An 85,137-nucleotide genomic window follows, 5' to 3' on the forward strand; every position below is an offset into this window, starting at 1 on the left:
CGAATCCAGGAAGCCATAATTGCCCTCATGCATGCTGAAAATAGCCAGGTCAGCTACAGCGCCCTCTGACAGGTGTCCCAATTCTTCACGTTGGATTACCTGCGCAGGCTTCCAGGTGGAGGCCGCGATGGACTGCTGCAGGCTCATCCCCAGGTTGATCATTTTTGAGATTACATTTAGCATGTCCTTCATCCCGGCATTCATGCTACCAGTGTGCAGGTCTGTACTAATGGTATTTGGCCAAAATCCCTGTTCGGTAGACGGCACAGCAACATCGTAGTAAAAAGAGCCACCGCCGTGCCCCAGGTCAAAAATAAGCCCGTTATTCTGTGCTTTTATCCAATGTTCCCTCACATAACCGTCTTCATCCAGCACCGCTTCTTTGGGGCCATGCCCGGAATAATTTCTTCCGTACATGTGAGTCAGGATATCACCAGGTCTCAGTATTTCCAAAAACAATTTATCGAGAGGCAGCGCGGGGTCAGCTCCGCCCAAATCCACCATTACAGGGATATTTGCCATTTTTCCGGCTGCTGCTGCTTTATGATAGGGCTCCCATTCGTGCCCGCGGAAGTGTGCTATCTTCACACCGATAATTTCAGGAAACTGCCTGGCTACCATGGCGGTCATTTTTGGATCCATATCTCCCTGATACTGCTCGTTGGGAACGACCCCGCTCATGCCATCCCCTACGATATTGATAAAAGCCAATACCCTTGTGGCGGATCGGTCAATGACTTGTTCCTTGAAAAGCCTGAAGTTTCTCCATCCGGCGCCACCGGCATCGGCTACGGTGGTCACTCCTGCGCGAAAAGTGAAACCATCTGGGGGCAAAGCAGTGAAACTATTACTCAGATACCGGTGTGGAACAGTACCGAAAAAATGATGTCCGTGGATATCGATCAGGCCGGGAGTGACGATAAGTCCCTGCGCATCGATCGTTTTTTTTGCAGTTTCAGGATCAATATCCCGGTCTACACGGGCTATTTTACCTCCGGCGATCGCGATGTCCATCATCCTGTCAATCTGGTTTTTTGGATCGATCAGGTGACCGTTTTTCACCAGAAGGTCATATTCCTGGCCCATTGCATGCAGCAACAGGAAACAAAGGAAAGCGGTTAGTAAACCAGGTCTTTTCATGATTGCCTTTTCTTAGTCAGTTGACCATGTTGCTTAGTTATTCTCGATTTCATGCACACTTATTGAAAGATGATCTCGCCAAAGTAAGCGGGAAGGTGAAAGTCTGGCCTCTCGTTCACTACCTCGTTCCAGGTAAAAAAGTGGGGATTGCTGGTTTTGCTTCCAGTCTTATAAAAGTTGGCCTTCCAGGTCACTCCAGGCGCCGGAGTAGTAATCTCACGGTATTTTTTCAATATATCCAATGGCATGCTGAATTCTATGTACCAGGTCACTTCGTCCTGGATTTCCGGATCAACTTTATCCGGCATGCTATGGGCAATTTCTATCTGGGCTATATCCGATGCGTCAAGTACTTCATAGGTTTTTCTGGGTTTGGTCACATGGTGCATCAGCGGAACCCCGGCACAGTTGATTTCGAGATTAAAGTATTCCAGTGGTGCCGTCACATCCGGTGAAAAGAAAAACTCCACGCAGGAATCTGTGGAAACCGGTCCGTTTACCTCCTGCACCAGGCAGCGCACATAGCGGTCTTCGACTTTAAATATTCCGTAGATATTCTTTTTGTCGTACCGCAACTTCAGCTGGGTTTTGGGGGAAAAGTGCGGGCGATCACCCATATGGAGTGCGATTTCGGCGGATGGAGTATTCCTCCATACTTCTTTTTCCCAGTTGCCGTCAATAGTTATGGGTTGCGTCACAGGATGGACCGGGTATCTGGAAGGTTCGGATGTGGATTGGATCATGGTATCTGTAAAATGACTGTTATACAGCCCAAGTACTAGTACAAATACAAGCGGTACAAGTTTCATTTGAGTTGAATTTACGGATTTAAGACAGTCAACGCAAGTTATTGCAGTTCATTCCTGACTTTGGCCACTTCTGTGGCGGAAATACTGGAGGAATTGTTGCCGAAGTTTTTTCGGATATAGGTCAGTACGCCGGCAATTTCCGCATCACTTAAAAATGAATGTGCGGGCATGATACCGTTGTATTTGACCCCATTGACCTCAATTTGTTCTTCCAGACCATTGAGCACCAGGCCAATCAATCGCCGATTGTTGCGGGTCACCCATTCTGTTTCTGACAAGGGCGGAAAACGGGTGCCATCACCTTTGCCATTCGCCTGGTGGCAGGTGGCGCAATATATGTTGTAGGTTTGAGCTCCGGTCTCCAGCAGCCCTTTCTCCAGATTATCGGCTTCTTCATCCGGGTTTTTGATGTTTGTCCGGGTATTTTTTCTATGCTCGAGTTTGGCCAGGGCTTCTTCTCCAAAATCTTCTTTCCCGCCCGTGTACATGATCCTCCATATTTTACCCTGAACACTCTCTGTAATGTAGAGAGATCCGTCTGGACCCATGGATATACCCATCGGCCGCGCAGCCGCATCTCCGGTATTGACGATGGTATCCAGTTGGGCAAATCCATCTGCAAAGACCTCCCAGGGGCCTGAAGGTTTTCCGTTCTCAAAGGGGACAAAGCCTACAAAATAGCCACCCTGAGGGTAGGGTCCTCTAATGGTACTTCCATGAAAAGCCACAAATGCACCATTTTTATACCTTTCCGGAAATTGGTCTCCCTGATAAAAATACAGGTCATTCGGTGCAAAATGTCCCGGAAATCCTATAAGAGGCCATGTTACATCTTCTGCCCCAGTTGCCAATTCTTTATCACCTCCGTATTCCGGATTCAATAGCTTTTTTTCGCGCATGTGGTCGTAATAAAAATAAGGCCAGCCCCCGTCTGTTCCATCTTCCACCTTAAATAATTCTTCTGAAGGGAGAATGGCCGACTCCCACCGGGAAAACATGTCTGGCCAGGTACGGTGCAGGTTATCGCGGCCATGTTGTACCACATACAGGCTGTTTTCTGCTTTGTTCCAATCCATGGCGACGACGCTTCGAATGCCGGTAGCATACCTGTATCCATCTTCCTGTTGTGTTTGATTGAGTTTGTTGGCATCAAACCTCCATATACCACCATGCCATTCCAGCTCCGGACAGGGATCCATTCCGGGTGCGCCAGGTTTCCGGTTAAATTCCTGGCAGACATCTCCCGGCGAGCCAAACGGTACGTACATGTTTCCTTCCTGGTCAAATGCCAGAGGCTTTGCGATGTGCTCATAACCATGTACCGCATTCTTATAGTCATCTCTCATGATCAATTCTACCTCAGCATCAGGTACCAGATTATCCGGATCTAATTCGGTCCGGTACACCTCTCCGGCTGTACTGAAATAGAGGTATCCATTGTATATTTCCATCCCGGTGCCGTAATTACCGGTATCGGTATAGTCGCCGAAGGTCTCTACCTGGTCCGCCTTACCGTCTTTGTCGGTATCCCTTAAGCCCACCACTCCCTGACCGGCTTTGTTGGGCACCCTCAATTTGACGTAGATGTCACCATTATCATTCACTGTCAGGTGTCGTGCCCTGCCTATGCTGTCTACCACTACCACCGCTCCGAACCCATCAGGAAGAAAAAGTCCTCCATTGTCCGGATCTGCAGGGGGTAGGGACTCCCCTTGCTGGCAGGAGGTAAAAAGGCTCAAAACAATGCCTGTGAGTAACCCCATGGTCAAGCAATGGCGGGTGCTCAGTAATCTTTGTAACATCGATTGATCAATTGAATTTGAAAACAGCTTAATATTCGTGAAATATGCTGGGTGCCGGATTTTCAAGTAAGATAAAGCGAATTCATAAAATTTCCTCAAAATAAATGTCCATTCGTTGATAAAATTTACCTAAATGGAAAATTGAAGTGATTTGTGAACGGAAAAAAGTTTGAAGTCCTGTCTGGGATCACCTGCATTGGCGCTCAGATTGGATAAAGGCAGTGCCGGGTGGGATTAACAACCTGCGTTTGACCATTCTGTACCATCTTGAAATAGGAGTTTGACGGATTCCAAATGAAATCCTAATGGAGAAGATGCTTGTGTACGGCGAAGCATCTTCTAGCAGAGGTGTAGCCGGATTACATAAATCGGTATCGAAGCTTTACCGGCCATTCGTCAGGCTACGTGGGTTAGGGAAACGAGATACTCCTTGATATCTTTCAGGTATTGCATGACATGAACGTTGGGAGGGATTCTAAGGTCCTGCCCGATGATTTGATAGCCCGAAATCAAAATTTGTGAGGTGGAAAAACGATCGCTGAGTGAATCCAGATAAGCCTGAACCTGCTCCCCGGACGGAGAAGTAGTAATTACGGTGACCAGATAATCTGGCTTATGGACTTCGTACACGCTATTTAAATCTTCATCCGGGGTGTTTTGACCCAGATAGATGACCTTATGTCCGCTTGCTTTGAGCAAATAGCTGGAGAAGAGCAGAGAAATTTCGTGCAGCTCACCCTCAGGCAGAAACAAAAGAAATTTTTTCCCTCCACCGGAGTACATCTGCCCATCGATAGCAACGATTAATTTTTGCCTCACCAGATTACTGATAAAATGCTCCTGACCGGGATGGATACTGCCCGTCTGCCAAAGTATACCAATTTTTGACAAAAAAGGGTAAATGATATGGAGCATGGTCAGCTCGAAACCGATTTTAAGGATATTGGTGGCGATAATTTTTTCGAATCGCTCTTCGTCCAATTCCACCATGGTAATGATAAGAGAGTGAATCTGATCGTCATAGGCAAAGGACCTTTCGGTCATTTTCAGCACTTCAGCTTTCATTTCTGCAAGCGAGAGCTTTGCTATTTTGCTGATCTTGTAACCATTATCGTTCAGCAGGGCCACATTCAGAATCAGCTTCAGATCCTCATCATCATAAAACCGGATGTTGGTCTCCGTTCTTTTGGGTTTCAGTAAGTTGTATCGTTGTTCCCAAACCCTCAAAGTGTGGGCCTTGATTCCAGACAATTGCTCCAAATCCTTAATAGAATAACTACTCATCGCGCTTTTTTTTGAAATATTTAAAAGGAACAAAAAACAAACCAAATGATACAGATCCATCTCTGTATCTGCTGGCATGATGCGCCTGATGGGCTTTGAATATACCAGCCAAAAATCTGCTTTTTGGCCTCCCAAAGAACTTTAACCTGCGATGAATGAGTATATCATGCAGAAAGAAATAACTCATTCCATATACACTTATTCCAATCCCCATCCAAAACCTGTAATCAAAATTTTCCCGTCCAAGAAAGATAAGGGTAACGGCAATACCACCGAACAGCAGCGAGAATAGGTCATTGAGTTCGAAATAGCCTTTACCATGCTGATGGTGGGTTTTGTGGATCATCCATAACGGACCATGCATGATATATTTGTGGATAAACCAGCCTGCAAGCTCCATAGCCAAAAAACCCATCAATATATACCCAAGTGCATAGATCATCGCAATGACAACTTTTGATTGAATAAAATGTTTTGCTTAATCAAGAATAATGGCCAAAATGGAAAAAAACAACATCAGGTTCACGAAAATGAACACATTTAAAGGATTTTTCTTTCCAAAACTTGTTTTCCTGTAGGCCAGTTGGATGATAAATGCGATGAAAAACCAACCTGCAAAATTGGACAAGGGGATGTCGTTTCGTTCCCATTCCCAAAAATCCAGGGCGACGGCCACCGGCTCCAATATAAGATCCATCACTACCATAAGCAACGAACTGGCTGCGCCAGCCAGGAAATCGGACTTGATCCATCCATGCAGGATGCCACCGGTGAGATACACCAGCAGAAACCAGTTCAGACCTATGATCAGCGGGACTCCCATCAATCGGGGACCCAGGACAGGACCGTAATTGTATTCCCCGAATATCAAACCCGTTTTTACTCCAATGATTTCGGATACCATACCTACTGTAAACGCGAAAAGGGCAAAGAAAATAAATCTGCGGTTAAAGTCAGTATGGAAAGAAAGCAATATGCCCGTGACGGCTAGCAGGTGAAAGGGGGTGAGGTATTGAAAATAGGGTCTGAATTGGGGAACCGAAAGTCCGAACAGCCCAACCAGATGGAGGATGAGAACGACCATTTTAGCTCCATTTAGCTTATCCGTTTTGAAAAAAGAAGGCAATTTTAGAAGATTGCTCATTGTCTGAAATAAAAGAATTGTTTTCGGTACAATTTTGGTAGTGATTAATACTAAATGATTTTTTGATACTTTTGTTTTTTATATGGATCGATGATCTCAAATGGGAGGCAAAAATAAAGAAAAAAGTTGAACTGATGATACTTTATAATATTACCATCAATATAGACAAAGAGCGGGAGTTTGAATTTGTAGAGTGGATGAAGTATGAATACTTTCCAAAGGTCATGCAGACAGGCTTGTTTTTTGAGAAAAGGTTTTTTCGGTTGCTCCAGGATGACAATGGGGACGGGGTTAACTTTTCAGCCCAGTTTTTCGCCGAAGAGATGGAGGATCTGGAGTTTTTTCAGCAAAAATATGCTACAGTTTTAAGAGAGGAAATTGTGGACAAATTTGGTAGCCAATTTGTTTCTTTTCGATCTGTATTGGAATCTGTCGATTGAAAATATACATCAACTGCCCGTTTTCATCAGCAAGTCTCCCTTTCGCTTGACGATCGAAAGACCAAAAAAGTCATTTATAACTGACTTACACCTATTCTCAGCAAATACTGCCCTTGTAGGACCATCGTAGAGTAGGGTCATTCTTAGCATGGTCTTCACGTAGGTTTCTTGTTGTCCCAGGGAAAGTAACCATTTCCTGAGGCAGAGCGCCCAATCCTCCTGGTATTTTTCGAAGTGGGTCTTTCCATCAAACAGGATCTCCAGTTGATTGGAACCATACCTGAACCGGTATATGCCTGCCAACTGCTGGTATATTAGAGAAAGGTGATTTTGGGGAAAGGTATCTTCCTTTAAAATTTGCAGATAGGTATCGTCCTGCAGCTTGAGGGGGTTAAAAAGCCGAACAAAAGCATCCTTTAATTCCTCCAGCATCAAAACCATCATTTCCTTTTCCATGGCTATCTGGGCCTGCTGGAGTATGTAGTTTTTGTCTAAAGGAAAGAGTTTTTTTGCCATACCTTCTTCTTGAGATGGTAAAATAAACAAAACTATAGCAAATATTAAAATCACTTTATGAAAATAATCCTGCCTTCCAGGCGTTGATAGCAGAAAAAATGCATTTTCAACCCTGAATAGTGAGGGAGGTGTAGCCCTTATTTCCCACTTTCAGGCCATTATCTTGCAGAGGCACCACTGATAGTTTGGCCGAGAAAAACCGCATTCAGAAATAGCTTATTCGTGCCAAACCAAAAGGCGCGGAAGTTCGGGTTATCTACAAATCCCACAATTCTTCCGCTTCCCCTGGAGGAAACCTGGATAACTCCGTTATTTTTTATCATTTCCAGATTATCGGGATGTACATATCCGCTGGCCAATGGATTTTCCGTATAAATCAATGGATTGGCGTAGGGATTGTTTGCGGGCTTGAGAAATTGATTACCGGTTTTGAATACATGGATTTCGCCGGTAGTATACCCATAACCTACCGGGTGTGTGGTGTCCAGTTTGGCCTTAAATATGGCTCCTCCGGTCACCTTTGCACCCTGCTCATTGCTGAGATCAGCATAGTTTTTCTGGACACTGTTCGCTGAATCTTCTCTTGACTGGAATTGAAAGGAAGCTAGATCCTGCCGGGTGAGCCAATTCATTGCGGATCCCCGGGCGATGAGTGTACCGCCATTCGTTACCCAACTGTTCAATTTACCGACCCCATTTTTGTCGACGGTGCCATAATTTCCTGAAGGCAGCACGATGACATTGTAGCGGTTTAGGTCAGCAGACGAAATCCGATCAGCCGGGATAAGGGTGACAGGTATGTCCAGTCTCTGATCGAATAGATGCCAGATTTCACCGGCGTCGCTGCTGCCCACACCATCACCAACCATAACCGCAATGTCAGGTTTCTCCAGAACATCAATGCTCGGCGAACCCAGGTTAATGCCGGATGTATATCCCGTAGACAGTGCATGAATGGTGATTCCCGTATTCCTGGCTACCTTGTTGAGATCATCAAAAAACGCGGCGTCTGTACTATCTGTATTCCCTTTTTCAACCAATATGGTGCCGCGGGAAAAAACCTGACCCAGCTGATTTTGAAAGGGCTTGTGGGCAACCCTGAGTCGATACCCCTTGTCCATAAGCTGATACAGTGCTTTCGGAGCATAATATTCCGTCCATTCGAAGGCATAACTGTATGCTCCTTCAGCACCCAGCACCTTTCCTTCCTTAAAAGAAAGACCCTCGCTCACGTCTTCTACTTTTGCCAGATTGAGTATCCGGCTGCTCAGTGCCATAGACTCCAGGTTAAACGCCATGGGCATGTTCCAGGTAGAAACATCATAAAACAGACTGTCCGTAAAACTTGTACGGGTTTCAAACATTGACTTGATCAACCGGTACTGGGGTTGGTCCAAAGGCACTATGAATGATTTTCCGGATTTAAAAGGAACACCATTGAGATTCACATCCTCCTCCAGGCTGTACAGCCGTATGTCATGCTGAAGCAGTATATCAGCAAAATGATATGTCCTTCCGTAGTCTTCCTCGGCGCCAAAAATATAGGCCTTGTCATCATCTTCATTGTAGGCCTGCCGGGATTCCTGATAAAAATCGACCATATACTGATTGAGCTCCTGTCTCATATCCCGGGCTGCTTCAAAAGAGGAAAGGGCGGTGGTAAATTGGTTTTTGATTGTAAAGGGAAAGCTGATCTCCCCAAAAGCATTTTCCTGCAGGTGCCCTCTGGAGGATGCCTGCTCAAATAATATTCCTATCGCCCCCTGAATATCCGGATAAGTCGACCCCTTCCCATAGTAATAATCGTCAAAGCTTTCTCTGGTGTAATAAAGTGAGCCTATCTCATCCAGGTACCTGGCGTGGTATTGCGCTATTTTATCAGTCAGTTCGAAATTTTTTTCAGGTGTAAGGGGATTGTTGCGGCTGGGTATTCCCGGCTGGAAGAAAAAAGTATTGTTTGTTCCCATTTCATGGAAATCAAGCACGATATTGGGGAGCCATTCCTGCAGGCTGGCTATCCTCCCTCTCGATTCCGGGTGTTGGACAGGAAGCCAATCTCTGTTAAGGTCAAACCAGTAATGGTTGGTTCTGCCACCAGGCCAGGTTTCATTCAGCTCCCTGTTGTTGCGGTCCCCGCTTTGATGGTAACTTTTGTGGCTGTTTACCCAGGATGCAAACCGATTGATGCCGTCCGGGTTTATAGCCGGGTCGATCAGCAATACCATATTTTCCAAATCCTCTTCCAATTCAATGGCTGCTGTAAAGTGATAGGCAGATAGGAGGGAGGCATTGACTCCGGAGGGTTCATTCCCATGTACCGAATGCCCCATATACATCACTACCGGCATGTTGCCAGGTACGGTATTCGAATTTCTCAATGCCGCCCTTTGTGTTTTAATGCTTTCCAGATTTTCGATGTTTTCGGGAGAGGAAACAGCCAGCATGATCAGGGGACGCTTTTCATAGCTGCTCCCGTAGCGTATCAAACTGGCCCGTGGCGAACTGGCCGCAATTTCAGAAAAATATTGTACTACCTGGGTATGGTTGGCATGCCACTCACCGACTTCGAAACCCAGCACAGCGGAAGGAACCGGAATATTCGCTTCGTAGGTGAAATTATCCGGCAGATAATATTCCAGGCTGGCATCCTGGGCCTTTGCGGCAAAAAACGTTGATAAAGTTGATAAAAATAGGCTACACAACAATTTGAATCTCATAGGGGGTAGGATTTGGTTATGCTTTATAGTGTTGCTTTACACAACATGCGATGAAAGTATAAAGTTAATTTCGAAATGAAATTACCATTTATCAAATCTAGACAAAAATCTGCTGAAGGGCCTGATTCAAGTCTCCATACTTGTATCTGAAGCCTGCACCCTGGATTTTCTCAGAGCTCACCCTGTTACCACCCAGCACCATTTGGGCCATTTCTCCCAACAAGAGCTTCAGTGCAAATGCGGGAACGCCCAGATTGACAAATGGCTTTCCCCGGAAGCTAGCCGCCCGCTCCGTAAGTACGCGGTTGGTAACCGGCACTGGGCCGACGGCATTGTATATACCGGAGAGTCCGTGATTCTCCATTGCGTAAATATACATCCTGGCCAGATCCTCTACGTGAATCCAGCTCATGTACTGTTTTCCCGATCCAAGGGGAGCAGCTACCGGGGGTTTCAGCATCTCTTTCAGGGCTCCCCCCTCTTTGGCCAGAACTATCCCCGTTCTGAAAATAACCGTACGAATCCCTGTATCATTGATTTTTTCAATTTCCGCTTCCCACTTCTTCACTACCCCAGCAAGAAAATCTTTTCCGGCCGGCTCTCCCTCATAAATAAGTTTGTCTCCGGTATCGAAGCCATAGTACCCAACCGCACTCGAACTGACGAACACCTTCGGTTTATCTTTGAGGGTTCTTAGCTCCTCGTACAAAAGCCTGCTGCTTTTTACCCTGCTTTCTAAAATTTCGTTTTTTCTGGATGCAGTCCAGCGCTCATCCGCCACACCCTCTCCGGCGAGATGAATGATGCTGTCAGCCCAATAGAGTGCCTCATGATCTATTTTTTGCGTTGATGGATCCCAGAAAAAAGCTTTCTGCCCGTATTTTTCCGGATTCCTGCTGAGCCAGGCTACGGTCTTCCCCTGTTCTTCGAGCAATCTGGTGATGGCCCGCCCGATCAATCCCGAACCGCCTGTAATCAATATATTTTGCATTTTTTTTCTTTCCAAAATGGGTTGTCAAATCGTCCGAACCAATAGCTATCAAAAAGCATTCCATCTGGAAGTAAGGCAAGAATTTACCGATGAATCGGGGGGCTGGTCGGTGGGTGAGGAATTTTTGCCGGAATAGACATAGCAGGTACAGCCTACCTGACTGACAATTGATTTGTTTGCCTATATTTGCCCTATGATGGTGATGGGGTGCCACCAATGCTTGCAGATTTCCGGGATTAATACTGGTTTTCACAACACAACCGCCGGGACTTTCTGGCTGATGACTCCTGTTTCAAGTTCGAACCTACCTGTAGGTTGATATTAAGATGGAAGGTAATTTTCAGTATCATGTTGAATAGAAACAGGTTTATTTTGCACCTAAAAAAATTTGTATTCAGGGAATGTGCTCCTAATCTGATATATACTATCCGATGGTTGGTGCTGGCGGGTATAATCGGCATTCTGGTGGGAACAGCTTCTGCAATTTTTCTACTCAGCCTGGACTGGGCCACCAGATACCGGGAAGCGAACCAATACCTGATTTTACTCCTACCTCTGGGAGGTTTTATCATTGGCTGGATTTACCACCGTTTTGGGAGTTCCGTCGTAAAGGGCAACAACCAGTTGTTGGAAGAGTTTTACAACCCGCTTAAAATCATACCCCTAAGGATGGCTCCATTGGTGCTTTTTGGCACGGTTGCAACCCATTTTTTTGGAGGGTCTGCAGGGCGTGAGGGCACTGCTGTACAGATGGGAGGAGCTATCGCAGACCAGTTTACGAAATGGTTTAGCCTTTCACACGCCGATAGGAAAACGCTCCTTACCGTCGGTGTAGCGGCGGGTTTTGCTGCTGTGTTCGGGACTCCCCTGGCAGGTGCAGTGTTTGCATTGGAATGGTTGCTGGTAGGGCGCTTGAGGTACGAGTCTATCCTGCCGGCCTTTCTGGCTGCGGCTATATCGGATTATACCTGCGCAGACCTCTGGGCCGTTCCTCACACCCATTACTCCATTCCATTTGTTCCCGGGATAAGCCTGACCCGGCTTCTATGGCTCATACCCGCAGGTATCTGCTTTGGCCTTGCAGGACGGCTTTTTGCTGTATTTACCCATTATTGCTCCAGCTTTTTTTCAAGTACAATCAGCTATCCTCCATTTCGCCCGGTGATTGGGGGTATGCTCATTGCAGTGGCTGTCCTGCTGATGGGTGACACCAAATATATAGGCTTGGGTATACCCACTATCGTGGATGCATTTTCAGAAAATCTGCCCTGGTATGATTTTTTAATCAAAACGGCTAAAACAGCCATTACACTTGGATCCGGGTTTAAAGGTGGTGAGGTGACCCCGTTGTTTTACGTGGGTGCTACTCTGGGCAATGCTCTGGCTGATATAATTCCCTTACCGATGGCATTGTTGGCAGGAATGGGCTTTGTGGGGGTTTTTTCGGGAGCTACCAACACGCCGCTGACCTGTACCTTCATGGGCATAGAACTTTTTGGTGCCAGCTCGGGGTTATACATGGGGTTGGCCTGCGTGCTGGCCTATCTTTTTAGCGGCCACTCCGGCATTTACGGTTCGCAGTTGATAGGCTCCCCCAAGCACAGCAGCCTGCTAAAAAAGAAAGGAAAGCGGATCAGGTAAAGCTCCCATTTTGGCGGATGGGAAAAATTTTATAAGGTCATAGAAGTTTTTATGCTACAATTAACAAATTTTTATTAAAAAATTCCTTCTCCGCCACAACAAATGTACAACCAATGTCGTCTTACTTTTGAGTTTGGTTTTATCTATTCAAGAAATGAAGAATATTACAGCACTGCGCAAAACGATAGGCGTATTTCAGTCTTACGGCATTCCACTGACTGGAAAAAAGAAAGCCGCGAATTTTTATTATGACTTGAGAATGGACAAAATTTTTGTGGATGGACTGATTTTTGAATTGGAGTACGAATTGAAGAAAGAGCTGGAGGAAGAAAAGGTTGCGCATATCCAGACACCTTCAGAATTGATAACAAATCTATTGAGCTAGATCGGCAGGAGATTTTTCCGGTCTATCCCATTGATCTGACCATCGCCGGTTTTTGAAGTAATAGAGAAGGCCAGGCTACGGCATTGCTTCGGGGCTTGGTAAGAAAATTTCTGTTTTTAGGCTGTACAGGATAGGGAAGTGGGAAAGGGTAGACGCAATTCTTTTTTCCGTTTTCCTGTAAACTCTTTCTGAGGCTTCTCCAGGCAAACTATCGCTTTGCCGATAAATCCTGCTTCCTACCGAACTGGTCTTTATCTAAAACCGGTCCCTTGCTGCTTTGGCTTAAGGAACTTTTTTTACAGAGACTAACCGCATTCAATTTATGAATTTGTCCCCGCTCAAACGGAATAATGGCAAATGAAAGGGTTTTATTTGATTCCTTAAAAGTATTTTCTTTTATTTATGAACATACTTATTCAATTTATCCTTAAAATAAACCCAAATAATGAAAGAAAGAAGGGAGTTTATCAAGAAATCCATTTTTGGTGCCGGCGGCCTTACCATTGGTGCTATGGGTTTCAGTGCCAAATCTTATGCATCCATAATGGGGGCAAACGAACGGCTCAGAATTGCCGTATGCGGCGTCAATGGTCGCGGGAAAACCCATATCCGGGAATTTTCAGAGCATAAAGAAGCTGAAATAGCTTATCTGGTGGACCCTGACAGCCGCGTACTGGGTGAACGTGTACAGTCACTCCGGGAGGGAAAGACCAATAGCAATAAAGTAAAGGGAGAAAAAGATGTTCGTAAAGTACTGGATGACAAGAATATAGATGCTATCAGTGTGGCGACTCCGAATAACTGGCATTCACTGATGGTGGTCTGGGCAGCCCAGGCAGGCAAACACTGCTATGTTGAAAAACCCGCCAGCCATGATGTACATGAGGGCAGGATAGCACTTGCCGCGGCACAAAAATATGGAATAGTGGTACAACACGGAACCCAAAGGAGGAGCAGTGACAATTGGGCCAGGCAGATTGGAGAAATCAAATCGGGCAAGTATGGTAAAATGAAAGTATCCCATGGCTTTGCCTGTAAACCAAGGGAGGGAATCGGCTACAGTCCGGTGACCAATCCGCCAGACCACCTTGATTGGAATTTGTGGAAAGGCCCTTCGGTGATTGATGGATATCACGAAAATCTGGTGCACTACAATTGGCACTGGTTTTGGCAGGTAGGCAACGGCGAGCTGAATAACCAGGGAACACATCAACTGGATGTGGCTTACTGGGCATTGGACGACGAGGTAGCAAACACGCATCCGAAAAGAGTGATGGCTCTGGGCGGCAGGTTTCGATGGGACGATCAGGGCGAAACACCCAACACCATGTTTGCTCTGGCCGAGTTTACCAATGGGCAATATGTATTTTTCAATGTCAGAAATGTGGACCATGAAGGCTACGAACGGGCAGTGACCAACAGGTTTTATTTTGAAGACGGCGGCAGATTGTTTGAGGGAGGGGAATACCAATCACACAATGGAAGTCAGCCCAGGGATTTAGCTGCAGCACCTGTACCGATCACCCCCGGAGGGGCCTTTGGCAGTTTCGTCGCAGCGTGCAAGGCCAATGACCCAATGATGGCCAACGGCAACATGTATGATGCGCACTACAGTTGCACCATGGGCCATTTGATGAATATTTCCTACCGGCTCGGAGAAAAAGTTCCTTTCAATGCAAAGGCAGGACGGTTTGGAGACAACCAACTGGCTTTTGAGGAATTTATGAAAATCCATGAGATTGCCAGAGATGGGATGGGCGTGCCCGTAGACCAGGCCAATTATATCGTAGGACCCTGGCTGGAATTTGATGGGGATTCAGAGCATTTTGTTGGAGACCGGTCCGTGGAAGCCAACCGTCTGCTATATGATCCACGAAGAGCAGAGTTTGATCTGCCATCTCCTGCCTCTGTTTAAGGTCAGGAGCAGGCAGCGTCTGAAAAAGAGTTGCTATACCCTCTTCCCAGGCATTAGCTACTGAGGATTAGGTCAATTTGTCCAAATCTTCCAGGTAGTAGCAGTTTTCGTGTTTGGACATGCCTATTTTAGGATAGTATCCGGTAGCTTTGGGGGCAGATAGCAGGATAAGTTTTGCAAGGGGATAGGCGGCTTTGGTCCTTCGGATCAGGTTTTTGCCTATCCCCTGTTTTTGATATTCCAGGTCTACCGCCAGATCAGAGAGATAGGTGCAATATGCGGTATCGGTGAGTGAACGGGCTATCCCGATCAATCTTCCTTCCTTTCTGGCAGTGACGATGAGGTTGGCATGGCGGATCATTTTCTCCAGTCTTGCCGGATTTTCCACCGGCCTTCTTTCTCCGAGGGTAGAGGCGATAAGGACCTCCCGAAATTCAGCTACAGAAAGCTGGTTTTCTATCTGGTAGGTAATCAATTCCATCATGTGGAAAGGTTGAGTTTTGGTTGAGTTATATTTTAAGGGGAAGGTAGTAAAATTTTACAATTATAGATAAATCCAATATCTTGCAATATACTGATCAGAAAAAACCATAACCGTAAACTCAGTTTCCCATGTCCAGTAGAAGAAATTTTTTACACAAACTGACACTCTCCGCAGTGTCTATTCCCTTTATACCCGGTTTTGAGACCAAACCTATGTACAAGATGAGCAAAAAATCCGATCAAGGCACGATGTTGCGCGTAGCTATAATGGGCCTGGGAAGCTATGGTACCAGAGTAGCCGAAGCAATGGAGGCATGTAAAAAAGCGAAGTTGGTAGGTGTGATTAGTGGCACTCCCTCTAAAATCACCGACTGGCAGGCAAAATACGATATACCTGAAAAAAACTGTTATAATTACGAAAATTTTGACGCGATCCGGGATAATCCGGACATAGACGCTGTCTACATTATCACACCAAATGCGTTACATCACCCCCAGGCATTGAGAGTGGCGGCAGCCGGTAAACATGTAATCTGTGAAAAGCCCATGGCGCTCAACGCCAAAGAGGGCAGGGAAATGGTGGAGGCATGCAAAAATGCCGGAGTCAAACTACTGGTGGGTTACCGCATGCACTTTGAGGCAAATACCCTGGAAGTAATCCGGATGAGGGAGGCTGGAGCATTTGGAGAAATTAAATTTTTTCAGGGGCTGAGCGGATTCAGGATCGGTGATCCAACCCAATGGAGGTTGGACAAAGCCCTTGCCGGCGGTGGGGCGATGATGGATATAGGCATTTACTCAGTAAACGGCGCACGGTATATGATAGGTGCTGAGCCCGAATGGGTTACTGCTCAGGAAACCAAAACAGATCCGGTGAAATTTAAAGAAGGAGTAGATGAGACCATCATGTTTCAATTTGGGTTTCCTGGTGGTGTGGTGGCCTCCTGTTTGTCTACCTATAGCATGAGCAACCTGGACCGCTTTTTCCTGAATGGAACAGAAGGATTTGCAGAGATGCAACCCTCCACTGGTTACGGTCCGATAAAGGGAAAAACCCATAAAGGGCCATTGGATAAGCCTCACATCACTCACCAGACGGTGCAAATGGATCGCATGGCAGAGATAATATTGGAAGGTGATACCGCCAAAGTAGCTGTAGACGGAGAAGAGGGATTGAAGGATTTGATAATCATCGATACGATCTACAAGGCAGTAAAGTCCGGAAGAAAGGAGAAAATCAAACTGGGATAAGAAAGGTTATTTCTTTCGGTTACTATTCTCCTCCGATACCTTGTCTTTTGTACGTAAGCCCGGTTTCTGCCAAGCGATCCTGCAGACACCGGGCATTTTTTTGCGTTAGGTGATCTCTCTAGGGTACATTTCAGTTCAGATAGGATGTCCCGGTCATTAACTTCTAATTTGTGCAGCGGGAGCAGGGCAATGTCACAGAATTGGATTATTTTTGTGATTAGCCAAAACTCTTTCGCCGTGTACAAGCATTTGATCAAACCTATATTGTTCACCCAAAACCCCGAATCAGCGCATCATATCACCTTTTCGTTGATAAAAAGGCTGTTTAATCTGCCAGTTATTCGTTCGGTCATCCAATCGGCCTTTGCCTATGAGCACCAGGATCTGGAGCGGGAGGTTTTTGGGCTGAAGTTTAAAAACCCGATAGGTCTGGCAGCGGGGTTTGATAAAGATGCCAGGCTCATCGATGAAATGTCCCTATTGGGCTTTGGGTTCATTGAAATTGGCACATTGACACCCAAAGCACAGCCAGGAAATCCCAGGCCTCGATTGTTTCGTCTGCCCAAGGATCAGGCGCTAATCAATCGAATGGGCTTTAATAATGGGGGCGTTGCCGCGGCTGTGGAGCGGTTAAAAAAGCGAAAGTCAGGGATACTGGTGGGAGGCAATATTGGAAAGAATAAAGATACGCCAAATGATCATGCGTTGGACGATTATTTATACAGCCTGCATGCCTTGCACCCTCATGTAGATTATTTTGTAATTAATGTAAGCTCGCCCAATACGCCCAATTTGCGGGAGCTCCAGGAAAAAGAACCCCTGAAGCGCCTGCTATTCGCCGTAAAATCGGCTGCGGATCATTATCCCCGAAAACGGCCGATATTGCTTAAAATCGCTCCTGATCTCAGTGATAATCAATTGGATGACATCATCGCCATCGTTACGGAGACAAAGATAGACGGCGTTATTGCTACCAATACCACTGTGACAAGGGAGGGCTTAGAGACCTCGGAAAAGCTGGTAGGTAAAATCGGAGCCGGTGGCCTTAGCGGAAAAATCCTGAAAAAAAGAAGCACGGAAGTGATCCGTTACCTGACAAGCAGATCCGGAAATGCCTTTCCCGTGATTGGAGTTGGCGGAATTTTTACTGCTGAAGATGCTTTGGAAAAGTTGGATGCCGGTGCCAGTCTGGTGCAGGTATATACTGGTATGATTTATGAGGGGCCCGCAATGGTTAAGCGATTGAAAATGGGACTGGTAGGAAGGTTAGTTGAAACCTGATTCTTTTTTATTTCTAATGCAAAAGTTAAATTACATCCTGATAGTGGAGGAAAGGAATTACCATGGCTGCGAATACATATAAAAAGAATACTTTTAAAAAGAAGGCTGATCCGGCAAAGGGAAAGGTAAAATCCCGAAGGAAAACCATCAATTGGGCTGTTTTTAAAGACAAGCGATGGGGACTATCTTTTGGTATTTTTTTTATGATGTTCGCTGTCTTTATGTTGCTGGCTTTTTTGAGCTACCTGTTTGCGGGACAGGCAGACCAAAGCCTGGTCAGTGATTCCGGGCTGCCGTTACGAACGAGAGCAGGAGAAACCCAAAATCTTTTAGGGTATACCGGGGCCGTCATGTCGCACTACATGATATACCGTTGGTTTGGGCTGGCTGCATTGCTATTTCCGCCCTTCTTGTTTTTGTGGGGCCTCCGGCTTTCTGTCAAACTTAAAGCGGTCTCACTGACCAGATATGCCGTTTTTTCTTTGTTTTTCCTGGTTTGGCTGGGACTACTGCTGGGCTATCTGGTTCATTTAACTGACGGATTTCAGTACCTGGCCTTTTTTAGTGGAGGTTTTGGGTATGAACTTGCGTTGATTACCGATGAATTTCTGGGTTGGGGAACCTTCATCTTGATTTTTGGATCTCTTTTGATTTTCGTCATCGTATTTTTTAATGTGGATCAGATCCGGTGGTTTTCCCCTGATGAAAATGCAGGAGTTCCGATCCCACCAGAGCCTGATCCGAAGGAATCCCCTTCAACCGATGCAGTAGAGGAAGCGGTAAATTCCCGGAATACCGGGGATGAAGAAGTTGATCATGATGAAGAGACATCAGTCAGCAGTTGGAAGCTGTCTGAAAAGGAAGTTTCAGAGGCAAAGAAGGACAGTACGCAGGAACCCGCCTTTAACATAGAGGAAAGAAATGAAGAGGACTATGGAGAGCCGGAGGAAAGAGCGGACGGTTTCTATATTCAGGAACAGCAGGTAGAAGAAAAAACAGCAGATACGGTTGAAAACTTGGATCCTTATGATCCTACCCTGGATTTGCCGAGCTACAGGTATCCTACTCTGGAACTCCTCAATGAGTATGACCAGCAAAAGGTAACGGTTACCAGGCAGGAATTGGAAGAAAACAAGAATAAGATTGTAGAAACGCTGGTAAATTTTAAGATCGGGATTCAGGAAATCAAAGCTACAATCGGGCCTACGGTAACCTTGTATGAAATCATTCCGGATCCGGGAGTGAAAATCAGCAAAATTAAAAATCTTGAGGATGATATTGCGCTTAGTCTGGCTGCATTGGGCATCCGGATCATTGCCCCAATACCGGGAAAGGGTACTATAGGAATTGAAGTCCCCAATAAAAACAGGGAATTGGTGGCCGCAAGATCTGTGCTGGGCACAGAGAAATTCATGAAAAGCGATAAGGATTTGCCAGTGGCTTTGGGTAAAACCATTTCCAATGAAGTGTTTGTGGTAGACTTATCCAAAATGCCCCATTTGCTCATGGCTGGTGCTACGGGACAAGGCAAGTCCGTCGGGTTGAACATGATCCTCGCTTCTCTCATCTACAAAAAGCATCCCTCTCAGCTCAAATTGATCCTGGTAGATCCAAAAAAAGTTGAGTTGACGCTGTTTAATAAGATAGAAAGACATTTTCTGGCAAAGCTGCCCAATGCTGAAGAGGCCATCATTACTGATACCAAAAAAGTAATATACACGCTTAATTCACTCTGTATAGAGATGGATAATCGGTATGACCTGCTAAAAGATGCCAGTTGCAGAAACCTGAAGGAATACAATGCCAAATTTGTGGCCAGAAAGTTAAACCCGGAGAAAGGACATCAGTTTATGCCTTACATCGTGTTGGTAATCGATGAGCTGGCTGACCTGATGATGACAGCCGGGAAGGAGATTGAAGGGCCTATTGCCAGGTTGGCCCAATTGGCCCGGGCCATAGGCATACACCTGGTGTTGGCTACCCAGCGTCCTTCTGTTAATGTAATTACGGGCATTATCAAAGCCAATTTTCCCGCGCGTTTGTCTTTTAGGGTGACCAGCAAGATAGACAGCCGTACAATATTGGATGCGGGTGGGGCAGAACAGTTGATAGGAATGGGCGACATGCTGCTTTCAATGGGATCCGATGTGATCCGGCTGCAGTGTGCTTTCCTGGATACCCCTGAGGTGGATGCTATATGTGAGTGGATAGGAGACCAAAGGGGCTACCCGGATGCTTACCTGCTCCCGGAATTTGTTGGTGAAGAGGATGGAGGCATAGCCGAGGTAGACCTTGCCGATAGGGATCCTTTGTTCGATGATGCTGCGAGATTGATCGTGTTGCACCAGCAGGGCAGTACCTCCCTGATACAGCGCAAATTAAAGTTGGGGTACAACCGGGCAGGAAGGATCATTGACCAGCTGGAGGCTGCAGGGGTAGTTGGTGCATTTGAAGGCAGTAAAGCCCGGGAAGTATTGGTGCAGGACGAAAACAGTTTGGAACAATTATTGAACAACCTTTGAAAATATTGACGCATTAAAATGAGAGGGAAAATAACGATTATTGCAGGTCTTGTGCTATTCTGTACCATTCAGATGCTGGCTGTGGGACAAAATGACCCGAAGGCTGTAGAAATACTTGAAAAAGTAAGCGATAACTACCAAAGATTGAATGGTTTCTCGGCTATTTTTGAATACACCTATTCGACTGAAGAAGAAGGTTTGATACAAACCAACACGGGTGAAGTAACGGTAAAGGGAGAGAAATATCGGCTTACCCTGAATGATCAGGAGATATTTAATAACGGAAATACGGTATGGACACTCATAAAGTCCAATAGGTACAAGGAAGTAACCATCAATGATGTAGAAGAGGATACTGAAGAACTTACCCCTTCAAACATTTACAGCATCTACAAGAAAGGCTATGAGGCACAGCTTGCGGGCAGCAGTGTGATGTCTGGAGTTCCGGTACACGAAATCCTTCTTACAGCTGAGAAGCCCAATGCTCAATTTGAGAAAATCAAACTTTACATAGATAAATCAAAAAATGATTTGATGGCTTGGGAGATACAGGATGATGTAGGCGGTACATTTAAATATACATTTAAGGACCTGAATAGCGACATCAACATTATGGATGACTATTTTGTATTCAATACCAATGAAAATGAGGACGTTGAGGTAATAGATCTCCGCTAATCTCATCTGCATCATTTTGTTTTGCAGCGGTTTTCCTATTTTTGCTCCATGACATCACAGGAAATATTTGCGGAAATCCAGAGAAAACAGTCTTTTTTATGTGTGGGGCTGGATCCGGTGTGGGAGAAATTGCCCCGCCACCTGCATAGGGAAGAAGACCCGGTTTATGTGTTTAACCGGATTATCATTGACCATACTATTGATCAGGCAGTGGCGTATAAGCCAAATCTGGCGTTTTATGAAGCAATGGGGCCGGGAGGTCTGGAGACACTACAAAAAACCCTCGACTACCTGCCAAACAACGTTTTTACCATCGCCGATGCCAAACGAGGCGATATCGGAAATACCTCGGGTCTGTATGCCAGAGCATTCTTCCAGCAGATGAACTTTGATGCCGTAACAGTAGCGCCTTATATGGGGCGGGACAGTGTTACTCCCTTTTTGGAATTTGAGGGCAAGTGGGTGATATTGCTGGCACTTACTTCCAATGAGGGAAGCCAGGATTTTCAAATGCTGACCGACGAGCACCATCATGCCCTGTTTGAACGAGTTTTGGAAAAGAGCAAAAATTGGGGCAGTTCGGAGAACATTATGTTTGTGGTCGGTGCCACTCAGGTAAGTCATCTACAGTCAGTCAGAAAAATCGTCCCCGACCATTTCTTACTTGTTCCGGGGGTAGGTGCACAGGGAGGTAGCCTGGAGGAAGTGGCCAGAGCCGGCATGAATAAGAGGTGCGGGCTGCTTGTCAATTCTTCAAGAGGAATCATTTACGCATCCGGTGCCGAGGATTTTGGGCTGGCAGCTAAAAAGGAGGCCCAACAACTGCAGATATCCATGGAAAAGTTGCTAAATACCTATTGCTAAGGAAATTAATTTTCACACTTTTTTGGGGTTTTTATTTTTCTGGGTAAATTAAATCTGATTTCAATGTATTTTTTATGGTTCAATTTCAGGAAGATTTTCTTCATCTGGTATGGAAGTACCAGTATTTTGATAAAAAGGGACTGGCGACCAGTTCGGGCCTTCCATTATCCATTCAGAAGATCGGATGGCACAATCAGCATGAAGGGCCCGATTTCAAAGAGGCAGAAATTATTCTGGGAGGTATAAAAAACTATGGACATGTAGAGATTCACCTGAAAGCCTCCGATTGGAAAGCCCATCATCACCACAAAGATCCTGCTTACAATAGCGTGGTATTGCATGTGGTTTGGGATCTGGATGAAGAAGTTTTCAGAGCTGATGGTACGGCTATACCTACCTTGTCGCTCTCGGGAAAGGTACCTTTTGATGTGATCAGAAATTATGAAAAGTTGCTGTTTTCTCCCAATAAGTTACTCTGTAGCGAGGCCCTGGCCGAAGTCCCGGCCATATTGAAGTTTTCCATGCTGGAAAAGGCACTGGTAGAAAGAATGCAGGAGAAGAGCCGGATGGTGCTGTCACTCCTGGATAAAAACGGGCAGGATTGGGAGGAAACAGCCTATCAGTGGTTATTCCAAGCATTCGGGTTTAAAACCAATGCAGGCCCCATGCTTAAGCTGGCCCGGAGCCTTCCCTACAAATTGATCAAGAAAAATGCGGGTAACCTTACGCTCGTAGAGGCGATGATCTTTGGGCAGGCAGGGATGATAAATCCCACCCTGGGTTTGGAAACGGGCTACCAGGATACACTCAAAACCCATTTTGATTTCCTTCAGAGGAAGTATAGCTTAAAGAATAAATTGTTCGGATCAGAATGGAAGTTTATGAAGGTGCGGCCGGGAAACTTCCCTTCGCTGAGACTAGCTCAACTGGCAGCCTTATTGAACCAGACACCCAATTTATTTTCCAATGTACTTTATGAACTGGATAATCAAGCGGCTTTCAAGGATATTTTTGTTTTTGAATTGAGTGATTATTGGCGGCAGCATTACCATTTTGGCAAATCCATGAAACGGAAATTCCGGCCTGGCCTGAGTCCGGCTGTGCTCGATTTGTTGGCCATAAACTTTGTGATACCCCTGTGGTACGCCTATGGGCGATATGCAGATTTGAATCAATGGCAGGAAAAGTGTTTCAATTTCTTACAGGAAGTTTCGGCAGAGAAAAATAGCCTGACGGATATTTTTTTGGCTGTAGGCTGGCCACCTGGCAATGCCTTTGACAGCCAGGGCATGCTGGGATTGTACCACGGGTACTGTGCCAAAAGGAAGTGCCTTTACTGCAAAATTGGTCAGAATCTGCTGAGGCCTAATCTGAAATGATCTTTGCATGGGATAGTAATTTCCTGTAATTTTGCATTTTAAAACAAAAAATTATGGACAAACCCATCATTATATTTGGAGCCCGGGGGATAGCTCATCCCGCTCTGGAGATTTTTAATAGCCATGAGCTGGTGGTGTATGGATTCCTGGATGAAGATGAAAGCCTGCACAGGAAGGAGATCAATAACATCAGCATATTGGGCGGACCGGAGGATGATGGTTTTCTAAAACTCATTGGAAAGAAATGTGAGGCATTTGTAGCCATTGATGATGCAAAGTACAGGGAGGCGTTGGTAACGATGCTGAATGAGAAAAGAAAGGTGCAGCCTGTCAATGCCCTCCACCGGTTGGCGTATTTGTCTACTGATGCAGCCATAGGTCATGGAAATTTCATCAACGCCAAGGTAACCATCGGTGCTGGCGCCGAGATTGGTAACCACTGTATTTTGCATACCAATGCCAGCATAGAGCACCAGGCGAAGCTTGGAGATTTTGTGCAGGTCGGCGCCGGAGCGGTAGTAAATTCTGGCGTGACCATAGAGAAAGGTGCTTTCATTGGCTCAGGGGTGACACTGGTCGCCGGGATCAAAATCGGAAAAAATGCGCGGATCGGAGCCGGATCGGTTGTTATTGCCGATGTAGAAGCCAATCAAACTGTCTTTGGCAATCCGGCAAAAGAGATTGAATCGTGATTACAGGTAATTGATATTTAACAAATAACACCCTGCCTGAAACAGGGATTGAGTTATGGAATACAACATTTTATTGTACTACTGCTATGCCCGGATCGATGATTTGGAGGCTTACCGTGATGAACACCACCTGTTTTGTATCGAAAACAATATCAGGGGTAGAATCATCGTCTCCTCAGAGGGACTAAATGGCACGGTGTCGGGACTAAAAGAGGATTGTGAAAAATACATGGCGTATGTCAAATCTGATCCCAGGTTTGCCGATACCGAATTTAAAGTCGATGAGCACCACGAGCATGCTTTTGCAAAGATCAATGTAAGGGCAAAAGACGAAATCGTGCATTCCGGATTGAAACACATCAATCCACGCCTAAAGACTGGAAAGCACCTGGAGCCTGAGGAGTTCAGGGCATTGAAAGATGAGGAAGACGTGGTTATTCTGGATGTGCGCTCCAATTACGAGCATGAATTGGGACATTTTAAGAATGCGGTTAGGTTGGATATAGACAATTTCAGGGATTTTCCCGCAAAAGTAAGTGAGCTGGCACACCTGAAAGAAAAGAAAGTGCTTACCTATTGTACCGGTGGTATCAAATGCGAAAAAGCATCAGCCTTTCTACTCGAACAGGGATTTAAGGATGTTTACCAATTGCATGGAGGGATCATCAAATATGGCATGGAGGCAGGCGGGGAAGATTTTGAAGGGAAGTGCTATGTCTTTGACAATCGCCTTGCTGTAGAGGTAAATCAGGTCAACCCAAAAATAGTTTCCAAATGCTTTGTTTGCGGCACTGCCTCAGATCGAATGGTCAACTGCGCCAATCCGGACTGTAACGAACATGTGCCTATCTGTGAATCCTGTGGCTGGGAAATGGAAGGAGCCTGTTCTGAAGTATGTAAAACACATCCGCAAAAAAGGCCCTATAACGGCACCGGATACTATCAAAAAAATACCAATGGGTATAATCCTTACAAGGGGTTTTACCAGAAACCCAATGCGTCGAAAATAAAATCTGTGTTACATGGCAAAACCCATCCCTGAATCTGAGCTCATCATCAATGCAGATGGTAGTATCTACCACCTGAATCTGATGCCGGGCCAGGTGGCAGATACGGTGATTGCCGTCGGGGATCCAGACCGGGTGGGTAAAATATCCAGGTATTTTGACAGCATTGAATACACTGTTCAAAAGCGCGAGTTTGTCACCCATACGGGTTTTTACCAGGGTAAAAGGCTCAGCGTGATCAGCACCGGCATGGGAACGGACAATGTTGAAATTTTTATGACCGAACTGGATGCACTTTTTAATGTGGATTTTGATACGAGGCTTCCAAAGAACGAACACCATCGATTAAACGTGGTGCGTGTAGGAACTTCCGGCAGCATGCGGTCTGATATTCCCGAAGGAAGTTTGCTGGTATCCGATTTCGCTGTGGGTCTTGACAGCCTCATGGCATTTTATACCCTTGAGCAAACAGATATCGAGGCCAGGATCTCCAATCAGGTAAAAACCTGCCTTGATCTGCCTTTTGCTCCCTACTGCGTGCAGGGGTCCGCTGCCCTGCGCGCTAAATTCCAGGGATTGCAGTCAGGAATTACAGTTACCTGCCCGGGATTCTTTGGCCCGCAGGGCAGAAGGGTTAGGCTGGAGCCTTCATTTCCCGATATCTTTGACCGCCTGGGGAACCTTAATCCAGAGGGTCGTCACCTGTCCAATTTTGAAATGGAGACGGCCGGATATTATGCCATGGGGAGGCTTTTGGGCCATGCGACCCTTAGTCTGAATGCCATCGTTGCCAACCGGCTCACAGGCACCTTTTCTGACTCTCCGGAAGAGCTCATTGAGAAGTTGATTGCCGAAGTATTGAAGAGAATCTAAAAGGCCTTTTCCTTTTCAATTCCATTTTAGGGAAATTGCAGCGTGACCATAGTGTATACTCAGGGTAAAATCCGGCCAATGCAGCGATTAATGCTCGACTATCTAGAGATATTTTGCGGGATAAAGGAACCCTCAGCATAACCGTAAGAGGTATTATCAACACCAGGATAGGCAGATTCCGAAAATTCTGGTTTAGAAATGAAGATTTACGTTTTGTAATGGACAGGGTTTGCGATTGCGAAACCCTGAAAGAAACATCGTACTTGACCTGCAGGTTTGGTGCATTTACAGACAAATGTAGTCCTGGAGATGGCCGTGACCTTTGGTGCAATCAGATAAAAAAAAACCTATTGACCCGCGGCTTAGTCTATCCCATCCAATTCACTGAGTTCCAGCCAGCGCATTTCCAGACCGGAGGCTTTATTGTCAATATTTTCTATTTCTCTGGACCATTCTATAAGACATTGGTGGTCGTCCGTTCCTTCATTGATTTTATTGATTAGTGAGGCCTTGTCTTTGGCCAGCTTTTCCAGCTCTCTATTGATGCTTTCAAATTCTTTTTTGTCATTGAAGCTTGCCTTATTGGTTTGGTTATCCGGTTTTTTCCTATCCTGCATTGTGGGATCTGCAGCTTTTTTTGCCGTGGATGCTTTTTTTTGTTTCAGGTTTTCGCGGAAATCGCTGTAGTTGCCGGGAAAATCACTGATCTGACCCTCACCTTCGAAGACAAAAAGGTGTTCTACAAGCCGGTCCATAAAATACCGATCGTGCGAGACAATGATCAGACAACCTGGAAAATTGTCTAAAAATTCTTCAAGAGTATTTAGGGTGACAATGTCCAGATCATTTGTCGGCTCATCCAGGATAAGGAAATTCGGACTTTTTACCAACACCATAAGCAGTTGGAGTCTTCTTCTTTCACCACCGCTTAATTTTGACACCGGGGTGTGCTGTTGCTTTGGCGGAAATCCGAATTGGGTAAGGAATTGACTTACCGTAATCGTACTTCCGCCCGCCACCGTTACGACCTCGGCCACTTCTTTGACGATATCGATCAATCGCTTGCTTTCATCAAAGCTATCCTCCTCCTGTCGGTAATAACCAAAAGCAGTTGTCTGACCGATGGTAACGGATCCCCTGTCCGGACTGATCAGGCCGGTAAGCATATTGAGGAAGGTGGTCTTACCCGCCCCGTTTGGTCCTACAATGCCTATTTTGTCCCGCTTTTTAAAGGTATAACTAAAGTCTTTTACCAATTTGACATCACCGTAGGATTTGTCTATTTTTTCGATTTCCACTATTTTTTTTCCCAGCCGCTGCGCTGTCACTTCCAGGCTGATGTCGCGCTCCTCAGCCTTACTGAAGGCTTTTTCCTTGGTTTCCTCAAAGGCGTCGACCCTGTATTTGGCTTTGGTGCCCCTGGCTTTGGGTTGGCGGCGGATCCACTCCAGCTCTTTTTTATACAGGCTTCTGGCTTTCTCCTGTTCGGAGGCCTGAGCGGCCTTACGGTCTGCCTTTTTCTGCAGGAAGTATCCGTAATTTCCCGAATAACGATAAAGATTACCCTGCTCCAACTCGAGGATCTGATTGGTAACCTTATCCAGAAAATACCGGTCATGGGTGACCATGAGCAGGGAAAGGTTGGCTTTGGAAAGGTACTCCTCCAGCCACTCAATTGTTTCCAGGTCCAGGTGGTTGGTAGGCTCGTCCAGCAACAGGAGATCCGGAAAATTCAGTATGGCTTTGGCAAGGGCTACCCGCTTCCTTTGTCCTCCGCTGAGTGCCGCCACCGGAATGCCGGTATCATGAAGGCCCAGTTTGCCCAGCACCTCGTTGATTTGATATTCAAAATCCCAGGCCTGCAGCTGATCCATTTTTTCGAAGAGTGGCTGTAAGATTTCGTTTTTGCCTTCTTTTTCCGCCAGCAAAAGGGCTTTCTGATAAGCCTGAATCACCTGTATCGTTTCGTTGTCAGGGTCGTCAAAGATGGTTTGGTAAATGCTTTTTTCCCCGGAGAAAACCGGGTTTTGGTGTACATAAGCAATCTTTACTTCCTGGTTGATCACCACCTGTCCCTCATCAGGGATCTCTTCGCCCATGATAATTTTCATCAGCGTGGATTTTCCAGCTCCGTTTATGCCGACCAGAGCTGTTTTCTGCCCCTGATCTATCCCAAAAGAAATCCCGGAGAATAGTACTCTTTCTCCAAAAGATTTGCTCAAATTCTCTACAGATAGGTAATTCATGCAGCAAAACTACGACGGTATTTCCGATTATTCAATTGTTGGGTTTCGACAACATGCGGGATTCACGGGCAACCAAAAAATTTATGAATCAAAAATGCCGGGAGGAGTCAGCCATGCGGTAAATATCCGAAAGGAGAGGGGAGTGGAATGCACTGCGAAATAAATGCCCTATTTCATCAGCTCATTTATAGCACTGATCAAAGAACGTACACTTTGTTTGAAATGAAGCAACGACTCTTCAAAAAAGGGCCTGGCATTTCCTTTTTTTCCCTTGTATTGCTCTTCAAATTTGGCTTTTTTTTCTTTTAGTTCTTTTTCGAGTTTTTCTTTATTCTTGTGGAGCTCCTTGATCTTTTTTTCTATTTCGTCACTGGCCTCACCAGTAGCTTTGGTCCCCTTTTCGATCAATACCTCAATTTTGTTGCCTATTTCCTGAAGCATCTTTTCGATCTCTTCAAATCCTGATTTCTTCTTTTCCATATCCTCAAACTCTTGATTCGTTTAAAAGTAGTCAAATTTTTGTAGAAATCAGCGTAAAAAAGGCAGCGTATCGTAAATCAGGAAAGGAATAGCAAAAAAAACGCCCCATTATCTGGGGCGCTGGATGGATGGTTAACCGGCCAATTTGATAAAGTACTTGTTCAAAATCGGCCCGTATATCTTTGAAAATGTCTTGTAACACCAAACCCTGAACTCCTCCAGTTCTGCGGGAACCAGTAGGTTCAGTCCCTTTCGCAACTCTTTTTCAAAGAGTTTACTGTCAAAACTTACTTTCAATAAAATAGTTTTAACATATTCCATCATGGTTCATGTTAGTTTAAGTTAGTTTTTTAAAAAAGAATGCTATAATAACTGCTTACGGCAATCAATTTGATTTGTTACGTATAAAATATACTTGTTTATTTGCAGTTATATTTAAAGATAATACAATCATCTTATATGTGCTTAACGAAGAACCACTTTCTTTTCGTATTTCTTATAAGCCTTTTCTGGGCCCAGGCAGAAGCCCAGGATATCAAGATCGAATTGGGAGAGAGTGAAGTGGCATTGAATGAATCCTTTACCATTCGGGTCACCGTTTCGGGTGAGAAGATACGGTCCTACGACCAGCTACCAGAAATTCCCGGATTTCAAAAGCAAGGCGTTTCACAGAGCTCATCCATGAATATCATTAATGGACAGATGAGCAGCACCAATAGTGTCATTCAATACTACAAGCCGATTCGGAAGGGGCAGTTTACGCTTCCGGATTTTACCCTCTCGGTCAATGGAGAGTCGGTATCAACGCCCGGGAAGACCCTCACGGTGGTCGATGCCCGTGCAAGTACCAGGAATAACCGGGCATTGGATCCCATCGATGATCTGTTTGGGAGGCGGGATACAGAAGAACCGGAGTATGTGGAAGTGGAGGACGATGCTTTTTTCTCTCTATCGGTCGACAAGGAAGAGGTATTTGTAGGGGAAGGCTTTAATGTTAGCCTGGCTTTTTACATGTCTGAGGCAAACCAGGCGCCTTTTAATTTTCATGAGCCCGGGAAGCAGCTGGAGCGGATCATCAACGAAATAAAACCTGGAAACGCCTGGGAAGAGAATTTCAACATTACCAGTATTCAGCCCGAAAAGGTAAGCTTCGGAGGTAAGGTCTGGACGAAGTATAAGGTGTATGAAGCCAGTTTTTTCCCCTTCAATTCGGGTAGCGTAGATTTCCCGCAGGTCGGTTGGGAAATGATTAAATACCGATTGGCCAAGAATCCTAGTTTTTTTGGCAGCAACCGTCTTCAGGATTTTAAAACCTTTTATTCCCAGCCCAAGTCAATCAAAGTCAAACCGCTCCCACCCCACCCGCTGAAAAACGAAGTAAGCGTGGGCAATTACCGGCTGAGAGAAAGTTTCGAAGAGCTGGAGGTGAGCACAGGGGAGGGATTTACCTATGATTTTACTATTCTGGGGGAAGGCAATATCAGTTCCATTCGTCCACCAGCTATAAAGAGAGCGCAAAAACTCAACACTTTTGACCCCAACGAGCAGGTGCAGATCAACCGGGGAAGGGGAAAAGTGACCGGGATGAAAGAATTCAGCTATTTTATCACCTTAAATGAACAGAAAAAGCTGGCCCTTGAAGATCACTTCGAATGGGTTTATTTTAACCCGGAACTGGCCCGATACGATACTTTGCAGCCCAGTGCTGTGGTCAATGTCACTGGTGAAAGCCGCATCAACCAGGCCATCTCCTCTTCCCGGCTGGGGGGATTGTATGACCTGATAGAAGTTGAAGACAATAAGCTTTTAAACCAGGGATATAAATACTATTTTTCCGTCCTGATAAATGTCCTGCTTTTTCTGGCATTGATTTTATTGGGATTTTTGATTGTTAAGAAAAATTAGTTCATGCGCAATACATTTGGTAATGTTTTCACGATCACCACCTTTGGTGAGTCTCATGGTATGGGTCTGGGGGTAGTCATTGATGGCTGTCCGGCCGGTATAGGCATTTCTGAGGACTTCATCCGGCAGGAGCTTCAAAGAAGAAAGCCAGGACAATCCAAAATTACCACCCAACGTAAGGAAGAGGATGAGTTTGAAATTTTGTCCGGTGTGTTTGAAGGAAAGAGCACGGGTACTCCCATAGCCATCGTCATTTACAATACCGACCAGAAAAGTAAGGATTACTCGCATATTGCCGACAAGTTTCGACCCTCCCATGCAGATTATACCTATCACCAGAAATTTGGTGTAAGGGATTACCGTGGCGGAGGTAGGAGTAGTGCAAGGGAAACTGCTGCCCGGGTGGCGGCAGGGGCCGTAGCCAAACTGATGCTGGCACAGTATGGAATTCAGATACATGCCTATGTGAGTCAGGCAGGTCACATACGTCTGGAAAAAAAATATACGGAATTGGATCTGGGGCAGATTGAATCCAATATGGTGCGCTGCCCGGATCCAGTCACTGCCGGGCAAATGATAGACCTGATCGATGAAACCAGAAAGAACAGAGATACCATAGGTGGGGTGGTGAGCTGCGTGGCACAGGGAGTCCCACCTGCTCTTGGTGAACCTGTATTTGACCGGCTGCATGCCGTGCTGGGACATGCCATGCTCAGTATCAATGCTGTCAAAGGTTTTGAATACGGAAGTGGTTTTGAAGGGGTGAGCATGAAAGGGTCGGAACACAACGATGCCTTTTACCAAAAAGACGGAAAAGTAAAAACCATCACTAATTTTTCCGGAGGAATTCAGGGCGGAATTTCGAATGGCGAAGACATTTATTTCCGTGTAGCTTTTAAACCTGTAGCCACCATCATGCAAGACCAGGAAAGTGTAAATACCAGCGGAGAAAAGACGGTGGTCAGCGGCAAAGGTCGCCATGACCCATGCGTGGTACCCAGGGCGGTACCCATTGTGGAAGCCATGTGCGCGTTGGTACTGGCGGACCATATCCTGTTAAACCGAGCCAGCAAAATATAACCAATCACCACAACACAACCACTAACCTCTTATGAAAACAAAATTACCCCTGCATACCCAAATTATCATTGGCCTTGTCCTGGGTTTACTAGTTGGTCTGGGCGTCGTCAAGATGGGCGTTTCTGCCGACTTCACCATCAATTATATCAAACCTATAGGTACCATTTTCATCAACGGACTAAAAATGATCGCCGTCCCGTTGGTACTTGCCTCTTTGATTGTCGGCGTTTCCAATCTGGGCGACATCACCAAGCTTAGCCGTATAGGGGGTAAGACCATCGTTACCTATATCATCACCACTGCACTGTCCGTCACCATAGGATTACTGATCGTAAACATTTTTAATCCCGGCAAAAGTCTGCCTACGGATACCAGGGATAACCTGATGAGTTTGTATGACGAAACTGCCGGAAGCAAATCTCTGGAAGCAGAACAATTGAAGGAACAAAGTCCGCTGCAGCCGCTCGTTGACATGGTCCCTGAAAACGTTTTTCAGGCCGCTACCGACAATGCCAGCATGCTACAGGTGGTTTTTTTCGCCATCATTGTAGGCATCGCATTGATTCAGATTCCCAAAAGCAAGGCGGAACCGGTAATCGCTTTTTTTGCAGGTTTGAATGATGTTATTATTAAAATCGTTGGATTTATCATGATTCTGGCCCCTTATGGTGTTTTTGCCCTTATGGCCTCCCTAATTGTGGAGATCACCGGGGACAATCCTGATTCGGCTCTGGAGTTACTTCTGGCATTGCTGAAGTACAGTCTCGTAGTGTTGGGGGGGTTGTTTTTGATGATACTGCTTGTTTACCCCATGATCCTGAAACTATTTACAAAAGTCAAGTATCTGGATTTTTTTAAGGCCATCCGACCGGCCCAGCTTCTCGCCTTCACGACCAGTTCCAGCTCTGCCACCTTACCCGTGACCATGAAACAGGTAGAGGAAGAAATTGGCGTTTCTGAGGAAGTAAGCAGTTTTGTCTTGCCGTTGGGAGCGACCATCAATATGGACGGAACAAGTCTGTATCAGGGAGTGGCGGCTGTATTTATCGCTCAGGCCCTGGGTATGGACCTGACCCTGAGCCAACAACTGTTGATAGTCATGACTGCTACCCTGGCTTCTATCGGTACGGCAGGGGTGCCCGGAGCAGGTCTGATCATGTTGATTATCGTTTTAGAGTCGATCGGCGTGCCCGCCGCCGGCATTGCCCTTATCCTGGCACCGGACCGGATCCTGGACATGTTCAGGACCATCGTCAATGTTACCGGTGACGCCATGGTGTGCACCGTCGTGGCTTCTACCGAGGGGGAACTGCCTGAAGGACTGGTACGGAAGGCAAATCCCCTTACAGCATCCTGATAGGAGAAATAGCGCGAATTGGTCTTTATCCGAACCATCAACGAATCCCTGGCGTTTACTTAAAAAATAATGCATATTTAAATATTACACCAATGTTAGAAGCAGAAAAAAAGCCGGTTCATCTGTACATGGAAGCCAACCCCAATCCCAACTCATTGAAGTTTGTAGCCAATTTCATGTTGGCGGACGAGGGGGTTAGTTTTGATTTCCCGGATGAAAGAAGTGCTGAAAATGCGCCCCTGGCGAAGGAATTATTTAATTTTGCAGCAGTAGAAAGGGTTTTTATTGCATCAAATTTTGTCACCGTTACCAAGAAGAATGAGGTTCCCTGGGAAGATATTCAGGAACATATCCGGAATCATATCAAGGAATTTTTGTCATCCGGCAAGCAACCTATTGCTCCCCAGCTTGACCAGGATCCGCTCTTTGACGAGAATGACAGTGAGACGGTAAAGAAAATAAAGGGTATTCTGGACGAATACATCCGCCCTGCGGTAGAACAAGACGGAGGAGCCATTGTGTTTCATAGTTTTCAGGACGGTATCGTCAAAGTATTGCTTCAGGGAGCCTGCTCCGGCTGTCCCTCCAGCACCATCACCCTGAAAGCCGGAATCGAGAATTTGCTGACCGGAATGCTGGAAGAGGTCAAAGGCGTAGAGGCTGAAGGGGTGTAAAATCTTTTCCATTCAACATCCATGGTTTTGAGCCGATGGTTAGGTGCGACCCTGGGCCTGTTTGCGCTGTTCGTGCGTCTGGTATGCCAGAAATTCCCCTCATTTACCGAAAAATGGTATGCCAAGGGATTTTACCCGCTCATAAGAGGCATATTAGATTATACCATTAACCTGCTACCCTTTCCGGCAGTTTATCTGATCATTGCTGCTTTGTTGGGATGGGGTTACCTGTTTCTAAAGGGTCTGTTCAGGAGCAATTGCGGTTTTGCGCAAAAATTAAAAACCTTGCTCAGGTCTGTGCTTAACTTTTCTGGCTGGCTGATTTTTTTCTTTCTTTTTCTCTGGGGTTTAAACTATTACCGGATACCACTTTACCAGCAGCTTTCACTTCAGGCCAAGCCAATAGGTCAGCGGGTATTATTGGCGGAAATGCAAGATACTCAGAAAAAGCTTTTGCAGATCAGGAATCGTATTCAGCCGGACAGCCTGGCGTTGGTCAGGTCATCAAAGTTTTTTGTCAGGAAGGAAACGCTCAGAAAGGAAATGAAGCAGCTGCTTTCAGGCCTGGGCTATTCCTGGAGAGGGAGGCCTACCGTCAAACAGCTTTATCCCGCCGGCACCATGAGAAAGATGGGAATTTTCGGGATCTATTTGCCTTTTTCCGGGGAGGGTTACCTGGACCCCTCCCTTCATCCCGTGGAAAAAAGCTTTACCCTGGCTCATGAACTTGCCCATGGATTTGGTGTTACAGATGAGGGGGAAGCCAATTTTGTGGCATGGCTGGTTTGTTCTGAAAGTAAAGATTCTTTTTTGAATTATGTGGGTGAGCTGAAACTTTTCAGGTACCAGCTCAGAGATTTGCAGAAAATGGATGCGGAGGCTTACAAAGCGTTTGTGGGTGCAATGCATCCTTCAATTAAAGCGGATATCCTCGACATTCAACGGTCAAATCTTGAAATCAGACCTTATTTTTTAGAATTGAGTAGAAAGTCCAACGACCTGTACCTCAAATCGCAGGGGGTCAGGGCCGGCGTGGCGAGTTATGCGCAGTTGCCCATGTTGGTTTTTGCCTGGAAATCCGGAAAAAATCAAAATTGATAACAAAGTATTTTTTTTCTCCATTCAGTCCAATCCGTTCGGAATAGTCAGGACGAAAACAGAACCGTTGTTCTCCTTACTTTTCACTTCGATCTGCCCCCCTAGTTTATGGGCATTCTGAAAGCACAAGTGCAAACCCATTCCTGTTCCTTTTTCCTGTGCCGTACCATAGGTAGATTTGATATCCTGTTCGAAAATTTTTTGTAGCCGCTCCTCCGATATGCCAATTCCATTATCTTGAATGGAGATATTCACCCATTTACCCGAACCATTGACTTCAACGGTAACGGTTCCTCCGCTAGGGGTAAATTTGATGGCATTCTGGACCAGATTTCTGTAAATCAGCAGCAGCCGGTCGGTCTCGATTTTTACCAACGGGTCTTTTTTATAGGTCAGGTCTATAGTAATTTGTTTCTGTCTGGCGATTGCCCGGAATATTTCCGTGGTATCTTCCAGCAGTGATTTCAATCGGATTTCCTTTACCCTCATGGATTGGCTTTTCAATTCAAAAGAAGACCAATCCAGTATATTTTCCATCATGCTATACGTTCTGCTCGTAATTTTCAACAATTCCTCGTGCAAAAATTCTACCTCATCTGGAGGCAGGTCGCCGTTTTTCATTAGCTCCAGCGTCTGCATAATGGATTGGAGCGGGTTTTTGAGATCGTGAGAAATGATGGTAATGATTTTATCCTTTTGAGCACTCGTCTTGGTCAGGCTTCGATTTAGCTGGATCAATTCATTGGTTTTTTCCTTTACTTTGTTTTTCTGACTGCGGTAGAATTTTTTGAGCGTACTTACCAGGATGGTAATACCTGCCAGAGCGGTCAGGTAAGTGAGTATATGGTCCAAAAAAATGAGTTCGTTGCTACTGTACATCTCAGGTATCCAGTCATCGTGAAAAATACCGACATAGTACAGCGTGAAAAAGAAGAGTCCATTCACCATTGTCCAAAACACAAGGCCACCACGGGTAGAAATACTCAGAATTACCAGATGGGCCAGTAATAGGATATAGATGGTGGGTCCCTGAATGCCGTCATTATAGAAAAATCCGAGCGACATAATCGGGTAAATTGACAGTCCGAAAATAAAGTAGGCCAGCTTATACTTGTTTTTCTTTCGGAGGAGGTAATAACAAAACGATAGTTCGGCGGCAACAAAAAGGGAAAGTCCCAGCAAAATCGGATTGCCGATAATCAGATTAAAAAGGGCCAGCAAGAGGATAAACAGAAAAACAATCACCAGTGTGGCATTGAATATTTGTTTTTCCATTACCGGGTTCTTCTCCCAGAAGAACAGATGCTTTACTTGTTTTTTTATGTTTTCCAATAAACTCCCCACCCTTAGCTGGATTTAATTAATGGTATTGCTCTTGTTTTCGAAAAGAGATACAAATTGAAAAGTATTTCCATCAAAAAGCCCCTTGTCGCTTATCTTGATCTGAGGAATGACCAGTAATGCCATAAAGCTTAAGGTCATAAATGGTGATTGAAGTGTAGCCCCCATCTCTTTGGCCATTTTATCCAGCATGGTATATTTTCGGGCGACTTCAAACGCGTCATCATGGCTCATCAGTCCGGCCACGGGCAGAGGCAGTATGCATTCCCTGCCTGCAGAAGCGGCCGACAAACCCCCTTGCTTACTGATAATCAGGTTGGCTGCTCTGATCATTGTCTCGTCCGAGCATCCTACTACGATAAGATTGTGAGAATCATGGGCCACAGAGGATGCTATGGCTCCCTGCGTTAAACCAAAACCTTTGATCAGCGCAACCTGAGGTTTTACATGGGGCTCGTAGCGGTTTATTACGGCAATCTTCAATATATCTCTGGACGTATCTGCCATTACCTTTCCCCCCTCGGTCTTTACCTCTGCAGATAGTGTTTTGGTAATCAATTGCCGGTCCAGCGCCTGAATAATTCTTGCGGGACCGTTTTCGCTTTTGATTTCAAATGCGTCATCGGTAAGAAGGCCGGTATTGAAATGGTTGATGGGCTGACAACTGACTTTTTGTATTTTAGAGATCCCCAAATCTGCGGCGAGCTTCCCGTCGATATAAGTTTGTCTGGGGATGAAGTCTGTCAGATTACCTACGATGATAAAATCCGCCGGGTCGCCTTCCTTCATCAAGCCAACATCGAGGCCATAATGCGTTACTGGTGTGATACAGGCGGCACGTAATACATCAAAAAGATCTTTACCCAATGCTATTGCCCTTGCGACCAGTTGATTGATATGCCCTTCCAGCAAACTGTCCGGATGTTTGTCATCAGCGCAAAACATCAGTTGACGGGGTGATTCGTCCATCAGGTCGATCAGCGCATCAAAATTTCTTGCGGCACTACCTTCCCTGATGGCTACCTTCATGCCGCAGGCAATTTTATCCCGCCCCTCTTCCATGCTCATGCACTCGTGGTCGGTGGATATACCCGCTGCAGCATATCTGGCGGCATCTTTTCCCTTCAGGCCAGGGGCATGGCCGTCTACCGGCTTCCCATAGTTCCTGGCCAGCTCAATTTTTTCCATCACCTTTTTTTCTCCTGCCAGCACTCCCGGCCAATTCATCATTTCTGCCAGGTAAGAAATACCTTTTTCTTCAAACAGATGAGCTATATCCGAGGGACTAATCGTAGCTCCTGCCGTCTCGAAGGGAGTAGCCGGAACGCAGGATGGAGCGCCGAAAAAGAATTTAAATCCAGTCTGTTTGCCATTTTTCACCATAAAATCTATGCCCTGAACCCCGCAGACATTGGCAATTTCATGGGGGTCTGAGACTGTGGCTACCGTGCCATGTAACACCGCCAGTCTGGCAAACTCTGATGGAACAAGCAGCGAGGACTCGATGTGTACATGGGCATCGATAAAGCCGGGGAGCAAATAATGCTTCGGTGCACTGTTTATCCGTTTAACAGATTTAATTCTTTTGTTGCTGATTTGAATTTCAGCAGGGAAAATGTCCCTGTTTTGAATATCTACGTACTGTCCCCTTACGCTGAAAGCTGTTGTCATTAATTTGAGAAAAGATTAAATAATGCAAATGCTGTTTTATCCCTGCCAGAAATGAATAAAAACCAATTCAAATAGGTCCGCTGCAAAGAATAGTCATAAATATACTATATTTGCGTCTGAAAAGGAAAGGGGGCATCAACTCATTTTTTTTAATGAAAAAAATAATCATTGCCATTGACGGATATTCGGGATGTGGTAAAAGTACTACGGCCAAAGCCGTCGCCAGGGCTTTAGGATACACCTATCTGGATTCGGGTGCCATGTACAGGGCAGTGACCTTGTATTTTTTACAGCATTTCATCAACCCGGACGTACCAAAAGATGTAAAGCGAGGCCTTCAATCTCTGGATATTTCCTTCCACAATGACAACTCAAATGGTATCCAGCAGGTTTATTTGAACGGGATCAATGTTGAGGAGGAAATCAGGGGAATGCAGGTCTCCTCTAAAGTCAGTGAAATCAGTAAGTTGGGAGAGGTGAGAAAGGCCATGGTAGAAAAGCAGAGAAAACTGGGGAAAAAGAAGGGAATTGTCATGGATGGCAGGGATATTGGTACAGTTGTGTTTCCGGAGGCGGAGTTAAAGGTTTTTATGACAGCCGATACGACCATAAGAGCAGAGCGCAGACAAAAGGAGCTTCTGGAAAAGGGCGAAATGCTCAGTTTGAATGAAGTGAAGGAAAATCTTGAGAGGAGAGATGCTATAGATACCAAAAGAGAGGTCAGCCCACTGCTCAAAGCAAGCGATGCGATAGAAATGGATACGAGCTACCTTGATTTTGAGGAGCAGGTTTCGACAATAATTGAATTGGCTAAGGAGAGAATGAATTAGTTTTATGGAAGTTACGATTGATAAAAATTCAGGATATTGTTTTGGAGTAGAATATGCCATCCAGATGGCAGAGGACGAAATGGCCAATAACCAAAAGTTGTATTGTCTGGGAGATATCGTCCATAATGACATGGAAGTAAAGCGCCTCAGCGAGAAAGGTCTGGTGGTGATAGATCGCGATGATCTTCGTTGTCTGCACGACTGCAAGGTATTGATCCGTGCGCATGGAGAGCCGCCCGAAACCTACCGCACTGCTATAAAAAATAATATAGAGTTGATTGATGCTTCTTGTCCGGTGGTACTAAAATTACAGCACAGGGTAAAAGCTGCCTTTGATAAAATGGAGAAACAGGAAGGACAAATCGTCATTTACGGCAAGAAGGGGCACGCGGAGGTGATCGGACTTAGCGGACAAACCCTGGAGAAAGCCATTGTTGTAATGGAGGATTCAGATCTGGATCAAATAGACTTTTCCAAACCGATTACTTTGTTTAGTCAGACGACTAAAAGTACCAAAGGTTTTTATGCACTGAAGGAAAAAATCGAGGAGAAGATAGCCTCGGAAAAAGGCAGTCTGCAGGAGATGGATTTTAATGCCAATGACTCTATATGCAGGCAGGTTTCCAACAGGGAACCGCAACTTCGAAAATTTTCGCAGGAAAAAGATGTAATATTCTTTGTTTCCGGCAAAAAAAGTTCCAATGGGAAAGCACTCTACCAGGTATGCAGGGGAGTAAATTCCAGAAGTTATTTTGTAGAAAATGAGTTTGATATTGATCCGGATTGGTTAGAGCCGGACGACAATATTGGAATTTGCGGTGCCACTTCTACACCAATGTGGTTGATGGAACAGGTCCGCGACTACCTGCTTTCCCTGGACAAAAACCCGGTTGGTGCGAGCCAATAAAACCAGCGTGCCTGGGAAACCGTTTCGTTTAAAATTTGCTAAATAATCACGGAATTAGCTTCTTAAAACTAATGTAATTTATTAGATTTGAGGCGTTTTTCAAAGGATCACATAGTTTCAAAAATTAAATATGTCAAAACAAATCAAGCTTAAGAAAGGGTTTGATATACGTCTGGTAGGAAAAGCCGAAAAAAAAATCGGTGATTTCCAACCTGTCAAAACCTTTGCCATCAAGCCTACAGATTTCATCGGAATGCAACGACCCAAGGTTCTTGTAAAGGAAGGTGATTTGGTGAAGGCAGGTACACCCATATTATTTGACAAGAAAATGGAGAAAGTGCAATATGTCGCACCGGTATCCGGAGAAATTGTTGAAATCAAACGCGGGGAAAAAAGGAAGCTTTTGGAAATCAAAATACTCGCCGATTCAGAGATTGAATTTGAAAATTTTGAAAAGTTTACTGAAGGAGATGTACAGGCAGCCAGCCGCGAAAAAATAGTAGATCACCTCACCGCTACCGGGGTATGGCCTCAGCTCATTCAGCGGCCCTATGGGGTTGTAGCCGATCCGGAAGATGAGCCGAAAGCAATTTTTATTTCCGGGTTTGACACCCATCCACTGGCACCCGACTATGACTTTTTGCTCAAAGGGCAGGCCAATTTTTTCCAGACGGGCATCCAGGCCCTGCAAAAGCTGACAAAAGGAAAGATTTATCTGGGGCTCCCGGGAGACCATAAGTCAGAAGTACTTTCCAATACACCGGGCACGGAAATCAATTATTTTTCAGGTCCACATCCCAGCGGGAATGTGGGGGTGCAAATTCACCATATTGCTCCTATCAGCAAGGGCGAAGTGGTATGGACCATTCATCCCTATGGGGTAGTCCAGATCGGCAAGCTTCTCAGCAACGGGATTTATGACGCATCTAAGCTGATCGCCATCACCGGTTCAGAGATAAAAACTCCACTTTATGCACAAACTTACACGGGTAGTTGTGTAGATAGCTTTGTGGCTGGCAATACCCAATCTGAAAAAATCAGGGTCATTTCCGGAAATGTTCTTACAGGAGAGAAAATCAACAGGGACGGATATATTGGCTTTTACCAACACCAGATAACAATAATACCTGAAGGGGACTATTACGAATTCCTGGGATGGATGAAACCCACAACAGAGAAACTCAGCTACCATAAAGCGCTGGGTTTACTTTCTTTTCTCTTTCCGAAGAAAGAATATGCCCTGGACTCCAACGCCAGAGGAGAGGAAAGGGCTTTTGTCCAGACCGGTGTTTTCGAAAGCGTGACCCCTATGGACATCTACCCGGTATACCTGCTTAAAGCCATTATGGCGGAGGATTTTGATGAGATGGAAGAGTTGGGCATTTACGAGGTGATTGAGGAAGACCTGGCACTTTGCGAATTTGTGGATGTTTCCAAACACCCTGTTCAGGAAATAGTTAGAAAAGGTATAGAACTTATTCAATACAGTTAGACATTATGGAGTTTTTACGAAATCTGTTGGATAAACAGAAGCCCTTGTTTCAGAAGGGAGGAAAATTAGAGAATCTGTATTACCTGTACGAGGCGGGTGAAACATTTCTGTTTTCGCCCAAACATACCACAGGTCCACGGGGTGCGCAGGTCAAAGATGCCATCGATCTGAAGCGAATGATGATCACAGTGGTGATCGCCATGATACCCTGCCTTTTGTTTGGCATTTACAATACAGGACACATGCATTTTCTCGCTGTGGGAGAAGCGGCAAGTTTTGGAGATAAATTTATTCTGGGCCTGACCCTGGTGTTGCCGATAGTCATTGTAGCTTATGCGGCAGGGGGCCTGGTGGAGGCCACATTCGCAGTGATCAGAAAACACCCGATCAATGAAGGCTTCCTGGTCACTGGCATGTTGATCCCTTTGGTCGTACCCGCTACCACACCGCTCTGGCAGGTTGCCCTGGCCACGGTCTTTGCGGTAGTGATAGCCAAGGAAGTATTTGGAGGTACAGGCATGAATATTCTCAATGTGGCCATGACGGCCCGTGCGTTTTTGTACTTCGCCTATCCCGCACAGATTTCCGGAGACCAGGTATGGACCTATTTGGGAGATAAGACGCCAATCGATGGCTTTTCCGGTGCTACCGCCCTTGCGGTGGCCTACCAGTCGGGACAGGAAGGTGTAAACGCTGTGGCCAATCTGGCCAGTCACAATACTGCCGTCATGGATGATATGTTCAGCTTTGCAAACATGTTTTTTGGATTTATACCTGGTTCTATCGGTGAGACTTCCACCCTGATGGTTTTATTGGGAGCAGCAATTTTGCTCTTCACAGGTGTGGCAAGCTGGAAGATCATGGTCAGTGCCTTTGGAGGAGCCTATATCATGGCAGCAGTAATGCAGTTGCTGGCAGTTAATGAATTTATGGCCATGCCTGCTCATTATCATTTGGTCATGGGCGGTATCGCGTTTGGTATCGTCTTTATGGCCACCGATCCGGTTTCGGCGGCACAAACTGAATCGGGTAAATGGGTCTATGGTTTGTTGATAGGCGTGTTGACCATCATCATCCGGGTGACAAACCCCGCCTATCCTGAGGGAATCATGCTGGCGGTGCTGTTTATGAATGTATTTGCCCCATTGATAGATCATTATGTAGTTAAAGCAAATAAGAAAAGGAGGTTACAACGTGCAACAGTCTAATGCGTACATCATCATATTTTCAGTAATACTGACCGTAGTGTTGGGATTACTGTTATCCGGTACTTCTGAGGTGTTGAAACCGATTCAGAAAAAAGCCGAAGAGCTGGACACCAAAAAGCAAATTTTGGGAGCAGTAGTGCCCGCTGAGCAGATTTCCCGGATGAAGGCGGAAGAAATAAATCAGTTTTATGAAAGCCGGATTGCCTCCAAGGTAGTTAATATAGCCGGTGAAGAGGTAGAAGAGCAAGACGGCGTTCAGGTGACGGCTGAAAATATCGACGTAGCCAAAAATTACAAAAAAGCACCTGAGGACAGACTATATCCTGTGTTTATATTCCATGAGGAGGGTAATGAAGAGGCTGCCAATGCCTACATTTTCCCGGTATACGGAAGTGGTCTGTGGGACAATATCTGGGGCTATCTGGCTCTCCAAACCGACATGGCAACCATTGAAGGGATTACCTTTTCTCATGCCGGAGAAACTCCGGGCCTGGGTGCCAGGATCACCTCGCCTGAAGTACAGCAGCGATACAAGGAAAAGTCCATATATTCTGAAAGCGGGGAGCTGGTTTCGGTGGTGATGCAGAAAGGTGAAGGCAAGGATTATTCAGGTGAGCCCCATAAAGTAGATGGGCTTTCTGGCGCTACCATCACTGCTGAAGGGGTAAATAAAATGTTGAAGAATTACCTGGAGCATTACCAGTCCTATATGGAAAGGAAAAAGGAGGGAACCCCAAAAATGGCATTGAATTAATTTGAAAATTTTCAATTAAAAAGAATATGAGTACAGAAACAGCTGAAAAAAGCCCAGCCCTAAAGGATTCAGAAGACCTTTTGTCAAAGAGGAGGAAAAAGCTGATCACTGATCCATTGGTAGACGATAACCCGATTACCATTCAGGTTTTGGGCATTTGTTCCGCACTGGCAGTTACCACCCAAATGCAGCCAACGCTGGTCATGGCCTTGTCTGTGATTTTTGTGATGGTCATGTCTAACCTTACCATTTCTCTGCTGAGAAACAAGATTCCTACCAGGGTAAGGATTATCGTTCAACTGGCAGTGGTGGCCTCTTTGGTGACCTTGGTGAACGAAGTGCTGAAGGCCTTTGCTTACGATATGTACAAGGAATTGTCCGTATTTGTTGGATTGATCATTACCAATTGTATTGTAATGGGTAGGCTTGAAGCCTATGCTTTGGGCAACAAACCTTACGATTCAGTATTGGATGGGTTCGGAAGTGCATTGGGCTATTCCTGGATCATCCTTACAGTTGCTTTTTTCCGGGAATTGTGGGGATCAGGCTCCCTGTTCGGTATACCTGTTTTCGATAGTATTTCCAGTTTGTTTGGCGAGGACTTCCAGTTGGCCACCAATGGATTGATGGTCTCTCCCGTGGGGGCTTTCATTATTTTAGGATTGCTGATCTGGGTGCAGCGCTCCAAAACTGGTTATGTAGAACATTAACGATAAGATATAATGGAATTATTTAACTTAGCAGTACGGTCGATCTTTATCGACAATATGGTGTTTGCCTACTTTCTCGGCATGTGTTCCTTTCTGGCGGTTTCCAAAAAAGTAAGTACGGCACTGGGATTGGGGTCTGCTGTGATTTTTGTGTTGACCATCACGGTGCCCCTAAACTGGCTATTGAACGAATTTATACTCAAGGAGGGTGCGCTGAGTTTCCTGGGCGAATCCTTTGCTTCCATTGACCTTACTTTTCTCAGATTTATCATGTTTATTGCCATAATTGCTGCTATGGTGCAGTTGGTAGAGATGGTAGTGGAAAAGTTTGCTCCTGCACTTTATGGAGCTCTGGGAATCTTTCTTCCCTTGATCGCGGTAAACTGTGCTATTCTGGGAGGCTCACTTTTCATGGCGCAAAGGGATTATACGCTGGCAGAAGCCGCGGTATACGGCTTTGGATCCGGAACAGGTTTCTTTCTTGCCATCGTAGCGCTTGCAGCCATAAGAGAAAAACTAAAATATTCGAATGTGCCCAACGGTCTTAAGGGGCTTGGCATTACCATGCTGATCACAGGGCTTATGGGAGTTGCATTTATGTCCTTTATGGGGATTGATTTATAGGTACCCGCGTTATTTTCATTCTTAAAATATTAGAAAACCCTGTTTGCTTTATTGTCGAACAGGGTTTTTTGTGTTTATATTTACACCTAAATACCCTACAACCATGTCTGATTTCACTTCTAAACGGATTCTGGGCTACTTTCTGAGAGGATTGCTCTTCGTGGTGCCATTTTTTCTTACCGCCTATATCATCATTTTGACCGTGAGGTTTCTGGATAATATTATCCCAGTAAATATTCCAGGGCTTGGCATTTTGGTCATGCTGGTTTTTGTCACCCTGGTAGGTTACCTTACCAGTATTTTTATTACCAAATCCATTTTTGAGCAATTGGAAAAACTGGTTTTCAGAATTCCCCTGGTCAATATTTTGTACACGAGTATCAAAGATCTGATGTCCGCATTCGTTGGGGATAAAAAGAAATTCAATACGCCGATAGTGGTAAAGTTATCCGATAACATGTCACGCCTGGGATTCATGACACAAGACGATCTTTCCGTTCTGGATCAGCCGGAACTGGTGGCCGTGTATTTTCCGCATTCCTACAATTTCAGCGGTAACCTTTATCTGGTACCCAGAAGCAATATCACCCGACTAAAAAATGTAAACAGTACAGATATCATGAAGTTTATTGTTTCGGGCGGGGTTTCTCACCTGAATCGCTATGATCCGGAGGCCCGATTGAGAAAGCAGCGCAGCAAGCCGGATCATACAGAATTGGGTTGATATGTACGAAATTCCCTTTAATTCGCCATATTTTACGGGAAATGAGTTGGTCTACCTACAGGATGCGCAAAAGAGGGGTAGACTTTCTTCAAATGGGGAATATACTAGGAAATGCCAACATTTTTTTGAAAGCAGGTATGGGTTTGAAAGGGTATTTCTGACACATTCCTGTACCCAGGCACTGGAGATGGCTGCTCTGGTATTGGATCTAGGACCCGGCGATGAGGTGATCCTGCCTAGTTATGCTTATGTGAGTACGGCCAACGCATTTGCTTTAAGGGGTTGTTCATTGGTGTTTGCTGACAGCAGGCCGGATTTTCCCGCAATTGATGAAACGAAGATTGAGGATTTGATCAGTCCTAGGACCAGAGCATTGGTGATCGTACACTATGGGGGCATGTCCTGCAACATGGAAAAAATAATCGAACTTTCAATAAAGCACGATATCTATCTCATAGAAGATGCAGCTGCTGCTATTGATGCATACTACCTGGATAGCAATGGGGAGGAAATTCCTCTGGGCAGCATGGGGCACATGGCTACTTTTTCATTTCACGAAACCAAGAATATCAGTTGTGGGGAAGGAGGAATGCTGGTGCTGAATGATGTTTCTTTCATTGACCGGGCGGAGCACATATGGAGCAGGGGCACCAATAGGAAATCCTATGAACGTGGTTTATCTGCTGCCTATCAGTGGGTAAGCATAGGAAGTGCCTTTGCTCCCTCAGAAATCAATGCCGCCTGGCTCTGGGCGCAACTGGAGCAAATAGAGCATATCAAAAACAAGCGGAAGATTATCTGGGATTGGTATGACGAGCATTTAGAGGCGCTTTTTGAAAACTTTGGTATAAAACGACCAACTATTCCTGAATTTGTCCGACAAAATTATCACCTTTACTATCTGACTTGCACAGGTCTGGAACAGCGACAGGATTTGATTGAATTTTTGCAAAGCAGGGGAGTACTGGCGGTATTTCATTACCAATGCCTGCACCTCAGTCCCTTTTTTCGGGAGCAATATCAGGGGGAGCCTTTGTATGAGGCGGAGAAATTTCAAAATACACTTTTGAGACTTCCCTTATTTGTGGATTTGGATAGAAATCAACTCCAAGGCTTGATTCAGGGGGGAAAATGAAAAGGCCCCTGAAAACAGGAGCCCGATTAATATCTGTGTGAAATCTTCAATTTAAATTTGGGCTTCCAACTTGTCGGCCAATACAGATTTGGGAACTGCACCTATCACTTTATCCACTACCTGACCATCCTTGAATATCAAAAGCGTTGGAATACTTCGGATACCAAATTTGGAGGCAATGTCTGGATTGGAATCTACGTCCAGCTTGGTGATGGTGGCTTTTCCTTCATAATCTGTCGCCAATTCTTCTACAATTGGCCCTATCATTTTACAGGGACCGCACCATTCTGCCCAAAAGTCCACCAGTACGGGTTGTTCTGATTTGATGATCTCATCAAAGTTGGTATCTGTTACTTCAATTGCTTTAGCCATTTTCTTGTAATTATGGTTTTCTTAAAATATATATTCTAATCCGTTTCGCTTCCATTTAGTTCCGAAAGCAGTGTATTATTTTCATTCCCTGATCATTATATGATCTTGTAGGCTACTTCCGGGATTTGTTCAAGGGCTTGTATAAGTTCATTGGACGGGTCGATGCGGTACTTGGAGGACATCAAATCCAGGGTAATGTTTTCTTTGTTGTCGATGACATTGATGTAGAGTTTTGCATCGCCCTTGTATTTTTTTGTGATGGTCTCCAGCCTTTCCATCAAGTCAAGCCCCAGGTCGTCAAGGTCGATGTGCACCCGCAGCCCTTTGATCATTCTTCCCCTTATTTCGTTCAGCAATGAAATTTGATTGAGCTTAAATTCATGTTCTCCGGGTTTGTATTTGCTGGGATGAACAGTCCCGGTAAGGAAGAGAAACCAGCCGGTCATGAAGTATTCTTTAAACTTCACATAATCTTCTCCAAAGAGGAAAAATGTGTGGGCACCATGGTAATCTTCCATGGTAAGCGTTCCGAAAGGTTTGCCGTTTTTGGTAGTCCGGTGGGCAAAGGAAGTTACCGCCCCTGCCAATTTGATCTCTCCTTTGTTTTTGAACTGCGAGAGATCAGCAAGTTCGGGCAGTTTGGTATTGGTAAAGGCATCAATTTCAATTTTAAACTGATCCAGCGGATGACCGGAAATGTACAGGCCCACCACCTCTTTTTCAATATTTAATTGCTGCAATTGACTGAAAGGTTCCAGGTAAGCGATGGAGGGTATTGGAATATCCGTTCCATTTCCACCGCCAAATAAAGAAACCTGTGCACTTTCTTCCTCCTGCAAAACCTTCTGGGCATATTTCACGGCCTTTTCAAGCAGGCTGGCTTCGCCTTCAGGGGCTTCCAGGTATTGTCTGCGGTGGAAATCAGTAAAACAGTCAAACCCACCAGCCATGGCCAGCACTTCCATGGTTTTCTTATTGACGGCTTTCAGGTTTACCCTTTTGGTAAAATCAAAAATGTTTTTATAAAGGCCGGCGTTCTCGCGTTCTTCAATGATGGCGTTTACTGCGGCATTTCCGGCACCTTTTATGGCCGCCATGCCAAATCTAATCTGCCCCTCTACATTTACTGTAAAATCACTTTTGGATTCGTTTACGTCCGGCCCCAATACCGGTATCCCCATCCTTTTGCATTCTTCCATAAAAAAAGTGACCTGGGTAATGTCATTCATGTTGTTGCTCAACACCGAGGCCATGTATTCGGCCGGATAGTGGGCTTTCAGGTAGGCTGTCTGATAAGCGACCCAGGCATAGCAGGTAGAATGGGATTTGTTGAAGGCATAGGATGCAAAAGCTTCCCAATCACGCCATATTTTCTCCAGCTTTTTGGCATCATGTCCCTTAGCTGCTGCCTGCTCGATAAATTTAGGCTTCATTTTATCCAGCACATCCTTCTGCTTTTTACCCATCGCTTTCCGCAATACGTCAGCCTCGCCTTTACTGAAACCCGCCAGTTTCTGTGAAAGCAACATTACTTGCTCCTGGTATACGGTAATACCATAGGTCTCCTCCAGGTATTCCTTCATGTCCGCGAGGTCATAGGCGATTTCCTCCGTACCATGCTTTCTTTTGATAAAGCTAGGGATATACTCCAGTGGACCGGGACGGTAAAGGGCATTCATGGCTATCAGGTCAGCAAATACAGTAGGCTTCAATTCCCGCATGTATTTCTGCATACCTGCAGATTCATATTGGAAGATACCGACCGTTTCCCCTCTCTGGAAAAGTTCATAGGTCTTCTCATCGTCTATGGGGAAGTTTTCAGGGTCCAGCAAAATGCCGTGCCGTTCCTGAATGATCCTTATCGCATCCTTGATCAACGTGAGGGTTTTCAAACCCAGGAAATCCATTTTGAGCAAGCCCGCGTTTTCTACCACAGAGTTGTCAAACTGTGTGCAGACCATGTCGGAATCCTTTGCCAGTGCCACAGGCACAAAATTGGTAATGTCATCCGGAGTGATGATCACCCCGCAGGCATGGATGCCGGTATTCCGCACCGATCCTTCAAGTACTTTGGCCTGGTTGACAGTCTTGGAATTGTCATCGTTTCCTTTGGATATCCGGATCAATTCCAAGGCTTTGTCCAGGTTTTCATTGTTGTTTTTTAACTTTACCGCCAATTTGGATCGGTCATTAGCCAGATCAAAGAGATTTTTTAGCTTGATGTCGGGTACCAGCTTGGCCAGTCTATCGGCTTCGGACAGGGGAAGATTCAATACCCGGGCCGTGTCCCTGATCGCAGATTTGGCAGCCATGGTACCATAGGTGATGATTTGGGCTACCTGGTTGGCCCCGTACTTTTGGATCACGTATTCAATAACCCGTTGTCTGCCCTCATCATCGAAGTCAATGTCAATATCGGGCAGTGAAACCCTGTCTGGATTGAGGAATCTCTCAAAAAGCAGGTCGTAGGCAATTGGGTCTACATTGGTAATACCTACGCAATAGGCTACGGCCGAACCTGCCGCAGAGCCTCTGCCCGGGCCCACCGAGACGCCCATCTCTCTGGCAGCCCTGGTAAAGTCCTGCACGATCAGAAAATAGCCCGGATATCCCGTCCGCTCTATGGTATCCAATTCGAAATCGAGTCTTTCCTTGATTTCAGGGGTGATTTCACCGTAGCGTTTTTCAGCGCCTACATAGGTAAGGTGTCTCAGATAGGCATTTTCGCCCCTGTTTCCTCCATCAATATCATCCTGCGGATCGATAAATTTTTCGGGAATGTCAAATTTGGGAAGCAAGACATCCCTTTCCAGTTTAAAGGATTCAATCTTCTCAACAATCTCACCGGTGCAACTGATAGCCTCAGGAATGTCTGCAAAAAGCTTCTTCATTTCCTCAGCACTTTTGAGGTAAAATTCCTCGTTGGGAAAGCCAAACCTGAATTCTCTACCCCGTTTTCCGATATATTTTTTTGGCTTTTCTACCAATTCTCCATCCTTCACACAAAGCAGAATGTCATGCGCTTTGGCATCCGTTCTGGCATTGTAATAGGTGTTGTTGGCAGCAAAGTATCTGACCTTGTATTTTTCTGCCCATTGCAGCAGAACTTCATTTACTTTCTCCTCCTCGGGGATACCATGCCGGTTTAGTTCGATGTAAAAGTCTTCTCCAAATTGTTCCCGCCACCAGACAAAGGCCTCCTCCGCCTGGGTTTCTCCTACATTGAGTATGAGGTAGGGGATCTCACCCCAAAGTCCACCCGTGGTGGCAATGACATCTTGCTTGTATTGTACCAGCAATTCCTTGTCTATGCGTGGCAAATAGTAAAAGCCCTCGATATTCGCATAGGAGGCAAGTTTGGCGAGGTTGTGGTAGCCGGCTTTATTTTTTGCCAGCAACACCGTTTGAAAACCGTCATCTTTGCTGGTTTTGTTTTTCCGGTCTCTGCAAACATTAAACTCACAGCCGATGATGGGTTTGATCCCCTGGCTAAGGGATTCCTTTACAAAGTTAAAGGCTCCCATCATGTTGCCATGGTCGGTCATGGCAAGGGCCGGCATGCCCAATTCTTTGGCCCGCCGGATCATGGCGGGAATTTCTGAAGTGGCCTGAAGGATAGAAAACTGGGTATGTACGTGCAGGTGACTGAAACTCGTACCGGCCAGGTCTGAAATATCCGCCCCATCAGCTGCCTTGAGGATGTCTTTTGCAGCCGCCTTTTTATCGTCTTTTGCGGCAGCGAAGTTGGCTTCGTCCAGTTGGGGTGACTCGTAATCGATATCTTCCGGCGCAATGCCTGCGGCAGGAGGCTGAACCCTTTTCTCGATCAGCCCAAAAAAGCATTTGGCTGTGGCATCCACATCATAAGCTGCATCGTGGGCATCTCCAAAACCACTGCCAAAAAGTTTGGTATGTAACTCCAGCAGGGTTGGCCATTTGTATTTACCACCCTTCCCGCCAGGAATCGCACAGAAGTTTGTCGAAATATCCTTGGTGTCTAGTGTCTGTTTTTCCAGTGACGCAATCGTGAGCTGACTCCTTAGTAGCTCCGCTCCCACAATATTGATGTCAAAACCAATATTGTGCCCCACCAGGTATTCGCATTGTGTGAGGTCTTTTTCAAAGGTATCAAGTACCTTGATCAATTCATGCCCTTCCTGTAGTGCCCGTTGGGTGGAGATACCGTGAATTTTCTCTGTATTGTAGGGGATGGTAAAGCCATCTGGCTTAACGATGAAATTATTCCGGGAAAGCAAGGCCCCTTTTTTATCGTGGAGTTGCCAGGCCAATTGGACCAGCCGGGGCCAGTTTTCCAGGTCTGACATGGGTGCATTGTAATTTCTGGGCAGGCCCGTAGTCTCGGTATCAAATATCAGGTACATGGGAGAATTTGGTTTTTCTTTAATGTGTAATTATAGTTGGCCTTTCTGTCTGGAATTGCAAGCCGGTAATTTTCAAAGGTAAATTCGGAAAGCAGAATTCGACAGCTGAAAATGTAGTGATATTTGCATAATCTTGGTGGGAGGAGTATCCAGGGGGCTGCAAGATCGTTTTCCCTGAATTTTCAAATTACCACCAGAATTTGTTCCTTTATGCAAGTTTAAAAATACGTGGAATTATGGGGATCTTCCAAGTTGACGGAGAAAAAATAATACACAAAAAACCTACCGGCTGCCAGTGAGCCGGGTAGGTTTTTTCTGTTGATTTATCCACTGAGGATTTATTTGTGGATGGTAAACTGATCTCTGGTGTTGCCCTCCAGGTCTATGGTTACTGCATTCATTTGGTTTCCATCGATGCTGACGTATTGGTACAGGTGCTCTCCGGGAAACTGAACCTCCGCATAGGGTTCTCTTGCAATGTCTTTGTTTTTACCCGTAGTACCGATGGATATCCAGTAGATGGTGCCTTCTGCCGGAGAATTTTTGACAGCTCCATTATGGATGGGTTTCGAACGCATGTAATAATGAAAATGTCCTCCCAGTACCATGTCCACGTGGTATTTATCGAAGAGAGGTCCCCATTTTTCCTGAATATCCAGGTAGGGTTCCACACCGTTATAGGGAGGGAAATGGAAGACGGCAAATTTCCATGTGGCCGTCGTCTCACGCAATTTATCCTCCAACCAGGCGGTTTGCTCATCCAATGAAAGTGTGGCATCGATCATGAGAAAAAGTGCATTTTGATAGTTAAAGGCATACGTTCTGCCGGCCATGTCCGGATTAGGGCTGTCCGAAGGCAGGCTTAGCATTTCTTCATACATCCAGGCTCCCAGGCCATCCTGGCTGTCGTGGTTTCCGGGTACGGCCAGAAAAGGTTTCCTGGATAGTGGGCCTCCTGCATAGCCAAAGAGCTTGTCCCAGTCATCGCGGTACAAACCGGTATCGACCAGATCCCCGGAGGAGAAGTAAAATTCGGCACCGGGATGTTGTTTTTCAGATTTTTTCACCAGTTCACCCCAAATTGGAGAATTGTGTATATCTCCAAACCAGGTAAAAGAAAACGCACTTTCTGTGGCATTTGCCGTGGTGAACGATTCGACGGCAGACCAACCCGAGTCATCATGCCCGACCCTGTATTGATAGGTAGTTGCAGGTTCCAGAGATTCTATTTTTGCGGTAAAACGGTGCATGTACCGGTCATTTTGCAGGAGCCGGTCTTCCATTAAGAATTTTTCTGCCGATGCGGTCAGGGTATCTGCCGAACCGGATTTCCAGTATTTTACCTGTCCTTCCGGTACCGTTTCGTCCGTTCTCCACTGGATATCCATGGTGGTGCGGGGGTCTCCACTCCAGGTCAGTACAAGCTGATCGGGACTTTTGCCTGTAGGAAAATCGGTGGTTCTGAAAGCATTGACCATATGAGCCTCCCTGGCCCTGCCCCGAATGGTTGTCAGCAATTGCTGTCCTTTGAGCGGATCGGGAACCTCGGTAATGGTGAGGCCATCCCAGTCATGGTACGTAAATGCTCCGGTTTCGAAAGTTTCGGTGTGTTGGTTTTGCGGGTATACCGGTTTGATTTCCAATTCATCGCCTGCATTTTGAGCTGCCAGTGAAAGGAAGTAGACCGGTCGGTGCTTGCCAAATCCATTAATGCCAAGATTGATCTGTCCGGCATCAAAATTCTTTTGCCATACTTCGTAGGTATATATTTCATTTTTGACTTCCATGTCTGTTCGCTCAAACCCCGATGACTCCAGCCAGAAAGGGGTGACTTCCTGTGCTTTGTCCCGCATCAGAGAGACAGTCACGGGTACATTCACTTCGATTTTCCAATATTGTGTGGCCAGTGCCTCTTTTTCAGTTGGTTCCAGATACGCTTCGATAAAAGCGTGTGATATGGTATCCAGTGTAGCCTTATCCCAATCGGAATACAGTCTGGAGACAAGTCTATCCATGGTGTCTGAGACAGAAGGGAGATTCTCGTTTTTGCTTTCTTCTGTGCTACAGGATAGAAGGATCAAAGCCAGCCAAAGGAAAGTATAAGGTGTTTTTTTCATAAAAGCGTCAATTTCAAAATGAGTCATAAAATATAGGCTTAGTAGCCTATATTTTTAATACAGCAATTAAAGAAATTGGGCCATTTAATGAAACGTTAAGTTACTTAACAATTATTTCATCACAATTTGAATAGAAAAGATAGTCTCTTTTTCCCTGCTGTGGTATATACGATGGAGGGCAAACACATGAAAAAGACAAAACCAGAAGCTCTGTTTCAGCGGCTTGTAAAAAATGAGATATCCCGGAAGGAGTTTGAAGAGTTGTTGCAGGGCATGGAAGATCCGGAAGTGAAAACCCAACTTGAAGCAAGTATGAAGGAATATTTTGATGAGATGTTGAACCAATATGAAAACGAAAGAAAAACCAAAGCAAAGGTAAATACATCAGTTTCCCCGGACAGGAATAATGAGTGATGGGCTGATGGGGTCCATTGTTAAAGCTAAGTCTCCAAATATAGGGAGGCCGGGTTTGGATGCAAAATTCCAATAAATGAATAGGAAAGCTAAATAGTAAAACTGCAAATCAATCTAATGAGTTATGAAAAAACGGAGTACTAAAAAAATGTTGAAGTGGATGGTACCACTTCTCTCGGTTGGACTGTTTTCTACCGGCAGCTTGCTGGCAGAAGTCCACGGTCCTTCGGTAGCTTCTCCAGGGAGTACGGAACTTACTTCCGGCACCATGGAAGATGCCATCGCAGTTACAATACGAGGAACCGTCACTTCACAGGAAGACAACTCAGGTCTACCCGGGGTGACGGTGCTGGAAAAGGGAACCAATAATGGTACTGTTACGGATATTGATGGTGCGTACACCATTGATGTGGCCGGGCCCAATTCGGTTTTGGTTTTTTCTTATGTAGGATTCGAAAACCAGGAAATCACAGTAGGCAACAGAACCACAGTGAATGTGGTCTTGCAGGAGACCATGGCTGCCATGTCTGAGGTGGTTGTGACAGCGCTAGGTATAGAACGGGATCAGCGTTCGCTTGGCTATGATGTCTCCAGTGTGGAAGCGGAAGACCTCACGCAGGTTACCCAGGAGAATGTGCTGAGCTCTCTGGCAGGACGGATGCCTGGAGTGACCATCAACCAAACCAGTGGTCCGGGTTCCTCTATGAGCATGGTCATCCGGGGTGCAACCTCCCTGACTACCGACAACCAGCCACTGTTTGTAGTAGATGGAGTACCCATGTCGAACTCTCTGAATAACATCTCCCAGAATGGAGATGGCAATCAGGTGGATTATGGCAATGCCATATCCGATATCAACCCAGATGACATCGCGAACATCAGCGTGCTGAAAGGTCCCAGTGCTGCGGCCCTGTACGGTACCAGGGCAGGTAATGGGGTAGTTCTGATCACTACCAAATCAGGTAAGAAGAGCAAAAGTATGGGGGTATCTTTTTCGACCAGTAATGTTTTCGAAAGGCCGACCCGCTTGCTGGATTTTCATTATCGCTATGCAAATGGTAACAGGGAAGGTGTTTTTAACGAAGGATCGGCCTACTGGGGCGGACCGGAGCTGGATGTGGGGAATACTGCGATCCAGTGGAACAGCCCGGTAGACGAAAATGGAAACCGGGTTCCTACCGAACTGCGGTCCTATCCGAATGCCATGAAAGATTTTATGCAGACCGGAGTGACTTCTACCAACAACCTGGCCGTGAGTGGAGGAAATGACGACGCCACCTACCGGGTTTCCTATTCCAATATGCTGCATAAGGGGATGATACCCAACTCGGACTTATTCAGAAATAATATTTCTACTTCCGTTACTTACAAAATGCTGGAAAAACTGACCTTCAGTTCTAATTTCAACTACAGCAACAGCATGTCCAATGACCGGCCGAGTACAGGAGACCGGCGCGCGAACCCACTGGAAGCCGTCTACAATTCATCCTATGTAAACTATGAGGAAATGCGAAACATATGGGTGGAAGGCCAGGAAGGAATTCAGCAAATCCGGACGACTGCTGGAGACAATCCTTATTTCATCGCCTATGGAATAGAAAATGCGTTCAGACGGGACCGTATATTCGGCAATGCGTCTTTGGATTACAAATTCAATGATAATTTCAATATTACGGCCAGATATTCCCTCGACAGGTCAAATGAAAACCGGGAAACCAAAATCCCTTTCAGCTACAGCCGAATGGCAAGAGGTGGCTACTACACCACCGATCTGCTCACACAAGAGTCTAATGCCGATATCCTGGCCAGCTACAAGCAGGATTTTGGAAACCTGGACTTCAATGCTTCCGCTGGGGGGAACATCATGACCCGTTTTGGCTCCAGCAACAGTGTAGGTGTAGGGGGCAACGGCAACAATGGTCTGGTGGTACCGGGGATTTATAATGTACAAAACATCCCTGCAGATAACCGGTCTGTTAATTCCAGCTATTTCAAGCGTTCTATCTACAGCATTTATGGTTTGGCTTCCTTCGGCTATGCGGACCAATTGTATCTGGATCTGACAGCCAGAAATGACTGGTCATCTACGCTTCCTGCAGCAAACCGTTCCTATTTTTATCCCTCGGCATCGCTGAGCTGGTTGGCCAATTACACCTTTAATTTGCCGGAAAATGTGGACATGCTGAAGGGACGAATTGGTTGGGCACAGGTAGGTAATGATACCGATCCATATCGCCTCGTCCAAAACCTGAGTACCGGGCTCTACAACAATATCAATACGGCGGCCATGCCATCCGGATTACTGAACCCGGACCTGAAGCCTGAGCAGGCGACTTCGATAGAAGCAGGGATCGATTTGAACATGTTCCAGAATAGACTGCGTTTTACCGGTACCTATTATACGGTAGATAACAGAAACCAGATCTTTGCCGTAAACCTTCCCCGTTCATCCGGATTCAGCAGCAGGCTGATCAATGCGGGATTGATCCGGAGTAGAGGGTTGGAATTTACTCTGGGAGGTACACCTGTCAGTAGGAATGGTTGGAACTGGGATATCAACTTAAACTGGAGTAGAAACCGAACCAGAGTAGTGGAGCTGAGCGATAATCTGGACCGAATCATCCTTTGGGGTGAAAATGATGCGGGGGCGATCACATTCCTGGGAGAAAACATAGGTGACATGTACAGTTCGGGTTTTGCTCAGGTAGAGGATCCTAATTCTCCTTACTATAGATGGCCTATTTTGACCAGCACGGGATCCTGGCAAGCCTTCCGCGGTGTTGATGAAGAGCTTCGCAAAGTTGGTAACTTTAATCCCGATTTTATTCTTGGAGGGCAAACCAGCCTGAGCTACAAGCGGTTTGTATTGAATGCCAGCCTGGACTGGAGAAGCGGTGGTGAGTTCATGTCCTTTACATACCGATATGGAGAGTCCGACTGGAAATCTCAGCGCCAATTAGATAATCTTATTCCTGGTGGCCTGTATTCCGATGCGGAGCTCGTGGAACTGTTGAAATCAGATCCTGAAAAGTATATTATTCCCAGGCCTGGTAATTTTCCAAGAGTAGGTGGTCATACCGCAGAAACCGGTGGTTTCCCGGTTGATGAAAATGGTAATGATGGGGCATTTGTACCGGGCGTGATCCAAACCGCAGGTGCAGATACTCCCGATGATTACAGTGACGACGTGTACGAGGAGCATTTGGGTGGCCCCGAGACCAATATTTATCCCATTACCAATACCTATGCCTGGAGATTTAACGAGCAGGTTACATTTGATGCCTCCTTTATCAAGCTGCGGGAGTTGTCCCTCGGATACAGAATTCCTGATTTTGGTGCATTCCGGAATGCCACCTTCGCCATATACACGCGAAACATCATGCTGTGGACCAAGGCCGATATAGGAATAGACCCGGAAAGAGCCTTCTGGGCCGGTGGAGGTAGCCAGGGAGATACCTCTTCCCAATTCCGCCAGGGGATAGAAAGACAGAATGTGATGCCCTGGAGTGTCCCGGTAGGGTTCAAACTTAATTTTAATTTGTAAATTAATTCAATATACAAATCATGAAGCATTTATTTGATTTTCGACAAATAGCTTTGTTCGTATTCGGATTGGTCTTATTCGCTGGTTGTGACGAGAAACTGGACGAAATGAATATCAATCCCTACGGAATAGAGCCCTCCAATGCCAATCCGAATTTGTTGATGCCAACAGTGTTGTCATCCGCAGCCCAGGACTACGTAGGTCTTGGGTATAACGATCTGGCAGGAGCCGTACAGCATACACAGAAGAATGGCTGGTACTCCGGACACAATTATTATGATTGGACCAACAAGAACTGGACCGGCTGGTACGACATATTGCGTACCAATGAGCTGATGATCCGAAGGGGAGAGGACCTGGAGAATGAATTTTTTCAGGGTATAGGGCTAACCATGAAATCCTTTGTCTTCGGCAATATCGCTGACCTTTGGGGCGATGCGCCTTACACGGATGCACTCAAAGGAGATCAGGGAGGCGAGGAATTTCAATATCCTCAATTTGACAGCCAGGAAGTGATCTATGATGGGGTCATTTCTGACCTGCAGCAGGCGGTCCAGATCCTCGGATCGGCTTCTTCAGATGGAGTGACCAGTGGCAATGACCTGTACTATGGTGGCAATACTCAAAACTGGCAAAGATTTGCCAATTCTCTCCTGTTGAGGTACTATATGCGCCTGTCGGAGAAGAAGCCAGACGTGGCAAGAGCGGGGGTAGAGGCCATCTATAGTAGCGGCATCTATATCGAAGACCCCTCACAGGATGCAACATTGGATTACACCGGAGGAGCAAATGACCAATGGCTGTCAAGGCACGTTCGTCTGAACCCTGACGATTTTCAACGGTATCAGGCCTGTCAGACCTTTATCGATCAGTTGACCGGTACCAATGATCCCCGATTACCGGTTTGGTTTGATTCGGTAAGGGTGCAATGGGTCGCGGACGAATCGCTTGATGTGGCAGCGGAAGAGTTTATCCGGGCCAATGGAGAGCCTCTGTCTGTGGAAACCTATCCCTACGATGATTTTGTTGAACTGTATTCGGATGTGAAATTCACCAGGCATTACAACCCAAATCTGGCAGATTACAACGACGATCTGTATGTGGGACTACCTCCGGCAATCACCGTGCCCGAATCGTATAATGGCAATCCTTCCCCCGGTCAGGGAACGCAAAATCAACATGTCTCTCAGCTTGCGCATATCTACAGTACCGAAGGTTCTCCGGGTGACATACTTAAGGCCAGAATCATTTCAGCGGCTGAAGTGAGCTTCATATTCGCAGAAGCGGCACTTAAGGGATGGAATGTAGGCGATGCCGAAGCCCATTACAACAGGGCTATCGAACAGTCACTGGAGACCTGGAACAGGGCTGATGCCTATGAGGATTTTATCAGTCAGCCTGAAGTCAGTTTCAACAATACTCTTGAGCAAATCATGGAACAAAAATGGGTAGCGAGCTGGACTGCAGCTGCAGAATCTTATGCTGATTTCCGCAGAACTGGATTCCCGGACCTGGAGGCCGGACCACTTTCTCCGCAGCCTGAAGTTGCTATCAGATTCCAATACGGAAACGATGAATACAACAACAACTCGGCCAGCATACAGGCTGCACTGGATGGATTAGAGGTAACCCAGTATTCCGGAAACTTCGGTGCGGACAGCCAATGGTCTAAGCCATGGTTGTATCAGGGCACCAATGTTCCGTTCTAAGGTTTAATTTAATTTTTTCCCAATCACAAAAAAGGTTCTTCGCCCCGGATTTGGGCGGAGGACCTTTTTTATTTAAAAAAATATAAATTTGATATGCCATTCCTGAAACACCGGAGTATTAGATTCTCGTTCATTAATCCAAAAAACTTATGATTGGGCAGTATGAAATTCTAAAGGCTGCCCTTTTTATTCCGGGAAGGGATGTCTTTTTTCTTTTGGAAAACTTTTAATCGAAAAAACTAACTTTATGATTGTCCACAGGGAGCCAATCAACAAGCTTACTATCCTAACCTACCGAATCAAAGCTCGGAAGAGGCAAATTGAACTGATCAACATCCGTTCTTCCAGACAAAAGCCAACGAATCGATAATAACTGTTTCTCGAACAAATCCTACCATTCAAACCGCCTATTCATTCCCGGCATCTCCCCATGACTGCTAATGGCAATCAGGCTGATCAAGCCAATAAATACCAATACACCCAATACGATCAGGGTCCATTTTTTTGGATGGGCATTTCTGCTTGTAAAAGTGGGTACTGCCTTTGGAATCAGTGCCAGAATAACGGCAAAATTCAGGATGTATAAGAATTGTTCGATCCGGTAAAAACTGAGAAAAGATCCGGTAATCAGAATCGTAAAAATGATGTATACGGCAAAATAGGTAATATAAATTCCATGTACTTCCCCAAAGCTCAGCCCCTGATTGAGCTTGTTTTTTTTGTTGGAAAGGAGGTAGATCCAGAAAATCGCCGGAACAAGGAAAGCCACAAAGGCTACGGATTGGGCCATGCTGATCCAGATGCCGGGGTCACTGATTAACTTGCCAAAGGTAGGCTCCAGATCTTTTTCCACAAAGGATTGCTGCCAGACTATAAAGGGTATCAGCAATAGAAATCCCACCATGGGGATGCTGAGGTTTCGGAAGGTATATTGGCTTGTGGGTTTTTCCTGGGGCCAGGGAGATGTATAAGCCCCGTAAGCCATACCCAGTCCGCCAAAGAAACCGAGTGAATATTCCATCACATTCCACATATTGAAGGGCACCTGGGCGACATTGCCCAATACCTGGAGGAAATTGCCGAAGGCGAATCCAAAACCTCCACCTATACCAGCAAAAACCGCTACCCTCATGGCACTGTATTGTTTTTTTCTGGCCAGGTAGTACATCATAGCAATTCCGATCCCTGCACATACTCCCCAGGCCTCAGACCTTGGTGGAGTCATGGCAATGCCTAATTGCTCAATGACAAAGTAATAAAAAATTACTCCTCCGGTGGTCATTTCAATGATGACCTGATGCCATTTGACCTTTTTTTCCGGGTGGTCTGCAAGGACCAGTCCAAAGAGTCCTCCTCCTATCAAACCATAAAGCCCTCCAATGACAAACAGCATGGCCAGACCATAGTAGACATTTACAAAGTCCACACCCCTTCCATAGCCTACCACGGCGCCATAGCTCATCATGCCTCCCAGGCCCCATCCTACAGCTCCTGCAAATGCGGCTTTCATCGCCTTGTTGTACCAACTTTGGTTTCTGGAGAGTACGATGATACAAAGACTACCGATGCCCCCTGCCCATGCAGCTCCCTGTTCATGCCCAAACTGCCCCCGGATGGCCCAGGCAGTACCCAATGCCATTCCCGCGATTATCATGGAAAGGAGGGTGGTATTATTTAGCTTTTTCATTTGTTAGTAATACCCATGAGGAGGTGTTTGTACTACTCAGATTTGCAGCATTTATTGATGGGGAAAAGTAACCTATTCCCGAAGGGATGTTTATTTGCCGGCGAGATACCGCTTCCGGTATTCAATCGGATTGCAGCCTTTCACCTGTTTGAACTGCCGGGCAATATTTTTGCTGTCATTTAAACCCAGATCAAGGGCAATTTCAAATACGGTTTGGTCTGTTTCTAAAAGTTTTTGCGTGAATTTTTCTATGCGCAAATTAAAAATGTACTTGTAGATGGGATAGCCTGTGATTTGGTGAAAGCGTTTTTCCAGGCTGCGTCTGGAGAGAGGGACTTGTTTGACTACCTCTTCCACCTGAAGGTTTTTTTCTATGTTTTTGTGGATGTATTTTAGGGTGGAGGCGATATGATCATCGTTGGTTGCATAGATATCGGTAGACTGGCGGGTGATGATCTGTGTAGGCTTTACATGAATATCATAAAACTGGTCTGCACCATTTTGGATCATGTGTTCCATCAATTTGGCCGTATCATACCCCCCCTTTTCTATATCAAGCCCGATACTGGACAAAGGAGGATCTGAAAGTTCACAAAGCATTTCATCATTGTCCACACCCAAAACGGCCACCTCTTCAGGGATTCTTATCCTGTTCTGCTTACCGGCCTCGGTGATGTGCAGCCCCTGATTGTCGTCACAAGTCATCAGAGCTATTGGTTTGGGCAGGGAATTCAGCCACTTGCTCAGAGAATTGCTCTTGTAATACCACAGATCGGTAGAACGGGACTTTCGGTGTTCAAAATAATGGACCTTTGACCCAACAGAGTTGATTTTTTTTTCGAAGCCTTCAGCCCGTTCTCTGGACCACACGATATCATTGAATCCATAAAAAGCAAAATTTTTAAACCCCTTACGCAAAAAATACTCAGCGCCCATTTCGCCGGCCTCATGGTAAGCTCCGGTTATGTTAGGTAGCTCGCTAAATCTTTCTTTAAAATCCTGTGCAATCACCGGGATTTTTGCATCCAGAATCATTTTGAGATCCATCTCATTGTATAACTGACCGATGATGCCATCTGCTCCCCAATCCTTTGCCCAATCCAGTATTCCTTTTATGCCGATGGTCTCCCGGTAGTACAGGGGCATGCGGCAATAAGTCCAGGGCCCGTGTTCTGCAGAATATTTGGAAATCCCTTTCAATAGGCTTTTACTATATTCCTCAGCAAAATCAAGTAGCAAAATGATTTTATACATGTTCTATCGAAAGATGTCCTTCAGGTTTTTGGTAGCATTGCTCACCAGCGGTTTGGCCCAGATTCCAATGCTCAGGATGTAGCCTAAGGTAATCAGAAGAAATAGCATGGCCAACTTCAGCCCTGTAATTTCAGCAATACCTCCTACGATAAGAGGTACTACTGCTCCTCCGGCAATTCCGGTACAAAGTATGCCGGAAAAGGTCCCATGATGCTGAGGAACGGAATTCAATGCCAGGGAAAATATGATGGACCACATCACGGAAGCAAAAAAACCAGTCAGGGGAAAAGCTATCAACGCCCAGGATACCGGACCAAAAAGGGCCACCAACAAGGCCAGGATCGCACCGGAAGTGAACCCAATCAGAACGGTTCGGCTATCCATAAATTTCAATAGCAGCAAGCCAAGCAGACAGCCAATAGTCAGCAAGCCCCAGAAATAGGAAATTACCGTGGCGCCGGTGGTGGCAGGATCCACACCATGGTAGGTCTGCAAAAATTTTGAAATCCAGTTGGCAATGCCCTGTTCGGTACCTACATAGCAGAATATTCCGAGAAAATAGAGGATCACGATTTTGTTGGAAAGCAGTTCCCTGAATGCCACGGCAATGTCAATTTTTTCATCTTCCTTGAGCTCTACCTTCGGAAACCTGGCCAGATAAACCACGATCACCATGACAAACGCGATGACGGCAAAAACCCAGTACAAAGACACCCATTTGAGGTTTTCGGGAACCATGCCATCCAGAAAGGTAAAGAGCAGGGATGCTTTGCCGGTGTGCATATTCGTCACCAGATAGCTGTAGAGCATGGGACTAAGGAAGGATGCTGCCCCAAACGCCAGTTGTCCCATTACGGAATTAAAAGCAAAGTGCTCTTCACCGCCCGCTGTCCGGAGCAGTGGATTGATAACTACCTGCAGGATGGCCATTCCGATGCCAATGATAAAAAGAGAAGTCAGGGCGACAGCAAATCCCGGAATCAGCGCAAATAAGATGGCGCCCAGAAAAGCAAGTGAGAAAGCGAGCACCAGCATCTTTTTTTCCTTGTATTTTTCTACCAATATACCCGATGGAATGGACATAACGGCGTAGGCCACGAAGAAGGAGAAGGGCAGGAAGCCGGCCAGTCCGATACTTAGGGTAAAGCTATCAATGATGTCCGGAATGATGGGGCCAAGGATATTGGTCAAAAAGGAAATGACAAAAAATATCAACAATATTAACGCTACGATGAGTTTATTTTGATTCATATCATGCTATTTATAGAGTATGAAGTTAATGATAAAAGTTTGAGTGATTACAATCAATTTGTTGGTTCTGATTTTTGTGGACTGAACTGATCACCAGGCAATGAGCCGGTCCGGGAAGCTGGCCTATTTGCGTACTACACCATTGGCATGCTCCAGAGACAGATCCACCAGGGCAGCAGCGCCCAGAAGTGCAATGTCCTCATTTTTGGTTAGGTGAATGTTTAGTTTTTTTATCGATTCTGGGTAAATGAAATCCCCGAAGCTTTGCCGCATACTGGCCTCAAAATAAGGGTAAGCATTGGCTACTGATCCCCCGATTACAATTGCCTCGGGGTCATAGGTATACATGACTACCTGGACGGCTGCACCAAAATGGTGGCCAAAAGCTGCCCACTGATCCAGGGCTTTCGCATCACCTTTTTTCGCTGCGGTAAATGCCTCCAGAGCCGTGGTTTCGTAAAAGGCACTAAAAAAATTTCCGCTCGCATAAAATTCAATATTTTTATCCTTATAGGGGAGAAGTCCGATTTCTCCGGCCCCGCAATTGATGCCCGCATACAGTTTATTTCCGATGATAATCCCTGATCCCAGTCCGGTGCCTATGGACATACCTACCATACAACTATAATTTTTCCCTAAGCCAAATTTGTGTTCGCCGATGGTAAAGCAATTGACATCATTGTTGACAAAAACAGGCAGGTTGAATTCTTCTTCCAGGATATCTTTAAGCGCCACCTTTTCCCAGGAGGGAATATTGGTTACATTATAAACAATGCCTTTTTCCACGTCCACCACCGATGGTACGCCGATACCAATACCATCTACTTTATGCAGGGTAAGAGGTTTGATAAATTGAATCACCTGATCCAATGTGGATCGCAGATCGTCTTTTTCCTTTAAGAGGGCTCTTGTTTTGTGGATGATCTTCCCGTCTTTTTCTATGCCAACCTGGATTTTCGTACCACCTAAATCTATTCCTATGTTCATTGCGCTAATACAGGTGAGTTTTATAAAAAATTAAATAACAAATATACCTTAATTTAAATATTTTACCAATTTACCTCAAGCCGATCTGGTGTCAACGTCTGACTATAACTGTTTGATAATCAAAAATCAATGACAATGACAGGCTTTCCTTTTTAGCTGTTATACTTTGAATTCTGGCAATGTACTATCGGACAGGAGTCTTTTCTAATGGTTCAAATCAGAATCGAGAGGTGATTCACAGAAACGATTTTCTCCTTCCCAGGGGCAGAGGGGTTTGCATCATTTCGTTTGGAATAAATGCAATCCTTTTTCATATTGTTTCCGATTTAGAAAAAGCGGTAAAACCAGAAGGTCATGAAAAGGGGGGATTTCTTCAGTAAAGGGATGTTGACCTCCATGGGTTTGGGACAGTAAAAAATTATACAGGATAAATGATGGTCTTTTCTGTTTTTACAACAGTAATTTATCTAGTCATACCAATTCGCTTGAAAAACAGATAGAGATTAAATTAGTAAAGAACTACTTGATAATTATTGGGTAAAAGTGGGATTCATTATCCGGTATGGCCTTATCCTCGCCATCATCTGAAGCCTTTCAAACGTTAATTCTAAAAACGGTAAAAAAAGCATCAGTTGGATTTCGGTAGCGGAGTAAGGTTTTCTGCGGTATAGTTTTCAGGTGGGTCCCCGCACAGATTAAAAAATGATGAAAAAGAAAAAACTTGTTTGGACAATAGGATTTGTACTTGTGGTATTGTTGCATTCGTGCAACCAGGGGAATACAGATGTGAAAAATAGGCATACCGACAAAGAACCGGACGGGATAGAAATCAGCACCGTTGCGTATGAACATGTATTTGGCGATGACCGGCCCTTTCCGCAGTGCCACGCGTCTACCATTGTGGGGCTTGGTGATGGGACGTACCTGATGGCCTGGTTTGCAGGATCTCATGAAAAAAACGATGATGTGGGAATCTGGACAGCAAAGGGGTCTCCCGGTGACTGGTCAGCACCCAAATTGCTGGTAAAGGTGAGGAATGACCCCCATTGGAATCCGGTGCTGTTTAATGCTCCGGATGGGAAGGTATATCTCTATTTTAAGGTAGGAAAGGAAATTGATTACTGGGAAACCTGGGTACAGCACACCGAGGATGGAGGAGACAGCTGGTCGGAGGCTGTCGAGCTGGTACCGGGGGATAAAGGCGGTCGTGGGCCTGTAAGAAATCACATGCTGGTATTGTCTGACGGTACCTGGCTTGCTCCGGCCTCTGATGAGAAAAATAAGGTATGGACGGTTTTCGTAGACCGCTCAGAGGATGGCGGAAAAACCTGGGAGGCCACCGAAAAACTGGAAATGGACCGTAATGTAATTGAAGGGGAAGGGGTGATCCAGCCCGCGCTTTGGGAGTCAAAACCCGGGCATGTACACATGCTGATGCGGAGCAGCTCCGGAAAAATCTGCCGGGCAGACTCGGAGGACTATGGAAAAACCTGGTCGGCTGTAGAAGAAACCTCTCTTCCGAACAATAATAGCGGAATCGACGTGGCCCATTTGGGTGCGGAGAAGCTGGCAGTGATTTACAATCCGGTTTCTGAGAATTGGGGAGACAGGTTTCCGATTTCTGTAGCCGTTTCCACAGACAATGGGCATACCTGGAGTCAAAGGTTTGACATAGAAAAGGGCGAGGGAGAATCAGATGAACTCTCCTATCCCGCCATGTTTTACGAAGACGGGCATTTGGTAGCTTGCTATACCTGGAACAGGGAGAGAGTCGCATTCTGGAAGGGCAAAATCGAAGGAATTTAATTGGCAGATATGGCTTTGAAAGTTAATGTAATCCTGGGCTTTTACTTATTGTTAATGGCGCTTACTGCCGTCGCGCGTCAGGAAGCTACCTATGCCGAAAAATTGGGCTTTCCTACCGGGGCAAGGGTGGTGATATTTCATGTTGACGATGCAGGGATGTCCTATGAATCCAACGAGGGGACGATCAGGTCGATAGAAAACGGAGTGGCCACCTCCTGCAGTATCATGATGCCATGCCCCTGGGCGGCCAGTTTTATCAGACATGCGCTGCAGGAGCCCATGGACGCAGGTATTCACCTCACACTGACTTCTGAATGGAGTGATTATCGCTGGCATCCTGTTTCGGGGAAAGAGGCAGTTCCCGGGCTGGTCGATCCGGAGGGCGCTTTTTGGCCATCGGTAAATGAGGTGGTGCGACACGCCTCTGCCGATGAGGTGGAAGTCGAAATACGAGCCCAGATCGACAGGGCACTGGCCATGGGTTTGAAGCCGACACACCTGGACAGTCATATGGGTACCTTGTTTTACCATCCTCCCTTTTTGGAACGATACATTAAAGTAGGCGTGGACTATGGCATACCTGTCATGTTTCCCGGAGGCAACAATAAGCTTTTGGAACAGTCTATGAATGACAATATGATCAAGGCATTGAAAAAGGAAGGGAAATACAGTGAAGGTATGGAGCTGCCCCGCAATGAAATGCTGGAAAAGTCGGCAGCGATCGGTAAGCAGATCTGGACCGCCGGTCTTCCAGTATTGGACGATTTACACAGTGTGAGCGGAAATTGGAAACCGGACGGAAATCCGGATGATAAAGCCTGGGGCAAATTTAAAGTGGCACAGTTTAAGGCTGTGCTGAGGGAAATGGAGCCCGGACTTGCCATGATCATTGTGCACAGCAATGGAGATCGTAAAACTTTTGACCGGATCAGTTCTTCGGGAGGATCGAGGTACGCGGATATGTTGGCAATGACCGATCCGGAATTGGAAAAATTTATCGCTGAGGAGGGAATTTTACTGACGACCTGGCAGGAAGTAATGGAAAGAAGAAAGAGAATCAAATGAAGATACCATCATTATGTCTGTTACTGACGTTTCTGGGATTGACTGCCTTTGGACAATACATCCCCAGAGATAAGGTAATTGTGGACGAGCAACTGATATTTCCGCTTCAGAAAAATCATGTTCATGGCAGCAGCATTGTAGCCCTTCCCAACGGTGATTTGCTCGCCGCATGGTTTGAAGGATCAGGAGAAAGAACTGCCGATGATGTACGGATCATGGGGGCAAGATTAAGGCGACGGGAGAGCCAATGGGGAGCTCCTTTTTTGCTGGCCGATACCCCCGGAATACCCGATTGTAATCCGGTAATGTTTCTCAATCAGGAGGGCAAGCTTTTCCTGGTCTGGATAGCGGTACAGGCAAATCGCTGGGAGCAGTCTATTATCAGGTTGCGGACCAGCACGGCCTATGACAATGCAGGCGCCCCCATCTGGAACTGGCAGGATAATATTTTGCTGAAGCCCGGCAGCGAATTTCACGAGGAGGTTGTCAGCAAATTCAGCGAGCTGCCTGAAAATAACTCCGGATGGGCAGAATATGCGCCCAAATACGACGACATGATCATTGAGGCAAGTAAGGATAGCAAAAAAACGAGCATCGGCTGGATGACGAGGATCAAACCACTCGTTTTGCAATCAGGAAGAATGCTCTTGCCGCTTTACTCTGATGGATTTAATCTTTCTATGGTGGCGATTTCTGATGATGATGGCGCAACCTGGACCCCCAGTCTGCCAATAGTAGGAAGAGGCCCTATCCAGCCTGCACTGGCGCAGAGAGAAGATGGTGAAATAATGGCCCTGATGCGGGATAGTGGAGATGCTCCCAACAGGTTGCAAAGAAGCTTTTCGACAGATGAAGGGATGACCTGGTCTGCTGCCGAGAAATCCAGTATTCCCAATACAGCCAGCGTAGAATTATTGACGTTGGACAATGGTCTCTGGGTGTTTTTAGGCAATGATGTGGATGATGGACGATACAAGTTATCCATGTATGTTTCCGATGATGAAGGAAGGACCTGGAGGGGAAAAATTTACCTGGAAGATGAAAAAAAGGGCTTCGGAGGATTTTCCTATCCCTCGCTTATCCAGGATGTAGACGGGATAATCCATGCTACCTATTCCTATCATCTCGAAAATGGTGACAAATCTATTAAATATGTAAAGATTGATCCAAATAATTTTTTCTGAGGATAGTCCTTCCTGCCCCTTCTTCTGTATTACAGGTGAGTAGATTAATTGCCTCTGAAGGGTAGAATTGATTTGACTTTAGTAGTTAGGTTAGGTAAGTTTTGTCCGCTACTGTCTTTCGGGCAGGGCGGACAAATTTATTTTTGACAAACCTGGCGCAGCAGTGAACCCAAAACCCGATGTTGATAATTTGCGAATTTCCTCAAAGGGAGCAGTATTTTCGATGTTTTCTACTCTCTGAAAGGCTTGCCCGGATGTAGCCCCAAATAATGATCTCACCATTAAAATTTTCTTATAAAAATGAAGCAATTACAATTCACATTCCTTTTGTTCCTGGGTTTCGTTTTTGGTTTCACGCAGTTGAAGGCGCAAAAGCTGCCTGTTTCCAGTGCAAAGAAACATTTAGACCTGCCTTTCATACAGGAATTTGCAGTCAGGTATTCACCTGAAGAGCAGCAACAATTTGTCAAAGCTTTTGCCGACAGGAATGGAACGGTTCAGGTTTTGTCCAGGGATGGATTATATCGCCCCCATGCAGGAGACTTTTTGTATCCGGGGGAATTGATTCCGGACAGGACATACCTACCCATGAAAGATAAAGCTGTCAGCAGCATGACGCTGGTTGACGGACAGTTTGTGTACCTGGACGAAAAGGCTGTTTTTAGCAACGCCTGGGCAGGTAGCCTTTACCTGGCGCATGCACTTCCGGCTGCCAGTATTTTTGCCCATGGCGAAGATTTTAATTTTTTGGTGTCAGACGGCAGCGCCCTTCAATTGATCGGAGAAGAAGGATCGTTGTGGCAGGGCAAGCTGGACGGTTCGGAAATTCTGGATATAAAATACGACAGGCACAGAAAGGTTTTTTATTTGCTGTCTGCAAATGAAGTTCTGGTATTTTCACCTGGCCAAAAGTCATTGGAGAAGATGTTTTCCGAAAACAAGCTCACCTGTTTTGAGCTACGCAGTGGAAAAGATAGATTGGCGATTGGCACCCGGGAAGGGTTTTTTGAATGGGATCTCAATACGCGGCAGCGGATAGGCGAGAAAAATACCAGTTTGCCATGGCCGGATTTGACAGCGATCAAAGAGATCAATGGATTACTTTGGTTTGGGTCTGAGATGGGGGCTTTTATGCTTCGCGAGGATGGAAAGTTCAATTATTACTATGGAGAGCGGTGGTTACCTGCCGAAAGAGTAATCCAAATCAGCCAGAAAAACGAAGATGAAATACTGCTGCTGACTGATCAGGGACTGGGGACACTTGTTTTTGATACCTACACGCTGGCAGAGAAAGCTGCAATTTATGACAGACAGGTTCGGGAAAGACATATACGGCATGGCTTCAACGCCAGTCTTGTGGGAATGGAAAAGGGAAATGTGAACTCGGGGAGATTGGGTGACTCGGATAATGACGGTCTTTGGACATCGATGTACCTGGCTGGTGAAGCGTTTCGGTACGCTGTGACCGGCTCTGCAGATGCCTTGCAGCATGTAAGGGAATCGCTGGATGCCATGGAGCGTTTATATACCATCAATCCGGTAGCTGGGTTCCCTTCCCGGTCTTTTGAGCGGAGTGGCTACATAGAGCGGCTCTCAGACCCGGAGCGTTGGCAACACGCTGAAGATCCGGAATGGGACTGGAAGGCCACGACCAGCAGTGATGAGGCCATCGGGCATGTATTTGTGTTTGGCGTTATTGCAGAATTGGTGGAGGATGAGACTATCCGCCATAAAGCGGTCCGGCTTTTGGACGAGCTCATGCAGCATATCGTGGACAACGATTGGTATCTGGTAGATTACGATGGAAAACCTACTACCTGGGGAAGGTGGCATCCGGACTATGTCAATAGCTTTCCCACCATGGTAGGCGACCGGAAATTGAATTCCTCAAACATTGTAGCCATGCTGCAGACCGCCTATCATTTTACCGGGAAGGAAATGTACAAGGAAAAGGCATATGAACTTATGGAAAACCATGGCTATCTGGAAAACCTGATGCGTCCCATGGAGGAGATCGGAAGGGCTAAGGAAGGAAGTGATGAATGGGCTGCCATGCTTTCCCAGTCCTGGAATCATTCTGATGATGAAATGTACTTTTTGGGTTATTGGGGTCTGTACAGGTATGCTTTCACCGATGAATTGAAAGAAAAATACAAAGCTGCCATCGTTGACCATTGGGAGGCCGAACGGCCCGAAAAAGATGGGCTCTGGAACATCTTTACGGCTATGGTGTCTCCGGAGAATTTTGATCTGGAAGAAGCCATTTGGTATTTGGAAGAATACCCGCTGGATCTGATCAACTGGACAGTAAAAAACAGTCACAGAAAGGATATCGAACTGATCGAGGAAAATTTCAGGCGCCAAACCACCCGGGAAGTGCTTCCTCCGGATGAATTACAGATCAGAAGACACAATGCAAACCGCTTCGGGCTGGATGGCGGAAGGGATGGCACGCAGGAAAGTAGCGCAGGAGATATTTGGTTGCTGCCATATTGGATGGGTAGATACCTGGATGCGATCAGCTCACCATTGGAATAATTAACTTTATGGGCTTTTTGCGCAGTATAAGATCCGGAGAATTGGTTTATGGTACCTGCATCACTGCTCACCACCCATTATGGCCGGCCGCAATGCAGCAGGCAGGACTGGATTTTGTCTTCATTGACACAGAGCATATTCCAATATCCAGAAATGAGTTGGCCCATATGTGCCAGGCGAATAGGGGTAGGCATATTTCTCCATTGGTACGGGTGACCAGGCCTGATCATTACCTGGCCTGTCAGGCCATAGATGCCGGAGCCGTAGGTGTAGTAGCTCCCTACATTGAGTCTGTGGAGGAGATCAGGGTTTTGGTGGGTGCTACCAAATACAGACCTTTGAAAGGTCGTAAACTATCAGGGATATTATCTGGAGAAGAGGCCATAGATCCTAAACTGAAGACTTATATTGACCGTTATAATCAGGGAAATATTTGCATAGCGAACATTGAAAGCGTTCCCGCACTCGATAAATTGGACGAATTGTTATCCATAGAAGGACTGGACGCTGTCTTCATTGGTCCGCATGATCTATCTGTAAGTATGGGCATACCGGAAGATTATGATCACCCGGACTTTCAAACTGCCGTTAAACAAATAATCAGGACATGCAAAAAAAACAGTCTCGGGGTAGGCATTCACTTTTCAGAGGGTCCTGAAAGACAGCAAAAGTGGGTGAAAGAAGGTGCAAATATCGTTATTCACAGTTCCGATTTTGCTCTGATTGGGCGCACACTGATTTCAGATATCAACGTGATCAAATCCGTACATGCGGGAGAAAAACCTCAGGATAGGGGTAGCTTTGGGACCATCGTCTGATTACATTTATTTATTTTAATTTTATACCGTTAGTCGCATGAATAGAATTACCGAACAACCTTCTTTATACCGCCACCTGGAGAAGATGTCTGTTGCTGAATTGACAGCCCACATTAACAGGGAAGATAAAAAGGTTGCCATTGCAATTGAAAAAGCACTTCCCCAGCTCAATCTGCTGATAGAAAACATCGTCCAGAAACTACGGGATGGAGGCCGCTTATTTTACCTCGGAGCGGGTAGCGGGGGAAGGTTATCTGTGTTGGACGCGATTGAATTGCCGACCACCTACGGAATCCCCAAAGGAGTAGTAAATGTGATTTTGGCCGGTGGGGTAGATCGGCTCGTCGAGGCCAGAGAGGAAGAAGAAGATAACCTGGAAGCCGGCTGGCAGGCTTTGGAGCGGGAAAATATCTCGAACGCTGATTTCGTACTGGGTATATCGGCAAGTGGCACAACGCCCTTCGTCCTGGCAGCATTAAAGGCCTGCCGGCAGGCGGGTATTCCCACCGGTTGTATCGTCAGCAATCCTGGCACTCCCATAGCAGAGGAAGCAGATTTTCCGGTGGAGGTCATCACCGGTCCGGAATTTGTCACCGGTAGTACTCGTATGAAAGCCGGATCTGCCCAGAAAATGATTTTTGACATGATTTCTACGACGGCCATGATCAGACTGGGCAGGGTAGAGGATAATAAGATGGTAAATGTGCTGCTGATCAATGACAAGATCATAGACCGTGGAGTGAAAATGGTTATGGAAAGGGCAGGCATTGCAGATTACGAAGCGGCAAGAGCGCTGCTTATGGAAAAGGGTTCAGTAAAAAATGTATTGACTTTCCTGAGGAAATAAAAAAGGGTTCCGAAATTTTTCGGAACCCTTATTCTATGTTGCTGTCTGCCGGTCAGGCAATCACCTTTTCGGCCAGTACAATGATTTTATTGTCATTTACCTCTACTACTCCTCCCTCAACTACCAGGGATTTGCGCCCACTGGAAGTAGTATAGGAAACAGCCCCTTTATCCAATGCGGATATGATGGCAGCGTGGTTGTTCAATACTTGAAAAGAACCGTTTGCTCCAGGAAAGGTAGCTTCTGACACTTCTCCTTCAAATACTTTTTTGTCCGGGGTAATGATCTCTAAATGCATTTTTTCTATTTGTGATGAGCAGGTTACCTGCCCCTCATTACAAACCTATCCTTATTTTACTTCCGCCAGCATTTTCTCACCCTTGGCGATGGCATCTTCTATGCTACCTACCAGGTTAAAGGCCGCTTCGGGCAGATGATCGAGCTCTCCATCCATGATCATATTGAATCCCTTGATGGTGTCCTTGATGTCTACCAATACCCCTTTGAGACCGGTAAACTGCTCGGCCACGTGGAACGGCTGGGAAAGGAATCGCTGAACTCTTCTTGCGCGGTGAACGACCATTTTATCTTCTTCGGAGAGTTCCTCCATACCGAGGATAGCGATAATGTCCTGCAGTTCTTTATACCGTTGTAGTAATTCCTTGATACTCGTGGCGCATTTATAATGCGCTTCACCAACTACACTTGGCTCCAGGATTCTGGAGGTTGAATCCAGTGGATCCACTGCCGGATATATACCCAGCTCGGCAATTTTTCGCGAAAGAACGGTTTGCGCATCCAGGTGAGCAAATGTTGTTGCTGGTGCAGGATCTGTCAAATCATCTGCGGGTACATAAACCGCCTGCACAGATGTAATGGATCCGTTCTTGGTAGAGGTAATTCTTTCCTGCATGGCTCCCATCTCTGTGGCCAATGTAGGCTGATAACCCACCGCAGATGGCATCCTGCCCAGTAGGGCCGATACTTCAGAACCCGCCTGGGTAAAACGGAAAATATTGTCAATGAAGAATAGGATATCCTTTCCGGCACCTTCTCCTTCTCCGTCCCGGTAATATTCCGCCAGGGTCAAACCCGTAAGGGCTACCCGGGCACGGGCTCCCGGAGGTTCGTTCATCTGACCAAACACAAAAGTAGCTTTGGAATCCTGCAATTTGTCCAGATTAACCTGAGACAGGTCCCATCCGCCTTCTTCTTCCAGCGACTTGACGAAATCATCCCCGTAGGTAACGATTCCCGATTCTATCATTTCCCTCAGGAGGTCATTTCCTTCCCGGGTACGCTCGCCTACACCTGCAAACACAGAAAGCCCCGAATAGGCTTTGGCTATATTGTTGATCAACTCCTGGATCAGTACCGTTTTCCCAACACCTGCACCTCCAAAAAGACCAATTTTACCCCCTTTTGCATAAGGCTCAATCAGGTCGATGACCTTAATTCCGGTGTACAAAACCTCTGTAGAGGTGGATAGATCTTCAAACTTTGGCGCTGCCCGGTGGATTGGTAGCCGGGTTTGGGTATCTGGTTGTGGCAGTCCGTCGATGGCTTCGCCTACGACGTTGAATAACCTGCCCTTGATACTGTCTCCTGTGGGTACAGATATGGGAGCACCCAGGTCCAGCACTGCCATCCCTCTGACCATTCCTTCCGAAGAATCCATTGCAATGGTTCTAACCCGGTCTTCGCCCAGATGTTGTTGAACTTCCAGAACCACTTTCTGGCCATTTTCTTTTGTAATTTCCAGCGCATCAAGGATATTTGGCAGTTTGCTTCCTTCGAAGGAAACATCCACAACAGGACCAATTACCTGAGTTATCTTACCAGTATTCGCCATTGTTATATTTTAATATGAATAGGAACAATACTTTAAATTCGAGTGCAAAATTAGTTAATATTGCTGAATACCAAAGGATGTTTTAAAAATTAATCCACTTTGTCTGGATTTTTTATGATACTATTTTTTTAAGGATTGGAATAGACCTCGTTCCTGTGTTTTTTGATTTCTTCCTAGAAAATTCTCCTGGCCCTGACCCATCTTCTGGACCAGTATTTTGATTGGATATGGTCTTCTGTCACGCCTAATGAGGTGGATGCATGGATAAAGTAGGTCCTGCCAGGTCTCTTTTCAGTCACGATGCCTGCATGGGTCACACGCCGCCTTCGTTTGCCGGTGGCGAAGAATACCACATCACCCTTTTTCAATTTTCTTCTGGATACCCTCTTTCCAATTCGGCTCTGATCTGCGGAGACCCTGGGCAGGGTAACCCCCACACTTCTGAAAGACAGATAAACCAAAGCAGAACAATCCATCCCTGCCCTGCTACTTCCTCCATAACGGTACGGTGTGCCCTGAAAAGACTTTGCCGTATCTACTACCTGCTGAATGTTCTGCTGCCGCATCTTGCGGGCAGAAGAGCAGGAACCCAACAAGATCAGAGACAAGCCAAACATCAGTAAGTAGCACCTGATTTTTACTGCGCTGTTAATATGCATATGCAACTGGAATTTTACCGACTTTTAAAAGTTTAAAGCTAACACCCAAAAAGCAATCTAGCAAAAGGCAACCGTCCAGTCCCAAATAACTTCTGGATTGGAATGCAATTTTTACATTAATTTTTTACTTTTATTTTTTCTGGAACGTTATACCCAAAGGACCTGCATCGGGAGATTTGTTATCGTGGCACCAAGAGTAGTGATATGAGCAAAGAAGACTTTAGAAAACTGACACTTCATAAAAAGATCCAAAAACTATACACAGAAGGTACATTTGTGGTAGCCATTCGCTATTACGCCTATAAAGTAAATCTGTATTTGTTGGGAAAGGAATATGTAGAGGTTTTTTACAACCACAAATATGATAGGATCGATAAAATCGAATTCCTAAACCAACGGCACTCCAGAATGAAATTCTATCTGGACCAGATCCGTCTGGCAGAAATCTGATGGCTTTAGAACTTCCCAGCCAGCAGTAGCCTATGGATTTCAATGACCTGCGGTATTACCAGCCGCTGCTCATCATTGTAGAGGACAACATCAGCCATATTGTTTTTTTTGTTGTCTTTCCACTGTTTCTTCATGATCTGATCGATCTGAGAATCGCTCCTATGTGGATCTCTTTTGCGTATCCGTTGTGTCCTCAGCGCCCTGGGAGCCGTAACATGGATGGTAAGGTCCAGCTCCTGGTAGGATCCGGTCTCAAACAATAAGGCTGCCTCTTTTAAAACATACGTTGATTCCTGCCGCTGGGCCCAATCTTTGAAATGGGATTGTACAGCCGGATGAACCAGCGCATTTATCCTTTTGGTGAGCACCGGATCTGAAAAGACCTTGTCTGCCAGGTATTTTCTATTCAGACTTCCGTCTGAAAGGTAGGATTCGGAACCAAATGCTGCGCGGATCTCTGATTTGAGGGTTGGCTCATGGGCCATCAGCCACCTTGCGTTTTCATCCGCATTGTAGATGGGCACCTCCAATAACGAAAAAATGCGGCATACCAATGTCTTTCCGGCACCTATACCTCCGCTGATACCTACCAGCACTGGCCTACTCATAAGACAGCCTGAAGTTTTCTGGTTCGAAAGTGATGTCCCGGATATATTCCGGCTCGGTATTTAAGGAAACGGAGATGGTACTGTCTTCCCGGTTTCTGTTGTTGTAGTTTAAAATGGCCTCAAGTTCGAGTTTTTCAAAATCCTCCATGCTGCTTTCCCTCACAAAAAGGTTTACGCTTACCTCTGTGATGTCACTGCTTATACTTACATTGTTCGGAAAGTAAAGTTTCTGGATTTCGAGTTGCAGATTGTTTTCAAGGTATTCGTCTACCTGAAAGGACACCTGTGCTGTTTCCTCCTCAAGGGCAAGAAACCGGCCCAGCTCTCTGCTCAACTCCAGCGGAAGCAATTTGGAGAAATCATCCCTGATGTTTTGTTCTCCCAGCGAGACCCTCAGCTCGCCTTCCAGCCGTTCAATGATCGATATCGGGCCCCGTACCATGACGGTTTGAGGTTCTATCGCTATATCTGAGGCGTAATCATGGTTTTCAGCCAGGGTATTTTCAGTGGTATCAGCCACCAGCTGAATTCGTTTCGATACGATCTTATCTATCTCATAAAATAATGTATCCTGGACGATATCCACGAGGTTGGTGCTGGAAATATGTTCCGATAGCTGAGGTTCAATGGACGAGGTCAGGATAAATGGCTGCCGGGAAGGTTCGTCCAGACTGATTTTAAATTCGGTGACACCAATCTTAAAGTGCCTTTTGAGCAAGTCCCAGCCGTTGCCATTGATCGAAATTCGGATTTCCCTGGGTACATCGGCTACCGCCATGTATTCTTCCGTATCGTATTCGATCACTACGGGTTGATTGACGGTGGTGGTATAATTGTCTTTATTTAAAGCGTTCAAAAGCCAAAAAGTGGAAGCCGTGAATACACACAGGACGACCACTTTGAGGTTTGACGTTTTTTGAGGTTTCAGTTTCCTGAAATAATCACCTAATGCACTCAAGGGTAGGAAATATTATTTGGCATTATTCAATTTTTTGGAGTAATCCAGGGAAAGGGCTGATTTTTCTACCTTCAGTTTGATTCCCTTGTCCAGTTCGATCTGCACGATATCCCCTTCTACCGAGAATACTTTGCCATGAATTCCTCCTACTGTTACGACATGATCCCCCTTTTTAATTTCGGAGATAAATTTGGTGGTTTCCTTTTGTTTTTTCTGCTGAGGTCTGATCATGAAAAAATACATGATCAGAATGATACTTCCAAACAGAAATACCTGACCCATAATGCCGGAACCGGCACCATCTACCTGAAGCAATATTTGATTCAACATGTTTATCTTTTAACGGGACCTGCAGCAGGCTGAGATGCTGAATCCGAATTTCTGTTTACTGTTCCTTTTAATCTTAAACGGGTCACATTTGGTGAAGTATTGGCCTGAATCGTCACCGTTGGACTCTGCACGCCGGATTTTCCGGTAGAGTTAAAGGCCACTTTTACGAATCCTTCTTCACCCGGTTTGATCGGTGTTTTGGTCCATTCGGGGGTCGTACAGCCGCAGGATGCCTGGATATTTGAAATCACCAGTGGGGCCTGGCCCGAATTTTCAAAGGTAAAGAGATGCTCGATTACTTTCCCCTCTTGTATGGTACCAAAATCATACACTTCTTCTTCAAAAGAGAAGGCAGCAAGGGACGAAGGATCGGCGGGACTAACATTTTGGGTGTTGGTTGGCGTTACCACCCGATTTTGCTCCAATTGAGAAATTTTTTCTTCCAAAGCAGCTATCCGGTCATCTTTTTCCTGCTGACTGCAGGCCCCGACAATCAATAAGGAAGCCGCTAAAAGCCATACGGAGATTTTTGAATAATTCATAGACTAATATTTTAATTATTATTTTCTTTATTGATTTGATCAATTAGTTTGTTCACATCGTTGAGCAGGTTTTCTGCCTTTGATTTGGCCTCGGTAATCACCTTGTCTCCTTCTGATTTCGCCAGGTTATCGGGCAGGCTTTTTCCTTCTACAAGATCATCAATCAGATCCTCCAATTCATTTCTGTACTTACCCAGGCGGTAAGATAATTTATCTCTGGTGTTATTGCCTGAATCCGGCGCAAAAAGCACCCCCAGGACAGCCCCTAATCCTGCACCCAAGGCAAAAACGAACATTGAATTTGTTTTTTTACTCATTATATCTGCGTTATTTATTATCAATAAGTCCTCTACCACTTTTACGGATTTTTCCGCTATCGGTTAATTCTTTCGATAAAGTATCTAAAAGTCCATTTACAAATTGTTTGCTCTTGGGCGTACTGTACGTTTTCGAAATGTCGATGTATTCGTTAATGGTAACCTTGGTCGGAATACTCGGAAAATTTACCATTTCTGTTAAAGCCATTACCAGAATTACCTTGTCTGTGAGGGCAATTCGCTCTACGTCCCAATTTTTGGTTTTTTCGGCGATCAGGCGACTGAAGTATTCATCCGAAGTAACCGTCAAGTTAAATATATTTTGGAAGAATTCCTTATCCTCCTCCCAGTTAAGCCCCAGCTCGGGGAGTATTTCGGCTTCAGCATCTTCACCTTCCTGTATATTTTTCAGCACTTTCGATGCCAAACTTCTGACAATCGGCTTGTTTTCTGACCAGTTCAAGTCCTTATCCTGAAAAAAACTGAGCGGAGCTTCAGATTTAAACAGCACTTTTTTCAGGATTGCCTGAAGTACTTCTTTGTCCTGCTCAAAATCCGGATTTTCAACCAGCATGTACCGCTGGTAATCCTCATGCGGTTTTACAAGCTCCCGGTACCATTCCTTCATCTCCTGTTCCAATTCCTCAAGGCCCACCTGAAATCTGAGGCATTCCCGTTTGAAGGAATGATTGGTTTCAATGATGTTGAGCACACTGTTGTTTGCCAGATTATATGAGGAAGCAGTGCGAACTCCCGAATGGTCTTCAAGAATCCTTTTTTTGCTTTTTTCGTTCCTTACATGGTTGCCAAATCCTACCAACATGCTGATGGCATACAGGTAAAGTGCCGGAATCTGCTCGACGGCAGTCAACATGTTGTTCTTCAAAAAATCCTTGTCCTTCAGATTGTACTTGTGGTACAGATGTACAGCCTTGGCAGCCGTACTGCTTATCTTTTCATTAGGTTCGTTTGATGAATAAAATTCATCCGAGTCAAGATTTTTTAAAAAAAGGGAAACACATCGCGCTGCATCTTTTTTTAACTGGCTTTTGTCCTGCACCTCCATGGTGTGCAGATCAGGAAGAAATGCCTCTCTGATAAAATCTTGCGCAAGAGTTGCATTTGAATTTTTGCACTGCTGATAAGCATAAAGTGATTGAAATGCTTTTACTCTTAGGATTCTTCTGTTTAACATTAATTGAAATTAAAGAACGTGATGGGGTTTACGCCGTATGCTGTTTTCGAAGTATCTTTTTCCTCTCAAATCGAAAATTTCTGCAAATTAAGAAATGTACCAGCAAAGGACAAATAATTGAACTATGGCCGGCGGAAAACGTTATATTTGGATTAAAGTAAATGCAGGCGGTTGCAAAATCAATTCCAATCCAGCCAGTTAAAACCAATGCAATATAACATATATTGTACATGTTATTGTCCATCAAAAAGTTTTTTATTTTGTGAAGCCCCTTTGGAGATTAAATAAATTCCTCTATAAATATAAACTGTATCTGTTTTTGGGAATAGTTTTTACCTTTATTTCCAATATTTTTGTGATTATCCCGGCGCAGCTTGTGCGTATTGCCATCGATTATGTGGTTGAAACTTTCAGCTATTATCAGGCCTTTGAAGAAGGAGGAGTGGTAAAAACCGTAGCCCGCAGTTTCTTTCTTAAATACATTGTCATCTTTGGATTGCTAATCCTCGGGATGGCATTGCTTCGTGGCCTGTTTTTGTTTTTGATCCGGCAGACCATTATTGCCATGTCCAGGCTGATCGAATATGACATTAAAAATGAAATTTTTCGGCATTATCAACAATTGCCACTGAGCTTTTTCAGGCAAAACAGTACCGGAGACCTGATGGCCCGGATTACAGAAGACGTTTCCAAGGTGAGGATGTACCTTGGACCGGCATTGATGTATGGCATCAACCTGATCATACTGTTTCCCATGGTGATCGGCTATATGCTTACGGTAAATGTACCCCTTACCTTGTATTCTCTGTTACCGCTTCCCGTACTCTCGCTGAGCATCTATGTGGTCAACAACATGATCAATGAAAGGTCGGAAAAAATCCAGAGGAGCCTTTCCGGGTTGAGCACCTTTGTGCAGGAAGCTTTTTCAGGCATCCGGGTGATCAAATCCTTTGTGCGGGAAGAAGATAGCGCCGTACAATTTGAAAAAGCCAGTGAAGACTACAAGGAAAAGTCCATTTCGCTGACCCGGGTGCAATCCCTGTTTTTTCCCCTGATATTGGCGCTGATCGGTCTGAGTACCATTATCACCGTGTATGTAGGAGGCATTCAGGTGATCGAAGGTGCTATTGGTTATGGAGTCATCGCAGAATTTATATTGTATGTCAACATGCTTACCTGGCCGGTCACTTCACTTGGATGGGTCACGAGTATCGTCCAGCGGGCAGCCGCTTCTCAGGTCAGAATCAACGAATTTTTAGATCAGAAAAATGACATACTCAGTACAGAACATCTTTCACTCGATCTGGAAGGCAATATCAGCGTAGAAGATGTTACATTCGTATACCCTGATTCAGGCATCAGGGCACTGGATAGGGTAAGTTTTTCCATTGCTGCTGGCCAGTCATTGGCCATTATCGGTACCACCGGTTCTGGAAAATCTACAGTGGCCAATTTGCTCATGCGCATGTATGATGCTACTGAAGGCAGGATTTATATCGATGGACACGATATTAGGGCTTTTGATATTGCCAATCTACGCGAACAAATCGGTTATGTGCCTCAGGACGTATTTCTGTTTAGTGAAACCATCTCCAACAATATTGGCTTTGGCCTGGGTGAAGAACCTTCCGCTGAAATCATCGAACAGGCAGCTAAGGATGCAGATGTATATCAGAATATTGTCGAGTTTCCCAAGGGTTTTCAAACCCGGTTGGGGGAAAGAGGCATTACCTTATCCGGAGGGCAAAAACAACGGGTATCTATTGCCAGGGCCATAGCCAAATCTCCCAGAATATTGCTGCTGGACGATTGCCTCTCTGCAGTAGATACCAAAACAGAAAACGCCATATTGAATGCATTGGAGAAAATCATGAAAGGCCGGACCTCCATCATCATTTCACATCGGGTTTCTTCCGCCAAATTGGCCGATCAGATCATCGTATTGGACGACGGCAGGGTAGTAGAAAAAGGGAATCATGAGGAGTTGATGCAGGCCAAAGGTACCTATGCCGCACTCTATGACAAGCAAACCCAGCAGGCTGGGGAGCTGGAGTAAATTGCCGCCCTGGCATCAGCCTGCCGGTAATTTCGCAAGCGCCTTCAAAAGTAAATTCAAGTCCTCTTCTTCGTGCCAGGCAGAAATCACGATCCGGTTTACAGGGTCGTCTTCGGGGCCGGGGTAGGGAAAGGAAGATAAAATAAAGCCCATTTCATGAAGCCGATCCACCCATGCCATGGGAGAAAAAGTGATGACCGGGTAGTTTTCCAACAGGTCAAATTCCTTCTGTCCAGACAATATGTGGTATACCTGCGACACATTATCCTGTAGCTTTTTCTTCCGGTCCAGGTACAATTGCCGGCCTTGTAAAAAGGCATTCAGAAAGGCCGGTGGAGGTGGGGAGGAAGAACGGAAAATAGTGCTTTTCCGGGCGTTTTCTATCGTTTCGGAATTTCCGAGGATAATACCGGCGGGAAGAGAAAGTGCCTTTCCCAATGAACCGCAAACCATCAGTGCTACCGGGAGTTCTCTCCATTTGGCATAGGTGCCGTACAGGTCATCTCCCAGCACGCCAAAGGCATGACTGTCGTCTACCAGTAAAAAATACCTGTTGGCAGGTGAGAGCTTTTCGGTCCAGTGAAAGTCGTGAATCTCAGGTTTCAGTGGATTTACTGCGTTGGAAAGGATGAGGATATTTTGTCCGATGAGCTCCTTTGACTTTTGGATGCAATGTTTTGTCCAGGCAGCCATGCTGCCATGAAAACTTTTGAAACGCGCAGGAAGTATAGCAGGATGGGTATCCGGAGCGACCCAGGTCAGGTCGGTTTGCCGGGCCATGATATCCAGAGCAAGCTGCCCTGCACTGTATCCGCTGCTGAGTAAAAGTGCTTCAGGGGCACCCGCATTTTTCGCAAATTCAATTTCAAACTGCTCATAAATGGGGAGCTGTACATTGCTGTTCCTGCTAGATCCATGGTTGGGGCCGTGCTTATGGATACCTTCGATCAGCAGATTTGTGAATTCAGGCAGCACACCAATCCCCAGGTATGCGGTTCCACTAAAGTGCAGGTAGGTTTTTTCGTTACATGTGATTTTTCTACCCAGTTGTTGGGTGAAGTAAGTATGGCTCATAGGGAGGACGTTTTAGATCAATAGGGCTCCTGTACCCGGCCTGTCCGGAAAAGTGACCCGCTCAGGACTGATGGTCACACCACTGGCTATATCCCGCGCCAAGAGCATGGCTCCGTCCATATCCACATAGTCTAGCATTGGAGCAAGATGGGCAATAGCGGATATTCCTACAGAGGATTCGGTCATGCATCCTAGCATGGTCTTCATACCAAGCGATTTTGCCTCCCGGAGCATTCTCAATCCAGGTGTAATTCCTCCTGCCTTGACCAATTTTACATTGATGCCATGAAAATGGCCATAACATTTTTTTACATCTGCCTCCTGGATGCAGCTTTCATCTGCCATCACCGGAAGGGCACTTTTTGCATATACTTTTTTCATGCCTTCCAGATCATCTTTCGGAAGTGGTTGCTCCATAAACTCAACGTTGAGCCGGGCAAGTTCTTCTGAGAAAGCAATGGCCTGATCTGCGGTCCAGGCGCAGTTGGCATCAATCCTGAAAACGGCATCTGTATGTTGGCGCAGCGCTTTTACAATATCAAGATCGTGGTCAGTGCCCAATTTTATTTTATAAATAGGCCAATCCAATTCTTTCATTTTTTCGACCATTTTCGGTATGGGGGCTATGCCAATGGTAAAGTTGGTCGTGGGGATATCAACTGGATTCAGTTGCAGCAATTCGTACAGTTTTTGATTCTTCGATTTGGCATACAGGTCCCAGGCTGCCATGTCCAGGGCACATTGGGCAAAAGGGTTGCCCGAAAAATGGGCTTTGGTTAGTTCCCATAGTTTTTCGGGGTGGAGGAGTTCTGATTCCTCCAACAGTCCGGCTGCACTATTGAGGCAGCTTTGCATGTTTTCCAGACTGATGCCGTAAAATGGGTTGGTGGTGGATTCTCCCAACCCGTACCGGCCCTCATCGTCTACGAGTTTTACGATAAGCGTGTCCTGTACATCCCGGCTCTGGTGGGCGATGGTAAAGGTATGTTTCAATGGAAGTTTATGCGGTAGTAATTCAAGCTTCATAAAACTGGACTGGTGTGTTTTTTACCCAAAGATAGAGAAAGCAGGTCAGGATTTAGTTTCTTTCATGATATTCTGATCTAAATTAGCCATATTTACAGGAAAACAAACCTGTTTACTGGAAATGACCACCGACCTACGCTTCCTTTCATTTCTTTCCATTGTGATGTTTATATTCCAGGCTTGTCAGGGGCCTCAGAAACCTGCGATGCTCGACCGGGCAGTGCTGGAGGAAGCTTTTATCGAGTTTCACGAGCACAGCATTACCAAACGCCGGTTTGGATACGACAAGATCGCTCCCCTGATACGAAACAGGACAAAAGCGTTTCAAAATGAAATTCTGGGGCATTCGGTAGAAGGCAGACCGGTGCATGCGCTGACCTACGGAGAGGGAGGCGTGAAGGTATTGCTCTGGTCCCAGATGCATGGTAACGAAAGTACAGCCACCATGGCACTATTTGACCTCTTTAATTTTTTGGAAGGTTCAGATAATGATCCTTTCGCAGAGTTGCGTAGCACTATCAGGCAAAATCTCCTGCTGCGTTTCATTCCTATGGTGAACCCGGATGGGGCGGAACGATTTCAACGAAGGAATATTCAGCACATTGACCTCAACCGGGATGCCATACGCCAAAGCAGTCCGGAAGGCATTTTGCTCAGGGAAGCGAGGGAAGCGTTTCAACCGGAATTTGGATTCAACCTGCATGATCAAAACATATACTACAATGCACAGGGGACTTCCCGTCCGGCAACCATTTCCGTACTGGCTCCGGCTTATAATGAGGCCAGGGAAATCAATGCGGTAAGGAGTAAGGCGATGAAATTGATTGTTGGTATGAACAGGGTATTGCAGGAAGAGGTTCCGGGACATGTGGGCAAATACAACGACACCTTCGAACCAAGGGCCTTTGGTGACAATTTCCAGAAGTGGGGTACCAGCACCATACTGATTGAATCAGGCGGATATCCTGACGATCCGGAAAAACAGTATATCAGGAAGCTGAATTTTATGATTATACTTAATGCTTTGTATGAAATCGCCGTCAAGAGATACGAGCATTTTACAGAAGAGGATTATTTTGCTATTCCTGACAATGATTCCAAATTGATGGACCTGCTGATCCGGAACCTGAGCACTGAAGCAGCCGGATATCTCTACCAGACAGATATTGGAATACGGCGGTCTGAACAATACCAGAACGACACCCTTTTTGCCCGCGGGAATGTATCCGATTGGGGAGACTTGTCCGTGTATTATGGCTATCAGGAACTGGATGCCAGCGGGATGTCGCTGGTCCACGGAAAAATATGGGATAAAGAAATGGCTCTGGCGGATTTGACGGAAAGCACAGCATGGGAGATGCTGCAGCAAGGCTATATGGCAGTCAGGATCCGTGAGCAAGATAAAGGTAAGCCTTATGATCTGCCATTGGTATTGTATTCGGGAGATCGGGCGCGGAACATGAGTCCAGGATTGGATAACAGCGCTGATTTTTACCTGGAGAAAGCGGGCGAGTTACAATATGCTGTTGTCAACGGTTTTCTGATCGATTTGAAAAACAGGTCTTCCACTCCTTTATTGCAACGCGTAGAATAGGCCTGGCTGCCCTAAAAAACGGTCAAAAATGCACGAGTAGCATCCAGCTATTTCCAGGTATGAGTGTGGAATAATTGTATTTGTACGGAAAAATACTTAAAATCGAATTTGTTTTTAAGTAACCCTTTAATAACTAGGGTCTGCTGAAAAACTCAAAAAAGACCAGTTTATAAAACCAGGCCAGATAGCTCTCTGGGCTGGTTTTGTATTTTCTGGATCTCCAGAATCTGCCTTATGGCGTTTCTGAGCATGTTTTTTAAATCTTTCCACGCTGAAAAACTCAGACATGGGAGTGCCATCCCGGCCAATTTGACCAGGTTGAGCACTAGGATAATTGAAGCGATCCACGATTGGCTGGTGTTTTTGAGCCTTGCCCTGATCCGGTTCATTCCGTATCCGTTTTTTGCCTGACCAAACTTGCCTTCTATCGGGTTCCTTTCCCCAGGTCTTA

The 85,137-nt window shown here is 45.7% G+C and carries 73 protein-coding genes, 1 pseudogene and 1 riboswitch (1 of these 75 cut by a window edge); of the genes and pseudogenes, 40 read left to right on the forward strand and 34 right to left on the reverse strand.

The window, feature by feature from the left end; all coding sequences use genetic code 11:
• From BUB19_RS17935 to BUB19_RS17960, 6 genes are all read right to left on the reverse strand, one after another.
• A protein-coding gene (locus tag BUB19_RS17935; RefSeq protein WP_073096346.1) for an amidohydrolase/deacetylase family metallohydrolase crosses the window boundary here: on the reverse strand, nucleotides 1–1,140 show its 5' portion. Its footprint begins 111 nt before the window's first position; only the first 1,140 of its 1,251 coding nucleotides appear in the window; it begins with the start codon at nucleotides 1,138–1,140; the stop codon falls past the left edge of the window.
• Between the two features lie 59 nt (nucleotides 1,141–1,199).
• The gene (locus BUB19_RS17940; protein WP_245802897.1) at nucleotides 1,200–1,949 is read right to left on the reverse strand and encodes a carbohydrate-binding family 9-like protein; all 750 of its coding nucleotides are present in this window, start codon (nucleotides 1,947–1,949) and stop codon (nucleotides 1,200–1,202) included.
• 38 nt (nucleotides 1,950–1,987) lie between these two features.
• Entirely contained in the window at nucleotides 1,988–3,751 is a 1,764-nt protein-coding gene (locus tag BUB19_RS17945; RefSeq protein WP_084097450.1) for a PQQ-dependent sugar dehydrogenase, read from the reverse strand.
• A 396-nt stretch (nucleotides 3,752–4,147) separates the two neighbouring features.
• Nucleotides 4,148–5,035, reverse strand: a complete 888-nt coding sequence (locus BUB19_RS17950) for a MerR family transcriptional regulator (protein WP_073096351.1) — start codon at nucleotides 5,033–5,035, stop codon at nucleotides 4,148–4,150.
• Nucleotides 5,028–5,477, reverse strand: coding sequence for a sterol desaturase family protein (locus tag BUB19_RS17955; protein WP_073096353.1), 450 nt, complete (start codon nucleotides 5,475–5,477; stop codon nucleotides 5,028–5,030). Before BUB19_RS17955 ends, BUB19_RS17950 begins: the two co-directional genes overlap by 8 nt.
• A gap of 36 nt (nucleotides 5,478–5,513) precedes the next feature.
• Nucleotides 5,514–6,119: a carotenoid biosynthesis protein gene (locus BUB19_RS17960; protein WP_245802898.1), complete on the reverse strand. Its 606-nt coding sequence runs from the start codon at nucleotides 6,117–6,119 to the stop codon at nucleotides 5,514–5,516.
• A gap of 194 nt (nucleotides 6,120–6,313) precedes the next feature.
• Between BUB19_RS17960 and BUB19_RS17965 the strand changes: the two genes are divergently transcribed.
• Nucleotides 6,314–6,619: a DUF4286 family protein gene (locus BUB19_RS17965; protein ID WP_073096482.1), complete on the forward strand. Its 306-nt coding sequence runs from the start codon at nucleotides 6,314–6,316 to the stop codon at nucleotides 6,617–6,619.
• A gap of 9 nt (nucleotides 6,620–6,628) precedes the next feature.
• On the opposite strand, the gene BUB19_RS17970 is transcribed toward BUB19_RS17965, so the two are convergent.
• The 3 genes from BUB19_RS17970 to BUB19_RS17980 all read right to left on the reverse strand — a co-directional run bounded on the left by BUB19_RS17970 (nucleotide 6,629) and on the right by BUB19_RS17980 (nucleotide 10,843).
• On the reverse strand, nucleotides 6,629–7,135 hold the full coding sequence (locus BUB19_RS17970) for a hypothetical protein (protein ID WP_073096357.1): 507 nt from the start codon (nucleotides 7,133–7,135) through the stop codon (nucleotides 6,629–6,631).
• A gap of 158 nt (nucleotides 7,136–7,293) precedes the next feature.
• On the reverse strand, nucleotides 7,294–9,852 hold the full coding sequence (locus BUB19_RS17975; RefSeq protein WP_073096359.1) for a M14 family metallopeptidase: 2,559 nt from the start codon (nucleotides 9,850–9,852) through the stop codon (nucleotides 7,294–7,296).
• A 97-nt stretch (nucleotides 9,853–9,949) separates the two neighbouring features.
• Nucleotides 9,950–10,843 carry a TIGR01777 family oxidoreductase gene (locus tag BUB19_RS17980; protein ID WP_073096484.1) on the reverse strand — a complete coding sequence of 298 codons (894 nt, stop codon included), beginning with the start codon at nucleotides 10,841–10,843 and terminating at the stop codon, nucleotides 9,950–9,952.
• A gap of 189 nt (nucleotides 10,844–11,032) precedes the next feature.
• A riboswitch (Fluoride riboswitch) is annotated at nucleotides 11,033–11,140 on the forward strand.
• A gap of 51 nt (nucleotides 11,141–11,191) precedes the next feature.
• On the opposite strand from BUB19_RS17980, the gene BUB19_RS17985 reads away from it, so the two are divergent.
• From BUB19_RS17985 to BUB19_RS17995, 3 genes are all read left to right on the forward strand, one after another.
• A complete protein-coding gene (locus tag BUB19_RS17985) occupies nucleotides 11,192–12,484 on the forward strand; it encodes a voltage-gated chloride channel family protein (protein ID WP_073096361.1) in 1,293 nt (430 codons plus the stop codon).
• A 154-nt stretch (nucleotides 12,485–12,638) separates the two neighbouring features.
• Entirely contained in the window at nucleotides 12,639–12,869 is a 231-nt protein-coding gene (locus tag BUB19_RS17990) for an acyl carrier protein (RefSeq protein WP_073096363.1), read from the forward strand.
• A 445-nt stretch (nucleotides 12,870–13,314) separates the two neighbouring features.
• Complete coding sequence (locus BUB19_RS17995; RefSeq protein WP_073096365.1) at nucleotides 13,315–14,784, forward strand: Gfo/Idh/MocA family protein; 1,470 nt, start codon at nucleotides 13,315–13,317, stop codon at nucleotides 14,782–14,784.
• Nucleotides 14,785–14,851: 67 nt separating this feature from the next.
• Here BUB19_RS17995 and BUB19_RS18000 read toward each other — a convergent pair whose 3' ends face one another.
• Nucleotides 14,852–15,268, reverse strand: coding sequence for a GNAT family N-acetyltransferase (locus tag BUB19_RS18000; RefSeq protein WP_084097454.1), 417 nt, complete (start codon nucleotides 15,266–15,268; stop codon nucleotides 14,852–14,854).
• A gap of 128 nt (nucleotides 15,269–15,396) precedes the next feature.
• Here BUB19_RS18000 and BUB19_RS18005 point away from each other — a divergent pair, with 128 nt between their 5' ends.
• From BUB19_RS18005 to BUB19_RS18045, 9 genes are all read left to right on the forward strand, one after another.
• Nucleotides 15,397–16,518, forward strand: a complete 1,122-nt coding sequence (locus BUB19_RS18005) for a Gfo/Idh/MocA family protein (protein ID WP_073096367.1) — start codon at nucleotides 15,397–15,399, stop codon at nucleotides 16,516–16,518.
• 237 nt (nucleotides 16,519–16,755) lie between these two features.
• Nucleotides 16,756–17,799, forward strand: coding sequence for a quinone-dependent dihydroorotate dehydrogenase (locus BUB19_RS18010; protein ID WP_073096488.1), 1,044 nt, complete (start codon nucleotides 16,756–16,758; stop codon nucleotides 17,797–17,799).
• A 62-nt stretch (nucleotides 17,800–17,861) separates the two neighbouring features.
• Entirely contained in the window at nucleotides 17,862–20,321 is a 2,460-nt protein-coding gene (locus tag BUB19_RS18015) for an FtsK/SpoIIIE family DNA translocase (RefSeq protein WP_073096369.1), read from the forward strand.
• A gap of 18 nt (nucleotides 20,322–20,339) precedes the next feature.
• Entirely contained in the window at nucleotides 20,340–20,999 is a 660-nt protein-coding gene (locus BUB19_RS18020) for an outer membrane lipoprotein periplasmic chaperone LolA1 (RefSeq protein ID WP_073096371.1), read from the forward strand.
• 48 nt (nucleotides 21,000–21,047) lie between these two features.
• Entirely contained in the window at nucleotides 21,048–21,863 is an 816-nt protein-coding gene (gene pyrF / locus BUB19_RS18025; protein ID WP_073096372.1) for an orotidine-5'-phosphate decarboxylase, read from the forward strand.
• Between the two features lie 74 nt (nucleotides 21,864–21,937).
• Nucleotides 21,938–23,242 (forward strand): DUF2851 family protein, encoded by a 1,305-nt coding sequence (locus BUB19_RS18030; RefSeq protein WP_073096374.1) that lies wholly within the window; start codon nucleotides 21,938–21,940, stop codon nucleotides 23,240–23,242.
• A 53-nt stretch (nucleotides 23,243–23,295) separates the two neighbouring features.
• Nucleotides 23,296–23,934, forward strand: a complete 639-nt coding sequence (locus BUB19_RS18035; protein WP_073096376.1) for an acetyltransferase — start codon at nucleotides 23,296–23,298, stop codon at nucleotides 23,932–23,934.
• 55 nt (nucleotides 23,935–23,989) lie between these two features.
• Nucleotides 23,990–24,976: an oxygen-dependent tRNA uridine(34) hydroxylase TrhO gene (gene trhO / locus BUB19_RS18040; protein ID WP_073096378.1), complete on the forward strand. Its 987-nt coding sequence runs from the start codon at nucleotides 23,990–23,992 to the stop codon at nucleotides 24,974–24,976.
• On the forward strand, nucleotides 24,957–25,814 hold the full coding sequence (locus BUB19_RS18045; protein ID WP_073096380.1) for a nucleoside phosphorylase: 858 nt from the start codon (nucleotides 24,957–24,959) through the stop codon (nucleotides 25,812–25,814). Before trhO ends, BUB19_RS18045 begins: the two co-directional genes overlap by 20 nt.
• 362 nt (nucleotides 25,815–26,176) lie before the next feature.
• On the opposite strand, the gene BUB19_RS18050 is transcribed toward BUB19_RS18045, so the two are convergent.
• Nucleotides 26,177–28,060, reverse strand: a complete 1,884-nt coding sequence (locus tag BUB19_RS18050) for an ABC-F family ATP-binding cassette domain-containing protein (RefSeq protein WP_073096382.1) — start codon at nucleotides 28,058–28,060, stop codon at nucleotides 26,177–26,179.
• Here BUB19_RS18050 and BUB19_RS24395 point away from each other — a divergent pair.
• Nucleotides 28,059–28,223, forward strand: a complete 165-nt coding sequence (locus BUB19_RS24395) for a hypothetical protein (RefSeq protein ID WP_218588574.1) — start codon at nucleotides 28,059–28,061, stop codon at nucleotides 28,221–28,223. The genes BUB19_RS18050 and BUB19_RS24395 overlap by 2 nt on opposite strands.
• Before the next feature lie 5 nt (nucleotides 28,224–28,228).
• On the opposite strand, the gene BUB19_RS18055 is transcribed toward BUB19_RS24395, so the two are convergent.
• Entirely contained in the window at nucleotides 28,229–28,540 is a 312-nt protein-coding gene (locus BUB19_RS18055) for a hypothetical protein (RefSeq protein WP_073096384.1), read from the reverse strand.
• 132 nt (nucleotides 28,541–28,672) lie between these two features.
• The gene (locus tag BUB19_RS18060) at nucleotides 28,673–28,864 is read right to left on the reverse strand and encodes a hypothetical protein (protein WP_073096386.1); all 192 of its coding nucleotides are present in this window, start codon (nucleotides 28,862–28,864) and stop codon (nucleotides 28,673–28,675) included.
• Between the two features lie 135 nt (nucleotides 28,865–28,999).
• Here BUB19_RS18060 and BUB19_RS18065 point away from each other — a divergent pair, with 135 nt between their 5' ends.
• From BUB19_RS18065 to BUB19_RS18085, 5 genes are all read left to right on the forward strand, one after another.
• Nucleotides 29,000–30,445, forward strand: coding sequence for a BatD family protein (locus tag BUB19_RS18065; RefSeq protein WP_073096388.1), 1,446 nt, complete (start codon nucleotides 29,000–29,002; stop codon nucleotides 30,443–30,445).
• A gap of 3 nt (nucleotides 30,446–30,448) precedes the next feature.
• The gene (gene aroC / locus BUB19_RS18070) at nucleotides 30,449–31,525 is read left to right on the forward strand and encodes a chorismate synthase (RefSeq protein ID WP_073096390.1); all 1,077 of its coding nucleotides are present in this window, start codon (nucleotides 30,449–30,451) and stop codon (nucleotides 31,523–31,525) included.
• 31 nt (nucleotides 31,526–31,556) lie between these two features.
• Complete coding sequence (locus BUB19_RS18075; RefSeq protein ID WP_073096392.1) at nucleotides 31,557–32,882, forward strand: dicarboxylate/amino acid:cation symporter; 1,326 nt, start codon at nucleotides 31,557–31,559, stop codon at nucleotides 32,880–32,882.
• 92 nt (nucleotides 32,883–32,974) lie between these two features.
• Entirely contained in the window at nucleotides 32,975–33,556 is a 582-nt protein-coding gene (locus tag BUB19_RS18080; RefSeq protein WP_073096394.1) for a NifU family protein, read from the forward strand.
• 27 nt (nucleotides 33,557–33,583) lie between these two features.
• Nucleotides 33,584–34,654 (forward strand): DUF3810 domain-containing protein, encoded by a 1,071-nt coding sequence (locus tag BUB19_RS18085; protein WP_178371531.1) that lies wholly within the window; start codon nucleotides 33,584–33,586, stop codon nucleotides 34,652–34,654.
• A gap of 24 nt (nucleotides 34,655–34,678) precedes the next feature.
• On the opposite strand, the gene BUB19_RS18090 is transcribed toward BUB19_RS18085, so the two are convergent.
• Both BUB19_RS18090 and ade read right to left on the reverse strand, forming a co-directional pair.
• Nucleotides 34,679–35,929 (reverse strand): sensor histidine kinase, encoded by a 1,251-nt coding sequence (locus BUB19_RS18090; RefSeq protein WP_073096490.1) that lies wholly within the window; start codon nucleotides 35,927–35,929, stop codon nucleotides 34,679–34,681.
• A gap of 81 nt (nucleotides 35,930–36,010) precedes the next feature.
• A complete protein-coding gene (gene ade / locus BUB19_RS18095) occupies nucleotides 36,011–37,666 on the reverse strand; it encodes an adenine deaminase (protein ID WP_073096398.1) in 1,656 nt (551 codons plus the stop codon).
• Between the two features lie 152 nt (nucleotides 37,667–37,818).
• Between ade and cmk the strand changes: the two genes are divergently transcribed.
• From cmk to rffA, 9 genes are all read left to right on the forward strand, one after another.
• Nucleotides 37,819–38,496, forward strand: a complete 678-nt coding sequence (gene cmk, locus BUB19_RS18100; protein ID WP_073096400.1) for a (d)CMP kinase — start codon at nucleotides 37,819–37,821, stop codon at nucleotides 38,494–38,496.
• A 4-nt stretch (nucleotides 38,497–38,500) separates the two neighbouring features.
• A complete protein-coding gene (locus BUB19_RS18105) occupies nucleotides 38,501–39,403 on the forward strand; it encodes a 4-hydroxy-3-methylbut-2-enyl diphosphate reductase (protein ID WP_073096402.1) in 903 nt (300 codons plus the stop codon).
• 130 nt (nucleotides 39,404–39,533) lie between these two features.
• Nucleotides 39,534–40,895, forward strand: a complete 1,362-nt coding sequence (locus BUB19_RS18110) for a Na(+)-translocating NADH-quinone reductase subunit A (RefSeq protein ID WP_073096404.1) — start codon at nucleotides 39,534–39,536, stop codon at nucleotides 40,893–40,895.
• A gap of 5 nt (nucleotides 40,896–40,900) precedes the next feature.
• Complete coding sequence (locus BUB19_RS18115) at nucleotides 40,901–42,103, forward strand: NADH:ubiquinone reductase (Na(+)-transporting) subunit B (RefSeq protein ID WP_073096406.1); 1,203 nt, start codon at nucleotides 40,901–40,903, stop codon at nucleotides 42,101–42,103.
• Nucleotides 42,090–42,857, forward strand: coding sequence for an NADH:ubiquinone reductase (Na(+)-transporting) subunit C (nqrC, locus tag BUB19_RS18120; protein WP_073096407.1), 768 nt, complete (start codon nucleotides 42,090–42,092; stop codon nucleotides 42,855–42,857). The genes BUB19_RS18115 and nqrC overlap by 14 nt, the downstream gene beginning before the upstream one ends.
• Nucleotides 42,858–42,883: 26 nt before the next feature.
• Nucleotides 42,884–43,567: an NADH:ubiquinone reductase (Na(+)-transporting) subunit D gene (locus BUB19_RS18125; RefSeq protein ID WP_073096409.1), complete on the forward strand. Its 684-nt coding sequence runs from the start codon at nucleotides 42,884–42,886 to the stop codon at nucleotides 43,565–43,567.
• Between the two features lie 12 nt (nucleotides 43,568–43,579).
• Nucleotides 43,580–44,191: an NADH:ubiquinone reductase (Na(+)-transporting) subunit E gene (gene nqrE, locus BUB19_RS18130; RefSeq protein WP_073096410.1), complete on the forward strand. Its 612-nt coding sequence runs from the start codon at nucleotides 43,580–43,582 to the stop codon at nucleotides 44,189–44,191.
• 103 nt (nucleotides 44,192–44,294) lie between these two features.
• On the forward strand, nucleotides 44,295–44,915 hold the full coding sequence (locus BUB19_RS18135; RefSeq protein ID WP_073096411.1) for a DUF502 domain-containing protein: 621 nt from the start codon (nucleotides 44,295–44,297) through the stop codon (nucleotides 44,913–44,915).
• A gap of 1 nt (nucleotide 44,916) precedes the next feature.
• Nucleotides 44,917–46,050, forward strand: a complete 1,134-nt coding sequence (gene rffA / locus BUB19_RS18140) for a dTDP-4-amino-4,6-dideoxygalactose transaminase (protein WP_073096412.1) — start codon at nucleotides 44,917–44,919, stop codon at nucleotides 46,048–46,050.
• A gap of 51 nt (nucleotides 46,051–46,101) precedes the next feature.
• Here the strand turns inward: rffA and trxA are convergent.
• The 3 genes and pseudogenes from trxA to BUB19_RS18155 form a co-directional block, all read right to left on the reverse strand.
• Nucleotides 46,102–46,425: pseudogene (trxA, locus tag BUB19_RS18145) on the reverse strand (thioredoxin); the annotation flags it as partial.
• 92 nt (nucleotides 46,426–46,517) lie between these two features.
• Nucleotides 46,518–50,804 (reverse strand): DNA polymerase III subunit alpha, encoded by a 4,287-nt coding sequence (gene dnaE / locus BUB19_RS18150; protein WP_073096416.1) that lies wholly within the window; start codon nucleotides 50,802–50,804, stop codon nucleotides 46,518–46,520.
• Between the two features lie 338 nt (nucleotides 50,805–51,142).
• Nucleotides 51,143–52,921, reverse strand: coding sequence for a purple acid phosphatase family protein (locus BUB19_RS18155; protein ID WP_073096492.1), 1,779 nt, complete (start codon nucleotides 52,919–52,921; stop codon nucleotides 51,143–51,145).
• A 186-nt stretch (nucleotides 52,922–53,107) separates the two neighbouring features.
• Here BUB19_RS18155 and BUB19_RS18160 point away from each other — a divergent pair, with 186 nt between their 5' ends.
• From BUB19_RS18160 to BUB19_RS18170, 3 genes are all read left to right on the forward strand, one after another.
• On the forward strand, nucleotides 53,108–53,335 hold the full coding sequence (locus tag BUB19_RS18160; protein WP_143156089.1) for a hypothetical protein: 228 nt from the start codon (nucleotides 53,108–53,110) through the stop codon (nucleotides 53,333–53,335).
• 124 nt (nucleotides 53,336–53,459) lie between these two features.
• Nucleotides 53,460–56,879 (forward strand): SusC/RagA family TonB-linked outer membrane protein, encoded by a 3,420-nt coding sequence (locus tag BUB19_RS18165; protein ID WP_073096420.1) that lies wholly within the window; start codon nucleotides 53,460–53,462, stop codon nucleotides 56,877–56,879.
• Nucleotides 56,880–56,899: 20 nt separating this feature from the next.
• Complete coding sequence (locus BUB19_RS18170) at nucleotides 56,900–58,588, forward strand: SusD/RagB family nutrient-binding outer membrane lipoprotein (RefSeq protein ID WP_084097456.1); 1,689 nt, start codon at nucleotides 56,900–56,902, stop codon at nucleotides 58,586–58,588.
• Nucleotides 58,589–58,979: 391 nt separating this feature from the next.
• Here the strand turns inward: BUB19_RS18170 and BUB19_RS18175 are convergent, their stop codons facing one another.
• The 4 genes from BUB19_RS18175 to BUB19_RS18190 all read right to left on the reverse strand — a co-directional run bounded on the left by BUB19_RS18175 (nucleotide 58,980) and on the right by BUB19_RS18190 (nucleotide 63,767).
• On the reverse strand, nucleotides 58,980–60,275 hold the full coding sequence (locus BUB19_RS18175) for a hypothetical protein (protein ID WP_073096424.1): 1,296 nt from the start codon (nucleotides 60,273–60,275) through the stop codon (nucleotides 58,980–58,982).
• Nucleotides 60,276–60,365: 90 nt separating this feature from the next.
• On the reverse strand, nucleotides 60,366–61,529 hold the full coding sequence (locus tag BUB19_RS18180) for a DNA-binding transcriptional regulator (protein WP_073096426.1): 1,164 nt from the start codon (nucleotides 61,527–61,529) through the stop codon (nucleotides 60,366–60,368).
• Nucleotides 61,530–61,532: 3 nt separating this feature from the next.
• The gene (locus BUB19_RS18185; protein ID WP_073096428.1) at nucleotides 61,533–62,780 is read right to left on the reverse strand and encodes an MFS transporter; all 1,248 of its coding nucleotides are present in this window, start codon (nucleotides 62,778–62,780) and stop codon (nucleotides 61,533–61,535) included.
• 123 nt (nucleotides 62,781–62,903) lie between these two features.
• Nucleotides 62,904–63,767 carry an ROK family protein gene (locus BUB19_RS18190; RefSeq protein WP_073096430.1) on the reverse strand — a complete coding sequence of 288 codons (864 nt, stop codon included), beginning with the start codon at nucleotides 63,765–63,767 and terminating at the stop codon, nucleotides 62,904–62,906.
• A gap of 702 nt (nucleotides 63,768–64,469) precedes the next feature.
• Here BUB19_RS18190 and BUB19_RS18200 point away from each other — a divergent pair.
• From BUB19_RS18200 to BUB19_RS18225, 6 genes are all read left to right on the forward strand, one after another.
• A complete protein-coding gene (locus tag BUB19_RS18200; protein ID WP_143156090.1) occupies nucleotides 64,470–65,573 on the forward strand; it encodes a sialidase family protein in 1,104 nt (367 codons plus the stop codon).
• Between the two features lie 9 nt (nucleotides 65,574–65,582).
• Nucleotides 65,583–66,638: a polysaccharide deacetylase family protein gene (locus tag BUB19_RS18205; RefSeq protein ID WP_073096494.1), complete on the forward strand. Its 1,056-nt coding sequence runs from the start codon at nucleotides 65,583–65,585 to the stop codon at nucleotides 66,636–66,638.
• Complete coding sequence (locus BUB19_RS18210; protein WP_073096434.1) at nucleotides 66,635–67,822, forward strand: sialidase family protein; 1,188 nt, start codon at nucleotides 66,635–66,637, stop codon at nucleotides 67,820–67,822. The genes BUB19_RS18205 and BUB19_RS18210 overlap by 4 nt, the downstream gene beginning before the upstream one ends.
• Before the next feature lie 300 nt (nucleotides 67,823–68,122).
• Nucleotides 68,123–70,360, forward strand: a complete 2,238-nt coding sequence (locus BUB19_RS18215) for a ligand-binding sensor domain-containing protein (RefSeq protein WP_073096436.1) — start codon at nucleotides 68,123–68,125, stop codon at nucleotides 70,358–70,360.
• Between the two features lie 8 nt (nucleotides 70,361–70,368).
• Nucleotides 70,369–71,178, forward strand: a complete 810-nt coding sequence (locus BUB19_RS18220) for an HpcH/HpaI aldolase family protein (protein WP_073096438.1) — start codon at nucleotides 70,369–70,371, stop codon at nucleotides 71,176–71,178.
• A 37-nt stretch (nucleotides 71,179–71,215) separates the two neighbouring features.
• Nucleotides 71,216–72,025, forward strand: a complete 810-nt coding sequence (locus BUB19_RS18225) for an N-acetylmuramic acid 6-phosphate etherase (RefSeq protein ID WP_073096440.1) — start codon at nucleotides 71,216–71,218, stop codon at nucleotides 72,023–72,025.
• A 52-nt stretch (nucleotides 72,026–72,077) separates the two neighbouring features.
• On the opposite strand, the gene atpC is transcribed toward BUB19_RS18225, so the two are convergent.
• The 3 genes from atpC to BUB19_RS18240 form a co-directional block, all read right to left on the reverse strand.
• Complete coding sequence (atpC, locus tag BUB19_RS18230) at nucleotides 72,078–72,323, reverse strand: ATP synthase F1 subunit epsilon (RefSeq protein WP_073096442.1); 246 nt, start codon at nucleotides 72,321–72,323, stop codon at nucleotides 72,078–72,080.
• 51 nt (nucleotides 72,324–72,374) lie between these two features.
• Entirely contained in the window at nucleotides 72,375–73,877 is a 1,503-nt protein-coding gene (gene atpD, locus BUB19_RS18235) for a F0F1 ATP synthase subunit beta (protein WP_073096444.1), read from the reverse strand.
• A 173-nt stretch (nucleotides 73,878–74,050) separates the two neighbouring features.
• Nucleotides 74,051–74,536 (reverse strand): C40 family peptidase, encoded by a 486-nt coding sequence (locus BUB19_RS18240; protein ID WP_073096446.1) that lies wholly within the window; start codon nucleotides 74,534–74,536, stop codon nucleotides 74,051–74,053.
• Between the two features lie 204 nt (nucleotides 74,537–74,740).
• On the opposite strand from BUB19_RS18240, the gene BUB19_RS18245 reads away from it, so the two are divergent.
• A complete protein-coding gene (locus tag BUB19_RS18245; RefSeq protein WP_073096448.1) occupies nucleotides 74,741–74,986 on the forward strand; it encodes a hypothetical protein in 246 nt (81 codons plus the stop codon).
• 5 nt (nucleotides 74,987–74,991) lie between these two features.
• On the opposite strand, the gene coaE is transcribed toward BUB19_RS18245, so the two are convergent.
• From coaE to nusB, 6 genes are read right to left on the reverse strand one after another with little or no spacing between them, the layout of a single operon-like run.
• Nucleotides 74,992–75,594: a dephospho-CoA kinase gene (gene coaE, locus BUB19_RS18250; protein ID WP_073096450.1), complete on the reverse strand. Its 603-nt coding sequence runs from the start codon at nucleotides 75,592–75,594 to the stop codon at nucleotides 74,992–74,994.
• A complete protein-coding gene (locus BUB19_RS18255) occupies nucleotides 75,587–76,552 on the reverse strand; it encodes a CdaR family protein (protein WP_073096452.1) in 966 nt (321 codons plus the stop codon). The genes coaE and BUB19_RS18255 overlap by 8 nt, the downstream gene beginning before the upstream one ends.
• A 12-nt stretch (nucleotides 76,553–76,564) precedes the next feature.
• Entirely contained in the window at nucleotides 76,565–76,882 is a 318-nt protein-coding gene (yajC, locus tag BUB19_RS18260) for a preprotein translocase subunit YajC (RefSeq protein ID WP_073096454.1), read from the reverse strand.
• A 2-nt stretch (nucleotides 76,883–76,884) separates the two neighbouring features.
• On the reverse strand, nucleotides 76,885–77,424 hold the full coding sequence (locus tag BUB19_RS18265) for a DUF1573 domain-containing protein (RefSeq protein ID WP_073096456.1): 540 nt from the start codon (nucleotides 77,422–77,424) through the stop codon (nucleotides 76,885–76,887).
• A gap of 11 nt (nucleotides 77,425–77,435) precedes the next feature.
• Entirely contained in the window at nucleotides 77,436–77,741 is a 306-nt protein-coding gene (locus BUB19_RS18270; protein WP_073096458.1) for a YtxH domain-containing protein, read from the reverse strand.
• Between the two features lie 10 nt (nucleotides 77,742–77,751).
• Nucleotides 77,752–78,936 (reverse strand): transcription antitermination factor NusB, encoded by a 1,185-nt coding sequence (nusB, locus tag BUB19_RS18275; RefSeq protein ID WP_073096460.1) that lies wholly within the window; start codon nucleotides 78,934–78,936, stop codon nucleotides 77,752–77,754.
• Nucleotides 78,937–79,198: 262 nt separating this feature from the next.
• On the opposite strand from nusB, the gene BUB19_RS18280 reads away from it, so the two are divergent.
• Nucleotides 79,199–80,992 carry an ABC transporter ATP-binding protein gene (locus BUB19_RS18280; protein ID WP_073096462.1) on the forward strand — a complete coding sequence of 598 codons (1,794 nt, stop codon included), beginning with the start codon at nucleotides 79,199–79,201 and terminating at the stop codon, nucleotides 80,990–80,992.
• 15 nt (nucleotides 80,993–81,007) lie between these two features.
• Here the strand turns inward: BUB19_RS18280 and BUB19_RS18285 are convergent, their stop codons facing one another.
• Nucleotides 81,008–82,066, reverse strand: coding sequence for an aminotransferase class I/II-fold pyridoxal phosphate-dependent enzyme (locus tag BUB19_RS18285; protein ID WP_073096464.1), 1,059 nt, complete (start codon nucleotides 82,064–82,066; stop codon nucleotides 81,008–81,010).
• Between the two features lie 12 nt (nucleotides 82,067–82,078).
• Nucleotides 82,079–83,092: a mandelate racemase/muconate lactonizing enzyme family protein gene (locus BUB19_RS18290; RefSeq protein ID WP_073096466.1), complete on the reverse strand. Its 1,014-nt coding sequence runs from the start codon at nucleotides 83,090–83,092 to the stop codon at nucleotides 82,079–82,081.
• A gap of 121 nt (nucleotides 83,093–83,213) precedes the next feature.
• On the opposite strand from BUB19_RS18290, the gene BUB19_RS18295 reads away from it, so the two are divergent.
• The gene (locus tag BUB19_RS18295) at nucleotides 83,214–84,686 is read left to right on the forward strand and encodes a M14 family metallopeptidase (protein WP_073096468.1); all 1,473 of its coding nucleotides are present in this window, start codon (nucleotides 83,214–83,216) and stop codon (nucleotides 84,684–84,686) included.
• Nucleotides 84,687–84,853: 167 nt separating this feature from the next.
• Here the strand turns inward: BUB19_RS18295 and BUB19_RS24790 are convergent.
• Nucleotides 84,854–85,137: transposase (locus tag BUB19_RS24790; protein ID WP_394333887.1), on the reverse strand; the 284-nt coding region annotated here is incomplete at its 5' end.

This window comes from Cyclobacterium lianum (genome assembly GCF_900143075.1).
GTDB classification, from domain to species: domain Bacteria; phylum Bacteroidota; class Bacteroidia; order Cytophagales; family Cyclobacteriaceae; genus Cyclobacterium; species Cyclobacterium lianum.

Excerpts from the sequence above, each read along its gene's own strand:
- BUB19_RS24395 (WP_218588574.1), top strand. The coding sequence starts at position 28,059 with ATGCAGCAAAACTACGACGGTATTTCCGATTATTCAATTGTTGGGTTT.
- nusB (WP_073096460.1), bottom strand. The coding sequence starts at position 78,936 with ATGTTAAACAGAAGAATCCTAAGAGTAAAAGCATTTCAATCACTTTAT.
- BUB19_RS17980 (WP_073096484.1), bottom strand. The coding sequence starts at position 10,843 with ATGCAAAATATATTGATTACAGGCGGTTCGGGATTGATCGGGCGGGCC.
- BUB19_RS17985 (WP_073096361.1), top strand. The coding sequence starts at position 11,192 with ATGTTGAATAGAAACAGGTTTATTTTGCACCTAAAAAAATTTGTATTC.
- rffA (WP_073096412.1), top strand. The coding sequence starts at position 44,917 with ATGTACGAAATTCCCTTTAATTCGCCATATTTTACGGGAAATGAGTTG.
- cmk (WP_073096400.1), top strand. The coding sequence starts at position 37,819 with ATGAAAAAAATAATCATTGCCATTGACGGATATTCGGGATGTGGTAAA.
- pyrF (WP_073096372.1), top strand. The coding sequence starts at position 21,048 with ATGACATCACAGGAAATATTTGCGGAAATCCAGAGAAAACAGTCTTTT.
- atpD (WP_073096444.1), bottom strand. The coding sequence starts at position 73,877 with ATGGCGAATACTGGTAAGATAACTCAGGTAATTGGTCCTGTTGTGGAT.
- BUB19_RS18210 (WP_073096434.1), top strand. The coding sequence starts at position 66,635 with ATGAAGATACCATCATTATGTCTGTTACTGACGTTTCTGGGATTGACT.
- BUB19_RS18160 (WP_143156089.1), top strand. The coding sequence starts at position 53,108 with ATGAAAAAGACAAAACCAGAAGCTCTGTTTCAGCGGCTTGTAAAAAAT.
- BUB19_RS18035 (WP_073096376.1), top strand. The coding sequence starts at position 23,296 with ATGGACAAACCCATCATTATATTTGGAGCCCGGGGGATAGCTCATCCC.
- BUB19_RS18285 (WP_073096464.1), bottom strand. The coding sequence starts at position 82,066 with ATGAGCCATACTTACTTCACCCAACAACTGGGTAGAAAAATCACATGT.
- atpC (WP_073096442.1), bottom strand. The coding sequence starts at position 72,323 with ATGCATTTAGAGATCATTACCCCGGACAAAAAAGTATTTGAAGGAGAA.
- BUB19_RS18075 (WP_073096392.1), top strand. The coding sequence starts at position 31,557 with ATGAAAACAAAATTACCCCTGCATACCCAAATTATCATTGGCCTTGTC.
- BUB19_RS18105 (WP_073096402.1), top strand. The coding sequence starts at position 38,501 with ATGGAAGTTACGATTGATAAAAATTCAGGATATTGTTTTGGAGTAGAA.
- BUB19_RS18015 (WP_073096369.1), top strand. The coding sequence starts at position 17,862 with ATGGCTGCGAATACATATAAAAAGAATACTTTTAAAAAGAAGGCTGAT.
- BUB19_RS18170 (WP_084097456.1), top strand. The coding sequence starts at position 56,900 with ATGAAGCATTTATTTGATTTTCGACAAATAGCTTTGTTCGTATTCGGA.
- BUB19_RS18200 (WP_143156090.1), top strand. The coding sequence starts at position 64,470 with ATGATGAAAAAGAAAAAACTTGTTTGGACAATAGGATTTGTACTTGTG.
- BUB19_RS18205 (WP_073096494.1), top strand. The coding sequence starts at position 65,583 with ATGGCTTTGAAAGTTAATGTAATCCTGGGCTTTTACTTATTGTTAATG.
- BUB19_RS18240 (WP_073096446.1), bottom strand. The coding sequence starts at position 74,536 with ATGCATATTAACAGCGCAGTAAAAATCAGGTGCTACTTACTGATGTTT.
- coaE (WP_073096450.1), bottom strand. The coding sequence starts at position 75,594 with ATGAGTAGGCCAGTGCTGGTAGGTATCAGCGGAGGTATAGGTGCCGGA.
- BUB19_RS18295 (WP_073096468.1), top strand. The coding sequence starts at position 83,214 with ATGACCACCGACCTACGCTTCCTTTCATTTCTTTCCATTGTGATGTTT.
- BUB19_RS18055 (WP_073096384.1), bottom strand. The coding sequence starts at position 28,540 with ATGGAAAAGAAGAAATCAGGATTTGAAGAGATCGAAAAGATGCTTCAG.
- dnaE (WP_073096416.1), bottom strand. The coding sequence starts at position 50,804 with ATGTACCTGATATTTGATACCGAGACTACGGGCCTGCCCAGAAATTAC.
- BUB19_RS18045 (WP_073096380.1), top strand. The coding sequence starts at position 24,957 with ATGGCAAAACCCATCCCTGAATCTGAGCTCATCATCAATGCAGATGGT.
- BUB19_RS18290 (WP_073096466.1), bottom strand. The coding sequence starts at position 83,092 with ATGAAGCTTGAATTACTACCGCATAAACTTCCATTGAAACATACCTTT.
- BUB19_RS17950 (WP_073096351.1), bottom strand. The coding sequence starts at position 5,035 with ATGAGTAGTTATTCTATTAAGGATTTGGAGCAATTGTCTGGAATCAAG.
- BUB19_RS17990 (WP_073096363.1), top strand. The coding sequence starts at position 12,639 with ATGAAGAATATTACAGCACTGCGCAAAACGATAGGCGTATTTCAGTCT.
- BUB19_RS18115 (WP_073096406.1), top strand. The coding sequence starts at position 40,901 with ATGGAGTTTTTACGAAATCTGTTGGATAAACAGAAGCCCTTGTTTCAG.
- BUB19_RS18225 (WP_073096440.1), top strand. The coding sequence starts at position 71,216 with ATGAATAGAATTACCGAACAACCTTCTTTATACCGCCACCTGGAGAAG.
- BUB19_RS18215 (WP_073096436.1), top strand. The coding sequence starts at position 68,123 with ATGAAGCAATTACAATTCACATTCCTTTTGTTCCTGGGTTTCGTTTTT.
- BUB19_RS18090 (WP_073096490.1), bottom strand. The coding sequence starts at position 35,929 with ATGGAAAAACAAATATTCAATGCCACACTGGTGATTGTTTTTCTGTTT.
- BUB19_RS18050 (WP_073096382.1), bottom strand. The coding sequence starts at position 28,060 with ATGAATTACCTATCTGTAGAGAATTTGAGCAAATCTTTTGGAGAAAGA.
- BUB19_RS18020 (WP_073096371.1), top strand. The coding sequence starts at position 20,340 with ATGAGAGGGAAAATAACGATTATTGCAGGTCTTGTGCTATTCTGTACC.
- BUB19_RS18065 (WP_073096388.1), top strand. The coding sequence starts at position 29,000 with ATGTGCTTAACGAAGAACCACTTTCTTTTCGTATTTCTTATAAGCCTT.
- BUB19_RS18080 (WP_073096394.1), top strand. The coding sequence starts at position 32,975 with ATGTTAGAAGCAGAAAAAAAGCCGGTTCATCTGTACATGGAAGCCAAC.
- BUB19_RS17955 (WP_073096353.1), bottom strand. The coding sequence starts at position 5,477 with ATGATCTATGCACTTGGGTATATATTGATGGGTTTTTTGGCTATGGAG.
- BUB19_RS18185 (WP_073096428.1), bottom strand. The coding sequence starts at position 62,780 with ATGAATCAAAATAAACTCATCGTAGCGTTAATATTGTTGATATTTTTT.
- BUB19_RS17960 (WP_245802898.1), bottom strand. The coding sequence starts at position 6,119 with ATGGTCGTTCTCATCCTCCATCTGGTTGGGCTGTTCGGACTTTCGGTT.
- BUB19_RS18245 (WP_073096448.1), top strand. The coding sequence starts at position 74,741 with ATGAGCAAAGAAGACTTTAGAAAACTGACACTTCATAAAAAGATCCAA.
- BUB19_RS17965 (WP_073096482.1), top strand. The coding sequence starts at position 6,314 with ATGATACTTTATAATATTACCATCAATATAGACAAAGAGCGGGAGTTT.
- BUB19_RS17970 (WP_073096357.1), bottom strand. The coding sequence starts at position 7,135 with ATGGCAAAAAAACTCTTTCCTTTAGACAAAAACTACATACTCCAGCAG.
- BUB19_RS17945 (WP_084097450.1), bottom strand. The coding sequence starts at position 3,751 with ATGTTACAAAGATTACTGAGCACCCGCCATTGCTTGACCATGGGGTTA.
- BUB19_RS18220 (WP_073096438.1), top strand. The coding sequence starts at position 70,369 with ATGGGCTTTTTGCGCAGTATAAGATCCGGAGAATTGGTTTATGGTACC.
- BUB19_RS18265 (WP_073096456.1), bottom strand. The coding sequence starts at position 77,424 with ATGAATTATTCAAAAATCTCCGTATGGCTTTTAGCGGCTTCCTTATTG.
- BUB19_RS18005 (WP_073096367.1), top strand. The coding sequence starts at position 15,397 with ATGTCCAGTAGAAGAAATTTTTTACACAAACTGACACTCTCCGCAGTG.
- BUB19_RS18060 (WP_073096386.1), bottom strand. The coding sequence starts at position 28,864 with ATGATGGAATATGTTAAAACTATTTTATTGAAAGTAAGTTTTGACAGT.
- yajC (WP_073096454.1), bottom strand. The coding sequence starts at position 76,882 with ATGTTGAATCAAATATTGCTTCAGGTAGATGGTGCCGGTTCCGGCATT.
- BUB19_RS18165 (WP_073096420.1), top strand. The coding sequence starts at position 53,460 with ATGAAAAAACGGAGTACTAAAAAAATGTTGAAGTGGATGGTACCACTT.
- nqrE (WP_073096410.1), top strand. The coding sequence starts at position 43,580 with ATGGAATTATTTAACTTAGCAGTACGGTCGATCTTTATCGACAATATG.
- BUB19_RS18000 (WP_084097454.1), bottom strand. The coding sequence starts at position 15,268 with ATGATGGAATTGATTACCTACCAGATAGAAAACCAGCTTTCTGTAGCT.
- BUB19_RS17995 (WP_073096365.1), top strand. The coding sequence starts at position 13,315 with ATGAAAGAAAGAAGGGAGTTTATCAAGAAATCCATTTTTGGTGCCGGC.
- BUB19_RS18180 (WP_073096426.1), bottom strand. The coding sequence starts at position 61,529 with ATGTATAAAATCATTTTGCTACTTGATTTTGCTGAGGAATATAGTAAA.
- aroC (WP_073096390.1), top strand. The coding sequence starts at position 30,449 with ATGCGCAATACATTTGGTAATGTTTTCACGATCACCACCTTTGGTGAG.
- BUB19_RS18270 (WP_073096458.1), bottom strand. The coding sequence starts at position 77,741 with ATGAGTAAAAAAACAAATTCAATGTTCGTTTTTGCCTTGGGTGCAGGA.
- BUB19_RS18155 (WP_073096492.1), bottom strand. The coding sequence starts at position 52,921 with ATGAAAAAAACACCTTATACTTTCCTTTGGCTGGCTTTGATCCTTCTA.
- BUB19_RS18175 (WP_073096424.1), bottom strand. The coding sequence starts at position 60,275 with ATGAAAAAGCTAAATAATACCACCCTCCTTTCCATGATAATCGCGGGA.
- trhO (WP_073096378.1), top strand. The coding sequence starts at position 23,990 with ATGGAATACAACATTTTATTGTACTACTGCTATGCCCGGATCGATGAT.
- BUB19_RS18135 (WP_073096411.1), top strand. The coding sequence starts at position 44,295 with ATGTCTGATTTCACTTCTAAACGGATTCTGGGCTACTTTCTGAGAGGA.
- BUB19_RS18110 (WP_073096404.1), top strand. The coding sequence starts at position 39,534 with ATGTCAAAACAAATCAAGCTTAAGAAAGGGTTTGATATACGTCTGGTA.
- BUB19_RS18030 (WP_073096374.1), top strand. The coding sequence starts at position 21,938 with ATGGTTCAATTTCAGGAAGATTTTCTTCATCTGGTATGGAAGTACCAG.
- BUB19_RS18190 (WP_073096430.1), bottom strand. The coding sequence starts at position 63,767 with ATGAACATAGGAATAGATTTAGGTGGTACGAAAATCCAGGTTGGCATA.
- ade (WP_073096398.1), bottom strand. The coding sequence starts at position 37,666 with ATGACAACAGCTTTCAGCGTAAGGGGACAGTACGTAGATATTCAAAAC.
- BUB19_RS17940 (WP_245802897.1), bottom strand. The coding sequence starts at position 1,949 with ATGAAACTTGTACCGCTTGTATTTGTACTAGTACTTGGGCTGTATAAC.
- BUB19_RS18125 (WP_073096409.1), top strand. The coding sequence starts at position 42,884 with ATGAGTACAGAAACAGCTGAAAAAAGCCCAGCCCTAAAGGATTCAGAA.
- BUB19_RS17975 (WP_073096359.1), bottom strand. The coding sequence starts at position 9,852 with ATGAGATTCAAATTGTTGTGTAGCCTATTTTTATCAACTTTATCAACG.